The sequence below is a fragment of the Bradyrhizobium sp. SZCCHNRI2009 genome (assembly GCF_032485115.1).
Classification (GTDB): domain Bacteria; phylum Pseudomonadota; class Alphaproteobacteria; order Rhizobiales; family Xanthobacteraceae; genus Bradyrhizobium.
Map to the genome: position 1 here is coordinate 229564 of NZ_JAUEUH010000008.1, position 111928 is coordinate 341491.

The 111928-nt window shown below is 65.8% G+C and carries 108 protein-coding genes (2 of these 108 running past the window's edge); 42 read left to right on the plus strand and 66 right to left on the minus strand.

What is annotated here, in order from left to right; translation table 11 throughout:
- Together QX041_RS26610 and QX041_RS26615 are read left to right on the plus strand one after the other, a co-directional pair.
- Window positions 1-627, plus strand: partial view of an HD-GYP domain-containing protein gene (locus QX041_RS26610; protein WP_316167081.1) — the 3' portion only. The gene continues 420 nt to the left of window position 1, outside the view; 627 of the gene's 1047 nt are visible here — the last part of the coding sequence; its start codon lies off the left edge, out of view; it ends in the stop codon at window positions 625-627.
- Window positions 628-764: 137 nt separating this feature from the next.
- Window positions 765-2000: a GNAT family N-acetyltransferase gene (locus QX041_RS26615; protein ID WP_316167082.1), complete on the plus strand. Its 1236-nt coding sequence runs from the start codon at window positions 765-767 to the stop codon at window positions 1998-2000.
- On the opposite strand, the gene QX041_RS26620 is transcribed toward QX041_RS26615, so the two are convergent.
- Window positions 1978-2643 (minus strand): DsbA family oxidoreductase, encoded by a 666-nt coding sequence (locus tag QX041_RS26620; protein ID WP_315716055.1) that lies wholly within the window; start codon window positions 2641-2643, stop codon window positions 1978-1980. The genes QX041_RS26615 and QX041_RS26620 overlap by 23 nt on opposite strands.
- A 66-nt stretch (window positions 2644-2709) precedes the next feature.
- Window positions 2710-3528 (minus strand): helix-turn-helix transcriptional regulator, encoded by an 819-nt coding sequence (locus QX041_RS26625; protein ID WP_315716054.1) that lies wholly within the window; start codon window positions 3526-3528, stop codon window positions 2710-2712.
- Window positions 3529-3628: 100 nt separating this feature from the next.
- Between QX041_RS26625 and QX041_RS26630 the strand changes: the two genes are divergently transcribed.
- From QX041_RS26630 to QX041_RS26640, 3 genes are all read left to right on the plus strand, one after another.
- Entirely contained in the window at window positions 3629-3853 is a 225-nt protein-coding gene (locus QX041_RS26630; protein ID WP_316167083.1) for a hypothetical protein, read from the plus strand.
- 27 nt (window positions 3854-3880) lie between these two features.
- Window positions 3881-4279, plus strand: a complete 399-nt coding sequence (locus tag QX041_RS26635; protein WP_316167084.1) for a hypothetical protein — start codon at window positions 3881-3883, stop codon at window positions 4277-4279.
- A gap of 120 nt (window positions 4280-4399) precedes the next feature.
- On the plus strand, window positions 4400-5017 hold the full coding sequence (locus tag QX041_RS26640) for a class I SAM-dependent methyltransferase (protein ID WP_316167085.1): 618 nt from the start codon (window positions 4400-4402) through the stop codon (window positions 5015-5017).
- 25 nt (window positions 5018-5042) lie between these two features.
- On the opposite strand, the gene QX041_RS26645 is transcribed toward QX041_RS26640, so the two are convergent.
- Window positions 5043-5708 carry an SET domain-containing protein gene (locus QX041_RS26645; RefSeq protein WP_315753117.1) on the minus strand — a complete coding sequence of 222 codons (666 nt, stop codon included), beginning with the start codon at window positions 5706-5708 and terminating at the stop codon, window positions 5043-5045.
- Between the two features lie 200 nt (window positions 5709-5908).
- Here QX041_RS26645 and QX041_RS26650 point away from each other — a divergent pair, with 200 nt between their 5' ends.
- Window positions 5909-6478 (plus strand): hypothetical protein, encoded by a 570-nt coding sequence (locus QX041_RS26650; RefSeq protein WP_410051892.1) that lies wholly within the window; start codon window positions 5909-5911, stop codon window positions 6476-6478.
- Here QX041_RS26650 and QX041_RS26655 read toward each other — a convergent pair.
- Together QX041_RS26655 and QX041_RS26660 are read right to left on the minus strand one after the other, a co-directional pair.
- Window positions 6475-6780 (minus strand): hypothetical protein, encoded by a 306-nt coding sequence (locus tag QX041_RS26655; RefSeq protein ID WP_316167090.1) that lies wholly within the window; start codon window positions 6778-6780, stop codon window positions 6475-6477. The genes QX041_RS26650 and QX041_RS26655 overlap by 4 nt on opposite strands.
- Window positions 6781-6825: 45 nt before the next feature.
- The gene (locus tag QX041_RS26660; protein ID WP_315716048.1) at window positions 6826-7542 is read right to left on the minus strand and encodes a TetR/AcrR family transcriptional regulator; all 717 of its coding nucleotides are present in this window, start codon (window positions 7540-7542) and stop codon (window positions 6826-6828) included.
- A 121-nt stretch (window positions 7543-7663) separates the two neighbouring features.
- On the opposite strand from QX041_RS26660, the gene QX041_RS26665 reads away from it, so the two are divergent.
- The 5 genes from QX041_RS26665 (at window position 7664) to QX041_RS26685 (ending at window position 11923) form a co-directional block, all read left to right on the plus strand.
- Window positions 7664-9106, plus strand: a complete 1443-nt coding sequence (locus QX041_RS26665; RefSeq protein ID WP_410051887.1) for a carotenoid oxygenase family protein — start codon at window positions 7664-7666, stop codon at window positions 9104-9106.
- A 112-nt stretch (window positions 9107-9218) separates the two neighbouring features.
- Entirely contained in the window at window positions 9219-9803 is a 585-nt protein-coding gene (locus QX041_RS26670) for a hypothetical protein (protein ID WP_316167091.1), read from the plus strand.
- Window positions 9804-9828: 25 nt separating this feature from the next.
- Entirely contained in the window at window positions 9829-10380 is a 552-nt protein-coding gene (locus QX041_RS26675; RefSeq protein ID WP_315753122.1) for a septation protein IspZ, read from the plus strand.
- 120 nt (window positions 10381-10500) lie between these two features.
- Window positions 10501-10797: a hypothetical protein gene (locus QX041_RS26680; RefSeq protein ID WP_315753123.1), complete on the plus strand. Its 297-nt coding sequence runs from the start codon at window positions 10501-10503 to the stop codon at window positions 10795-10797.
- 967 nt (window positions 10798-11764) lie between these two features.
- Complete coding sequence (locus QX041_RS26685; RefSeq protein ID WP_316167093.1) at window positions 11765-11923, plus strand: hypothetical protein; 159 nt, start codon at window positions 11765-11767, stop codon at window positions 11921-11923.
- Window positions 11924-11946: 23 nt separating this feature from the next.
- Here the strand turns inward: QX041_RS26685 and QX041_RS26690 are convergent, their stop codons facing one another.
- Window positions 11947-12828, minus strand: coding sequence for a hypothetical protein (locus tag QX041_RS26690; RefSeq protein WP_316167094.1), 882 nt, complete (start codon window positions 12826-12828; stop codon window positions 11947-11949).
- Between the two features lie 495 nt (window positions 12829-13323).
- Here QX041_RS26690 and QX041_RS26695 point away from each other — a divergent pair, with 495 nt between their 5' ends.
- Window positions 13324-13842: a hypothetical protein gene (locus tag QX041_RS26695; RefSeq protein ID WP_316167095.1), complete on the plus strand. Its 519-nt coding sequence runs from the start codon at window positions 13324-13326 to the stop codon at window positions 13840-13842.
- Between the two features lie 278 nt (window positions 13843-14120).
- Complete coding sequence (locus tag QX041_RS26700; RefSeq protein WP_316167097.1) at window positions 14121-14639, plus strand: hypothetical protein; 519 nt, start codon at window positions 14121-14123, stop codon at window positions 14637-14639.
- Window positions 14640-14769: 130 nt separating this feature from the next.
- On the opposite strand, the gene QX041_RS26705 is transcribed toward QX041_RS26700, so the two are convergent.
- Both QX041_RS26705 and QX041_RS26710 read right to left on the minus strand, forming a co-directional pair.
- Entirely contained in the window at window positions 14770-15450 is a 681-nt protein-coding gene (locus QX041_RS26705; RefSeq protein ID WP_316167098.1) for a DUF429 domain-containing protein, read from the minus strand.
- 255 nt (window positions 15451-15705) lie between these two features.
- Window positions 15706-17361 (minus strand): fumarate hydratase, encoded by a 1656-nt coding sequence (locus tag QX041_RS26710; RefSeq protein ID WP_316167099.1) that lies wholly within the window; start codon window positions 17359-17361, stop codon window positions 15706-15708.
- Between the two features lie 116 nt (window positions 17362-17477).
- Here QX041_RS26710 and QX041_RS26715 point away from each other — a divergent pair, with 116 nt between their 5' ends.
- The 4 genes from QX041_RS26715 (at window position 17478) to QX041_RS26730 (ending at window position 19592) form a co-directional block, all read left to right on the plus strand.
- Window positions 17478-18161: an alpha/beta hydrolase gene (locus QX041_RS26715; protein WP_315753127.1), complete on the plus strand. Its 684-nt coding sequence runs from the start codon at window positions 17478-17480 to the stop codon at window positions 18159-18161.
- A gap of 103 nt (window positions 18162-18264) precedes the next feature.
- Complete coding sequence (locus QX041_RS26720) at window positions 18265-18582, plus strand: hypothetical protein (protein ID WP_315753128.1); 318 nt, start codon at window positions 18265-18267, stop codon at window positions 18580-18582.
- Between the two features lie 143 nt (window positions 18583-18725).
- Complete coding sequence (locus tag QX041_RS26725; RefSeq protein ID WP_315716034.1) at window positions 18726-19205, plus strand: hypothetical protein; 480 nt, start codon at window positions 18726-18728, stop codon at window positions 19203-19205.
- Window positions 19206-19367: 162 nt separating this feature from the next.
- Window positions 19368-19592, plus strand: coding sequence for a hypothetical protein (locus QX041_RS26730; RefSeq protein WP_315716033.1), 225 nt, complete (start codon window positions 19368-19370; stop codon window positions 19590-19592).
- Window positions 19593-19634: 42 nt separating this feature from the next.
- Here QX041_RS26730 and QX041_RS26735 read toward each other — a convergent pair whose 3' ends face one another.
- The 11 genes from QX041_RS26735 to flgB all read right to left on the minus strand — a co-directional run bounded on the left by QX041_RS26735 (window position 19635) and on the right by flgB (window position 28852).
- Entirely contained in the window at window positions 19635-20075 is a 441-nt protein-coding gene (locus QX041_RS26735; RefSeq protein ID WP_316167100.1) for an SRPBCC domain-containing protein, read from the minus strand.
- Window positions 20075-20401, minus strand: a complete 327-nt coding sequence (locus QX041_RS26740; protein ID WP_316167101.1) for a metalloregulator ArsR/SmtB family transcription factor — start codon at window positions 20399-20401, stop codon at window positions 20075-20077. Before QX041_RS26740 ends, QX041_RS26735 begins: the two co-directional genes overlap by 1 nt.
- A gap of 59 nt (window positions 20402-20460) precedes the next feature.
- Entirely contained in the window at window positions 20461-21165 is a 705-nt protein-coding gene (locus QX041_RS26745) for a glutathione S-transferase (protein ID WP_316167102.1), read from the minus strand.
- Between the two features lie 107 nt (window positions 21166-21272).
- Window positions 21273-22244 carry a Tim44 domain-containing protein gene (locus QX041_RS26750; RefSeq protein ID WP_316167103.1) on the minus strand — a complete coding sequence of 324 codons (972 nt, stop codon included), beginning with the start codon at window positions 22242-22244 and terminating at the stop codon, window positions 21273-21275.
- A gap of 167 nt (window positions 22245-22411) precedes the next feature.
- Window positions 22412-24979 (minus strand): cell cycle histidine kinase CckA, encoded by a 2568-nt coding sequence (gene cckA, locus QX041_RS26755; protein ID WP_316167104.1) that lies wholly within the window; start codon window positions 24977-24979, stop codon window positions 22412-22414.
- Window positions 24980-25134: 155 nt separating this feature from the next.
- Window positions 25135-26214: a flagellar biosynthesis protein FlhB gene (gene flhB / locus QX041_RS26760; protein ID WP_315753133.1), complete on the minus strand. Its 1080-nt coding sequence runs from the start codon at window positions 26212-26214 to the stop codon at window positions 25135-25137.
- 12 nt (window positions 26215-26226) lie between these two features.
- Window positions 26227-26994, minus strand: coding sequence for a flagellar biosynthetic protein FliR (gene fliR / locus QX041_RS26765; RefSeq protein WP_315716025.1), 768 nt, complete (start codon window positions 26992-26994; stop codon window positions 26227-26229).
- 233 nt (window positions 26995-27227) lie between these two features.
- Entirely contained in the window at window positions 27228-27491 is a 264-nt protein-coding gene (gene fliQ / locus QX041_RS26770; RefSeq protein ID WP_008965881.1) for a flagellar biosynthesis protein FliQ, read from the minus strand.
- Window positions 27492-27616: 125 nt separating this feature from the next.
- Window positions 27617-27973, minus strand: a complete 357-nt coding sequence (gene fliE / locus QX041_RS26775) for a flagellar hook-basal body complex protein FliE (RefSeq protein ID WP_315716024.1) — start codon at window positions 27971-27973, stop codon at window positions 27617-27619.
- Between the two features lie 16 nt (window positions 27974-27989).
- Window positions 27990-28415 carry a flagellar basal body rod protein FlgC gene (gene flgC / locus QX041_RS26780; protein ID WP_315716023.1) on the minus strand — a complete coding sequence of 142 codons (426 nt, stop codon included), beginning with the start codon at window positions 28413-28415 and terminating at the stop codon, window positions 27990-27992.
- 29 nt (window positions 28416-28444) lie between these two features.
- Entirely contained in the window at window positions 28445-28852 is a 408-nt protein-coding gene (flgB, locus tag QX041_RS26785) for a flagellar basal body rod protein FlgB (RefSeq protein ID WP_315716022.1), read from the minus strand.
- A 356-nt stretch (window positions 28853-29208) separates the two neighbouring features.
- On the opposite strand from flgB, the gene QX041_RS26790 reads away from it, so the two are divergent.
- Entirely contained in the window at window positions 29209-30276 is a 1068-nt protein-coding gene (locus QX041_RS26790) for a flagellar biosynthetic protein FliO (protein ID WP_315828141.1), read from the plus strand.
- Window positions 30273-31025 (plus strand): flagellar type III secretion system pore protein FliP, encoded by a 753-nt coding sequence (fliP, locus tag QX041_RS26795; protein ID WP_315716020.1) that lies wholly within the window; start codon window positions 30273-30275, stop codon window positions 31023-31025. The genes QX041_RS26790 and fliP overlap by 4 nt, the downstream gene beginning before the upstream one ends.
- Window positions 31026-31089: 64 nt before the next feature.
- Here fliP and QX041_RS26800 read toward each other — a convergent pair whose 3' ends face one another.
- Entirely contained in the window at window positions 31090-31752 is a 663-nt protein-coding gene (locus QX041_RS26800) for a cation transporter (RefSeq protein WP_316167106.1), read from the minus strand.
- A 66-nt stretch (window positions 31753-31818) separates the two neighbouring features.
- On the opposite strand from QX041_RS26800, the gene QX041_RS26805 reads away from it, so the two are divergent.
- Window positions 31819-32226: a helix-turn-helix domain-containing protein gene (locus QX041_RS26805; protein WP_315716019.1), complete on the plus strand. Its 408-nt coding sequence runs from the start codon at window positions 31819-31821 to the stop codon at window positions 32224-32226.
- Window positions 32227-32372: 146 nt separating this feature from the next.
- On the opposite strand, the gene QX041_RS26810 is transcribed toward QX041_RS26805, so the two are convergent.
- From QX041_RS26810 to fliL, 5 genes are all read right to left on the minus strand, one after another.
- Window positions 32373-36122, minus strand: a complete 3750-nt coding sequence (locus tag QX041_RS26810) for a tetratricopeptide repeat protein (protein WP_316167107.1) — start codon at window positions 36120-36122, stop codon at window positions 32373-32375.
- A 103-nt stretch (window positions 36123-36225) separates the two neighbouring features.
- Window positions 36226-36996, minus strand: a complete 771-nt coding sequence (locus QX041_RS26815) for a flagellar protein FlbB (protein WP_315716017.1) — start codon at window positions 36994-36996, stop codon at window positions 36226-36228.
- Window positions 36993-37472 (minus strand): DUF6468 domain-containing protein, encoded by a 480-nt coding sequence (locus QX041_RS26820; protein WP_315716016.1) that lies wholly within the window; start codon window positions 37470-37472, stop codon window positions 36993-36995. The genes QX041_RS26815 and QX041_RS26820 overlap by 4 nt, the downstream gene beginning before the upstream one ends.
- Window positions 37469-38671 (minus strand): flagellar motor switch protein FliM, encoded by a 1203-nt coding sequence (gene fliM, locus QX041_RS26825; protein ID WP_315716015.1) that lies wholly within the window; start codon window positions 38669-38671, stop codon window positions 37469-37471. The genes QX041_RS26820 and fliM overlap by 4 nt, the downstream gene beginning before the upstream one ends.
- Window positions 38672-38691: 20 nt before the next feature.
- A complete protein-coding gene (gene fliL / locus QX041_RS26830) occupies window positions 38692-39186 on the minus strand; it encodes a flagellar basal body-associated protein FliL (RefSeq protein WP_315716014.1) in 495 nt (164 codons plus the stop codon).
- 377 nt (window positions 39187-39563) lie between these two features.
- Here fliL and flgF point away from each other — a divergent pair, with 377 nt between their 5' ends.
- Genes flgF through flgH form a run of 4 tightly spaced genes read left to right on the plus strand, consistent with a single transcriptional unit; the run spans window position 39564 to window position 43011 of the window.
- On the plus strand, window positions 39564-40328 hold the full coding sequence (flgF, locus tag QX041_RS26835) for a flagellar basal-body rod protein FlgF (protein WP_315753140.1): 765 nt from the start codon (window positions 39564-39566) through the stop codon (window positions 40326-40328).
- Window positions 40329-40350: 22 nt separating this feature from the next.
- Window positions 40351-41139: a flagellar basal-body rod protein FlgG gene (flgG, locus tag QX041_RS26840; RefSeq protein WP_315716012.1), complete on the plus strand. Its 789-nt coding sequence runs from the start codon at window positions 40351-40353 to the stop codon at window positions 41137-41139.
- Window positions 41140-41158: 19 nt separating this feature from the next.
- The gene (gene flgA / locus QX041_RS26845; protein WP_316167234.1) at window positions 41159-42226 is read left to right on the plus strand and encodes a flagellar basal body P-ring formation chaperone FlgA; all 1068 of its coding nucleotides are present in this window, start codon (window positions 41159-41161) and stop codon (window positions 42224-42226) included.
- A 5-nt stretch (window positions 42227-42231) separates the two neighbouring features.
- Complete coding sequence (flgH, locus tag QX041_RS26850) at window positions 42232-43011, plus strand: flagellar basal body L-ring protein FlgH (RefSeq protein ID WP_315716010.1); 780 nt, start codon at window positions 42232-42234, stop codon at window positions 43009-43011.
- Window positions 43012-43368: 357 nt separating this feature from the next.
- Here flgH and QX041_RS26855 read toward each other — a convergent pair whose 3' ends face one another.
- The 4 genes from QX041_RS26855 to QX041_RS26870 all read right to left on the minus strand — a co-directional run bounded on the left by QX041_RS26855 (window position 43369) and on the right by QX041_RS26870 (window position 47947).
- Window positions 43369-44160 carry a 2-keto-4-pentenoate hydratase gene (locus tag QX041_RS26855; RefSeq protein ID WP_316167109.1) on the minus strand — a complete coding sequence of 264 codons (792 nt, stop codon included), beginning with the start codon at window positions 44158-44160 and terminating at the stop codon, window positions 43369-43371.
- Between the two features lie 256 nt (window positions 44161-44416).
- Window positions 44417-46474: a sensor histidine kinase gene (locus QX041_RS26860; protein WP_316167111.1), complete on the minus strand. Its 2058-nt coding sequence runs from the start codon at window positions 46472-46474 to the stop codon at window positions 44417-44419.
- Between the two features lie 267 nt (window positions 46475-46741).
- The gene (gene dksA / locus QX041_RS26865; RefSeq protein WP_170323279.1) at window positions 46742-47107 is read right to left on the minus strand and encodes an RNA polymerase-binding protein DksA; all 366 of its coding nucleotides are present in this window, start codon (window positions 47105-47107) and stop codon (window positions 46742-46744) included.
- A gap of 228 nt (window positions 47108-47335) precedes the next feature.
- Entirely contained in the window at window positions 47336-47947 is a 612-nt protein-coding gene (locus tag QX041_RS26870) for an NAD(P)-dependent oxidoreductase (protein WP_315716007.1), read from the minus strand.
- Between the two features lie 144 nt (window positions 47948-48091).
- Between QX041_RS26870 and QX041_RS26875 the strand changes: the two genes are divergently transcribed.
- Window positions 48092-48466: a helix-turn-helix domain-containing protein gene (locus QX041_RS26875; RefSeq protein WP_315716006.1), complete on the plus strand. Its 375-nt coding sequence runs from the start codon at window positions 48092-48094 to the stop codon at window positions 48464-48466.
- 14 nt (window positions 48467-48480) lie between these two features.
- On the opposite strand, the gene QX041_RS26880 is transcribed toward QX041_RS26875, so the two are convergent.
- Entirely contained in the window at window positions 48481-48894 is a 414-nt protein-coding gene (locus tag QX041_RS26880) for a flagellar assembly protein FliX (RefSeq protein WP_316167112.1), read from the minus strand.
- A gap of 269 nt (window positions 48895-49163) precedes the next feature.
- On the opposite strand from QX041_RS26880, the gene QX041_RS26885 reads away from it, so the two are divergent.
- From QX041_RS26885 to QX041_RS26900, 4 genes are all read left to right on the plus strand, one after another.
- Complete coding sequence (locus QX041_RS26885; protein ID WP_315828149.1) at window positions 49164-50288, plus strand: flagellar basal body P-ring protein FlgI; 1125 nt, start codon at window positions 49164-49166, stop codon at window positions 50286-50288.
- The gene (gene flgJ / locus QX041_RS26890) at window positions 50288-50674 is read left to right on the plus strand and encodes a flagellar assembly peptidoglycan hydrolase FlgJ (protein WP_315716003.1); all 387 of its coding nucleotides are present in this window, start codon (window positions 50288-50290) and stop codon (window positions 50672-50674) included. The genes QX041_RS26885 and flgJ overlap by 1 nt, the downstream gene beginning before the upstream one ends.
- Before the next feature lie 56 nt (window positions 50675-50730).
- Window positions 50731-51216, plus strand: coding sequence for a hypothetical protein (locus tag QX041_RS26895; RefSeq protein WP_315716002.1), 486 nt, complete (start codon window positions 50731-50733; stop codon window positions 51214-51216).
- Window positions 51217-51422: 206 nt separating this feature from the next.
- A complete protein-coding gene (locus tag QX041_RS26900) occupies window positions 51423-51809 on the plus strand; it encodes a hypothetical protein (RefSeq protein WP_315716001.1) in 387 nt (128 codons plus the stop codon).
- A 90-nt stretch (window positions 51810-51899) separates the two neighbouring features.
- Here the strand turns inward: QX041_RS26900 and QX041_RS26905 are convergent, their stop codons facing one another.
- From QX041_RS26905 to QX041_RS26920, 4 genes are all read right to left on the minus strand, one after another.
- Window positions 51900-52058, minus strand: a complete 159-nt coding sequence (locus tag QX041_RS26905) for a hypothetical protein (protein ID WP_315716000.1) — start codon at window positions 52056-52058, stop codon at window positions 51900-51902.
- A gap of 156 nt (window positions 52059-52214) precedes the next feature.
- Window positions 52215-52580 (minus strand): flagellar biosynthesis regulator FlaF, encoded by a 366-nt coding sequence (gene flaF / locus QX041_RS26910; RefSeq protein WP_315715999.1) that lies wholly within the window; start codon window positions 52578-52580, stop codon window positions 52215-52217.
- Window positions 52581-52951: 371 nt separating this feature from the next.
- Window positions 52952-54523 (minus strand): flagellin, encoded by a 1572-nt coding sequence (locus QX041_RS26915; RefSeq protein WP_315715998.1) that lies wholly within the window; start codon window positions 54521-54523, stop codon window positions 52952-52954.
- A gap of 227 nt (window positions 54524-54750) precedes the next feature.
- Window positions 54751-56298: a flagellin gene (locus QX041_RS26920; RefSeq protein WP_316167114.1), complete on the minus strand. Its 1548-nt coding sequence runs from the start codon at window positions 56296-56298 to the stop codon at window positions 54751-54753.
- 388 nt (window positions 56299-56686) lie between these two features.
- Here QX041_RS26920 and flbT point away from each other — a divergent pair, with 388 nt between their 5' ends.
- Window positions 56687-57112, plus strand: coding sequence for a flagellar biosynthesis repressor FlbT (gene flbT, locus QX041_RS26925; protein ID WP_315715996.1), 426 nt, complete (start codon window positions 56687-56689; stop codon window positions 57110-57112).
- Window positions 57113-57286: 174 nt separating this feature from the next.
- Here flbT and QX041_RS26930 read toward each other — a convergent pair whose 3' ends face one another.
- The 10 genes from QX041_RS26930 to QX041_RS26975 form a co-directional block, all read right to left on the minus strand.
- Window positions 57287-58837 carry a flagellin gene (locus QX041_RS26930; protein ID WP_316167115.1) on the minus strand — a complete coding sequence of 517 codons (1551 nt, stop codon included), beginning with the start codon at window positions 58835-58837 and terminating at the stop codon, window positions 57287-57289.
- A gap of 345 nt (window positions 58838-59182) precedes the next feature.
- A complete protein-coding gene (locus QX041_RS26935; RefSeq protein ID WP_316167235.1) occupies window positions 59183-60619 on the minus strand; it encodes an aspartate aminotransferase family protein in 1437 nt (478 codons plus the stop codon).
- Window positions 60620-60687: 68 nt separating this feature from the next.
- Entirely contained in the window at window positions 60688-61878 is a 1191-nt protein-coding gene (locus QX041_RS26940; protein WP_315828216.1) for a hypothetical protein, read from the minus strand.
- Window positions 61879-61930: 52 nt separating this feature from the next.
- Window positions 61931-63559: a hypothetical protein gene (locus QX041_RS26945; RefSeq protein ID WP_316167117.1), complete on the minus strand. Its 1629-nt coding sequence runs from the start codon at window positions 63557-63559 to the stop codon at window positions 61931-61933.
- 11 nt (window positions 63560-63570) lie between these two features.
- The gene (locus QX041_RS26950; protein ID WP_315712667.1) at window positions 63571-64377 is read right to left on the minus strand and encodes a hypothetical protein; all 807 of its coding nucleotides are present in this window, start codon (window positions 64375-64377) and stop codon (window positions 63571-63573) included.
- A gap of 92 nt (window positions 64378-64469) precedes the next feature.
- Window positions 64470-66341: a flagellar protein gene (locus tag QX041_RS26955; RefSeq protein ID WP_315828154.1), complete on the minus strand. Its 1872-nt coding sequence runs from the start codon at window positions 66339-66341 to the stop codon at window positions 64470-64472.
- A 15-nt stretch (window positions 66342-66356) separates the two neighbouring features.
- The gene (gene flgK / locus QX041_RS26960) at window positions 66357-68219 is read right to left on the minus strand and encodes a flagellar hook-associated protein FlgK (protein ID WP_315712670.1); all 1863 of its coding nucleotides are present in this window, start codon (window positions 68217-68219) and stop codon (window positions 66357-66359) included.
- Between the two features lie 44 nt (window positions 68220-68263).
- Window positions 68264-70066: a flagellar hook-basal body complex protein gene (locus QX041_RS26965; protein ID WP_315712671.1), complete on the minus strand. Its 1803-nt coding sequence runs from the start codon at window positions 70064-70066 to the stop codon at window positions 68264-68266.
- A gap of 295 nt (window positions 70067-70361) precedes the next feature.
- Window positions 70362-70865 carry a peptide-methionine (R)-S-oxide reductase MsrB gene (msrB, locus tag QX041_RS26970; protein ID WP_315753155.1) on the minus strand — a complete coding sequence of 168 codons (504 nt, stop codon included), beginning with the start codon at window positions 70863-70865 and terminating at the stop codon, window positions 70362-70364.
- 97 nt (window positions 70866-70962) lie between these two features.
- On the minus strand, window positions 70963-72390 hold the full coding sequence (locus QX041_RS26975; RefSeq protein ID WP_316167118.1) for an FAD-binding oxidoreductase: 1428 nt from the start codon (window positions 72388-72390) through the stop codon (window positions 70963-70965).
- 105 nt (window positions 72391-72495) lie between these two features.
- Here QX041_RS26975 and QX041_RS26980 point away from each other — a divergent pair, with 105 nt between their 5' ends.
- The 3 genes from QX041_RS26980 to QX041_RS26990 all read left to right on the plus strand — a co-directional run bounded on the left by QX041_RS26980 (window position 72496) and on the right by QX041_RS26990 (window position 73993).
- Window positions 72496-73038: a histidine phosphatase family protein gene (locus tag QX041_RS26980; protein ID WP_315712675.1), complete on the plus strand. Its 543-nt coding sequence runs from the start codon at window positions 72496-72498 to the stop codon at window positions 73036-73038.
- Window positions 73039-73091: 53 nt separating this feature from the next.
- Complete coding sequence (locus tag QX041_RS26985; RefSeq protein ID WP_315712676.1) at window positions 73092-73517, plus strand: universal stress protein; 426 nt, start codon at window positions 73092-73094, stop codon at window positions 73515-73517.
- A 116-nt stretch (window positions 73518-73633) separates the two neighbouring features.
- Complete coding sequence (locus tag QX041_RS26990) at window positions 73634-73993, plus strand: DUF6404 family protein (protein WP_316167237.1); 360 nt, start codon at window positions 73634-73636, stop codon at window positions 73991-73993.
- A gap of 174 nt (window positions 73994-74167) precedes the next feature.
- On the opposite strand, the gene QX041_RS26995 is transcribed toward QX041_RS26990, so the two are convergent.
- Complete coding sequence (locus tag QX041_RS26995; protein ID WP_316167120.1) at window positions 74168-74755, minus strand: YdcF family protein; 588 nt, start codon at window positions 74753-74755, stop codon at window positions 74168-74170.
- 89 nt (window positions 74756-74844) lie between these two features.
- Entirely contained in the window at window positions 74845-75435 is a 591-nt protein-coding gene (locus QX041_RS27000; protein ID WP_410051241.1) for a hypothetical protein, read from the minus strand.
- 48 nt (window positions 75436-75483) lie between these two features.
- On the opposite strand from QX041_RS27000, the gene QX041_RS27005 reads away from it, so the two are divergent.
- The gene (locus QX041_RS27005) at window positions 75484-75918 is read left to right on the plus strand and encodes a hypothetical protein (RefSeq protein ID WP_315738812.1); all 435 of its coding nucleotides are present in this window, start codon (window positions 75484-75486) and stop codon (window positions 75916-75918) included.
- Window positions 75919-75994: 76 nt separating this feature from the next.
- On the opposite strand, the gene QX041_RS27010 is transcribed toward QX041_RS27005, so the two are convergent.
- Window positions 75995-76501 carry a ferritin-like domain-containing protein gene (locus QX041_RS27010; protein WP_315753160.1) on the minus strand — a complete coding sequence of 169 codons (507 nt, stop codon included), beginning with the start codon at window positions 76499-76501 and terminating at the stop codon, window positions 75995-75997.
- Between the two features lie 370 nt (window positions 76502-76871).
- On the opposite strand from QX041_RS27010, the gene QX041_RS27015 reads away from it, so the two are divergent.
- Together QX041_RS27015 and QX041_RS27020 are read left to right on the plus strand one after the other, a co-directional pair.
- Window positions 76872-77963, plus strand: coding sequence for a YbhN family protein (locus QX041_RS27015; RefSeq protein ID WP_315712684.1), 1092 nt, complete (start codon window positions 76872-76874; stop codon window positions 77961-77963).
- A 103-nt stretch (window positions 77964-78066) separates the two neighbouring features.
- Window positions 78067-80013: a hypothetical protein gene (locus tag QX041_RS27020; protein ID WP_316167121.1), complete on the plus strand. Its 1947-nt coding sequence runs from the start codon at window positions 78067-78069 to the stop codon at window positions 80011-80013.
- A 203-nt stretch (window positions 80014-80216) separates the two neighbouring features.
- Here the strand turns inward: QX041_RS27020 and QX041_RS27025 are convergent, their stop codons facing one another.
- The 3 genes from QX041_RS27025 to QX041_RS27035 all read right to left on the minus strand — a co-directional run bounded on the left by QX041_RS27025 (window position 80217) and on the right by QX041_RS27035 (window position 82484).
- Window positions 80217-80597: a DUF3551 domain-containing protein gene (locus tag QX041_RS27025; RefSeq protein WP_316167123.1), complete on the minus strand. Its 381-nt coding sequence runs from the start codon at window positions 80595-80597 to the stop codon at window positions 80217-80219.
- Window positions 80598-80674: 77 nt separating this feature from the next.
- Complete coding sequence (locus tag QX041_RS27030) at window positions 80675-81283, minus strand: DUF2147 domain-containing protein (protein ID WP_316167239.1); 609 nt, start codon at window positions 81281-81283, stop codon at window positions 80675-80677.
- 172 nt (window positions 81284-81455) lie between these two features.
- Complete coding sequence (locus QX041_RS27035; protein ID WP_316167125.1) at window positions 81456-82484, minus strand: NAD(P)/FAD-dependent oxidoreductase; 1029 nt, start codon at window positions 82482-82484, stop codon at window positions 81456-81458.
- Between the two features lie 174 nt (window positions 82485-82658).
- On the opposite strand from QX041_RS27035, the gene QX041_RS27040 reads away from it, so the two are divergent.
- On the plus strand, window positions 82659-83123 hold the full coding sequence (locus tag QX041_RS27040) for a thioesterase family protein (protein ID WP_316167126.1): 465 nt from the start codon (window positions 82659-82661) through the stop codon (window positions 83121-83123).
- A 50-nt stretch (window positions 83124-83173) separates the two neighbouring features.
- Here QX041_RS27040 and QX041_RS27045 read toward each other — a convergent pair whose 3' ends face one another.
- Window positions 83174-83494 (minus strand): 2Fe-2S iron-sulfur cluster-binding protein, encoded by a 321-nt coding sequence (locus QX041_RS27045; RefSeq protein ID WP_315707114.1) that lies wholly within the window; start codon window positions 83492-83494, stop codon window positions 83174-83176.
- Window positions 83495-83577: 83 nt separating this feature from the next.
- Window positions 83578-83952 (minus strand): Hpt domain-containing protein, encoded by a 375-nt coding sequence (locus tag QX041_RS27050; RefSeq protein WP_315712689.1) that lies wholly within the window; start codon window positions 83950-83952, stop codon window positions 83578-83580.
- Window positions 83953-84333: 381 nt separating this feature from the next.
- Between QX041_RS27050 and QX041_RS27055 the strand changes: the two genes are divergently transcribed.
- A complete protein-coding gene (locus QX041_RS27055; protein WP_315712690.1) occupies window positions 84334-89946 on the plus strand; it encodes a methyl-accepting chemotaxis protein in 5613 nt (1870 codons plus the stop codon).
- A 283-nt stretch (window positions 89947-90229) separates the two neighbouring features.
- Here QX041_RS27055 and QX041_RS27060 read toward each other — a convergent pair whose 3' ends face one another.
- The 3 genes from QX041_RS27060 to QX041_RS27070 all read right to left on the minus strand — a co-directional run bounded on the left by QX041_RS27060 (window position 90230) and on the right by QX041_RS27070 (window position 93164).
- Window positions 90230-91102, minus strand: a complete 873-nt coding sequence (locus tag QX041_RS27060; protein ID WP_316167128.1) for an MlaD family protein — start codon at window positions 91100-91102, stop codon at window positions 90230-90232.
- Between the two features lie 151 nt (window positions 91103-91253).
- Complete coding sequence (locus QX041_RS27065) at window positions 91254-92024, minus strand: ABC transporter ATP-binding protein (RefSeq protein ID WP_315712692.1); 771 nt, start codon at window positions 92022-92024, stop codon at window positions 91254-91256.
- Window positions 92025-92030: 6 nt separating this feature from the next.
- Window positions 92031-93164, minus strand: coding sequence for an ABC transporter permease (locus QX041_RS27070; protein WP_316167241.1), 1134 nt, complete (start codon window positions 93162-93164; stop codon window positions 92031-92033).
- A 158-nt stretch (window positions 93165-93322) separates the two neighbouring features.
- Between QX041_RS27070 and dgcA the strand changes: the two genes are divergently transcribed.
- Window positions 93323-94318, plus strand: coding sequence for an N-acetyl-D-Glu racemase DgcA (gene dgcA / locus QX041_RS27075; protein ID WP_316167129.1), 996 nt, complete (start codon window positions 93323-93325; stop codon window positions 94316-94318).
- Here dgcA and QX041_RS27080 read toward each other — a convergent pair.
- The gene (locus tag QX041_RS27080; RefSeq protein ID WP_315753169.1) at window positions 94300-95487 is read right to left on the minus strand and encodes an MFS transporter; all 1188 of its coding nucleotides are present in this window, start codon (window positions 95485-95487) and stop codon (window positions 94300-94302) included. The two genes, dgcA and QX041_RS27080, sit on opposite strands and share 19 nt — an antisense overlap.
- A 75-nt stretch (window positions 95488-95562) precedes the next feature.
- Here QX041_RS27080 and QX041_RS27085 point away from each other — a divergent pair, with 75 nt between their 5' ends.
- Window positions 95563-97158, plus strand: a complete 1596-nt coding sequence (locus tag QX041_RS27085; RefSeq protein WP_315753170.1) for a hypothetical protein — start codon at window positions 95563-95565, stop codon at window positions 97156-97158.
- Between the two features lie 205 nt (window positions 97159-97363).
- On the plus strand, window positions 97364-99043 hold the full coding sequence (locus QX041_RS27090) for a caspase family protein (RefSeq protein WP_316167132.1): 1680 nt from the start codon (window positions 97364-97366) through the stop codon (window positions 99041-99043).
- Between the two features lie 10 nt (window positions 99044-99053).
- Here the strand turns inward: QX041_RS27090 and QX041_RS27095 are convergent, their stop codons facing one another.
- The 5 genes from QX041_RS27095 to QX041_RS27115 all read right to left on the minus strand — a co-directional run bounded on the left by QX041_RS27095 (window position 99054) and on the right by QX041_RS27115 (window position 105060).
- On the minus strand, window positions 99054-100043 hold the full coding sequence (locus QX041_RS27095; RefSeq protein ID WP_315753172.1) for a threonine/serine dehydratase: 990 nt from the start codon (window positions 100041-100043) through the stop codon (window positions 99054-99056).
- Window positions 100044-100090: 47 nt separating this feature from the next.
- Entirely contained in the window at window positions 100091-100903 is an 813-nt protein-coding gene (locus tag QX041_RS27100) for a UDP-2,3-diacylglucosamine diphosphatase (RefSeq protein WP_315828168.1), read from the minus strand.
- A 192-nt stretch (window positions 100904-101095) separates the two neighbouring features.
- Window positions 101096-102514, minus strand: a complete 1419-nt coding sequence (gene pyk / locus QX041_RS27105) for a pyruvate kinase (protein WP_316167133.1) — start codon at window positions 102512-102514, stop codon at window positions 101096-101098.
- A gap of 155 nt (window positions 102515-102669) precedes the next feature.
- Window positions 102670-103743 carry a tartrate dehydrogenase gene (locus QX041_RS27110; RefSeq protein ID WP_315753175.1) on the minus strand — a complete coding sequence of 358 codons (1074 nt, stop codon included), beginning with the start codon at window positions 103741-103743 and terminating at the stop codon, window positions 102670-102672.
- A 21-nt stretch (window positions 103744-103764) separates the two neighbouring features.
- A complete protein-coding gene (locus QX041_RS27115) occupies window positions 103765-105060 on the minus strand; it encodes an MFS transporter (protein ID WP_316167135.1) in 1296 nt (431 codons plus the stop codon).
- 129 nt (window positions 105061-105189) lie between these two features.
- Between QX041_RS27115 and QX041_RS27120 the strand changes: the two genes are divergently transcribed.
- On the plus strand, window positions 105190-106107 hold the full coding sequence (locus tag QX041_RS27120) for a LysR family transcriptional regulator (RefSeq protein WP_315712703.1): 918 nt from the start codon (window positions 105190-105192) through the stop codon (window positions 106105-106107).
- A gap of 21 nt (window positions 106108-106128) precedes the next feature.
- On the opposite strand, the gene glgX is transcribed toward QX041_RS27120, so the two are convergent.
- The 5 genes from glgX to QX041_RS27145 all read right to left on the minus strand — a co-directional run.
- Entirely contained in the window at window positions 106129-108363 is a 2235-nt protein-coding gene (gene glgX, locus QX041_RS27125) for a glycogen debranching protein GlgX (RefSeq protein WP_316167136.1), read from the minus strand.
- A 65-nt stretch (window positions 108364-108428) separates the two neighbouring features.
- Entirely contained in the window at window positions 108429-108701 is a 273-nt protein-coding gene (locus tag QX041_RS27130) for a DUF3606 domain-containing protein (protein WP_316167138.1), read from the minus strand.
- Window positions 108702-109353: 652 nt separating this feature from the next.
- Window positions 109354-109605, minus strand: coding sequence for a DUF3551 domain-containing protein (locus QX041_RS27135; protein ID WP_315712708.1), 252 nt, complete (start codon window positions 109603-109605; stop codon window positions 109354-109356).
- Between the two features lie 349 nt (window positions 109606-109954).
- The gene (locus tag QX041_RS27140; protein ID WP_315753179.1) at window positions 109955-110434 is read right to left on the minus strand and encodes a cysteine hydrolase family protein; all 480 of its coding nucleotides are present in this window, start codon (window positions 110432-110434) and stop codon (window positions 109955-109957) included.
- 1050 nt (window positions 110435-111484) lie between these two features.
- On the minus strand, window positions 111485-111928 hold the 3' portion of the coding sequence (locus QX041_RS27145; RefSeq protein WP_316167140.1) for a VIT1/CCC1 transporter family protein. 252 nt of this gene lie beyond the right edge of the window; the window shows 444 of its 696 coding nt (coding positions 253-696); its start codon lies beyond the right edge, outside the window; it ends in the stop codon at window positions 111485-111487.

The following is a 111928-nucleotide window of genomic DNA, read 5'->3' on the forward strand; positions in this document are numbered from 1 at the left end:
GCAGCCGTGCTGGGCGGTGCAGCGATCGACGTCGAGGAGACCCGGCGGGCGGGCAAGCGGATCGCCGACTGTATAGCGGAAAACGGTCTGTCCGATTGGCTTGCCACCGTTCGCCGCCATCACGAAGGCACCTATCAACACTGCCTGCTCGTGACCGGCATCACCGTGGATTTCGGCTTGAGCCTCGGCGTTCACAGTTCCGATCTGGAGCGTCTCTACATGGCCGCGATGTTCCACGACATCGGCAAGGCCAAGATCCCGCTCACCATTCTCGACAAGCCGGGCCGGCTCGACGTCAAGGAACGCACGCTGGTGGAAACCCATCCGGTGGCCGGTTACGATGCACTAAAGGACAACGCAGCGATCACCGACGAAGTGCTGAAGGCGGTGCGCAACCATCACGAATTTCTCGACGGCAGCGGCTATCCCGATGGGCTGATGGCCGACAGCATCCCGGACCTGACGCGCATCCTCACCATCTCCGACATCTTCTCGGCGCTGATCGAATATCGCAGCTACAAGCCGGTGATGACGCGCGAGAAGGCCTACGAGATCCTCCAGGGGATGGAGGGCAAGCTCGAGAAGCCGCTGATCGGCGCCTTCCGCAAGGTGGCGCTGATCCGCTGACCGCATCAGGCGACGTGCTGAACCGGCCGTTAACGCATCGATTCGAATTGTCTGCCAACGGCAAGTGTCTCTTGTCAGCTTTGCGCTAGTGTCGCCCGCGGTGTGGGTTGTCCGCGCCGCGAGGGGACCATCGGGACGTGGCCGAGATCATCGATCGCGCGATTGCGACTGCTTCATCGACGGCAAGGAACCAGCAGGCCGGTCCGCTCGAACGCGTGCGCGCCGCTGACCTGGTGCCGCTCGATACCGTTTCACCGCAGGCGTGGCAGGATCTGGCGGAGCATGCGCGGGAGCCGAACGGCTATTACCTGCCCGGCTGGGAACGCGCGGTGAACGCCACGGCGCGCGGCCGCACCGGAACATCGGCGCTGTGCGCATGGGATGACGATCAGCCCTGGCGTCTCATCGGCCTGATGCCCACGACCTCTCTATGGCATGCCTGCAGGCTTCCCCTGCCCGCGCTCGCCAGCGGCCATCCCTACGGCACGCTGTGCACGCCGCTGCTCGACGGAAGGAGCGCGGAGCGGGCTGCGGCGCAACTGCTCGACGCTGCGCGACGAACAGGCGCGCGCGCCCTGCTGCTGCGAGACATGTCGCTGGCAGGCTCCGTGATGCAGGCGTTCGAGGCGGCGCTTCGTCGCGGGCATCTGCGCCCGCGCGTGCTGCAATCCTATGAACGGGCCCTGCTCGATGCGAGCGGGGACGCCGACACGGTGCTGCATGATGCGCTCGGCGCCAAAAAGCTGAAGGAGTTGCGCCGCCTGCGACATCGGCTGGCCGAGCATGGCGACGTCCGCTTCGAGGTCGCGCGCTCTCCCGGCGACGTCTCCACCGCGCTGGAGACTTTTCTGGTGTTGGAGGCGAGCGGTTGGAAGGGGCGTCGCGGCACTGCGCTGATCCAGCACGACGGCGACGCGGCGTTCATCCGACGCGCTGCACCGGCGCTGGCACAGCACGAGGCCTGCGAGATCATCAGCCTCATGGCGGGCGACACCACCGTCGCCGCAGGCGTCGTATTGCGGCATCAGGATCGCGCCTTTTTCTTCAAGCTCGGCGTCGACGAGCGCTTCGCGAAATACTCGCCCGGTGTCCAGCTGACGCTCGACCTGACGCGGCACCTTTGCGCAGATCCGAAGATCAACGCCGCCGACTCCACCGCCGGTCCCGACCATCCCATGATCAACCCGATCTGGCGCGAACGCCTTGCCATCGGCGACGTGATTATCCCGCTCTATACGCGCGATCCGGTCGTCGAGCTTATTCACGGCGCATTGACTGCGCGACGCGAAGGCCTCGCCGTGGCACGCCGCGCGGTGCACGCGGTCCGCGCCATCCGGAAGCGCCGGCCGACTACTCAGCCGCCTCGGCGTTGACCTCCGCCGACACCTGCCGGATGGCGCGCGCCAGCATCTGCGGATCCTGCGCACCGGAGACGGCGTATTTCTGCGCGAAGACGTAGGTCGGCACTCCGGAGATGCCCTTCTCTGCCGCCTCCTGCGCCTGGGCCGAGACCAGCGCCACATCCTCGTCGGTCGCCAGCATCTTGCGGACCACCTCGGCATCGAGCCCGCACTCTGCTGCGGCCTGTACCAGCACCTCGACATCGGTCAGATCGCCGCCGTCGCGGAAATACAACTCCATCAGCCGCTGCTTCATCTCGGGCGCCTTGCCGATCTCGCCGGCCCAGCGGATCAGGCGATGACAATCGATCGTGTTGGGCTGACGGGCGACACGATCGGGATGATAGCTCAGCCCCTCCTGCTCAGCGGCCGCGACCACGCGGCCTGCGATGCCCTTGTAGGCTTCGACCGATCCGAACTTGGTCGTGAGGTACTGCTCGCGGCTGATGCCCTCGCGCGGCACCCAGGGATTGAGGAAGAACGGCCGAAAGTTCACCTCGACCGGCACGTCAGGCACGAGCTTCAGCGCCTCCTCGATGCGCTTCTTGCCGATGTAGCACCAGGGACAGACGACATCGGAGACGACATCGATGATCAGCGGCTTCAAGGTGCTCATGCGCGTGCCTCCAGGTTCCCATGGCTGCGCCCAAGATAAGCCCGCGCACGGCCAACACAAGCGGGGTCACGGCGAGGTAACCATCTCCTTCAGCCTGAGCGCGGTGAGCTCATCGGCCGGAAAGAAGGTCTCCAACGCCAGCTCCGACAGCGTGATATCGACCGGCGTGCCGAACACCATCGTCGTCGAGAAGAAGCTCAGCACATCATCGCCGACCCGAAGCCGCAACGGGATCGCGACGCTGTCGGCCGCGAGCGGCGCCGATCGCGCGGGGATCGGATAGGACTTCAGCTCCTCATAAAGCTTGAGCAAGCCGGCATCGGCGGTCGCCTCGCATTGCCGGTGCAGTCTCTCCAGCAGATGGCCGGCCCATTCGGCAAGGTTCACCGTCCGCGCCGCCAACCCCTCCGGATGCAGCGCCACGCGCAGCACATTCAGGGGCGGCGCAAGCAGCCGCTCGGAGACACCGGACAGCAGCGGCGCGATCATCCGGTTCGCCGCGACCAGGTTCCAGTGCCGGTCGATCGCGAGCGCAGGGTTGGGCTCGTGGGCCTTGAGCACGAGGTTCATCGCCTCGCGCGCTTGCTTGAGCGCCGGATCATCCAGCGGGCGCTGCTGGAAGGCGGGCGCGTAGCCGGCCGCCACCAGCAGAACGTTGCGTTCGCGCAGGGGCACGTCCAGTCGCTCCGCCAGTTTGAGGACCATGTCGCGCGACGGCGCGGCGCGGCCGGTTTCCACGAAGCTCAGATGGCGCGCCGAGATCTCGGCATCGAGCGCGAGATCGAGCTGGGACAGATGCCGGCGCTGCCGCCATTGCCGCAGGTGCTCGCCGACATGAACGGGTCTGGCGCGGTCGGCGCGCGCCGAAGCAAGCTGTGCATTCATGAGCCAAGACCTATCACGCTGACGTCAGCACCTCCATGACCTGCCAGGTAATCGAAATGCCTCCCGGCGCAGGTCATCGTCCTCACCACAGGAGATGACGATGAGCAGGCAGCGCAATCTCGAGACCCTTCCGTTCACCGCCGCCAGCCAATGGCTGGCGGGTCTCGCGACATCGCTGCTGGCGCGCTCGCTCAACATGCCGGAGCCGCTGCTGTACGTCACGGGCAGCCTCGTCTTTGCACAGGTGTACGCGATCGAGACGAGAGCAGCGCGCACGCTGCGCCCGGCGCGCCTGCGCCGTCAGCTCCTGGCCTGGTTCCGTTGAACCGCCCCCAACCGAAGGAGACCCGACATGATCACCTCATCCGCCCTGCTCCGCCGCGCTCTGCTCGCCGATGCCGCCTTCAGCGGCGTTGCCGGGCTCGCGCTCACCTTCGGCGCCTCGCTGCTGGCGGCGCTGCTGCAACTGCCCGACGCGCTGCTGCGCGAGACCGGCCTGTTCCTGGTCGTCTACGCGAGCTTCGTCGGCTGGCTGGGCTGGCGGCCGGTGGCGCCAAGGCCGCTGATCGTTCTGGTCATCGCCGGCAATGCGGCGTGGACGGTCGGCAGCATCGCGCTGCTGTTTTCGGGCCTGGTCGCACCGAACGTGCTCGGCGAGATCTTCGTCGCAGTGCAGGCGCTGGGCACCGGCCTATTCGCCGAATTGCAGTACATGGGCTTGCGCCGGAGCACCGTCGCGGTCACGGCCTGACCGGTGGTGAGCGCCGGGCTTCATGATCGAGCGGCCCGGCGCTCACGGCCAAACCGATATTTGGGCATGCGCGGCGAACGCATCTTCTGCATAATCGGAGATCGACGGGAGATCGGAGCGATGCAGCCTCAGGTGATCGGAACGGAAGGCTACGCCACCGAGGCCGAGGATCTCTTCGTGCGCTACGAGAGCATCCCGTCGGAACAGGTTCATGCCGCCGTGCTCCATCTGCTGCCCAACGCGCCCGCGCGCGTGCTCGACATCGGCGCGGGCACGGGCCGCGACGCCGCCTGGTTCGCGGGCCTTGGACATCGGGTGGTGGCCGTCGAGCCGACCGAAGCACTGCGCGTCGGCGCCATGCAACTGCATGCCTCGCCGGCGATCACCTGGATCGACGACAGCCTTCCGGAGCTCGCCGTGCTGGCCGCTCGTGGCGAGCAGTTCGACCTGGTGATGCTGACCGCCGTCCTGATGCATCTCGATGAGGCACAGCGGCGACGCGCGCTTCCCAACATCGCGGCGCGGATTGCTCCCGGCGGACTGCTGATCATGACGTTGCGGCATGGTCCGGTGCCGCCGGGCCGCCGGATGTTCGAGATCGCGGCCGAGACGATCGTTGAGCCCGCGCGGCAGCTCGGGCTGACGCTCCAGCTCAATCGGCATGGCGAGTCGCTCGGCGCGGAGAACCAGGCGGCCGGCGTCACCTGGACGACGCTGGCCTTCGGGAAGCCGTCCTGAGAGATCCGGACACGAGCCGATTGGATCAGGCCGCCTTGGCGCGGCTGGTCTGCGTCTTCGCCGGAGTGGATTTGGTCCTGCCACGATTGCCGGCAGCCGGCCGCCGGGTCTTGGCTTTGCCGCGAGCCGCCTCGCCCGATTGGGCTCTGGCCTTGGGCCGCTGCTTGGCCTTGTCCTTGACGAGCTTCTCGGCCTTTTTCTTCGCCTTCTTCTCGGCCTTGCGCACGTCCTTCGCCTTCACCTGCGCCCGCTCGGCGCGCGCCTCGGCCTTCTTCTTGGCCCGCTTCTTCTCGCAGGCGTCGCATTTGCAGCCGATCGGCTTCAGATAGGCTTTGAAGTAGTCCGTGCCGTAGTCGTAGTTGATCTCCTCGCCGGGCTCGATGTTCTTGATGGCCCGGATGAAGATCTTCTTCTTGCGCGGCTTGACGTCGGACTCGGCGTTCGGCTTGCAGGAATGATTGATGTAGCGGGCGACGTTCTCTCGGATCGAGCCGTCGATGGTCCAGCGCTTGTCGAGCTCGAACAGATATTTGTTCTCGATCGCGTCCTCGTCCGCCTTCTTCGAATCCAAGAGCGGACCGAAATAGCGGATGATCTTGGTGCCCTTCTTGATCGGCTGGGTGGCGAACAGACCAAGCCCCGTCTTGGAGCGGCCGATGCGATAGGGTTTGGATTGCGGAATGACAGGCATGAGTGATGAGAAGACATGGACCTCGCGAGGCCGCCGTTCTAGGATAAATTCGCGACGATGTCAGGTGTTTCCCGCCGCCGTTTCGCGCCGTCCCCAGTTTGCAGCGTCCTGCGCAGGGACGAATTCCGGTCATCAGGGGCCCTCGCATGTCCGAATTCCTCCCACATCGCGTCGTGGCGCGACGAATCGGTGTCGCATTGATGCTCTGCACGGCGTGGATCGGACAGGCGGCTGCAGAGACCATCGCCAGCGCCTATACATCGGCCGCCGCCAAGGACTGCCGCACCATCGGCGGCAAGCAGGAGGATGACGGCTCGACTGAGACCTGCCCTGGCAAGGACGGCCTGATTCTGCTCGTCAACGAAGGCGATCTTCGCCAGACCGTGTCTGTGGGGCGCAATGTCCGCGCGGCCGCCAAGGAGCCGGCTGCTCAGACCTGGTTCGGACCGTTCAACTCCGCCGGCAACGCTGTCGAATGGAGGCTGGCTGACGGCAAGCCGTTCGCGATCATCCAGCGCTGGCAGATCGCCGACAACGACGATCAAGGCAGCAAGGGGCCGAAGGACAAGCCGATGCTGGTGGTGACCCGGCTGCCGCCCGGACCAGTGTGTCATGTCGCCTATGTCGACGCTGCCGCCAACTCCAATGCCAACGAGCTGGCGCGGCAGGCGGCTGACCAGACGGCGCGAGGCTTTGCCTGCGGCAAGGACAGGGTGAAGATCGTCGGCGCGCGCGGCCGGGCCGTCGATCTGGCGTTGCCGCCCAATTAGCGCGCCGACTTCCGTCCGGACTTTGCGGTCTTGCGCACGGCGGATGTGCGCCTGCTCGCCGTCTTCGATGCGCCCTTCCCGGTCTTCGATTTCGCCGCCCGCTTGCGGCCGCTGGTCTTGGTCTTTGCCGCCTTCCTGGCCGCGACGCGCATATTGTCGACCAGGTTGGGATAGCGCCGCCCGGCCCGACGGGCGCGCGCCTTGGCCGCCGCCTTTTCGGCCGGGGTGAGACGGGTGGAGGCCTTGCCGGCGCGCTTGCGCGGATTGGCCCTGCTCCAGGGAGCGCGTGGGGTTCGTGCCATGCGTTGCCAACGCATGATCCCCCACCCGGTTTCCGGTGCGTCGAACTACGCGCCCGGCGGCAGCTTCGGCACGGTGGCCCGGAGCATCGCCTCCAGCAGCGATTCGGCCGTGGTGCCCGGCGGCGAACGGCGCAGAATGTCGGCAAGGCGGCCGTCGAGCAGCAGCATCGTGTAGCCATGCACCAGCGACCAGGCGCGGGCGATCGCCGCCGACTGATCGAGCGACAATTCCTCGTCACCGACCGGGCCTTCGCTGCGCGCGGCGACCGACCCCGCGAGTCCGGCAAACGAGGCTTCCGCGGCCTCGTGCAGCGAAGGGCGCGAATAATCCAGACGCTCGGTGCGGAACATCAGTCCGTACATGCCGGGATTGGCCTGTGCGTAGGCGACATACGCGCGGGCCCGCGCCATCGCCCGCTCGATCGGCGTGCCGGGCTGCTCGCCGGCCGCTTTCATCGCCGCATTGAACCGCGTGAAGCCGATCGCCGCGAGCTCGCTGACCAGCCCGGTGAGATCGCCGAAATGATGCGTCGGCGCCGCATGCGACACGCCGGCCTCGCGCGCCACCGCGCGCAAGGTGAGTCCGGCCAGCCCGTCGCGCTCCAGCACGCGCTCGGCCGCTTCGAGTAGCGCATCGCGCAGCGCGCCGTGATGATAGGGCGCCGCCGGCTCGCCCGCGCTCACCGCGCGGCGCGACCGCGTCCGGGCCACCGCCGTAGCCGTCCGGTGCCTGCTCAGTCTTGCCTGTTCGATCTTCGTCATGCCTCTCCTTATACAAGCAATTTTGACAGCGTAAAGATTAGCCTTGACCTGCAGGCGCTCGGCCGGTAGCTTTATCTTTACATCGTAAAGATAAAGCCGGATGCAAGGGGAAGGAAGCGCCATGAATGGACAGTCGATGATCGGACCGTTGCACGACACAGCCCGCCAGCGCCCCACACCGCGCGACAACATCGCGCCGATCCCGTTCGAATGCGACGCGCCGTTCCTGAACGTCACCGGCGAACTGCCACGTGAGCTGAACGGCACGCTCTATCGCAACGGCCCCAATCCGCAATTCGACTCGCCGGGTTCGCACTGGTTCGTCGGCGACGGCATGCTGCACGCGTTCCATCTGGAGAACGGCCGCGCGTCCTATCGCAACCGCTGGATCCGCACCCCGAAATTCGAGGCCGAGCGCCGCGCGGGGCGCGCGCTGTTCGGCGGCTTCGGCCGCAGGCTGCCGGACGCGCCAGCCGAGGTCACCGATGGCGGCGTTGCCAACACCAACATCATCGCCCATGCCGGCCGCCTGCTCGCGCTCGAAGAGGCGCATCTGCCGACCGAGATCGAGCCCGGCACGCTCGCCACCCGCGGCTATCACGATTTCGGCGGCCGCCTGCGCGGCGCCTTCACCGCGCATCCGAAGACCGATCCGGTCACCGGCGAATTGCTGTTCTTCGGCTACAACGCCGCCGGTCCGCTGACGCCGGCGCTGTCCTACGGCACGGTCGATGCGGCCGGCAAGCTGACGCGTCTCAATCGTTTCGAGGCGCCCTATGCCAGCATGGTGCACGACTTCATCGTCACGGCCAATCACGTGCTGTTTCCAATCCTGCCGCTCACCGGCAGCATCGAGCGCGCAATGTCCGGCAAGCCGCCTTATGCCTGGGAGCCCGACAAGGGCGCCTATGTCGGTGTGATGAAGCGCAGCGGCGACATCAAGGACATCGTCTGGTTTCGCGGTGACGCCTGCTACGTCTTCCACATCATGAATGCCTGGGAGGACGGCAGCCGGATCATTGCCGACGTCATGCAGTTCGAGGAAGCGCCGCTGTTTCCGCATCCCGACGGACGTCCGACCGATCCGGCCAAGTCGGTCGCGCGGCTGTGCCGCTGGAGCTTCGATCTCGCCGGCAACACCGACCGTTTCACGCAGAGCTATCTCGACGACCTCACCGGTGAATTCCCCCGCATCGACGACCGCCGCGCCGGGCTCAAGAACGGCCATGGCTGGTACGCCTGCGCCAATCCGGACGGCCCGCTGTTCGTGGCGCTGTCCGGCCTCGTCCATGTCGACGGCGCCGGCACGCGCCACGCGACGCATCTGCTGCCCGCCGGCGACACCCTGTCCGAGCCGGTATTCGTGCCGCGCAGCCGCGATGCCGCCGAGGGCGACGGCTGGCTGCTGACCGTGGTCTGGCGTGCCGGCTCCAACACCAGCGACCTCGCCGTGTTCAACGCCACCGACATCGGCAGCGGTCCGGTGGCCCTGGTTCATCTCGGCCACCGCGTGCCCGATGGCTTCCACGGCAATTGGGTCGGCGCGGACGAAGCAAGCCATTGATAAAGCTTAGCTAAATATGTTGCTTCACAAAATTTTGACACTGTCAAGATTCGCTTGACCCGGTTCCGCCGGGATCCTACTAATCTTGGCAGTGTAAAGATTGGCGAGTTCTATGACGATCTTCCTCATCCTTGCGCCCTACGGCGTCTACGCGGCGCTGATGATGGTGGTCTCGGCCACGCTCAGCTTGGCCGTGGCCACGGCGATGTGCCTGGTCGTTGTCGCGGTCGACGTCGTCAAGGGACGCTCGATCAAGATTCTCGGCCTGGGCTCGGCGATCGTGTTCGCAAGCGTAGCCGCCTACCTCGGCCTCATCGATCCGACCCTCAGCGCATCCGCGGTGCGTCTTGCGGTCGACTGCGGCATTTTCGCGCTGTCGCTCGGCTCGATGCTGCTGCGCGCGCCGTTCACGCTGCAATATGCGCTCGAGGCCGTACCGCCGGAAACCGCGGCGATTCCGGGCTTCCTGCGCGCCAATTACGTCATCACCGGCGCCTGGACCGTGTCGGCGCTGCTGATGATCGTCGGCAACCTGATGACGCTCTACGTGCCGGGCCTGCCCTATTGGACCGGCCTCGCCATCGCCTTTGCCGCCCGCAATAGTGCACTTTATTTCACGCGCTGGTATCCTGACTACCGCCGAACAAAGGACGTGGCAGCGCAGACTGCCGCCGCAATGTCCGGCCAAAATTCGTGACCGGGGTCTGCTCCAGGAGACGTGCGTGAAAATCGTGTTTGCCAAGCTGATTGCCGACTTCCTGTCGGCCGCGGTGTTCTTCATCCTGTACATCGCAACCGATGATGTCGTGCTGGCCACCGCCGCCGCGGTCGCCGTCGCCGTGGTGCAGGTGGTCTGGGCGCGCATCAGGGGCGTGAACCTCAGCTTCATGGCCTATGCCAGCGTCGGCCTCGTCATCGTGCTCGGCGGCGTGACGCTGTTGACCAATGACCCCCGCTTCATGTTCGCCAAGCCCGCGATCGGCCATTTCGCCATCGGGCTGATCATGCTCAAGCGCGGCTGGATGCTGCGCTACGTGCCGCCGATTGTGTCGGAGACCATTCCGGAATACGTCACCATCGCCGGCTATGCCTGGGCGGCGCTGATGTTCGCGCTCGGTCTCGGCACGATCGCGGTCGCCATGACCGGCGACATCAAGCTGTGGGTGCTCTACATCACCGTGGTCGCGGGCGGCGCCAAGGTCGCGGCCTTCGCGCTGCAGTTCATGGCCTTCCGCTTCGTGGTCGCCAACCGCCTCAGGGCGGCGCGGGCCTGATCGCTGCATCCGATCGCCGCAATGGGCTTACGCGCAAAGATGCGCTATAGGGGCGGCCGAACGCATCCTCGAGGTCGTTGCCTCGAGGTCCGCAAAATCGCAATGCCAGGAGAACGATCGATGGCTGTGGACGGCAACTGGAATCTGACCTTGAACACGCCCATGGGCGAGCGCAGCGCGACCCTGAGCCTGAAGAGCTCGGGCGCGACGCTGACGGGGACCCAGGCCGCGGAAGGCGATTCCGCCGAGATCTTCGACGGCACCGTCAACGGCGACGACGTCGCCTGGAAGGTCTCGATCACCAGCCCGATGCCGCTGACGCTGGATTTCAAGGGCAAGGTCGCCGGCGACACCATCTCCGGCGAGATGGGCATCGGCTTCATGGGCAGCTTCCCGTTCACCGGCGCGCGGGGCTGATCGCTATTCTTTTGCGTGGGCACGTCGCATCGACACTCTCCGCTGTCGTCCCCGCGAAAGCGGGGACCCATACCCGCAGGGAGTGGTTCGAGGCACGCTGGCAATTGGCTTTTCGCCCGTCACGACGGCCGCGGCGTATGGGTCCCGGGTCGGCGCCACGATCGCGCTGTCGCGCGCTCATGGCTTGCCCGGGACGACACCGATTTTTAATCGCAGCAGTCCCGCTTCACATCTCAAACAGCCCGGACAAGCGGACGCAGCCTCGCGGCTGATAAGGCCCGAGTGATGCAGCGGCATGTCCCTCTCCAAATGCAGAGGGCGCAGGGAAGGCCAGGCGTCGGCTGACGCCTGCGGCCCGCCTGCGAAAGAAATGCAGGCGGCAGGTACCACAGGTGCAGCCGGAAACGCCCGGCCTTCCCTGCGCGATGGCTTCACGCTTATACGCAGTCTCCCTGGTGCGCCGGCTTGTTGGCCACCATGATCCGCGCGATGCGCTCAGCACCGCACGAACGTGACACCAGCTTCGGGGTGTCAGGACGCTGCGACTTCGCGTCCGCGCCAAGCCGTTCGTCCGCGTATCCGAAGACACGCTGCGGCTCCATCGCGGCCATCGCCTCCCCGCCTCGCGTGTCGTGACGATCGCGCGCAACGCCCCTCCGCAGTGAGGCGGGACGGCGAGATAAAATCACGATTTCCGAAAAATCGCAAGCGATTTATTTTTTCCGGAAACACACGACGGCTTCGCCTCCCCGGCCGGCATGACGCAACACGCTCTCCTCCGTCGTTCCGGGGCGTGCGCAGCACGAGCCCGGAATCCATCGCGCTGCAATGCGCCCGGCGAAATGGGTTACGGGCTCGCCGCACTGGGTGATGTCCGTATTTATCCCCTGATGTCCTAGTTTGATTTTGGGAGTGTCCTAAGTTGCCTTATGGTTGCGCCCAAGACGAACCGCAATCGGAGCGCCAAATGTCAGCTTGGAACGACTTTTCCGACAGCGAAAAACTGGCGTGGCTAAGGTCGAGGCTAGCCAAGCTTGAACAGTCTTTGGGTGCCCTTACCCACCACGTTGAGGAGATTGGCAACGCGGTGGAAGAGCTTGAAGCCAAGCAGCAGGGTACGAAGTAGGCCACCTCAGTTGGCGGCCTACTTCATTGTGTCTTGGGCTTCAATAGCTCCAGAATGCCTTCGTATCGCACAAGCATTTCTTTAAGCGTCTTGAGGCCATCGGCATCAACAGTTGCAGCAATCTCTAGCCGCCCATCCTTCAAGAGGACGCTGATGTCTGCGTTACTATTCACAGCGTCCGTGACCACAGGCGGTGTTGGCGTGATCGGTTTGGGTGGTGGGGCGGCCACAACACTCACTTCATTCATTGGAATACCCGTCAAACTGCCGTGGACGCGAAGATGGTTACCATCTTCGGAAATCCACATAACCCGAGCCGGGGGATCTAACTGATCGACGCCACCTGATGTCCATTGAACGATATCGCCCAATTTCACCTTCGGAGCTGGCGGGTCATCCACCTTAATGCCCAGATCAAGTTCAGGAATCTTATCATCACCCTTGAGGTTCGCAAAGGCGATATTTTCCTTGTAAATTCCCAATAATGCCCGCGCTGATTGCTCGCTCAGACCGCGGTCCACCTTGAGATGACTTCGCGCCAAAGTATCCGCTGGTGGCTGAGCCCCCCAAGCATTCCATAGCGAGCGCATCATAGGCGGCTTGCGCGCGAAGCCTTGAAGCAACTTATTGCGCGGCTCGTCCCGCTCGTCACGGAAGTAGGCTAGCGCATCCTTGGAGAGTTGAATTTTTCCCGGCTGCGGTGCCAAAAGCAATCCATAAGCTTTCAGCGCCGCGACCGTTTGATGGCCGCCGCTGCTTTTTTCGCTGTATCCCCAAACCGAGAACGCACCAGCGATGGACATTTCGCCGCCGCGCTGGTCGGCGCCGTAAAGCTCGCTCGCCCGACCTATTGCCTTCTCCACGTTGATAAAGGGGAAGCGCTGCCCCGATTCCACGTCAGCCATAGTGCCCTCCTGTCGGAGAGACATATATCCGACCCTTGCGTTCCGTGCCAGACTGAAATTCAAAACTTAAGGGAAAAAATTTCATACACCCTTGACGGAAGATTTCAGGACATGCAGTATGCGCGGGCTGGAATGGAGACTGACATGTTCAGGAGGGTTTGAGCCCCCGATGCGCTAGCCGAGCTAGGGGGCGGGAGAAAAGGAAGGGCCGCTGCGCTACCCCTGAGAAAGGAACGCAAGCGGCCCTGCAATCGGCTCTAGTTTTCAGGGCTCGTCTAACGGCAGGACACCCGCCCCTACAAGCGTGGAAATGCCGGTCCGAATCCGGCGCCCTGAGTCACCGAATAAGTGGGACCGCTTTGGTTGCAGCCTCAGCGATCCCTAGCCACCCACCCGAGATTGCGCCCCGGGCCGATGACCAAATCAGAATATACGCTTTGCAGAGCGTGTTTTCCAGAGTCGCCCCAGGCCAATCCAAACGAGGATTGCGCCCTCATGAACGTTCTTTCCCGCGAACAGCAGATCACCATCATTGCCTGCCTCACCGAAGGCCAGAGCATCCGCGCCACTGAACGCCTGACTGGCATTCACCGCGACACCATCATGCGCCTTGGCGAGCGCGTTGGGCGCGGCTGCGCCGAACTGCACGACCGCATCATGGTCGGCATCCGCACCGGCCGGTTGGAACTGGACGAAATTTGGGGCTACGTCGGCAAGAAGCAAAAGCGCGTTGAGCGCCACGAGCTGGCCCACAAGGGCGACCAGTACACCTTCGTTGCCCTGGCCTCCTCCGCTAAGGCGATCATCGCCTATCGCACTGGCAAGCGCGACAGCGAGAATACGGACCTATTCGTGCAGGACCTTCGCCAGCGGGTCAGTGCGCGCACTTGTTTGTATTTCGCCCCCTGGCAGGCATCGAAGCCATCAACCGTGAGGCGGGGACTTCCTATATCCATCGCTACGGCTGCCGCAATGGCTCAAGCGGTCATCGTTGCGGTCGCGATCGGAATCTGATTGGATCACCTAACTCACATTCGAGCTAGGAATTGGGTAATCATAGTCCAACCTGCTTCATTGGAACTACAATGAGATATCTCTTACTTCTTTCGGTACTACTTTCCGGTACCGCCGCGGCAGAGGCCGCTCCGCAATCGAGTTGCGCAGCCAAGTTTATCGGTGACTGGCGACACTCAGGCAGTGGCAACAGAGGTACGCTACTCCCTGACGGCAGAGCATTGTGCAGCGAACACCCGGCTTGTGTCCAGGGTACGTGGACCTGCTCGGGAAACGTGTTGACCTATACGAACAGCGCGGGGACATGGAACTACACGCTCGAGCCGGACGGAAAGTCCATGTCCACGAATGGCGGGGCCGCCACCGCTGTCCGCATCGGAGCGGTACCGGCAAACGCTCGTTCCCGGGATCTTGGCTCTGCAGCGAAGAATGTGACCGCTGACATTCTCGGCGTGGACAGAACGCAGCCGAATCCGGCAGCAACTCCCATTACCAAGCCCGTTGCCGAGCCATCATCAAGCGTAGTTCGACCGCCGCGGACAGTCAGTTCGGCCCCACAATCAGATCCAAGCCAGTGCGTGGTAGAGAAGGCGTGGCCGAAAGCTCCTGGGGTCAACTGGTACAGCCTGAAGAACAGCTGCAAGCGGCGGGTGACGTTGGATTATGACGACTGCGACCTGAATCTCAGCACGAACATGGTTCAGTGCTCAACAAAGACGCTCCCTCTTGCACCACGCAGCGAATTCGGCCCGGTGCCCAACCACAAGCACCCGCTCAACGCACGCGATTTCCGCTAGCAGCATCTCGAAATTCGACGGCCTAGCCCTATGCAGGGATAAGCGGAAACCCGTCCGTTGATCGCTTACCCCATGTACGCCAGCCCTCCACGCTGAAGCAGGTGTGGGACAAACTTGGCCGGGCCGCCCCTCAAAACCAGATCTGCATCGGCACGCCATGCGCGTCGCGCGGCGCAGCTTCTTCCGGTACGCAGCCCGCGCAGTCGCGAGCGGCCAGCGCGACCGCGCAGGCGTCGAGGACGTCGTCGGGCTTGGCACCGGTGCCGATACGGGCGCGGGTCATCCAGTCGTCGATGGCGGCGAAGCCTGCAGAAACTAACAAGTCGCGCCGCAGCCTGACGCCATGTTCCGTCTTCTTCGACGGCAACGGCGCGCCGTGGAGGCGCAGGAACACCAGTTCGGGATGGGCCTCGCGGATGTCGCGGTCGCGATGCGCACGGACGAAGGCGTCGACCTCCATGATCTTGCGGCCGAGATGCCAGAGCTGACGCGAGGCGCGCGTCTGCCCGCGCCGCGACGCCTCGATATTGGCCTCATCTGGGTCCTTGTAGTTCTCCCACAGCCAGCGCCGCGCGCCGGTGAACACGCGCGAGCGATGCGGCGCGAGTTTGTCGCGCGCGAGCTTGTCGCAGGTTCTGTTGCCGCCGTCGGTCATGCCGATGGGGATGTCGATCGCGGCGCGGGTAAAAGGAGCCGATAGTGCCGTCGAAACGTCGGCGGGAAAGGCGATGTCGCGCCGGTCGCCTGCAATCGACACCGCGACCCAGCCGCGGGAGAAGCCGTCGAGACCGATGATGCGGTTGGCGTGCATTACATCAGACTACCAGTTGCTTCGTTCAGCATCGTGCTCCTCTTGCCACGAACGCACGCTGAGTCCCACGGTAGTCGGAGCCGAGCTGGCCCCACAACAGCAGTGAGCTCCCCTCCCCCTTGCGGGGAGGGGAGCGCACCGTCGGCGTGCGAATTCGGTTGCCACGCTACGCGCTCAGGCGAGATGGGCCTCCCCCAAACACCAACGGCCGGGATCGCTCCCGGCCGCCGCAACAAACATCACGCCCGGCTCACCTCAGCCGAGGTTCAGCTCCTTGAAGAAGTCGTTGCCCTTGTCGTCGATGATGATGAAGGCCGGGAAGTCCACCACTTCGATGCGCCAGATGGCTTCCATGCCGAGCTCGGGATATTCGACGACCTCGACCTTCTTGATGCAGTGCTCGGCGAGGTTGGCCGCGGCGCCGCCGATCGAGCCGAGATAGAAGCCGCCGTGCTTCTTGCAGGCCTCGCGCACCGCCGGCGCGCGGTTGCCCTTGGCGACCATCACCATCGAGCCGCCGGCCGCCTGAAACTGGTCGACGAAGGAATCCATGCGGCCCGCGGTGGTCGGGCCGAACGCGCCGGAGGCGTAGCCGTCCGGGGTCTTGGCGGGGCCGGCGTAGTAGACCGGATGGTTCTTGAAGTAGTCCGGCAGCGGCTCGCCGCGGTCGAGACGCTCGCGCAGCTTGGCATGCGCGGCATCGCGCGCGACGATCATGGTGCCGGTCAGCGACAGCCGGGTCTTGATCGGGTTCTTCGACAGAGTGGCAAGGATGTCCTTCATCGGCTGGTTCAAGTCGATTTTCACGACCTCTCCGCCAAGCGCCTGCTCGACCTCCGGCAGATACTGCGCCGGATGATGCTCGAGCTCCTCGAGATAGACGCCGTCCTTGGTGATCTTGCCGAGCACCTGGCGGTCGGCCGAGCACGACACGCCGAGACCGATCGGCAACGACGCGCCGTGGCGCGGCATGCGGATGACGCGGACGTCATGGCAAAAGTACTTGCCGCCGAACTGCGCGCCGACGCCGAGCGACTGCGTCATCTTGTGGATTTCCTGCTCCATCTCGAGATCGCGGAAGGCATTGCCATCCGGGGAGCCCTGGGTCGGCAGCGCGTCGAGATAACGCGCAGACGCCAGCTTCACCGTCTTCATGCACAGCTCGGCCGAGGTGCCGCCGATCACGATGGCGAGGTGATAAGGCGGGCACGCCGCGGTGCCCAGCGTCAGGATCTTTTCCTTGAGGAACGCCAGCAGCCGGTCCTTGGTGAGCACCGAGGGCGTCGCCTGGAACAGAAAACTCTTGTTGGCCGAGCCGCCGCCCTTGGCCATGAACATGAACTTGTAGGCGTCCTCGCCCTCGGCATAGATCTCGGTCTGCGCCGGCATGTTGTTGGCGGTGTTCTTCTCCTCGTACATCGACAGCGGCGCGACCTGTGAGTAGCGCAGGTTCCGGCGCAGATAGGCGTCGCGCGCGCCTTCGCTCAGCGCGGCCTCGTCGTCGCCATCGGTGATGACGTTGCAGCCCTTCTTGCCCATGATGATCGCGGTGCCGGTATCCTGGCACATCGGCAGCACGCCGCCGGCGGAGATGTTGGCGTTCTTCAGGAAGTCGAGCGCGACGAACTTGTCGTTGGGGCTGGCCTCCGGATCCTCCAGGATGCTGCGCAGCTGCTTCAGATGGCCGGGACGCAGAAAGTGGTTGATCTCGCCGAACGCGGCTTCCGACAAGGTCCGCAGCGCCTCCCGCGACACCACCAGCATGTCGCGGCCCAAGACCTTCTCGACCCGCACGCCGTCGGTGGTGATCTTCTTGTAGGGCGTGGTGTCCGGCCCGAGCGGAAACAGCGGCGTGTGCTTGTAGGGCGGGACGGGCTTGGACTGGTCGGGAAAGGCGGTGGGCGCGTTCATGGCGAGCTCGTGGGGTTCTAGAAATGGCCGCCCAAAGCGGTCTTGACAGGTCTGATACGCTACCCGTCGGAAGCCTTGCAAGACATGTCTCGGCACAGCGGCAGAGGGGTACGATCATGGCAAGTTTTGTCCTGATTCCAGGAGGTTGGCACGGCGGCTGGATGTACGCTGCGCTCTCGGCCAGGCTCCAGCAGGCCGGCCATGACGCCTATGCGGTGACCTTGAGTGGATTGGAGCAGACACCGGCCCGCGCCGCCCATGCCGTCAATCTCGACACCCACATCGCTGACGTCATTGATCTGCTGACGATCGAGGACCTGTCCGAGGTCATCCTGTGCGCGCACAGCTATGGCGGCATGGTCGCGACCGGCGTCGCCGACCGCGTGCCGGAAAGGCTCGCCGCACTGATCTATCTCGATGCCTTCGCACCCGAGAACGGCCAGTCATGGTGGGATCTCGCCGGTGATGCGTATCGCCGGTTCGTGATCGAACGTGCCGGGCATGACGGGCTGACGGCGCTGCCGCGCGAAGGCTCCGATCCGCGCCGCCGGCCGCATCCGCTCGGGACCTTCATCCAGGCCCTGAAGCTCCACAGTCCGGCGCCGGCGGCTCTGCAGCGCACCTTCGTCTACGCCAGCGGATGGAGCGCGACGCCGTTCACCGCGCAATATGAGCGGCTGCGCAACGATCCCGCGTGGCGCGTGCACGCATTTGCGTGCGGGCACGATGTCGTGCAGCACGCACCCGACGAGACGTTCGACCTGCTGATCGAGACGGCCCGCGAGGTCGCCGCAACATGACGCCGCGACCGGCGCAATGTCGTACGGCGAGATCAATTGCGATCCGTCGCCGAATTATGTAACCTTAGATTGTTGACCTATTCATTTTCCTCCTGGAGGCGTCATGAAACGAGGTCTCTTCGTTGCCATCACAATTGCTCTTGCCCTGATCACCATGGCCCCCGGCAGCGCCGGCGCGGTCGGTCCCGGTCGTGCGTGCGGCGGATTTGCCGGCATCCCTTGCAATGCCGGTCTTTATTGCGAATTCCCGGCCGGCCAGTGTGGCCGGTTCGACATGATGGGTGTCTGCCGCCGAAAGCCGACGTTCTGCAATCGCATCTACATGCCGGTGTGCGGCTGCAACTTCCAGACCTACGGCAACGACTGCGAGCGCCGCGCCGCGGGCGTATCGCTGTCGCATCCGGGCCGCTGCTGGTTCTGACGAAGCGATCGCGCCGCTGCCGCCGGTAGGTGACCGCGGCCCGTCAACACGCGGTCACGTCGGCCGACGATCTTGTGCGGCCGCGGCGCATCGCGCTTGCATGACCTCCGCGCGCAGGCTTCAATGGCGCGGGGGTATTTGGAATGCAGTCATCGCTTTGCTCATTTGGCCGCTTGGCCGGTTTTGTTTTTCTCGTTGCGTTGAGCAGCGCGCTGCTGCCGCAGGCCGCGCAAGCGGATCGCTGTGACGACCTCGCCAAGGAATTGAAGAACGGCATCGACGGCGTCCGGATCGGACAGACCGCGGCGGGCACCGTCTATCTCGCCCATCCCAAGGCGCGCGAGATCACGCTCGGCTGCTCATCGAAGAACGTCAGCAATCAATTGTTCGGAAAATCCGAGCGCAAGCCGACGCCGGCCTTCATCGAGCTGATGGCGAGCGCGGCGGCGATCGTGTTCACCTTGCCGAAGGACGACATGCAGCGCGGCGTCACACGCTGTTACCGCCGGCTCGGGATCTTCCGCGGCGACGACGTCGCCAGCCGCTACCGCCGGCTCGACATGCGCTGCGCCCGAACCAAGACCGAGTCCTCGATCACGATCAGCCGCAGCAAGGACCAATAGGCCGGGGTGAAGCGATAGCCCTGTCGCTTCTACGCCGGCGGCAGCGATCCGTTCACTATTCGCCGCGCCACCGACAGTTGCAGACAATTCGAACGATCTGATTGACGAAGTTTTCGTGAGCGATGGCCACGCTTGTCGCAACACCAAGCGAGGAGCTGGACAATGTCCGTTTCGAGCGTTTCGTCGTCATCGCCGCCGCCCTCACCGCCGCCGATCTCGACCGAGACGACCAAGCCGCAGACCCAAGACACGCAGGCGCGGAACCAGACGCAGCAGAGCCAGGCCGTCAATCCCGCCAAGACCGGCGACGAGGCGGCCGCGGAGAAGCAGGCCTCGCGTCCGCCGCTGCCGCCCGGCCAGGGCACCCGCGTCGACATTCTCGCCTGACGATCCCACACCCTCAGGCCAACTTCGTATAGCGGCGGCGCCTCAGGCATCCGCCGCTATACGTGTGATGGCATCGCCGATACGACTCCATCCCTGTCCCATAATGTCGAACTGAAACTTGTTGCCCGGGAAGACGAAGCCGTCATGGACCATCCGCAGATGCGTGCCGCCCTCGGCCGGCGTCAACGTCCAGGTCACGACGCTGTCGAGCCGTAAGCCGTAGGCCGGATTGGAGTCCGAACCGCCCTTCCAGGAATAGCTCAGCAGATGCGGCGGCTCACAGGCGAGCACCTCGCAATGAACGACGCCATCCCAGTCGCCCACCGGCTTGGTGCGGAAGGTGAAGCGATGACCGGTGGCCGCGACGAAGTCGTTCGGCATCAACCATTTCGCGATCAGGTCGCTCGTGGTCAGCGTGCGCCAGATCTTGTCGGGCGAATGGGGCAGATGCTTCTCCACCACGATCGCATGCGTCTCACCCATCACTCGGTCTCCTTCAACAGTGCCTCGAGGCCGGCAATGCGCTCATGCCAGAATGCGCGGTAATGACCGAGCCAGTCGACCAGCGGCGCCAGCCCTTTTGGCGCGACGCTGTAATAGTTGTGGCGGCCGTCGCGCCGTTCGCTGACCAGTCCGGCGTCGCGCAGCGCCTTGAGATGCTGTGAGATCGCCGGCTGCGATACCCGTGAGCCCTGCACCAGGCCGGTGGCCGCCACCTCCCCCTCGCGCGCGATGCGCTCGAACACGGCCCGCCGCGTCGGGTCGGCAAGCGTCTTCATGACGGATGTCAACTGGGCTTCGACGGTCATGCGGAATGCATAAGTCAACACTTATACATTGTCAACGGGTGGCGCCGCGGAGCCTCGCCTCACGCATCCAGCGCCTTGTAGTGGCGGAAGATGCCGTCCTCGTTGAAGGCGATGCGGCGCTCGCTGCCGAGATAGGCTGATATGTTGGGCCTGCTGGCGACGCGGTCATGCAGCGCGATGAGGCTCGGGATGTTGCGCTCGAACGCCCTCATGCGCTTCGGGAACGCGTAGCGCAGGCCGGCGACGATCTGGAACAGCGACAGGTCCACATAAGTGAGCCGGCGCCCGGTGACGTAGGCGCCACCGCTTTTTGATAGGAGCTGCTCGAAATAGCCGAGGAATTTCGGCACCCGCTCGCTCCAGAACTCGGCGGTGCGTTTCCTGGCCGGCGCGCGCTGTTCCTCGTAGTACAGCGTCGGCCCCAGCGGATGATGCGTGTCATGGATCTCGACCACGAAGTCGGTCACGGTGAGCTGCAGCTGATGCACCCAGAGCTGGCCGGCTTCGGCCTTCGGCGCGAGCCCATGGCGGCTGCCGAGAAACAGCAGGATGTTGGCGGTCTGGCCGATGACGCGGCGGCCCGCTCTCAGGAACGGCGGCGCGAAGGGCGGCGTGTCGCTGACCGCCTCCATCATCGCCGTCATCGTACCGATGCCGTCCTCGCGCGCGACGTCGCGATAGGCGGCGCCCGCCTCCTCCAGCGCGAGACGCACATATTCGCCCCTGCCCTGGATCATCGGCCAGTAATACAGCTGATAACGCATGGGCCCATCCTCGTTGCCTGTTCATCGCGGCACGCCACTATAACCACGCGCAAAGCAAAAGCGCCGCGGATTGCTCCGCGGCGCCCGATGAGGATCTCAAGTCAGGCTCAGCTGACCTGCTGGATTCCCGACAGCTGCCAATCGGCGCCGGCGTGGCGCAGGAAGGTCCAGATCTCCGTGACCTCCTGCGGCTGGTCGGAGCCGTCGACCACGCGGCCCGAGGCGCGCTCGATGGTCTTGTCGGCCAAGGTGAAGCGCATCGCGACCGTGGCGTAGTCGGCGCCATTCTCGCGCCAGGCTTCCGCGAGGTCGCCCTGCAGCAGCTTCACGGCGCTGACCTTGTTGACCACCCCGCGGGCCTGGTTCTGCTCGAGATCGCGCTCGAAATACGAGGCCATCTCGGGCGTCGACAGCAGCCGCAGGCGGCCGACATCCTCGTTCGACCAGGCGGACTGGATCTCGCCGAGCAGCCGCTCGAACGCCTCATAGTCGGCCGGCAGGATCTGTAGCGGCGGCGTGTTGCTGCCACCGCCGAAGCCGCCGAAACCACCAAGGCCGCTCAGGCCCGAGCGCAAGCTCGGCTGGCCGTCGGTGGGCGTCGGCGCCGGGCCGGCGGCATAGGCCGGCTGGTTGCGGCGCTGCCACCAGGCCATCCCCATGCGCACCAGGAACACCACCAGCAGGACCTGGAGGATCAGGCCGATGATCGACGCGAAGCCGCCGAGCCCCGAGAACAGCCCGCCGCCGAACAGCATGCCGAACAGGCCGGCGCCGAGGAAGCCGGCAGCGAGGCCGCCCAGCAGGCCGCCCGCGCGGCCGCCGAACAGCCCGCCACGCGCGGGCGCAGCCGTGTTGAAGCCGCCGGGCTGGCCCGGCTGGGTGATGGTGCGGTTGAACTGCGACGCCGATCCCGGCGCGGTGGCGGTCGGAGGCGGCGCGGAGAAGGTACGCGTGCCGCGGGAGCCCGAGCTGGAGCCGCCGCCGATCCGGGCGTCGGCCGCCGAGACGGCGAGCACCGTCGGCAGCGCCAGTGAAAGGGCCACGGCCATCGCCTTGAGGAGGCCGCTTTTGCGCTGCATGAAGCTCATCTGTGTTTCCCATAACTCCCCGGAATGGGGATGCCTGTAAGATGGGCACAACCCGCGAAAAAGGAAGGCGGCACGAGGCCGCGCGGCTGCGGCGCGGGGTCGCGGGATGAACGCGCCCGGCCGGCTTGCCAAGGAATTTGCCAAGGAACTCCGGTAACCTATTGCGGCGCCATGGTTTCCTTGACCGCCGCCACGAGCTGGCTGAGCGTGAAGGGCTTTGGCAGGAACGCGAACTGCTGGTTCTCCGGCAGGCTCTTCTCGAACGCATCCTCCGCATAGCCCGAGACGAAGATGATCTTGATCTCCGGATTGCGCTCGCGCATCGCTTTGAGCAGCGTCGGCCCGTCCATCTCTGGCATCACGACGTCGGACACCACGAGATCGAGCACGCCGTCGCACTCGTCCAGCGCCTCCATCGCCTCGACGCCGTTCGACGCCTCGATGACGCTGTAGCCGCGCGAGCGCAGGCCGCGCGCGTTCAGCGCCCGCAGGCCCTCCTCATCCTCGACCAGCAGGATGGTGCCCTGCCCGGTCAGGTCGGCGCGCGGCTTCGACGCTTCCGCGACGGCCGGCTCCTTGACGGCGCCGTTGGCCGCGTGCGGCTCGGCCTGGACCTCCGGCACGACGGTGTGGCGCGGCAGGAAGATCTGGAACGAGGTCCCCTTGCCGACCTCGCTGTCGACGTAGATGAAGCCGCCGGTCTGCTTGATGATGCCGTAGACGGTCGACAGTCCGAGACCGGTGCCCTTACCGACCTCCTTGGTCGAGAAGAACGGCTCGAAGATCTTCTCGCGGATCTCGGCCGGAATGCCGGTGCCGGTGTCACTGATCTCGATGCGGACGTAGTCGGCCACCGGCATGCCCTTGTAGGCGGCCTGCGCGACCTCGTCGGCCGAGACGTTGGCGGTGCGCACCGACAGCTTGCCGCCATCGGGCATCGCATCGCGGGCGTTGACCGCGAGATTCACGACCACCTGCTCGAACTGCGAGACGTCGACCTTGACCGGCCACAGGTCGCGGCCGTGAACCAGGTCGAGCTTGACCTTCTCGCCGATCAGCCGGCGCAACAGCATCGTCAGGTCGGACAGTGCGTCGCCGAGATCGAGCACCTGCGGCCGCAGGGTCTGGCGGCGCGAGAACGCCAGCAGCTGCCGCACCAGCGTCGCGGCGCGGGTCGCGTTCTGCTTGATCTGCATGATGTCCTGGAACGACGGGTCGGTCGGCTTGTGCGCGTTCAGCAGGAAGTCGTTGGCCATCATGATGGCCGAGAGCACGTTGTTGAAGTCGTGGGCGATGCCGCCGGCGAGCTGGCCGACCATCTCCATCTTCTGCGACTGGTTGATCTGGTTTTCCAGCGCGCGGCGCTCGGTGGTCTCGAGCAGATAGACGATCGCGGCCTCGGTCTCGCGCTCGTCCTCGTCGACGGCGGTGACGAAGAACTGGCCGAAGCGCTCCTTCGCGCCCTCCAGCATCACCTCGACCGGCGGAATGTCCGCCTGCCCTTCCGAGGCCTGGTTGATCGCGGCGATCAGGAGGTGCCGGTCGCGCTGGCTGACGGTGCGGAAGATCGATTTCGCCGCGGCCACGTCGCCGCTGACGCTCTGCGCCAGCTTGGCGTAGCGCGCATTGGCCCTGACCACGGCGCCGCCGCGGTCGACGGTGGCGATTGCCATCGGCGTATGGTCGAAGAAGCGCATGAAGCGCACCTCGGCGGCGCGCTCCGGATCGGAGCGCTCGTCGCGGGCGCGGCTGATGACCAGGGTGCGCGAGGCGCCCGGCTTGCCGTCGGCGCCGAAGGCGAGCTTGTGGTAGAGCCGCGCCGGCATGGTCTTGCCGCCGCGCATCTTCAGGTCGATGTCGAACACCTCGGTGCGGACCTCGCCGGGCACCGCCACGATCGAGGTCAGCAGCGACGCGCCGTCGCCGGAGACGACGTCGGCGAGCTTCAGGCCGCCCGAGCCGATCTCGGCGAGATCGTAGTCGAGCCAGTTGGCGAGCGTGGCATTGACGTAGACGAGGCTGCCTTCCGGATTGACCGAGAAGAAGCCGCACGGCGCATGGTCGAGATATTCGATCGCATGCTGCAGCTCCTGAAACACGTCCTCCTGGCGCTCGCGATCCCGCGTGATGTCGGCGATCGACCACACCGCGTAGCGGGCGTGGCGCTTGGTCTGGCCGAGCGGGCGAACGCGCATGCGAAGCCAGCGCCCCTGCGCGCCTTCGGCCGCGGTGATTCGTACCTCTTCCTGCTGCCGCTTGCCCTCGCGCGCCGCCTTGAGCAGGCGGAACACCGCTTCGGAGACATCGGGATTGCCGATGAAGACACGCTCGACGGGACGCGCCTCCTGCGCGGTCGCCGCTCCCGTCATGTTGAGATAGGCGGCGTTGGCGTAGACGACATGGCCGCGCGGATCGGTCACCGCGAGGCCATCGAAGGCGTGATCGGCGATCGCGCCCAACACCGGATCGTCGGTCGCCTTGTCGGCGAAGCGGACGATGCCGGCGGCGAACGCGAACAGATTGAACAGGCCGACGGTGGCGAGCAGCGACAGCAGGCCGAGAATATAGGGCTGCGCCTGGGCGCGGCCGATCGTCATCAACGCGATCGCGACCGCGACGAGACCGAACGCCACCAGCAGGATCAGCAGAATGCTGCCGCTGCGGCGCGGCCGCTCCGGCAGGCCCACCTGATCCTGTAACCCATCGTTGTCGGAATCGGCGCTCATGGCTCGGGGACGCGACCTGTCGGCTGGGAGCCCCAGCCCGTTCGCGCGGCTCCCCCTTCCACCTGCCTGAATCGACGGGTCAAGCGCAAGCCCGTCAAGCCGATATTCCATGATTTATCCGTATTTTGCGGTCCGTCCATGGACCGAATCGGTTGTCATCGCGGGCGCCCCGAGAGGTTGCGCCGCAGCCCCATCACGTAGCCGATGATCTCAGCGACGGCATGATAATGTTCCACCGGGATCTCCTCGTCGATCTCGACGGTGGCATAGAGCGCGCGCGCCAGCGGCACGTTCTCGACGATCGGGATGTCGTGCGCCTTGGCCACCTCCCGGATCTTGAAGGCGATGTTGTCGACGCCCTTGGCGACGCAGACCGGCGCCGACATGCCGCGCTCGTAGGACAGCGCGACCGAGTAGTGGGTCGGGTTGGTGATGATCACGGAGGCCTTGGGAACCGCGGCCATCATGCGCTTCTTCATGCGCTGCTGGCGGATCTGCCGGATGCGTCCCTTGACGTGCGGGTCGCCTTCCGACTGCTTGAACTCCTCCTTCATCTCCTGCACCGACATCTTCTGGCGCTCGTACCATTGCCGATACTGGAACAGGTAGTCGCCGATCGCGACCAGGGCGAGCAGCGCGACCACCGAGCCCATCAGATGCGTCGTCAGCGAGATCGTGACGCCGAGCAGCTCGCTGACGTCCATATGCAGCAGCGATTCGAGGCGCAGCCGCTCCGGCCACAGGATCATGACCATGACCGTGCCAAGCAGCACGAGCTTGAAGAGGCCCTTGGCGAAATTGGCCGCAGCCTGCTTGCCGAACAGGCGCTTGGCGCCGGCCAAGGGCGAGATCTTGCTCAGGCTCGGCTTCATCGGCTCGCCGGACCAGACCAGGCGATGCTGCATCATGTTGCCGGCGATCGCCGCCAGCATCACCATCAGGATCGGCACGCCGATCGCCGCGATCACGGCGAACGACAGGCTGCGCGCCAGCGCCAGCAGGCCGGCGCCGTCGGTGTGGATCATCCAGGAATTGGCGATCAGGTTGCGCATCGGCACCAGCACCGCGGTGCCGATCGAGCCCGAGAAGGTCGACATCACCAAGGTCGCGGAGGCGATCACGAACCAGGTGTTGAGCTCCTGGCTCTTGACGACGTCGCCGCGTTCGAGCGCCTGGTCCAGCCGTTTTTGCGTCGGGTCTTCTGTTTTGTCTTCGGAATCGGCCTCATCGGACATCGATCGGCCCCCTCACCGCGGCATCATCTCGTGCATGACGCCTTCGAAATAGCCGAGAAACGTTCCCATCATCGCGGTCAGGACCAGCGCGAAGATCAGGAAGCCGATCAGGATCGAGAGCGGCGCACCGACGAAATAGACCTGCATCTGCGGCATCAGCCGCGCCAGCACGCCGAGCCCGATGTTGAAGACCAGTCCGAACACCAGGAACGGCGCCGACAATTGCAGGCCGATCTTGAACGCCGCGGCAAACGCCTTGGTCGCCAGCGAGGCGACGTCGCCGCTCGGGATCAATTCGCCCGGCGCGAAGATCTTGTAGCTGTCGCTGAGTGCGGCGATCACCAGATGATGGCTGTCGGTCGAGAACAGCAGGGTCACGCCGAGCATGGTGAGGAAGTTGCCGATCAGGACGCCCTGCTGTCCCTGCGTCGGATCCACCGCGGTGACGAAGCCGAGTCCCATCTGCTGCGCGATCACGGAGCCCGCGACCTGCAGCGCCGACAGCGTCACCCGCGCCGTCGCGCCGAGCACGATGCCGATCACGATCTCGTGCACCATCATCACCAAGAGCGGCGACAACGCCTGCAGGTCGACCTGATAGGCCTGACGATGCAGCGGCAGCACGATCATCGTGAGCAGCAGCGCGGTCGCGAGCTTGATGCGGACGGGGATGTTGACCTCGCCGAGGCCCGGCAACAGCATCACCATGGCGCCGACGCGCGCGAAGGCCAGCATGAACACGGCGGCCAGCGCCGGAAGGAAGGATATATCGATGCGCATCGTCCGCCGTCACGGCCCTTTCGACCGCATGCTGGTGCGGCACGACGGTCTTTGAAGAGACAGCCTCCGAAGAGACAGCCTCCGACGAGGCAACCTGCGAAGAGGCAGCCTGCGAAGAGCTTGCCCGAAAGGCTGCCCGCGCGCGCCTGAAAGCAGCAGCGCCCCCCGCACTGCTCCTTACGACCGCTCGCAGCGCCCTCACGCAGGCCTGCCCTGCCGCCCCGGACATTGCCTCATCCGCCGATGATTCGCGACGAGATCCGCATCATGTGCGAATGCAGCGCGTCGGCCATGAACGGCAGCGCCAGCAGCAGCGTCACGAAGATCGCGATGATCTTCGGCACGAACACCAGCGTCTGCTCCTGGATCTGCGTCAGCGCCTGGAACAGCGAGACGACCACGCCAACCACGAGGCCGACCACCATCAGCGGCGACGACACCAGCACGATGGTCCAGATCGCATCGCGCGCCACATCGAGCGTTTCAGCTCCCGTCATGTCCTGTCGTTCCTCACTGTCGATCGGCTCCGGTCCGGCACCCGCCTCATCGCGGGCGGTCGCGGCAGACGGCAAATCCCCTGGGCGCATCAGGCAGTGGCGGCCTGAAGCGTTACGAGCTGCGCCTAGATCGTCATCTTCATCACGTCTTCATAGGCCTGGATCACGCGGTCGCGCACCGACACCAGCGTCGACACCGCGACGTCGGTTTCGGCGACCGCCGTGACGACATCCATGACGTTTGCCTTGCCCGCGGCCATCGCGACCGCCTGACTGTCGGACTTGCGTCCGGCCTCCATCACGCTGCCGATCGCGTCCTTCAGCACCGCGCTGAATGACGGACCACCCTTGTCGGCGCCGTTGCCGCTACCGAGCACGTCGCGCACGCGCCCAAGGCTGCCGAAGGCACCGCTCGAGCCGCCGGTGTCGAGCACGCGCGCGGAATTCGCGTAGGCATTCGCTGCGGAGATTGGGGAGGCCATGACTTTCGTTCCTGTCCTAGGTCTTCAGAATGTCGAGCGTGCGCTGGATCATGCGGCGCGTGGCGCCGATGATGTTCAAATTCGCCTCGTAGGACCGCTGCGCATCACGCATGTCGGTCATCTCGATGAGCGGATTGACGTTGGGGTACTTGACATTGCCGGACGCGTCCGCGGCCGGGTTACTGGGGTCGTATTTGACGCGGAACGACGATTGATCGGGCACCACCTTGCCGAGTGCCACCACCTTGGCGTCGAGCGCACGATCGAGTGCCGAGGTGAATGTCGGGACCTTGCGGCGATACGGATCGCCGCCCGCCTTGGCAGCGGTCGAATCGGCATTGGCGATGTTCTCGGAAATGACGCGCATACGTCCCGCCTGCGCACGCAGGCCGGAGGTCGCGATGCTCATCGAGCGGAGGAAATCGCTGGAGTCGTTTGCCATGCTTGTCGGTCTCTGTCCTTAACCCGAGCTCAGCCCTTGCCGATCGCCGTCTTCAACAGATGCAGGCTCTTGCCGTACAACGAGGTCGCCGCGGCGTAGTCCATCTGGTTGGCGGAGACCTTCAGCATCTCCTCTTCGAGGCTCACCGCGTTGCCGGCGGGCCTCGTCTGAAATCCGACCTTGCGGTTCTGGTCGAAGCTCGCGCTCTCGCCCGACGACGGGGCGATGTGCGCGGTGCTGGTCCGGGTCAGCGACAGCGGCGCAAAGCCGCCGACCGCCTGGCCGGTTGAATCGAACTTCGGCTCAACCAGATCCTTCGGCTTGAAGTTTGGCGTATCCGAATTGGACACGTTCTCGGACAGCACGCGCTGGCGCTCCTGATGCCATTGCATCTTGGTCCGCAACGCCGACAACACGGGGAGATCGTTGATGGACATGGCGCTGCTCGGTTGTGTCCGACTACCGGACGGTTTGGGTAGGTAGAAATTGCCGTGCATATGGTTAACAGGGAGTTAAGAAAGGGTGCGATGCCCACCGGGACTATCCCGGTGTCTTGACGAATTCTTAGGAAACTGCCGGGGTCCCAGCCGACCGATGCATCATTCCGGGACGGCGCGGCTCGCCAAGAAGTCGTTTTGGCCCGGCCGATTCATGGGTTATTAAGAGGCGGAGCGGCAGTTCCTGCCGTCATGCGTTAACAGGTTGGTTCCGGTTCTGAAGCTCCGTTCGCTGCCGGCGATGCGTTGGACAGACGAAAGACTTCGAAAGGACGCGGTATTTGCCGGGGACAGAGATGCAGGCACTGACGTTCTTTTTTGCATTCGTGGCGGTGCTGGCGCTGATCGGCCTCGCCGCTTGGCTGGTCCGTCGATTCGCGGGCAATCGTCTCGGGACCAACCCGAATCGCGGCCGCATGCCCCGGCTTGCCGTGATCGATGCCGCCGCCGTCGATGGCCGCCGCCGTCTCGTGCTCGTGCGCCGTGATAACATAGAGCATCTTCTGATGATCGGCGGGCCGACCGACATCGTGGTCGAATCCAATATCGTGCGGGCCATGCCGGCGCGCGAGCAATTGCCACAGCGGCCGGGCATCAGTGCCGAGCCGCCGGCGGCTCGCATCGCGCCGCTGCCGGATGCGCCATCCTGGGCCGACAACGAGCCGAAGACCGAGGCCGCCGAGCATGCCGAGTTGCAGATGCCGGAGTCGCCGCAGCGCCCGATGCGGCCGTCGTTCATCGATGAGGTTCGCCGCACGGCGCCGACTGCCGCAGAGCGGCGTGAGCCAGCACCGGCATTTCCGCCGGAACCACCGCTTCCTCCGCGCCGTCCCGACCCCCGCCAGGACCTCCGGGCGGACGTCCGTGGAGAACCGCGCGGCGGAGACGAAGCCCGCCTGGAGCCGCGCCCCGAGCGGGTGGCCCGCGGTGAACCAGTGATGCCGCGCCCGTTGCGCCCCGCCGAGCCGCAGCGTCAGGCCGAGGCGCAGCGCCCTTCCGAGGGGCCCCGGCTGCCGCCGGTGCGGAGCGCTGAGCGCGCAGCCGAGCGCGTCGAGCGCGCGGCGGCGCCGCCGCTGCCGCCGGTGGCCCAGATGCCGCCGCCCCCGCCCCCGGCTGCCCCGCCGCCCGCAGCGGCCGATTCGAGCGCCGAAGCCAATCTGGCCGAGATGGCGCAACGGCTCGAGGCCGCGCTGCGGCGTCCATCAGCCGATCCGTCGGCTGCTCCGGCCTCGGGTCCCCCGGCGCTCCGGGCGGCCGCGCGCAACGAGCCGCCTGCGGCGCAAGCCGCGCCGGTCAAGACCAGCTTCGAGAATCTGGAGGACGAGATGGCCTCGCTGCTCGGACGTCCGAAGTCGTCTCAGTGAGATCGCTGCTTCCCCCGCGTAGAGTTGTCTTCACCGCTGTTCTGACTGCCGCCGGTTTACTGGCGGGACGTGCTGCTGCGCAGGACATCAGCATCAATCTCGGCGCCGGCGGTGGCGGCGTCACCGAACGCGCGGTCCAACTGATCGCGCTGCTCACGGTGTTGTCGATCGCGCCGTCGATCCTGATCATGATGACGTCGTTCACGCGCATCGTGGTCGTGCTGTCGCTGCTGCGCACGGCGATGGGCACAGCGACCGCGCCGCCCAACTCGGTCATCATCGCGCTCGCGATGTTCCTCACGGCGTTCGTGATGGGCCCGGTGCTGCAGAAATCCTATGATGACGGCATCCGGCCCCTGGTGGAAAACCAGATCGGCGTCGAGGACGCGCTGCAGCGCGCCTCGGTGCCGCTGCGCGGCTTCATGCAGAAGAACGTGCGCGAGAAGGACCTGAAGCTGTTCATGGACCTCTCCGGCGAGCCGCCGCCGGCGACGCCCGACGACCTGTCGCTGCGCATCCTGGTGCCGGCTTTCATGATCTCCGAGCTCAAGCGCGCCTTCGAGATCGGTTTCCTGCTGTTCCTGCCCTTCCTGATCATCGACCTCGTGGTCGCCTCGGTCCTGATGTCGATGGGCATGATGATGCTGCCGCCGGTCGTGGTGTCGCTGCCGTTCAAGCTGATCTTCTTCGTGCTGGTCGACGGCTGGTCGCTGGTGGCCGGCAGCCTGGTGCAGAGCTACGGCGGGTAGGTTTCACCTCTCGGTGTGAGCGAAAGCCAGTCGGTCGTGACTTTCCATTGACACGTGCCCTCGATCAGTTCGCCCGGATCGGGCTTGCGACGGGGCGCGATGTGGGGGAGCCGCGCAACTCGATGCGAGCTCGCTGTATGATGTGCCAGCCACCGCTCGAACCAAGCGCGGCCATGTTCGCCGCCACAATGAGATCCGGCCATGCCGTGCCGGTGCCGAACACACCGGCTGCGGCCGCGAGTACGGCGACGTTGCCGATCGCATCGTTCCGGGAGCAGATCCAGACCGACCTCATATTCGCGTCGCCGATCCGGAAGCGGTAGAGCATGAGGGCCACGCCCGCATTGGCGACAAGGGCGAGCATGCCGACGATCCCCATCGCCTTCGCCTCCGGGAGGGTGCCGGTCACTGCGTGCCAGACAGTGGAGGCAAGGACAAGGACGCCAAGCAGGACGAGCGACCAGCCCTTCAGAAGGGCGGCGCGCGCTCGCCAGCTCAGCGCCAGTCCCGCCACTCCGAGGCTGATCGCATAGTTGGCCGTATCACCGAGGAAGTCGATCGCGTCCGCCTGCAGCGAGGCCGACCCGGCCGCCACGCCTGCTGCGATCTCCGTCAAAAACATGGCTCCGTTGATAGCCAGCGCAATCCAGAGCGCACGACGCCAGCGGGGGCTGTCCAGTTCCCTCGGAGGGGAAGAGGAACAGCAGTCGTCATGACAACTAGGCATATCGTCGCCTCTTACAAGATGATGCGACGTCCTATATGGACCCTGTAGCCACTATAGGGTCAAGCCATGTCACGACTGACCATCGGCGACCTCGCGAAGCGGACCGGCACCAAAGTCGAAACGATCCGCTATTATGAGCGGATCGGTCTGCTACCTCTTCCGGCGAGAACCGAGGGCAATTACCGAGCTTATGACAACGACCAACTGGGGCGACTGAGCTTCATCCGGCGTGCCCGCGACTTGGGCTTCTCCATCGACCAGGTCCGTGACCTGCTGGACCTCGCCGATCAGCGAGACCGCTCGTGCGACGCGGTCGACGTCATCGCCGGCCAACACCTGGCAGAGATCGAACGCAAGATCGCGGACCTCGTGGCGCTGCGCGACGAGCTTGCCGATGTCATCGGGCGCTGCAAGCACGGCACCGTTGCCGACTGCCGCATCATCGAAGCGCTTGCGCCGCATCGCTCTGACTGAGCGAACGAGACAATGGCGTCGCAAGGCAGTCTCGAGCTTTCGTCTGGACGCGCGTCGGGCGGATTGCGGACAGCATCGCGATGAGCTCGGCTTCGGCCTTGGTCGGCTCATCTGGTGGCTCTCCGGCTCTGCGTGTGGCGCCGAAATCAACGGCCGGCGATCGCCTGCTTGACGCCCTGGATGCGCGGCAAGGCGCCGGTCGCTTCCGACGGGGCCTTCGCGGCGTCCTTGCCGCCGTCCGGCCCTTTGCCGGTGGCATCGGGGAAGCGCGCCCGCATGTCGCGGAGGAAGCCGTCGAGCGTGTCGACACTCGCGGCCATCTTTGCGATCTGCGCGAATTCGGCGCTGGAGCCGCTCGCCGGCTTGCTGGCGACGTCGAACGCGATCTTGTCCGCCTCGCCGGTCATCAGCGGCGCATATTTCTCGCGGAAGCGGGCGAGGCCGATGGCGTCGTCGGCGAGCGCATAGCCGACCACGGCGCGCAGGATGTCGCCGCGCTCCGCCGGATTGAGCGGGCGGAAATCGCGCCAGCGATCGCCGTAGTAGAGCTCGATCTGCTCGGACGCCTCGCGCCAGCGCCGCGACGCCCAGTAGATGTCGGAGCGCAGCCGGATCGCCTCGCGGCCGCCGATGTTGCTGATGATGTCCAGCCCGAGGTCGTAACGACCGATGTCACTGTTGGCGCGCGCCTCCAAGAGCAGCCGCTGCTGGCGCAGCTCGCCCGCGAGATCGGCGATGCGGGTGGTGCGCAGCGCCTCGATGGCGCGGTCCGGCTTGCGGTTGGTGAGGTAGACCATGGCGAGACGCGCGGCGACCTGGGCGCGTGCCGCACCTTCGAGGCGGTGGTCGACCTGGTATTGCAGAAGTTCGGCGGCCTGGTCGAGCAGATCGATGCCGACCAGGCGGTCGGCGAGCTTGCGGATCATCTCGTCGCCGCGGCGGCCGATCGGAGTCAGCTCGCGAAACCCGTAGAAGATGCTGAGCGCATCGACCGGCGGAAGCTCGTCGGCCTTGCCGCTCAGGAACAACTGCGAGAACAGGCGGGAGGCTGCATCCTGGGCCTGCCGCGCCAAGTCGGAGTTGGGCATCAGGCGGGTGGCCTGGCGCGCGGCCTCGAGCGAGTCCGCGTAGCGCCCGGCCTCCTCGTAGAGCTGCGCCATCATCTGCAACGTCTGCACCTCGATGGCGTCGCCGCGCCAGATCGCCTGCAAGGTCTCCAGCTCCTTCAACGCGTCGGGCGGCTTGATCTCGCCGCGCTTCTGCAGAAGCTTGATCTCCAGCAGCTTGGCCTCCGCGGCCGCCATGCGGTCGTCGGAATTGACGGCGAAGCGATAGTCGTCGAGCGCGTCCTTCTCCTGCGCCATCGCCTCGGCGAGCCGGCCGCGCAGCACGGCGATGTCGGGCTTCATGTCCGCGGGCACGCCGATCACGTCGAGCTCGGCGCGCCGCTTCGCGGCGCCAGCGAAATCCTTGATCTCGAGCGCCGACTTCATCGCGTCAGCGATCACGACGCGCTGCAGATCGAGCGGCAGCGAGGCGATGGCGAACTCGACGTTCTTCAGCTTCTCGCGCGCGTCCGCGAACTTGCCCTGCCGGGCGAAGGCGAGGCCCTTCCACATCTGGGAGTCGAAATTGTTCCCGATCGACGGCGTGGCGAGATCCTTGAGCCCCTGGTCCGGCCGGCCCATCAGGATGCTCGCCACCGCATGGATCATCAGCATGGCGGTCTCGTCGGTGCGCGGGTCGGCGTCGGAGATCATCAGATTGGTGACACCGCGCGCCTCCGGGTACATCGCTCGCGCCATGTAGAAGCGCGCCAGCGCCAGCCGCGCCTGCGCCCGCCGCTCCGGCTCGGCGTTGGCCGCGGCCTTGATCAGGAGATCCTCGCGCGGCACGAACGGCTGGGTCTGGTTCTGCTGCCATTCGTCGATGTCGAACATCGGCCTGACAGCGGTCGGCGCCCGCTCCGGCGAGAAGCCGATCGACGACAGCGTCAGCCCGCCCGGCCGGCCCAGGATCACCTTGTCGGGCGCGATCTCGACGGCGACGTCATCCGAATTCGGACGAACCGCGATGCCGTGGATGGAATCGAGCAGCGACAGATCGACGAAATCCTGGCGCTTGATGAAGCCGCGGATCGGCGGCGGCGCCGTCACGACCAGCAGCGTGTCGCCGGCATCCGGGTCGGTCACCCGGTGCAGCATGCCGGCTCCGGGATTGGCGAGCGGCACCATCACATTGGCAAGCGCGGGATCGGTGACGTTGCGCATCACCATCAGCGGCTGCTGATTGGCCTGGCCCTTGTCGGCGAAAGACAGCATCCAGCTGCGCCCGCCGTCATCGCTGCCGAGCGAATGCATCTGCGGGCGGTTGAGCCGGATCCGGATGGCCTGCCCGTTATCGAGCGACATCCTGTTGACCTCGCCGATGATGGCGCCGCCCTTGGCGCGGATGGGCTCGACGTCGACGGGCTTGGTCGAATCGAACACCATCCATACCGTATCGCCGCGGCGGAACAGCGCCGCCGGCGTGACCTGGCCGAAGCCGAAGGTGAGCCGCAGGCCCTCACTGTCGCGCAGGGCCTCCAGGGTGGCGGCTCCATTGGCTGCCTTCTCGGCCGGCTTGGTTTCGGCAGGCTTGGTTTCGGCAGACTTGGTCTCGACGGGCTTGGCGGCTTCGGCTTTGCCGGCCTCCGGCTTCATCGCCTCGGGCTTCGCTGGTTCGGATTTGGCGGCTTCGGATTTGACGGCTTCGGGCGCAGCAGCTTCAGGCTTGGCGGCCTCGGGCGCGGCTTCGGCCTTCGCGGCGGCGGGCGCGGCAACAGCCGCTGCCGACGGCGCCGGCTGGGCTGCGGGCTCGGTGGCCGGCGCCGCGACCGCAGGCGCCGGCTTGGTCTCCGCCTTCATCTCCTTGGCGATGGTGTCGGAGGTCGGCGGCACGATCTCGGGCTGCGCAGCCTGCTTGGGCTTGTCGCCATTGGGTTTGCTGCCGTTGGGTTTGTCGGCCGCGGCCGCCTTGGCGCCCGGCAGCGTGTCCGAGGAGACTGCGGAAACCTTCTTGTCCGGCTGCTGATAGGCGACGTCGATGTTGTAGTTCTTCTCCTCGCGGAAGGCGCGAACGTCGACCTCGCCGACCAGGCCGAGCTCGACGACGGTCCTGCTGCCGTCGATGCGCTGGTTGATCGCGGCGACGTTCGGCGGCGCGACGAGCTTGGCGTCGGCGAGATCGAAGGACAGCGGCGCGGTGAAGAACAGCGACAGCTTCTGGTCGTTGAGCACCGAGGAGATGCCGACACCGTCGGGGATCTCGAACACGAAGCGCACGAAGGTCGGCTGCACCAGCGCGCGGACGCGGATCGGCGGCCGCTTCTTCGATTCCGCCTCGGCGCGCTGCAGCCGCAGCGCCTTCTCGGCGGCGCGCGCGCGCTCGGCGAGCTCGCGCACGACCTCGGCCGGCAGCGGCGGCGGCGGGCCGGTCCAGCTGTCGGGCAACAGGTCGATGAAGACGCGTTCGCCCGCGGTCATGGTGTTGACGCGGACCTTGCGCGACAGCGACAACCGCAGCGCCGAGCCGTCGGGGTCGCCGCGGGCCGATGAGATATAGTCGGGCGCCGCATCCACCCAGCGGTCGATCGGCACGGTGGCGGCGCGATCGAACCTGATCAGCAGAATCGAGCCGGCGGTGGTGACGTCGGCGCTGACGTCCTCGGCGAATTTCAGCACCAGCCGCGCATAGCCGTCCTGAGCCGACAGGCTCGCCTCGCCCGGCACCGGCGCAGCGCCTGCCGCGACCGTGGACAGCACCAGACCGATGACGATGGCCGACAGCAGGGCAAGGCCGGCGCGCGCCCGTGCGCGGGCCTTCGACCGCAATCCAATGGGAGTCGTGCGCGCCATGGTCACAAGCTTCCGGTTCGACATCCGCAACTTGACGGATACGCCTGCCCCGCCACGCCGGAAATCTAGGTGCCGGCGTTTAAGGGCGCATTAAACATGCGGCTCAATTGCTCTTCACAGGCACGATCTTGCCCTCGATCTTCGGCAGCTCGGCGCTGGTCTCGGGCCTGTCGGCGCCGGCCCGGCGCGCGAGCTCGACGGTGAGCCGCTCGGCGGCCTCCGGCGTCATCAGACCGAGAATGTCCGACATCTTGCGCGGGGCGATCTGCGAGGCGATCTCGATCAGCACCGACATCTCGAGCCGGTCGAACACCTTGGCGGCATCCTTCGGCTTCATGCCCTCGTACATCGTGACGATGCTCTTGAAGCGGGCGTTGTCGGCCTCGGTCTTGGCGGCCTGCGCGCCGGAAATGCGGCCCTCGATCGCCTTCATCTCCTCGGTCTTGGACTGGATGCGCTGCTCGGCGGCGCGCAACAGGCTCTCGCGGATGTCGATCTCGCGCGCGCGCGCGTCGAGCTCCTGGCGACGCGACTGCAGCCGCTCGAGGATCGCCTTCTCCGCCGGCGACACCTGCTGCTGGTTCTCCTCGGGCTTGATCACCACGCCCTCGGGCTTGGTGTCGGGAGCGGCGGGCTTGGGCGCCTCCTCCTTCTTCTCCTTCGGCGCGCCGTGCGTGGAGCCGGTGACGATGTCGTTGTCCTCGCGGCCCGGATAGCCCAGGTTCTCCTGGGCCCAGGACCGCTTGGTCGGGTGAGGGTCATAGTCGAAAACGTAGCCGCCATCGATCACGAGACCGGCCACCTTCAGGACCGCAAGGCAGGCCACCGCGATCAGGACGACGGGAATGACGCGGATGTTACGAAACGCATTCATGCGGCAAGGCCACCAGTCCTTCGACGTTCGGAGAATGCCTGGGCCGCGGCGGCAACCGCCTTGGCACCGGAGACGCGCACCGGCTCGGTCGTGATCGCCGGCACAGGCGCAGGCGCCGGCTCCGGCGCGGCTTCAGGCGAGGTGATGGGTCGCGCGGCGCTGGCGATGCGCGACAGCCGGCGCACCACGCCGTCGCTCTCGGCGAGCTGCTTGCGCAACTGGTCGGACATCTGCGTCGCGGCGGCGAGCTGATTGCCGAGATTGTCGTTGACGTCGCGCACCGCGAGCTTGAGGCCGCCGATCGCCCGCTCGGCGATCTCGGTCGCGGTGATCAGCTCCGCGATCACGGCCTTGAGCGAATGCTCGTCCGCCTTCAGCCGCTTAAGCCTGGAATTCAGCAGCATGCAATAGCCGATGGTCAGCACCAATAAGACCGCCACCAGGCTTTCGATGATCAATCCGAGGGAGTGGTTCATTGGGCCTCCATCAACTTGTTCTGGCCTTCTGCGCCTTCGAACATCGCAAGCGTCGTATTCGGCTTGCGCAAATTCTTGGTGACACGGATCGCGACGCGGTCGCCGACCCGGCCCATCCGTCCTTCCGTCAGCATGGTGCTGCCGCAGCGGACCGCGACCAGCGCATCGGGACGGATGTCGAGCGGCAGGGTGTCGCCGACCTTCAGCTTCATGAGCTGCTTCAGCGGCACGTCGGCCTCGTAGAGCACGGCGTCGACGGCGATCTCGGCCTTGGCGATCTCGGTGGCGAAGTGGCCTTCCCAGACGGGATCGCGGCCGAACTTCTCACCCATGAACATCTGCAACAGCACCGGCCGGATCGGCTCGATCGTCGCGTAGGGCAGCAGCAGCTCGATGTTGCCGCCGCGGTCTTCCATGTCGATCCGCAGCTTCACCAGGATCGCGGCATTGGCGGGCCGGCTGATCGCGGCGAAACGCGGATTGGTCTCGAGCCGGTCGATGGTAAAGCGCACCGGCGACAGCGGCCGGAACGCCTGCTCGGCATCGCTCAGCACCACCTCGATCAGGCGCTTGACCAGGTTGGTCTCGATCGTCGTGTAGGGGCGACCCTCGACGCGGAGCTGGGTGTTGCCGCGGCGGCCGCCGAGCAGCACGTCGATGATCGAATAGATCAGGGTCGAGTCGACGGTGGCGAGCCCGAAATTCTCCCACTCCTCCGCCTTGAACACGCTGAGCACGGCGGGCAGCGGAATCGAGTTCATGTAGTCGCCGAAGCGCACCGAGGTGATGCGATCGAGCGAGACCTCGACGTTGTCGGAGGTGAAGTTGCGCAAGGACGTCGTCATCAGCCGCACCAGGCGGTCGAAGACGATTTCGAGCATCGGCAGACGCTCGTAGGAGACCATCGCCGAATCGATGATCGCGCGAATGCCGGAATGGTCGTCGAGACTGACCTCGCCGGCGGTGAAGCCGAGGAGATTGTCGATCTCCTCCTGCGACAGCACCCGCTCGCCGCCGTTCTTGGTGGCGCCGAAATCGCGGCTGCCGTCCTCGACCATCGCGGCCCATTGCAGGGCCATCGATTCGGTGAGTTCATTGGCTGCTGCGGCTTCCGCGGCCTCTGTGGGATCCTCCGAGTCGAGCGAGGCTTCCCATTGCGCGGCTATCGCATCCTGGTCGACTTGATCGTTGCCCGCCATGATCGTTGAGCTTCTTTGCCTTACTGGACCACGATTTCCTTGAACAACACCGCGTTGACCTGGTTGGGCGCCAGCGCGACGTTGACCCGCTTGGTGAGCTCCTCCTTGAGCCGGAACAGGCCCGCCGAGCCGTTGAGGTCGCTCGGCCGGAGCTCGCGCAAGTACGTCTGGAAGATGTCGGTGACGCGCGGCAGCGTCGGCTTGATCGACTCGACCTGCTTCTCCTCCTTCACCTCGAGCACGATCTTCACTTTCAGATATTGGACGCGGTCACCGGGATTGCCGACCAGGTTGACGAGAAGGTCCGGCACCTCGACGAAGGCCGGCGGCTTCGGCGGCGGCGCCGCCTCGGCGTGATGCTCGTCGTTCTTGTGGCTGAAGAAGAAGAAATAGGCCGCACCACCGACGCCGAGCAGCGCCAGCGCGCCGACGACCATGATGATCAGCTTGAGCTTGCTCTTCGGCGAGCCTGCTTGCTCCTCGCCTTCGCCTGCTCCGGCGTCGTTCTCGGCCATAGCTTTCGGATCCTTCCGGAAAATCGAGCCGATGCCGCCAGAAAGCTTAATGACGCGAAACCAACGCTCCCAGCGCATCTGCGCTTTGTTGAGTGAACGCTACGGTAACAATGGTTAACGGAAGCTTTCTTTTGCCGAGGCGGTGGGAAAATCTTGCCGGGCAATTATGGTTAGCGAGACGTTATTGCCGGGCGTTTCGGACGCCATCGAAACTCTAATTCATTGATAAGAATACGATTTTCATAGTGGCACGGCTTTCGCTGTACCCCTTGCGAACCCGCCGGCTTGGGAGAGCTGAACGGTTCGTTGAAGACCCGGTCGAGACCGCCTTGGGAGAGGTGCCGCGAACGGGATTCGTTAAGAGGGGAGATCGACCGGTGGAGAACGCGCTTCTCATCGGATTGTCGCGACAGATGGTGCTGGAGCGGCAACTCGACGTCGTTGCCAACAACGTCGCCAACGTCAACACCAACGGCTTCAAGGCCGATCAGCAGCTGTTCGAGGAGTATCTCTCCTCCGGCGCGCATGAAGACAATTTTCCGGGCGCCGCCCGCAGGGTGTCCTATGTCCAGGACCGCGGCACCTATCGCGACTTCTCGCAGGGCTCGATGCAGCGCACCGGCAACGCGCTCGACGTCGCCGTCACGGGCGACGGCTTCCTGACGGTGCAGACCGCGGCCGGCGAGCGCTACACCCGCGACGGCAATCTGCACATGAACAATCTCGGCCAGCTCGTCACCGCCGCCGGTGACCTCGTGCTCGGCACCGGCGGTCCGATCGTGTTTCAGCCGACCGACCACGACATCAACATCTCGCCCGACGGCACCGTGACAGTGGTCGAGGGCGTCAACCGCACCGACTCGATCCGCGGCAAGCTGCGCATCGTGAACTTCGCCGATCCGCAGGCCGCGCAGAAGCAGGGCAACAACCTCTACGCTGCCGCCGGGGGCGCCATCCCGCAGCAGGACACCAAGTCGACCGTGCAGCAGGGCTACATCGAGAAGTCGAACGTCAGCGCGGTCGGCGAGATGAGCAAGATGGTCGAAGTGATGCGCGCCTACACCCAGGTCGCCAACATGCTCCAGGTCCAGAGCGACCTGCGCAAGAACGCGATCGAGAAACTCGCCGACGTTCCGGCCTGACAGATCTTGAAGGAGACGTGACATGCAGGCGCTTCACACCGCTGCGACCGGAATGGCGGCACAGGAACTCAACGTTCAGGTGATCTCCAACAACATCGCCAACCTGCGCACCACCGGCTTCAAGAAGCAGACGGTGGCGTTCCAGGACCTGATCTACGAGCACATGCGCCGCGTCGGCGCGCAGTCGTCGGACCAGGGCACGATCCTGCCCGTCGGCATCGACATCGGCGGCGGCGTCAAGACCGTCGGCACGCCGCGCTCGATGACGCAGGGCACTCTGTCGCAGACCGGCAACGATCTCGACCTCGCGATCTCTGGCGAGGGCTTCTTCAAGGTGCTGATGCCCGACGGCACCTTCCAGTACACCCGCGACGGCACCTTCCAGATGGACAATCAGGGCCGCATCGTTACCGCCCAGGGCAACCCGGTGCAGCCGACCATCACGATCCCGCAGAACGCCTCGGGCATCACCGTCAACGCGCAGGGCCAGGTCTCGGTGACGCTGCCGGGCTCGACCACCTCGAACATCATCGGCCAGCTCCAGGTCACCCGCTTCATCAACAAGGCCGGCCTGCAGCCGGTCGGCAACAACCAGTTCACCGACACCCCCTCCTCCGGGCCGCCGCAGGACGGCGTCGCCAACCAGGACGGTCTCGGCAGCATCACCCAGGGCAGCCTGGAGCAGGCCAATGTCGACGTCGTCAGCGAGATGAGCGAGCTGATCGCCGCGCAGCGCGCCTACGAGATGAACGCCAAGGTCATTTCGGCCGCCGACCAGATGCTGCAGTCGACCACTGCGCTGTTCCGCTGAGGTTCGAAGGGAGATCGCCATCATGACCCGTACCGTCCGTCCCTTCCTGCTTGCGGCCGCCCTGCTCGCCTCGACCGCGCTGTCGGCGCTGGCCGGCGAGGCCGACGACCAGATCAAGGCGCCCGTGCTGCGCTCCACCGTGAACGTCACCGGCGACATCGTTCGCGTCGGCGACCTGATCGACAATGCGGGCGTCGCGGCCAACATCGCCGTCTACCGCGCGCCCGACCTCGGCACGACCGGCGTGCTGCCGGCCGCGCAGGTGATCGCGACCCTGCGCACCCACCAGGTGATCGGCGTCGAGGTCCGCGACATCAAGGAGGTCGCGGTCACGCGGCTGGCGCGCGCTATCGACGCCAAGGAGATCAGCACGACGGTGGCCCAGGCGCTCGATCACCGCAACGGACTTGGCGATGCCGCCAACCTCAGCATCAGCTTCGACCAGCCGGTGCAGGACCTCAAATTCGAGGCCTCGACGTCGGGCACGCTGGCGCCGACCAGCGTCCGGTTCGACCCGCGCAGCGGCCGCTTCGACATCACCTTGGAGCTCGGCCATGCCAATGGCGCTGGTACAACCAAGCTGCGCTACACCGGCACGGCGATCGAAACCGTCGAGGCCGTGGTGCTGACCCGCAACATCGACCGCAACGAGATGATCCGCTCAGGCGACCTGCAGACCGAGCGACGGCCGCGCGCCGAGCTCGGCGGCGGCGAACCCGCCACGCGCGAGCTCGCAGTGGGCATGCAGATGCGCCGCCCGGCGCGCGCGGGCCAGGCGCTGAGGACCACCGACCTCGCCAAGCCCGACCTCGTGCAGCGCGACCAGGCGGTCACGCTGATCTTCCAGACCGCCGGCATCTATCTCACCACGCGCGGCAAGGCGCTGGAGTCGGGCACCGAAGGCGACGTCGTCAGCGTGCTCAATCTGCAGTCCAAGCGCACCGTGACCGGTCGCGTCTCGGGTCGCGGCCAGGTCTCCGTCGACATCGCCGTCGCCAAGCCGGCGCAGACCTCCGAAGCCGACATCGCCGCACCCGTCGCCGTCGCCAGCCGCCTTCCCACCTCCGCCACCCCGAAAGCCGAGTAAGTTTCATGTCGAAGTTCAAGTTTGATGATCGGGGCGTCTCGAGCCTGCGCCGGGTCGCGCTGATCTCGGTTTCCTTCGCGGTGCTGTCGATCGCCGGCGGATGCTCCTCGATCGACCGTCTCAGCCAGATTGGCGAGCGGCCGAAGCTGACGGAGATCGACAATCCGACCACGCAGCCGGGCTACAAGCCGGTGCAGATGCCGATGCCGAAGCCTGAAACCGTGTCCTACGCGCCGAACTCGCTGTGGCGCAACGGCTCGCGCGCCTTCTTCAAGGACCAGCGCGCCCGTCAGGTCGGCGACCTCCTGACCGTCACGGTCAGCATCTCCGACAAGGCTAATTTCGCCAACGAGACCCAGCGCAGCCGCACCAACAAGGAGGATTCGGGCATCACCGACTTCATCGGCGCGAAGACGCTCGGCGTGCAGGCGCAGAAGGTGCTGCCCGGCCGCATCCTGACTGCCGACGGCACCTCGTCCTCGGACGGCAAGGGCACGATCCAGCGGTCGGAGTCCTTGACCACCAGCGTCGCCGCGGTCGTGACGCAGGTGCTGCCGAACGGCAACCTCGTCGTCGAAGGCAAGCAGGAGATCCGGGTCAACTACGAGATCCGCGAGCTGATCGTGGCCGGCATCGTGCGGCCCGAGGACATCCAGAGCGACAACACCATCGACTCCACCAAGATCGCCCAGGCCCGCATCTCCTACGGCGGCCGCGGCCAGATCTCCGACGTCCAGCAGCCGCGCTACGGCCAGCAGGTGATGGATATCCTGCTGCCGTTCTGAGGCAAACCTCAGCATCAATGACCGGGCGGAGCCCGCCCGGTCGCTCAGGAAGCCGCCCATGCGATGACCTCGCAAGGCGCAAATCGAAACGAGGACCAGGACACACGACCGAAATCCCTCCCCGCGCGAGAGGGTCGGACAAGGGATGGCCGAGCGCGATATGGGTCACGGCGCATGACCCCCGCAGCCGCCGCCCTTCTCTGAAAACGAGCTCCCACATTGCCCAATGCGAACCTAGGCGCGGCGGGTGATGTATACGCGGCCTCCGGTAGCTCCCCTGCCGGAGGCCGCGTTCGTTTTGGCTGTCACACCCGAGCTGACGGACCCCAGCTCAAGACGTTCCGGCCCTACCTCGGCTCACCCGAACGTCGCCTCGACCACACCGAGGCCGTCCAGCTCCATCCTTACCCGGTCGCCGGCCTTGAGCCAGATCGTCTTGACCAGGCTGCCGGTCAGGACGAACTGCCCGGCCTCGAGCCCGTCACCACTGGCGGCGAGATGATTGGCAAGCCAGGCCAGCGCATGGACAGGATGTCCCAGCACATCCGCGCCAGTGCCCTCGCCGACCAAGGTGCCGTTGACGATGGCACGGCCCTGCACCGCGGCCAAGTCCGCTACGGCAGCGCGTGGGAGCGCAGGGCCGAGGACACAGCCGGCAGCAAAGAAATCGTCGGCGACGAGCGTCGGCGCGCCCAGCGTCTGCCATTGCACATAACGGTCGTCGACGATCTCGATCGCCGCGTGACAGTCGCCGATCGCCTCGACGACACGATCCATGGTGAACGGCGCGTCCAACGGCAGCAGGTCGTGCTTGAGCCGCACGGCGATCTCGCATTCGACGCCCACGCGGACGAAGTCGGCCGTGCGCAGTTCGACACCTGTCTGGTGAATGCCGGACGCGAACACTCCGCCGGAACAGGGATGCGGAATGCCAAGATAGTCCTGCATCACCTTGCTGGTGCAGCCGATCTTGTAGCCGGCGAAGTCACCGGCCTGTTCGGCGAGCAGCCAATGGACTTCGCGCTGGATCTCATAGCCGGCAGCTTCATCCTTCGGCTGAAGCTGAGGCGGCAGAGCCCCCAAGGGCGCCCGTTGCTTGCGGGCATCTACGATCAGTCGCGCAGCGGAAAGTATCTCGTCTGCTCCCATGGCCCTTCAACTCCCTTGGCCCGCGGTCCGAACCGGCATCGCAGGATCTATGGTGAACGGATTGTTTATAAACGAGTTTTGGGCTCCCATCTCAGCTTCATCAACAATTTGAGACGACGCGGCCACAGCGCAAGCGGCTCGTTCAACCGATTTCACGTCTCACGATGCCGAGTTCGAGCAGACTTTCCGCAGAGGCGACGATCGCGTCCTCGTTGGAGCGCGAACTCCAGCCGCGCAGCGTTTCGCGCACCGGCGCTCAGCTCGCCTCCGTTGCGGCCACCGAACTCTCGCCAGGCGTCTTGAGCCAGGGCAGCTCGAACTGGCAGGTCAGCCCGCTCTCGGCAAACGTCCGCTGCAGATGCCTGACCGTGCGGGTCAGCAGCCGGCTGCCGAAGCCGACCACTGGCGGCTCCGTTGCCGGCGGGCCACCGCTTTCCTGCCAGCGAACATGCAGCGCGTCCTGCGCCAACGACCAGCTGACATCGACGTGGCCGTCGGGCGTGGTGAGCGCGCCATATTTGCTGGCGTTGCAGGCCATCTCGTGGATGACGAGAGCCAGCTGCGTCGTCAGCTCGACCGGAACCAGGATGGCGGGGCCGCTGGTGGCGAGTTGATCCGGTGTGCTGGCGAACGGCACGACCTGACTCCTGATGAGGGCGGCGAGATCGGCGCCCTGCCAGTCGTTCTCGGCAAGGCTCGTGTGCGCCGTCGCCAGCGCATGCAGGCGCGACGTGAAATCGCGGACCTTGGCGTCGTGCCGCGGCAGCAGCTGATGCGCCAGCGATTGCACCACGGCAAGGCTGTTCTTGACGCGATGGGCCAGCTCATGCACGAGCAGTTCGCGCTTGCGGTCGGCTTCCTTCGCGGCCGTGACGTCGATGTTGACGCCGATCATGTACGGATCGCCGCCGCCCTCGCCACCCAACATGCGGGCGCGCGCCTCGATCCAGCGGATCGAGCCGTCGGGCAGCGGCACCCGCCATTCCGAATCGAGCTCCCCGGTTGTCAGCGCCTGCTTGTTGTCCCGGTCGGCACGCGCCTGGTCCTCGGGATGCACCAGCGCCAGCCAGGCGTCATAGGTCCCGGGGAACGTGCCCGGCGCAAGTCCATAGAGCTCTTCGATCTCATCGGACCAGTGGCTGGCGCCGGATCTGCCGTCCCAGGTAAAGGTGCCAAGCCGTCCGTATTTCGCGGCGAGTTTGAGCTGCCCGGCCGTGCGCGACGCATCGTCCCTGGCTTGGGCGAGCATCCCGAAATTCTCCTGGATGACGCGTGCACTCTCCGCCTGCGCCTTTTCGGCCGCAGCTAGTCGGGCGTTGAGCGCCCGGACCTCCGGGGGATCGGAGGGCGCGGCCTCGCCGGGGATGGCGCGCTTGACGGCGATGCTTTCGAGCGGCCGGGCGATGCTTCGGCCGATGCCGGCCGCCAGCAGCAGCGCCAGGGCACAGATCGTCGTCGCCACGATGGTTGCGGTCTGGACCGTCGAGGAGATCGCCTGGGCGAAAGCCGCCTGCTTGATGCCGACCCCGACAGTCCAGTCGCTCAGTTGGGGACGCGCATTGGCGTTGATGATCCGATCGCCCTCGATCGACGGAAACTCCGCGATCCCCTCAGCCTTGGCAGTCGCCCGCCATCCGGCCGACGCCGGCTGCCCGGTCGAGGTCGCGTTCTTCGGGATGCGCGAAATGTAGCGGCCCTGGCCGTCCATGATGCCGACCAGCCAGTCGGCCGGCAGCTGCTGCTGGGCCAGCAGCCGGGTGTAGTTCGCGGCTGGCATGGCAATCGAAAGGCAGCGGAACGGCTTGCCGTCCCTGAAGACGGGGACATCGACGGTCGCCACCCACGCGCCGGAATTGGGACCGGTGAAGATGTCGGAGATCGACGGCCTTCCGGACTGAAAAGCGCGCTCCTGCGAGCCCCAGCCTTCGGGCGCGCGCTCGCCGAGCGGCTTACCCGGCGTCGCCCCGGTGTTGAGCAGGATGCGGCCGCTCGCGTCCGACACGATGATCCAGCCTTCGCCGCTGACCGCACCGACGCGGCGCGCCTCCGCCTCGAAGTTGCTGAGATCGGCGGCACTGAGATCCGGAGACTTGCCCAGCACCTCGGCGAGCGCGATGTAACGCCGCAATTCGGCGTCGACGGCACCGGAGATCGTCTGGGCGGCATAGGACAGGCCGCGCCGGATCGAGGCGTCGGCGGATTGCGCCATCGATACGATGACATAGGCGATCAGCCCGACGCAGGGCAGGAACAGAATGCCGGCCAGGAGAAGGAGGCGCCCCTTGATGCTCAAGGCGCCATAGGAACGCTGCATCGTTGCCAGCGCGCCCCTGGCTATGTCCGGCTCGCCCATGATTCCCCGCGGCGTTCCGAGATGGAACCGCCGATAATTCAGCAGCGGCGAAAAAGTTCCGGACGCTTGGAAAACAACAGCGCTAGCGGTCGTGCCGGCATTGCCGGCCCGCAGACCGCTCAGGTGACGAGTCGACCTCGCGCACACCGGCGCCGTCTCAGCAACAGACGCTGCGGCCGCACCAGGCAAGCGGCCGCAATCCCCGCTCGTTCAGGTCAATGTCGCGACCTACTCGTCGCGATAGACCTTTTCACGCTTCTCGTGGCGTTCCTGCGCCTCCACCGACAGCGTCGCAATGGGACGGGCCTCGAGCCGCTTCAGCGAAATCGGCTCGCCGGTCTCCTCGCAATAACCGTAGGTGTTGTCCTCGATGCGCTGGAGCGCCGCGTCGATCTTGGAGATCAGCTTGCGCTGGCGATCACGGGCGCGAAGCTCGATCGCCCGATCGGTCTCCGACGACGCGCGGTCGGCGAGGTCCGGATGGTTCACGTTCTCCTCCTGCAGAGCCTGCAGGGTGAGCTTCGATTCGCGCAGGATCTCCTCCTTCCATGCCAGCAGCTTGGCGCGGAAATAGTCGCGCTGGCGTTCGTTCATGAAAGGCTCTTTTTCGGAAGGTTTGTAGTTCTTCAACTTTTCCAAGGTCAGCCCATCTGTACGTGCTGGCGCCGGTTTCGGCACCGGCGGACGGAATACGCCCGTTCGCGGCCGCGTTATATAGCGGCCTCATGTGACAGACAATATTTCCATCGGCACGGGCGCCCCGCCGTTCGGGCCGTTGCACAGGCAAATTCGGCCCCAGCCGGCGGGACGCCGTGGACGGCGTCAGTAACCGACCGTGAAACGGGCCCGCCGGTGGGCTGGACGCTCGATTTCGTCGGCCATCGCGACCGCGAAGTCCTCGAAGGTGACGAAGCTCTTGCCGTCGGCATCGACCAGCAGCTGATCCGTTCCGAGCCGGAACTTGCCCGTCCGGGGGCCGAAATCGATCATCGCAGAGGGCGACAGGAAGGTCCAATCGAGCTCCTTCTCCTGGCGCAGGCGGTCGAGGAACGCGGCGCCCTTCTCCGCTTCGGCCTTGTAGGCGGCCGGAAAGCCGGGCGTCGTCACCAGCCGCACACCCGGCGCGACCTCGAGCGAGCCGGCGCCGCCGACCACGAGGTAACGCGATACGCCGGAGTCCTTGGCCGCCCCGATCAGGGTCTCGACATCGCTGGCCGAGAAATGGATCGCGCTGATCGCGACGTCATGGCCGGCCCAGAGTTTCGCCAGCGCGGCGCGGTCGTTGGCGTCCCCCCGCACCGCCGTGACGTTGGCGTGCTTCTCGATCTTGTCCGGGTTGCGGGCAATGCCGGTGACCTGGTGGCCGCGGCTGGCCAACTCGGCGGTGATGCGGGACCCGGCACGGCCGGAGGCGCCGGCGACGGCGATCTTCATGGGGAAACTCCTATGTTCGAGATCACGAGGTCGGATCCGAGGTCTGGACGAAGTCGCCTCGGTATCCGATAGTGACTAGATAGCGGAACGAATGCTGGTGTTAAGAGCGCACTTTAAAATCACCTGGTCACGCCGGAGTAACCGATGAGAGCCGCGAACGTCTATTCGGCCGACTGCCCAACGCGACAGATCCTGGATCGCGTCGGCGACAAATGGGCCGTGCTGATCCTGATCCTGCTGCGCAACGAACCCTTGCGCTTCAATCAGTTGCGGCGGTCGATCGAAGGGATTTCGCAGAAGATGCTGTCCCAGGTGCTGAAGAGCCTGGAGCGCGACGGCCTGGTGCGGCGGCGCGCGATCGCGACCGTCCCGGTCACCGTCGAATATTCGATCACGCCGCTCGGGCTGACGCTCGCCGCCGCGGTCGATCCGCTGCGCGACTGGGCCGAGCGTCATCTCAAGGAGGTCACCGCCGCGCAGCGGCGCTACGACGCGCAACAGCCGTCGAAGGCGGCTTGAACACGCGAAGCGTCTCAGCTCCGCCCGGCCTTGGCGAGCTCGACCTCGACGCGCAGCTCGATCTCGGAGAGGATCGCATCCAGTCCCGGGTCGCCCGAGGTCTGCTTCAGGTCGGCCGCGGCATCGCGAAGCCGCAGCGCCATCGCAGTGTCGAGCTTGCCGGACAGCAGCGTCAGCTTGAGATCATCGAGCACGTCGAGCGCGCGCTTGCCGCGCTGGACCGAGCGCTTGCGGCGCTCCGCCGGCTCCTCCTCGATGCCCTGCAGCGCCAGCAGCGCATCGATGTTCGCCGTCTGCTTCGGCGCGAGGGTCGCGCGCGTGTCCTGCGTGGTGCCGACGTCAGGCAGCTTGAAGCCGGTGGACGAGGCCTTCCGCGTGCTGCTGGTTGACGAGCCCAGGGTCGTGCCGTTCGGTCCGTAGATGCGCATCGATGGCTCCCGCAAGCTTCGCGTGTCGAGCGGGAGATTGGCTCCGCCGTGGTTAACGGTGCGTAAACGGCCCGGCAAATTCTGCCGGGGCGGCAGCTTCGTTCCCCCGGAGTAACCCTGGACCGCGACAAAGCTTCGAGTCGATTTCACACTCTTTCAATGAGTTAGCCCGGAGCATCGCTGTGGCACGGCCCTCGCATAGTTAATGCCGATCATGCGGTCATGGGAGTGGCCGAGTGATCACTTGAAGAGTTCGAGGGGAGCATAGGATGCGACGCGTCCGAACTACGCGCCTGTTTCAGGTCGCCTGCGCCGCGGTGCTGGCGCTGGCATCTACCGTCATGTCTGCGAATGCGACCTCGCGGATCAAGGATCTCGCCAATATCGAGGGCGTGCGCCAGAACCAGCTGATCGGCTACGGCCTCGTGGTCGGCCTCAACGGCACCGGCGATACGCTGAACAACATTCCGTTCACCAAGCAGTCGCTGCAGGCGATGCTCGAGCGCATGGGCGTCAACATCCGCGGCGCCACCATCCGCACCGGCAACGTCGCCGCTGTCATGGTCACCGGAAACCTGCCGCCATTCGCCACGCAAGGCACGCGCATGGACGTGACGGTCTCCGCGCTCGGCGACGCCAAGAACCTGCAGGGCGGCACCCTGCTCGTCACCCCGCTGCTCGGCGCCGACGGCAACGTCTATGCGGTGGCGCAGGGCTCGCTCGCGATCTCCGGTTTCCAGGCCGAGGGCGAGGCCGCCAAGATCGTGCGCGGCGTGCCGACGGTCGGCCGCATCGCCAACGGCGCCATCATCGAGCGCGAGATCGAGTTCGCGCTGAACCGGCTGCCGAACGTGCGGCTTGCGCTGCGCAACGCCGACTTCACCACCGCCAAGCGCATCGCGGCCGCGGTCAATGATTTCCTCGGCGTCAAGACTGCCGAGCCGATCGATCCGTCGACGGTGCAGCTGAGCATCCCGCCGGAGTTCAAGGGCAACGTCGTCGCCTTGCTGACCGAGATCGAGCAGTTGCAGGTCGACCCGGATCTCGCCGCCAAGATCGTCATCGACGAGCGCTCCGGCATCATCGTGATGGGTCGCGACGTGCGTGTGGCGACCGTCGCCGTGGCCCAGGGCAACCTCACCGTCACGATCTCCGAAAGTCCGCAGGTCAGCCAGCCCAATCCGCTGTCGCGCGGCCGCACCGTGGTCACGCCGCGCACCAGCGTCGGCGTCACCGAGGAAGGCAAGAAGTTCGCGGTCGTCAGGGACGGCGTGTCATTGCAGCAACTGGTCGACGGCCTCAACGGCCTCGGCATCGGCCCCCGCGACCTGATCAGCATCCTGCAGGCCATCAAGGCGGCCGGCGCGATCGAAGCCGACATCGAGGTGATGTGATGGCGACGTCCTTCATCGACTCCTATCATGGCCGCGTCGCTCTCAGCATGCCGACGGCCGCGGCCGTCACCGCGCCGCGCACCGATCTCGATCTCGCGGCGGCTCTGACCAAGGTCTCGCCCAAGGCACAGGCCAGGGCCAAGGCGACGGCAACCGACTTCGAAGCCATGTTCCTCAACAGCATGTTCTCGCAGATGACCAGCGGCGTGAAGGGCGAAGGTCCGTTCGGCGACACGCCGGGCACCGGCGTCTGGCGCTCGATGCTGACGGAGCAATATTCCAAGAACTTCGCCAAGGCCGGCGGCGTCGGCATCTCAAACGACGTCTTCCGCACTCTCATCCTGCAACAGGCCGGCAGCAGCTCCGGCGCCAACGGCAAAGCGTAGATGTTCGCGTGACGAGCGCGTGGGCGGCAAACGCTCACGCCGAAGGGAGTTATGAAATGACCGCACAGGGACAAGCGAAGAAGACGACCTACACGGCCGCCACCAGCGCCGCAGAGGCACGCGCGCTCGCCGACGAGATGGTGAGCGTCATGAGCGAGCTGATCGCGGTCATCGAGCAGGAGACCGAACTGGTCCGCGCCGGCAAGCTGCGCGAAGGCATGGCGTTCGGCCCCAAGAAGACCGAGCTGTCCCGCCACTACGTCACGACCGTGGGCCGCCTCAAGGCGAGCCAGAATTTCATGAAGCAGACCGCGCCGGAGCTGCTCGCCACCCTGCATCGTCACCACGACACCTTTCGCGCCATGCTGCAGGTGAACCTGACCGTGCTGGCGACGGCGCACGCGATCTCGGAAAAGATCGTGCGCGGCGTCAATGCCGAGGTTCAGCGCAAGAACATCCCCAGCACCTATACCGCCGGCGGCCGCCGCGCCGCCCCGGGCGCGCGACACCTCACCCCGCTCGCCGTCAGCCGGACGCTCTGAGCCTCACCGCCAGCCCCCATCTGCATCGCCGCGCCGCCTCGAGGGCCGCGCGGCCGCCGCCGTTTAACGCTCGGATAAGCTTAAAAGGCCGGCGCGAATCACAACGCGGTGTTCATCCTATTTCCTAACATAACGTTGATTGGTCATCGGCATAGTTGCAAGCGGGATGGGTTGGGAATTGACTCGATGGCCATGAGGAGGCTGCCATGAGTTCCGATTTCAGCGTAAGACCGGTAGGGACGCCTGCGTCCGTTCCGATAATTCCGCCGTCGAGCCAGGCGGTGGTGAGCGCTGTTCCGACGGACCTTCCTCCCAGCCAGACCGTGACCGCGGCCGAGCCCGGCGTCCCCGTGCGCAACGACATCCCGGTCAACATCGCAAACGATCTGTCCGTGTCACGCCAAGCCTATTACGATCGCGCCGCTGCCGCTCTGGTGTTCCAGGTGGTCAACCGCAAGACCGACCAGGTCGTGACCCAATATCCAGATGAGGCCGTGCTGCGCCGCCGGGCCTACTTCAACACGCTCGACCTGCAGAAGGATATGCAGAGGGCCGACGTGCCGCGCGTCGTGGCGACCGATCGCACTGCCTGAGCCCCCGCGGAACCGGGCCGCTTCATTCCGCCGCCCGCACGCCGCCCCACCGGGCGGCGTTGCCGTATCGAGCCGCGCAGCTTTGGCGGATCAACGGCTCCGTATCGCGTAGGCGGTGTCGAGATAGGTCTGGCCCGAGGCGGCGTCGGTGACCACGTTCTTGATCTGGGCCTTGCCGTTGCCGGCCGGCGTGAACTTCGAATCGCCGATCCTGAACGCATGAGACCGGGAACGACTTCCCGTTGGCATGTCTTCCGCTCCAGCCGCCCGATATAGAGCGTCGGATAGACGGCCACGTATCTGCTGTTGCTTCGCGCCGTACTGCGCAGGTTCGACTTGTAGGACGCAGACAGGATGCTGGCGATATCGGTCACGACGACGCGCCTCCCGCCCTGCCCCCGACGGTCAGCTCCGCCCGGACAACCCCGCGGCGATGTGGCAGTTGATGTCGATCAGCGACTTGAGCTTCGCCGGATCCGGGTCCATCTGCATCTCGATCGTCTGCTTCATCACGAACACGCCGATATTTGCGATGTTCTGGCGGATGTCGAGCGGATTCGGATTGTCGTCCGCCTCCATCGCGCTCATGAAGATCGTCCACAAGCGACGATTGAAGAGCAGAGCCTTGTACATGTTGCGATCAGGGCCGTTCCAATTGGCCTGGACTTCCTGCAGCTGCCGTGCCGCTTTCAACAGAGCCTGAGCTTCGATCTCCCGTGGTGATGCCGTCGTCTGCGACGTGCGGGCATAGGCTTGAGCGGCATATGACATCAACTACTCCGGACTGACGCAGGGACACGACCAAACTGCTCAGGTTTTGTACTTTGTGTGCCTTTAAAATATGGTTAGCGGCCGTTAGCGGAATTTGTTTCGTAGCGTCACGGAGCACCGGAAATCGCTTTGTTTGGTGCACCTCTTAATTTCTTGCGAACGCGGTGATTCAAAATGTCCGGACGAAGCTCGTACGTTGTTCATCCCGCCCGAGCGGCGCGAACTACACGAACAACGGCGTTCTCACAGAGCTGACTCACTGCCCCGACATCGAACGGAGACCAGTGCCGGCACGCTCGGCATAGCCTAACGCAGAAGCGGCGGGCATGGCCCGCCGCTTCGATGAGATATTATTCCGGTACGTTCGCGCGTCAGCGCAGCAGCTGCAGCACGCTCGCCTGCGACTGATTGGCCAGCGCGAGCGCGGAGACTGCGATCGACTGGCGCGTCGACAGCGCCTGGCTGTTGGCCGCCTCCTCGTTGGTGTCGGCCAAGGTCAAGTTCGACGAGCCGGTCTGCAGCACGTTGATCAGGTTCTTGTTGAAGTCCTGACGGATCTGCACGATCGAGAGGTTCGAACCGAGCGACGACGCTTCAGAGCGGATCGCGGTCGATGCACTGTTCAAGGTCGTGAGCACCTTGTTGGCCGAGTTGCTGTCGAGGAAGTCGCTTCCGACCACCAGCGCCGACAGGCCGAGACCGGTGCTGTTGAAGGTCACGCCGGTGATGTTCAGCGTGGACCGTCCGGTCTCGTTGAACACCAACTTGAGCGTGTCGCCGTTGAGCAGGTTGATGCCGTTGAACGAGGCGTCTTGCGCCGTGGTGTTGATCTGCGCCAGGACGTTGTTGTACTGCGCGATCAGGCCGGCACGCGTCGTCTGAGAGTTGGTGTCGGCCACCGGGGTCGAGGCCGTCACGCCGTTGAAGGCCATGCTGGCCGCGGTCGAAGAGCCGGCGACCGCGCCGATCGTCGACGATGCCGCTTCGTTGGTGGTGAGGATCGTAAGCTGGCCCGTCGTGCTCAGGCTGGCCTGCAGGTTGTTGGCCGCGAGCGCCGTATTGAGCTGTGCCAGCGTCGAGATCTGCGAAGCACCTGTGCCGAACGTTATGTTCGTTGCGACGCCGCCCCCTGTCGAGGCAATTGTCAACGTCTGTCCTGTCAAGGCTGGCGGATTTCGTGTGGTCGTGCCGGCGGTCAATCCGAGCTTGGCCAGGGCCGTGCCCGATACTGTCAGATCCTGCGCCGTGCCTGTCGCCAGCTGGATCTTGCCCGCTGCCACCGTGGACGGCGTTGCGGTGGCTCCGGTCACCGAATCGATGGCAGCCAAGAGGTTGCTGACGGTGTCGCCGACGCCGATATTGGTACCGGCCGAGACCGAGCCGGCCACGAAGGTGAACACGACACCGTTGACCACGAGCGTATCGCCGGTGGTGACGCTGCTCGCCAGGTCGTTCGAGGTCGAGCTCGCCGTACCCGACAGCCTGGTGGATCCGGTGATTGCAACGGCCGAGCTGAGGTTGTCGTTGTTGACCGTGCTGCCGGTCACGAAATTGTTTGAGGAGCTGCCGAGCAGGTTGTTCGCCGTCGCCCCTGAGATGACCGCGGAGGTCACGCTCGACTTGGTAGTGTATCCCGTCGGCGCCTGAAGCACTTGGCTTGCGATCGATTTGGCGCTGTCGACAAGCTTCTGAAGTGAGGTGAGACCGGTATTCGCAGCCTGGAGAACCTGGACACCGTTGCCGATGCTGTCGAGCAGATTCGCAATGTCGCTCGCGCGGTTGTTGAGCGATTGCGAGGTGAAGAATTCGGTGGGGTTATCGAGCGCCGTGTTGACCTTGTTGCCGGTGGCCAGGTTGTTTTGAGTCGTGGCCAGCAGCGATGCGGTGTTTTGCAGCGCCAGCAGGTTTTGGCGAACCGAAGCCGAGAGAACGATACCGGACATGTGTGTGAAACCTTCCTAGTTATTCACCAGGGGGTTCTAGTCCACCCACTTTTAAAACATGGTTAATGGCACTTTAAATTTCTTGCTTAACGACTGGTTGCGATCCTAGGCTCCACTCGCGTCCGGTTCCAGACCAGTATTGATACGGGCCGGACGGCCAAACCAGGCGAAAAAAAGCGGCGGGGTTTCCCCCGCCGCCTTGGTCGTCGAGATGCGATGCTTGTGGATCAGCGCAGCAGCTGCAGCACGCTCGCCTGCGACTGGTTGGCGAGCGACAGCGCGGACACCGCGATCGACTGACGGGTCGACAGCGCCTGGCTGTTGGCCGCTTCCTCGTTGGTGTCGGCCAGCGTCAGGTTCGACGAGCCGGTCTGCAGCACGTTGATCAGGTTCTTGTTGAAGTCCTGACGGATCTGCACCACCGACAGGTTCGAACCCAGCGTGGAGGCTTCCGACCGCAGCGTCGAGCTCGCCGAGTTCAACAGGGTGATCACCTTGTTCGCCGAGTTGTTGTCGAGGAAGTCGGTGCCCGAGGTGAGGTTCGACAGGCCAAGACCGCCAGTGTTGAAGGTCACACCGGTGATCGAGAGCGTCGACTTGCCGTTCTCGTTGAAGGTCAGCTTCAGCGTATCGCCGTTCAGCAGGTTGACACCGTTGAACGAGGCGTCGGCCGCGGTCGTGTTGATCTGCGCCAGCACGTTGTTGTACTGCGAGACCAGGCTCGCGCGCTGCGTCTGCGCGGTCGCATCCGCCACCGGCGCCGCCGCCGTCAGACCGTTGAAGGCCTGGCTGGATGCAGCCGACGTACCGCCGATCGCACCGATCGTGGCCGAAGCCGCGTCGTTGGTCGTGGTGATCGAGATCTTGCCGGTGGTATCGATCGAGGCTTGCAGGTTGTTCGCCGCGAGCTTCGCGTTGAGATCGTTCAGCGACTTGACCTGCCCTGTCCCTAGACCGAACGTGACACTCGTCGCCGTGCCACCTCCTGTGGCGCCGATCGTCAAGGTCTGACCTGACAAGCCGTCGCCGACAGCAGTCAACCCGAGCTTGCCCAAGGTGCCGGTGCTGCCCGAGAGCGTCAATCCCGCCGCTGGCGGCGTCAGGGTGATCGCCCCCGCGGTGATCGACGCGGTGACGCCGGTCTGGGTCTGGATCGCCGACAGCAGGTTGCTGACGCTGTCGCCGATGCCGATGTTGGTGCCCGTCGAGGACGTGCCGGTGATGAAGGTGAAGGTGGTGCCGTTGACGACCAGCGTCTCACCGGAGGTGATGCCGGAGGCGAGGTTGTTCGACGCGGTGCCTGCCGTGCCCGACAGCTTGGTCGAGCCGGTGATCGCCACCGCGCTCGAGGTATTGTCGTTGTTCACGACCGAGCCGGTCACAGCCGTCGAGCTGGAGCCGAGCAGGTCGGTGGCGGTCGCCCCGGTCAGAGCCGCCGAGGTCACGCTCGACTTGGTGGAGTAGCCCACCGCGCTCTGCAGAACCTGGTTGGCGATCGACTTGGCGCTGTCGACGAGCTTCTGCAGCGAGGTGATGCCGGTGTTGGCGGCCTGCAGCACCTGCACGCCGTTGCCGATGCCGTCGAGCAGATTGGAGATGTCGGAAGCGCGGTTGTCGAGACCCTGGGCGGTGAAGAAGTTGGTCGGATTGTCGAGCGCCGAGTTGACCTTCTTGCCCGTGGAGAGATTGTTCTGGGTGGTGGCGAGGAGCTGAGCCGTCGACTGAAGCGAGAGCAGATTCTGACGCACCGACGCCGAGAGAACAATACCTGACATTTTCATACCCTTCTGGTGTGAAACAAACGGCCCGATCCATTCAGGATCAAGGCGAAGCCCGTCGGTGACTGCACCACCGGGCGACGGGCGTTAAGGTAAATGCGAGCGGCTAACAAACAGTGAAGTCACGACCGCTCGCGGTCCCCGATGCGTGGCATCGGCACGGCCGCGCATCGGCGATTCGCCGCGGATCACCTTGAAAACACCGTATATTCGCCAGGCGGGCGCGGCCGTTTACCGTCCGTTAACCATGATCGGAAAGGATTGCTGCGCACCGACCGATCGAGCGCGCAGACTCCCCGCGCGATCTAGACTGGCAGCTGGACCCGTCATCGGCCTCGACGCAGCAGGTTCGGCGCCACGCCGATTGCGGCAACGGAGAATGAGAATGGCCCTGAAAGTCGAACTGAAGCCGCATGAGCGCATCATCATCGGCTCCTGCGTGATCACCAACACCGATCAGCGCGCGCGCCTCCTGATCGACGGCGAGAACATTCCGATCCTGCGCGAGAAGGACATCCTGACGCCGGAGACGGCCGACACGCCGGCCAAGCTCGTCTATCTTGCGGTCCAGCTGATGTACATCTCGCCGGGGGCAGACGCGGATCACGGCACCTATTTCAACCTGCTGCGCGACATCATCACCACGGTGCCGAGCGCCTGGCCGATTATCGAGGCGATCAACGGTCATATCCTCAACGGCGATCTCTACCAGGCGCTGAAGGAAGCCAAGAAGCTCGTCGCCTACGAGAAGAAGCTGATCGAGCAGGCTGAAGCCGAACAGCAGGACAAGCCGGTGAGCTCGGCGGCCTGAGCTTTCGTCTCCTCACCCGACATCGAAAGGCCCGGCTCGCCAGTCGCGAGACCGGGCTTTCCGATTTTTGCGCGCTCGCCAAGCTACGCCGCAGCAATGTCGGACCTTTCCTCCGATAAAAAGGCGGCGGGGTTTCCCCCGCCGCCCTGGTCGTCGAGATGCGATGCTTGCGGATCAGCGCAGCAGCTGCAGCACGCTCGCCTGCGACTGGTTGGCGAGCGACAGCGCGGACACCGCGATCGACTGGCGGGTCGACAGCGCCTGGCTGTTGGCCGCTTCCTCGTTGGTGTCGGCCAGCGTCAGGTTCGACGAGCCGGTCTGCAGCACGTTGATCAGGTTCTTGTTGAAGTCCTGACGGATCTGCACCACCGACAGGTTCGAACCCAGCGTCGAGGCCTCGTTGCGCAGCGTGGAGCTGGCGGTGGTGAGCACGCCGATGACCTTGTTCGCCGAGTTGTTGTCGAGGAAGTCGGTGCCCGAGGTCAGGGTCGTCAGCCCGAGCCCCGCGGAGTTGAAGGTCACGCCGGTGATCGACAGCGTCGACTTGCCGTTTTCGTTGAAGGTCAGCTTCAGCGTATCGCCGTTCAGCAGGTTGACACCGTTGAACGACGCATCGCTCGCGGTCGTATTGATCTGCGCCAGCACGTTGTTGTACTGCGAGACCAGGCTCGCGCGCTGCGTCTGCGCGGTCACATCCGCCACCGGAGCCGCCGCCGTCAGACCGTTGAAGGCCTGGCTGGATGCAGCCGACGTACCGCCGATCGCGCCGATCGTGGCGGACGCCGCGTCGTTGGTCGTGCTGAGGGTGATCTTGCCGGTCGACGAATCGATCGAGGCCTGCAGGTTGTTGGCTGCGAGCTTCGCGTTGAGATCGTTCAGCGACTTGACCTGTCCTGTCCCTAGACCGAACGTGATGCTGGTCGCCGTGCCACCTCCTGTGGCGCCGACCGTCAAGGTCTGACCTGACAAGCCGTCGCCGACAGCAGTCAGCCCGAGCTTGCCCAAGGTGCCGGTGCTGCCCGAGAGCGTCAATCCCGCCGCCGGCGGCGTCAGGGTGATCGCACCCGCGGTGATCGACGCGGTGACGCCGGTCTGGGTCTGGATCGCCGACAGCAGGTTGCTGACGCTGTCGCCGATGCCGATGTTGGTGCCCGTCGAGGACGTGCCGGTGATGAAGGTGAAGGTGGTGCCGTTGACGACCAGCGTCTCACCGGAGGTGATGCCGGAGGCGAGGTTGTTCGACGCGGTGCCTGCCGTGCCCGACAGCTTGGTCGAGCCGGTGATCGCCACCGCGCTCGAGGTATTGTCGTTGTTCACGACCGAGCCGGTCACAGCCGTCGAGCTGGAGCCGAGCAGGTCGGTGGCGGTCGCCCCGGTCAGAGCCGCCGAGGTCACGCTCGACTTGGTGGAGTAGCCCACCGCGCTCTGCAGAACCTGGTTGGCGATCGACTTGGCGCTGTCGACGAGCTTCTGCAGCGAGGTGATGCCGGTGTTGGCGGCCTGCAGCACCTGCACGCCGTTGCCGATGCCGTCGAGCAGATTGGAGATGTCGGAAGCGCGGTTGTCGAGACCCTGGGCGGTGAAGAAGTTGGTCGGATTGTCGAGCGCCGAGTTGACCTTCTTGCCCGTGGAGAGATTGTTCTGGGTGGTGGCGAGGAGCTGAGCCGTCGACTGAAGCGACAGCAAATTCTGGCGCACCGACGCCGAGAGGACGATACCTGACATTTTCATACCCTTCTGGTGTGAAATAAACCCCGATCCCTTCGAGATCGGGGTGCAGCCCAGGTCGATTTGAACGACCCCGGACGACGGGCGTCACGGTGAATGGCAGTGGCTAACAAACGCTGAAGGGTTGTGGTGCGCAGCCGCCTCAATCAGCGGAACAGGCGCATCGGCGCGGCTCATTGCCGCGTCATCGCGCAAGAACGCCCTTTGAAAAGGCTCGTTGATTCAACAAACGCGCCCGTCGTTCACAACGCGTCAACCACCTTTGGAAAGGTTTCGACGCGCGGCGACATTCTGCCGGCGGTCGTCATCAACCAGCGGACGACGCCGAGATGCGATTTGCGCTCAGAGCGCCAGCGGCGGCGCATCGACCTCGATCAACGGCGTGAGACCGGCCGCGCGCTGGCGGCCGAACATGAGGACCGCCGCAATCAGCCGGTCGATGTCGCTCGTCCCGGTGCGATGATTGACGATCGCGGCACGGATCGCCAGCCGTCCGTCGAGCATCGTGGTCGACGGCGCGGCGAGGCCGGATTCGTGGATGTCGGCGACGATCTCGCCGTTGAGTGCATCGGCATCGTCGGCACGATAGCGGAAGCAGACGATGTTGAGATTGACCGGCGCCAGCAGCTCGAGCTCGGGCTCGGCGCGCACCCGCGCCTCCAGATGGCGCGCGAGCTCGCAGCTTCGCGCGATCACGGCGCCGAGCGCATTCGTGCCGAACGTCCTCAGCGTGAACCATGTCTTCAACGCCCGGAAGCCGCGCGACAGATCAGGACCGAGATCGCAGGGCCACTCGGCGCCCGCCGCGAGACCACGGGTTTCCCGGCGCAGATAGGCGGCCGGCGAGGCGAAGGCGTCGCGATGCTTGGTGCCATCGCGCACCAGCAGGAAGCCCGCATCGTAGGGCACCTGCCCCCACTTGTGAAAATCCAGCGCAATCGAATCCGCCTGTTCGATGCCGGCGAGCTTCGGTGCGAGCTCCGCTGACAGCATCGCGAGCGCACCGAAGGCGCCGTCGACGTGAAACCAGAGCCCCTCGGCACGGCAGAGCTCGGAAATATCAGCGAGGTCGTCGATGGCGCCGATATCGACGGTGCCCGCCGAGGCGACGACGAGAAACGGATGCAGTCCCACGGCGCGATCGCGCGCGATCGCGGTCCGCAGCTCGCCGACGTCGATGCGATGTGCGGCATCCACCGCGATGCAGCCGAGCGCGTCGCTGCCCAGTCCGCAGATGTCCATCGCCTTGGCGATGCAGCCATGCGCCGCCTTCGACGTGTAGGCGCGCAAGCGCCGCCCCTCCTCACCGAGACCCGCCGAGCGAACCGACGCGCCGAGCGCGTTGCGGCGAGCGACCAGCACCGCCATCAGGTTGGCCATCGAGGTGCCGGTGACGAAGATGCCGCTGGCGCTTGCCGGAAAGCCGAACAACTGACGCGTCCAGTCGACGACCTGCCGCTCGACCTCGATCGGCGCGTGGTCGCGGCCGCCGAGATTGGCGTTCAATCCGGCAGCCAGCATCTCGGCGAGCATGCCGACCACGGTGCCGCCGCCATGCACCCAGCCCATGAATCCAGGATGCACGTTGCCGGTCGCGTAGGGAACGACGAGCTCGCTGAAATCGCGATAGACCTCGGCGAGATCGGTCGGCGCATGCGGCAGCGCGCTGCGGAAGCTCTGCCGTGTCGTCGGCGACATCGGCTGCCACACCGGCCGGTCGCGGATATCGGCGACATAGTCGATCATGTCATCGAGCATGCGATGACCGAGCGCGCGCATCTCGTCCCAATGTTGCGGATCGAGCGTCTCCGCCGTCCGCGACGCAGGATCGATGCGCAGCCCGGCGGTCACGCCGCCTGCTCCGCCCGCGACGCGGCGCGCTTCTCGATCATGGCCGCGAAGGCCGCGAAGATCTTCTGCATCTGCGGCGGCTTGTAGGGGAAGACCTCCGGCGAATCCATGTTGTGGACGACGGCCGTATTGTCGGCCTCGAACACCAGCAGCGTGCCGTCCCTGGTCTCGGCGCAGTCGATGATGAAATAGTCGAGACCGACGCGCGCGGCGATCGCATCGAGCACGCTGCGATGACGGCGGCCGAAGCCGATGTCGAAGGTCTGCATGAAGGTCGCCTCTTCGAGGCGCTTGCTCTCGCTGCCGGCCATGTTGGCGTTGAGGTACCAGATGTCCCAGCGTCGCGCGATCGCCATGTGGCAGGCGTAGGCCGTGCCGTCGACGAACACGATGCGGTACTTGCGGAACTGCCCGTCCTCGCTGGCATAGTCGACGAAGCGCGAGACGAAGAACTCCTGCTCGCTGCGTTCGTCGAGATAGAGCGACAGCTCGAGCGGCTCGTCGACCTTCTCCAGGCCGACGCCGGCATGCGAGCCGCGCGGCCGCACGATGACCGGGAAGGCGAGCGAGTGGTCGACGTCCGTGATCCATTCGCGCTCGTCGGCGATCCCGATCAGGCGCTCGCGGTCGACGGGAATGGTCGCCGGAATGGTGAGCCCGTCGATGCCGGCGAGCCGCGCATGCAGCTTGTCGCGATCGAGATGCCAGATCCGCTCCGGCGGATTCAGCAGCGGACGCGGCCAGCGCGCCGCGACGGCATCGATCTCGCGCAGCGCGTGCTGACAATCCTCGGAATCGGACGCGATGACGATGGCGACGTCATGAGCGGGCAAAGGCGCCAGCAGGTCCGCGCCCGGAACGACATAGAGCAGCAGCAGCTCGAAGTCGGTGTCCTCGAGCAGGAATTCGATCGGCGTGTTGCTGCCCATGTCGGTGGCCGCCGCGAGCGCGAGCACGCGCAGCCGCGGCGTCGCGCTGTTGCAGGCAACGCGGTAGAGCTGCTGCGACTGCAGAACGTCGTGCTGGATCGCGAGCCCGGACGATTTCTCGCCGATGAGCTGCGCGATCAGCGCGAGATCGAGCCCCTCGCCCGGCTCCGCGCGGCCGTCGAGCAGCTTGGCGAGCAAGGCGGCCCACATCGGTTTCAGGTCCTGGCCGTCGAAGGCGGCCTTGGCGAGCTTGGCCATGCCGATCCGGTCGGCACATCCTGCGTCGGTGGCGTCGGCCAGCGCGAGCAAATCAGTCGGCATTGCAGATGTCCCTGAGATCCTGGCTGCTCAGATCCGATACGAGCAGCTCTGTTTTGGCAACGATGTCGGCGACGCGGTCGATGTCGGATTCGAGATTGACCCGGGCCGCGGTGACGTCGTCGCACCATGCGTCTGTCACCTGGCGCGCGCCGATGCACAGCCGCAGCGCGGCCGACGGCGCCTCGCCCGCGCGTTCAATCCGCACCGGCTGGCCGATCAGGCACTGGCGCGCGGCAATCTCGGCTGCGCGTCCAGTGAAGCGGCTGCCGAGATCGCGCTGCAGCGCGCGATACACCGCCTGCGTCTCACCGAGGCCGAGCGGGCCGCCGTCACGCTGGAGCGCGAACGGGAAGATGGTGGGAAAGCCGAACTCGCCATCGCTCCCATCCGGCGCAGGCGCGCGGGCGGCGATCGGACGCAGCACCGGCGACAGCATCAGCAGGCTTTCGATGGACTCGCCGAGCTGCCGGATCGCCATCCGGCGGAACGTCTCGGGCACGGCGTGATACGCGGCGATCTCCTCCAGCGCGGCCTCCCAGCGCAGCCACTGGCCGATATTGGCGCGCGGCGCCGTGCGCGCGCGCAGATCCGTCCAGGCGAGCGGCCAATCGCTGCGATTGACATAGTCGAACAGGCCGGGCGCGATCGGATGTCCGCAGCGCAGCGCAGCCGATGCGGCCGCGGGCACCAGCAGCGCGCCGCTGAAGGCGGGCCCGCCGAAGAACTTCGAGCCCGTGACGAGCACCAGATGGCCGCGTTCGAGATGATCGCGCAGCCGCGCCGCGCCGAGCCGCATCTGGCAGGCATCGACGACGACCTGCACGCGCCCCGGCCAGCGCTGCGCCACCTCGTCCAGGCAGGCCATGTCCGGCGCGCGCCAGCCGAGCTTGGAGGAATCCATGACCTGCAGCAGGACGCCACGGCCCCTTCGCGCCAGCGCCTCGACGCTGCCGAGCATCTCGGCATCGATATCAACGCGCGGCTGCATCGATGCGCCGTCGAGCAGCGGCAGCGACACGGCGTCGCCCGAGAGCCCCTCGATCGGCGTGTTCGTCCGCACCGCCAGACCGTTCGCCGTCCGCGTGCTGAAATGGTGTCCCCGGGCGCTCGCGGCGGTGCCGCTTCCGGTCTGGTCGCTGCCGACGACGATGCTCGTGACGGCCTCGCCCAGCACCGCCCGCACCAGCGCCAGCGCATGCAGTTGCGAGTCGGTGCCGGACGGCGAGAACACGATGTCGATCTCGTCGGCAAGGCCGAGATATCCGCGCAATTCGCAGCGCATCTCCTCGGTGCGCCGGTCGAGCGCGGCGTCGAGGCCGAGCGAGATCGCCGCATGCATCAGCTGCTCGCGCGCCAGCTCGACGCGCGCATAGGCGCGTTCTGAAATCGGCGAAGCCGTGCTCGATGCGAAGCACAGCACATCGGGTTCGGGCGACGGACCGCAGCCATAGACGTTGCGGCCCCAGGGGCGATCGAGCGCCAGGCGGGTATCGCCGCCATCGATCAGGAGATCGCCGAGCAAGGCAAAGAGATCGCGCAGTCCGGTCGCGGCGCCCTGCTCGCGCCGGTCGATCCGGGATGACTGGGATATCTGCGACCGGGTTACCGCCGGGGTCATCGCGCGGATCGTCAGGCTGCGTCGGCCGCAGCGGCGGTGGGAACCGCCACCGCCGACGCGAATTGCGAGGCGACATTGCCGTGAAACACGGACGGACCGACGTGATCGAGCCGGCTGTCGAGATCGGCCCAGATCTCGCCGCCGAGATCGGTCCATCGCCTGCAGAACGCGAAATCCTCGCTGAGATAGGTCCCGGTCGCCGGGTCGATCATGCATTCGAACAGCGCGAAGCGGTTCGGACTGCCGGCCAGCGCATCCTGCGAATGCTCGCGGAAGAACTGCAGCGGCGCGTAGGCCGGATGCGCGATCATCGTCTCGATGACGCGGCGGCGGACCATCAGGAAGCCGGTGCCGGCATAGCGCACGCGGGTGAAGCCGTTGACCACCGCAACGTGATCCGGATTGTCGATCTCCAGCACGTAGTCGAGCGATGCCGCCGGCACGTCCATGCGGTTGGAATTGATGGCGCGGCGCGCCTTGTTCCAGTTGACCTTCTTGACCGGATAGACGCCGGCGACCATGTCGCCGCCGGACGCGATCAGCCGGAACACCTGCTTCGGCGTGAAGCCGATGTCGGCATCGACGAAGAGCAGATGCGTGGCCGAGGGATCGTTGAGGAACAGGGTGACGAGATTGGCCCTGGCACGGGTGATCAGCGCATCGCCGTCGCGCATGTGGACGGTGAGGTCGACGTTGGACGCGGCGCGCAACTCGCGCTGCAGGGCGAAGATCGAGCTCGCATAGATGCTCGACACCTGGCCGCCGAAGCATGGTGTCGCGACCACCAGATGAATGCGCTCGTCGGTTCCGTCACTCACGTCCGCCTCCAGACAAAGAGGCTCTCGCCCCAGATCTGAACAAAAGCTAAAGAGACGTGGTTAACGAAAACCTAACCGCCGCCCCCGGGGCGCTACAGATATTTCACCAGCGTCAACTGGGCCAGCATCGCCGTCGTCTGGTAGGACGCCTGGAGGTTGGTCTGCAGCTGCAGGATCTGGCTCGCCACCTCCTGCTGCGAGATGCCCTCGGTCTGGTCGACCATGGCCTGCATCGCCGCCTTGGCCTGGGTCTGGCGCGCCGTGGCGTCCTTCATCGTGGTCTGGGCGTTGGCGAACTCGGTCTGGATATCCGAGATCGCCTGCTGGCCGAGCTGCGGCGTCAGGTTGGCGGCGATGCGCTGGCTGAGCGCACCGATCTGCTGCGGAGCATTTGCTCCCGCTGGCGGCGTGTTGACGGCGGCATAGACCGCGGTCTGCTGCACGAGGTTGCGGATCGCGAACTCGTTGCCCTGGGCGCCGAACTGAATGCTCTGCGCCGTGTCGATCCGGATGCTCGCGCTCGACCGCGCCGAGCCGGGACCGCTGTTGCCGGTGTACCAGGCGACGGTGTTGGCCGAACCGTTGACGAGGCTGGTCGCCGATCCCAGCGGCGAGCCGGAGACGCGCAACGGCGGCGTCGGCGCCGTCACGGTGCCGGAGAAGCCGAGCGCCCCGAACGCACCCGCGTTCGAGCTCGACACCGAGAAGCCGGCGGCGTCGTTGGTGCGCAAGGTGATCACGCCGCCGCTGACCGTCGACGGCGTCGACGTGCCGCTGAGCGTATCGATCTTCGACAGCAGCGTCTGCACGCTGTCGCCGACATTGATCTGGTTGTTGCCGCTGGCGCCGGAGGCGACGAAGGTCAGCGTCTGCCCGTTGACGGTGATGGTGTCGCCGGTCGCAAAGCTGGTCGCGATCGAGTCGGAGCCCGCCCCGCCCGACAGCAGCGTCGCTCCCGTGATCGGCGCCGGCGTTGCGAGCTTGTTGTTGACCACCGTTCCCGACACGGCGCTCGCCGTGTTGAAGAAGTTGTCACCGGCGACGACCGCCGAGGCGGCGGTCAGCGAGGTATTGGCCAGCGTCGACAGCGCCGTGTTGAGCGCCGCATTGAGATTGGCGGAGGTGGCCGCCGGCGTGGCGCCGATGGCGAACGTATTGGTCGGCGCCGGCGTCGTGGTGGACGCCGTCAGCTTGATCGATTCCGAGGTGCCGTCGGGCAGCTTGAAGGTGAAGCTGATCTGGTCGCCCGCATTCGGATTGCCGGCGGTGAGATCGACCGAGATGCCCGCGGGCGAGCCGGACGGTCCGGTCACCGTGGCATTGGTCAGCGACGAGGTGACGCCGCTCAGCTTGAAGCCGAACGGAGAGCCGGCGACGTCCTCCGCCAGCGTGATCGGCATCGTGGCCGACGCCGACAGGTTCAGACGCCCGAGACCGTTGAGCCCGAGATCGGCCTGCTGCCGCTCGGCGATGACCTGCTTCAGGCCGGCCTGCGTCGTGGTGCCGTTCAGGATGTCGTCGGCCGATGCGATCGCCGGCCGGTCGGTGGCGCTGCCGGAGAAGATGTAGCGATCGCCGACCTGGGTGTTGAGGATGCCGGTGATGGCCGACAGGTTGGACAGCGCCGTCAATTGTCCCGTGGTCTGGCCGGTGCTGGTCAGGTTCTGCGGCGTCGCCGAGGCGCCACTCTGGACCTGGTCATGAATCTTGGACAGCGACTGCAGCGAGGTATTGACCGCGCCGATCACGGTATTGACGTGGGTCATCGTCAGCGTGAAGGCCGAGATGTTCGAGAGCTGCGCCCGCGCCGCGATCGCGAAGCCCTCGTCGGGGCCCATGCCGGCGTAGTTGTTCGCCTTGACGCCGCTCGAGAGCTGCGTGGAAAGGTCCGCGAGCTGGTTCGAGATGTTCCGCACGGACAGGCCGAGCAGAGAATTTCCGTAGTTGACACTGCTGATCGACATCTTACACGCGCCTCACTAAAATGCCTGGAGCAGGCTCTGCATCATGCTTTGCACGACCGACATGATATGGGCGTTGGCCGCATAGGTGTTCTGGACCTGGATCAGGTTGGACATCTCGCTGTCCATGTTGACCCCCGCCGTGCCCTGGAACTTCTCCTTCAGCGTGCTGACCACGACGGCCTGGCCCTGGCTGAGCTGGGTCGCCAGCGTCGAGGCACTGCCCTGCTGGCTGACGAACTGCTGCAGATAGCCGGACACCGTGCCCTGGAATGGCTGCGCCGCCGAGCCGAGGCCGGTGGTTGGCGAGTAGCTGAAGGTCGCCGAGGTGAGCTGCGCGAACAGGAAGTCCGGTCGCGTCGCGTCGCCGGCCGCGGTCTGCGGCGAGGTCGAGTAGGTCGACAGCTTGGTCGGATCGTTCAGCAATGCCGGGTTGACGTTGAGCCGTCCCGCGAGCCCCGTCATCTGCGAGCCGGTCGAGGTGATTGCGCCGGTGTAGAGCGCGCCGCCGTCAGTGAAAACCGGCAGTTGCGCGTTGCCGCTGGCGAGCGTCTGCACCGTGGTGGTGGCCGAGGCCGCCTTGACCGCCGCCTGGCTGGTGCCGTCATCGGTGATCCGCAGCGTGGTGCCGGAGGGATTGGAAAACTGCAGATGCGCGCCACCGAGCGCGCTGTTGAGCTGCGACACCACCGAGGCCATGCCGAGCGAGAAGTCGACGCCGACATAGGACGGGTTGGCGCCGGAGGCGTTCTTCAGCGGCAGCGCCGCGGGATCGTTGACGTTGACGATCTTGACCTGGCGCTGGACGTTGCTCGAATCCGTGTAGGTCAGGTTGATGGTGTTGCCCGCCAGCAGCCCGCTGGTCGAGACGTCGAAGCCGGCCGGAGGTCCCGCCACCGCGGTACCCGCCGTGGTCTTGTCGGACAGCGCCGAGGCCATCGTCGCCGCGAGCTGGTCGACCTGGGTCTGCGCCTGCACCAGGGTCTGGTCGCGCAGCTTGAGGTCGGCCGCGATCTGACCCGAGTTCAGGAGATTGTTCGACACGACGTCGAGCGACACGCCGTTCGACAGCTTGATGTTGAGCTGCCCGACGCCGGTCTTGGTCGGATCGCTGTTGTAGAGCGAGGTGGCGTCGAGCGTCCCCGGCGACGAGAAGGTGAACTCGGAGCTGAGGCCCGCGCCGACCAGCTGGATGCCCGAATTGGTGAATATGCTCGTGCCGTTGGTCGGGTCGGACACGACGCGGATGTCGACATATTTGGCAAGCGTGTTGATCGCGTTGTCGCGCTGGTCCTGCAGGGTCGCCGCCAGCGGGTCGGAGCTGTCGAGGCCCTGCAGCTGCGTGTTGAGCGTCGCGATCTGCTTGATCGCCGCGTTGGCCTGCGTGACCGAATTGCCGATGTCCTGCTCGACATTGGTGCGCAGGGTCTGGATGCCCTTGGTGGTCGCGTTGAGCTGCAGCGCCACGCCCTGCGCCGCCGACAGCGCCACCGACTGCGCCGACTGGTTGCTCGGATTGTTCGACAGCGACTGCAGCGCCGTGGTGAAATTGTTCAGCGCCGTCTCGAGCGTGCCGCTGCCGCCGGGCGTACCATACACGGTCTGCAGCTGGCTCAGGATGTTGGCCATCTGATTGGCATAGGTCCCACCCGAGGTCTCGGTGCGGAGCTGGTTCTGGACGAACAAGTCGAGCTGACGGTTGACGCCCGTCGTCGTCACCGTCGAGCCGAAGCCGCCGCTGGCGACCTCGATCTGGTTCGGGTTCTGCGCGACGTAGCCGGGCGTGTTCGCGTTGGCGACGTTCGATGAGATGATCGAGAGCGCGGCCTGCGTCGAGCGCAGGCCGGACATCGCGGTGGCGAGGGCAGAACTCAAACCCATGTTCGGTAGCCTTATGTCAATTCAACTGCCACGTCTCAGCGCGATCAGCGCAGCACGTTCAGAAGATCCTGCACCATCGAATTGGCCGTCGTGATCACCTTGGTGTTGGCCGAATAGGCCTGCTGGGTCACGATCAGCTTGGTGAACTCGTCGGCGATGTCGGTGTTGGAGCCTTCCAGCGAGCCGCCCGAGATCTTGCCGGTCGCGCCGATGATGGCCTGGCCGGACTGGTCGGTCGCCTCGTAGGCGCCGCCGTCGAGCGCCTTCAGGTAGTTGGTGCCGTTGAAGTGCGACAGCGTGACCTGCGCCAGGTTGATGGTCTGGCCGTTGGAGAAGGTGCCGGTGACGACGCCGCTGTTGTTGACGGCGACCGACTGCAGCTGGCCGGCGGCGAAGCCGTTCTGATTGATCTGGTTGATCGTCGCCGAGCCGATCGTGCTCGCATATTGCGTCAGCGCGCCCGAGGAGATGTTGAGGCTGACGGTGCCGAGCGTGGTGCCGTCGACCACGACGTTGGGAATGGAGATGTTGGAGGTCGTCGGCGACACCAGCGAGCCGTCGGAGGCGAACGTGAAATTGGTGCCGACGTTCTGCCAGGCCACGGTCGAGCCAGTGGCGCTGGAGTTGGTCTGGTAGAACAGGTTCCAGGTGTCCTTGTGGCCCGTGCCGAGCGTCGAGCTGTCGACCTTGCCCCAGCGCAGCTGCACGTTCACCGGCGTGCCCGACGAGTTGTAGGCCGTGACCGCGCCGCCCGAGATCGTCTCGTTGTTGAAGTTGGTGAGATCGTTGCCGATCACGATGCCGGTGCCGGGACTCGCCGTGCGCGTCAGTGCCACGGGTGACGTGAGGCCGAGCGCGGTGAAACCCGGCGAGGCACTGCTCAAGTTCCAGTCCTCGCCGCTGCCGGAATGCAGCGTGATCTTGCCGGCGGTGATGGTCGGCTGCACGCCGGTGACGGCCGCGATCTTCGCCAGCAGCGTGCCGACGGAGTCGCCGACATTGATCTGGGTACCCGAGGCGCCGGAGGCGACGAAGGTGAAGGTGACGACGTCGCCGGCGCTGCCGGTCATGGTGATGGTGTCGCCGGTGGTGAAATTGCTCGAGATCGAATCGCCGCTGGCGCCGCTCAACAATGTCGAGGTCGTGATCTGCGCCGGCACCTTGTTCACGGCGGTGGCGCCGGTGACGGTGGAGTCGGCGTAGAAATTGGTGCCGACCGGCAGCGGCACGTTGGAGAGGTCGGCCGAGTTGAGGCCGCCGGCCGCGACCAGCGTGCCGGTCGCAGCGTTGCCGCTGGCGGCGGTCTTCGGCTGCGTCGGCAGGTTGGCCGCGTACTGGATTGCGGTGGTCGCCTGCGCCGGCACGAAATTGTTGGCGAATTGCAGCACGGTCGGCACGTTGCCGGTGGCGTTGCCGGTCTTCGGATCGACCGCAACGCCCATCAGGTAATAGCCGGCGCCGTTGATCAGGTTGCCGTTGGCGTTGAGCTGGAAGTCGCCGCGGCGGGTGTAGTTGGTGACGCCGGTGAAGACCGGCACGTTGTCGACGACCGAGGAGGCCTTCTGCACGTTGAAGAAGCCGTCGCCGTTGATCGCCATGTTGGTGGCGACCGAGGACGTCGAGACGGTGCCCTGGGTGGTGATGGTGGCCTTGGCGAAGGCGGTGACGCCGCCGGCGTTCTGGCGCGTCGGGTTGGTCGCGTTGGGAATGAGGTCTTCGAAGCTGGTGCCGATGCCCTTGTAGCCGACGGTCGACGCGTTCGCGATGTTACCGGAAATATTCTGCAGCGCGAATGATTGAGCGGACAGACCGCTCACCGAAGTGTTCATCGCGTCGAAGATACCCATACCAATCTCTCCACTGTGATGCCGGTGGCGGGTCGGCCCGCACCGCGTTTCGTGGAGAGCTGTCGCAATCGCTGTGCCAGATGAGAAAATGCTTTGAAATCAGCGCGTTGTAAAACAACAACGTAAAAAAACCGGCGTCAAAACTGGTGAACAATTGCCGAGCCGGCAGTTCTTGCCGGGCCGGACGCGCCAAATCGCGCTCCGGCGCGGCCGCTCGTCACGGCTACCGGCGCGTCCTGAAGACCCCCATCGAGCCTTGAACGGACGAGCCGGAATATCCTGGCGCAAATTCCTGTCAGGTCGACGACGGATTTGCCGGGTGGAACGTGAGCGAGAGCCCGTCCATGCAGTAGCGCAGGCCGGTCGGCTTGGGGCCGTCGTCGAACACATGGCCGAGATGGCCGCCGCAGCGGCGGCAATGCACCTCGGTGCGGACCATACCGTAGGTCTTGTCCTGGCGGGTCGCCACGGCATTGTCGAGCGGCTTGAAGAAGCTCGGCCAGCCGGTGCCGCTGTCGAACTTGGTGTCGGAGGAGAACAGCGGCAGGTCGCAGCCGGCGCAGGCGAAGGTGCCCTTGCGATGCTCCTTCAGCAGCGGGCTGGTCCAGGGCCGCTCGGTGCCCTCCTCGCGCAGGATCTCGTATTGCTGCGGCGTCAATTGCGCGCGCCACTCGGCCTCGGTCTTCTCGATCTCGAACTTCTCGGCGGCGCGGGCCGGCGCGGAACCGCCGAGCCAGCGCAGGGCGGCGAAGCCGAACAGTCCGGCGGCGGTGGTGAACATCATGCGGCGGTCGATCATGGACGTCTCCGTGCGGCGTTGGGTTACCGGATCTACGGACGGGATCCCGGGAAGTTACGTCGGGCGCGGGCGCGACGGCTCACTTTCTTGCGAGGTGTCAGCCCTCCCCGGCGTCGGGACGGCGGTTCAGATCGGACGGCTGCGGCCGCAGCGGCAGCCGCGAGCCGGGCCGCTCGGCCGCCCGGCGCCGCGCTTCGGCCGCCTTGATCTCGCGCACACGCTCCTGCGCGCGGACGCGCTCGCGGTGCCGCGCCAGCGTCCCGGCCGCGGCGGCGCGGCCGCGGATCCACAGATTGACGACATGGCCGGCGACCCGACCGCTGACGCCGCCGGCCCAGACCAACTCGAACGGCGAGAACAGCTTCCAGCGGTCGTCGCCGGCGAGGATCGCCTGCGCGATCAACTGCCCGGCCATCGCCGAGGTGTTGAGGCCCTGCCGGCCGAAGCCGCTCGCAACCCACAGGCCTTTGCGGAGCTGGCCGATCTGCGGCATGCCGTGCACGGTCTGGCCGGTGACACCGCCGAAGGTCTCGGCGATCTCGACGCGGCCGAGTTGCGGGAACACCGTGCGGATTCGGCGCTGCAGCGCCGCGGCAAATCCGCTGGGCCGGGCGTCCCAGGTCGTCTCCGGGCTCGCCCACATCAGCCGGTCGCCGTCGACGACGCGGAAATGATCGATGCCGTCGGTGTCGCTGACCGAGCCCCGGAAGGCGATCGCATCAGCCAGCCGCTCGCCGAGCGGCGCGGTGACGCCGCCATAGCGCCACACCGGCAGCAGCGTATCGGACAGCTTCTGCAGCGGCGCGCCGAGATGGATGTTGCCGGCGAGCACGATGTGCGAGGCGCGCATCCGCGCCGACGGCGTCACGATGCGCTTGCGCACGCCCGACGCGTCGATGCTGACCACCGGCGTGTCCTCGAAGATCCTTGCCCCGGCCCGGTGCGCGAGCCGCGCCAGCGCGTGAACGTACCTGCGGCCGTCGAGCTGGAACGCCTTGGGGTAATGGACGCCATGGAAGTAGCGGTCGGTCTTGAGCTCGGTCCTGACGCGCTCGACCTGCCAGCCCTCGACCTCGGTGTCGAAATCCTCATGCAGCATCTGGAGGCGGCGGATCAAGGCGTCGCCGGCGTCGACATTCGAGACTTCGAGCGCGCCTTCGCTGAGTCCGATGCCCGGCATCGCCGCGGTGGCCTGGGCGCGGATGAACTCGGCACCGGACCAGGACAACGCCCATAGCGCCCGGGCATGCGCGAGCCCGACGCGCTCGATCAGATCCGGCAGCGGCAGGTCGAACCCGGGCATGACCGTGCCGATCATGTGACCGGATGCGTTCCATCCGACCTGGCGGCCTTCCAGCACCGCGACGCTCGCCCCCTGCCGGGCCGCGCACAACGCCACCGTCAAGCCGGCCAATCCCGCCCCGACGACGCAGACGTCGACATCGAGGTCGAAATTCAGCCTGGTGCGGCCGTGTGCACCTGCGGCATCCGCGTCATCGTTCACGCTTGTGGAAGTCTCGTTCATGGCGTTTTCTTAGCGAACCCTGCGCCGGACGTCATGACGCTTTTAATGGCGATAAAGAGACGTGGTACAGGCTGACCCAGCCTGAACGATTCGAGACGGAATTCCATGCGCCGATTGATGCTGCTGCGCCACGCCAAGACCGAGACTGACGCGCCGACCGGCCGCGACCAGGACCGCCGTCTCGACGAGCGCGGGCACCAGGATGCCGCCATGATCGGCGATTTCATCGCCAGCCACCCGCCGGTGCCGGAGCTGGTGCTGGTCTCGACCGCGGTTCGGGCGCAGCAGACCTGGGACCTCGCGCTCGCGGCAATGAAGGACCGCGTCCCGCCCCCGCAGGTCGAGACCGTTCCCGAGCTCTACGGCGCCGAGCCGATGCAGATGCTGCATCACATCCGCCTTGCGGCAGCGCATGATCCGAAGCAGCTCCTGCTCGTCGGGCACAATCCCGGCATGCACGAGCTGGCGCTGGCGCTGACCGGCGAGGGCGATTCCGAGGCCCGCCACGAGCTGATGCGCAACATGCCGACCGCGGGACTCGCGGTGCTCGATTTCGACACCGACGATTGGGGCGATATCAGCTTCACCCGCGGCCATCTCCTGAGGTTCGTCACGCCCAAGCTGCTCAAGCACGGCTCGGTCGATTGACAGGCAGGTCGGGTCCGGCGCGTAATGCCGGCGGACAGAGAGGAGGACCTTCGATGTTCAACTCGATTCTGGTGCCGATCGATCTGGCCGACACCGACCTCGCCAAGCCGGCCATCGCCACCGCGGCCACGCTGGCGCAGACCTGGAGCGGCACGGTGCATCTGCTCAACGTGATGCCGATGACGCCGGTGATGCTCGCCGAATACGTCCCGGCCGATTTCGATGCGCAGCAGCGCGAGACCGCCGAGGAAGCGCTGTCGATCGTGGCGCGCGAATCCGGCATCCCGGCCGAGCGCATCAGCTACACGGTACGCCAGGGCGGCATCTATCACGAGATCCTCGAGGAGGCGGCCAAGGTCAACGCCGACCTGATCGTGATGACCTCGCACCGCCCGGCGATGCGCACCTACTTCCTCGGCTCCAACGCCGGCCACGTCGTGCGCTACGCCAAGTGCTCGGTGCTGGTGGTGAGGCCTTGAACGTCAGCTCCCCTCGATATCAAGACTTGGCTGATATCAAGACTTGGCTGACGCAAACGGGTTCCTTAAGCTCGGCAGATGAAACGGTCGGTTGCGAATTCGAGTGCAGATACCCCATGAGCTCCCCGTCAAGACTGGATTCCGCATTGGCCATCCTGGCTGCAACCGGCATGTGGCGAAGCAGTTACGAGCCTCCGCTTTATCGCTTGCTCTGGCGCCTCGGATTGCCCTTGCCACCACCGCATTTCGCCAGCTTCGGCTTCAACTTCGCCTTTACGGCGGCGTGGTTTGGCACCGCCTGGGGAGCCATCATGTGGATATTCGTTTGGTCCAAGGTGAGCGGGTCCGGTGTCGTGGCGATCACCGGAGCCGTCGTTGCCGGGGTTCTGTTCGGCTTGATCATAGCGGCCTACTATCGTTATGGCGCTCGCAAATATAAGCTCCCTCTTTGGTCTGAAGTGAATGCTGGCCCGTAACGGTGCAGGCGTCCAAACGTTCTGCATGTCGGGTTTAATGGATTCAATTTGGTGCTAACCGTCATTGCGAGCGAAGCGAAGCAATCCAGGGCTCCGCGAAGATTCTGGATTGCTTCGTCGCTTCGCTCCTCGCAATGACGGAGCTTGTTGCTGCCATTCCGGCTTCCTCTGAGATCACGGCCACTCCGCGATGAAGCCCTTCGCCTTGTACGGCGCGATCTTGTCCCATTCGCTGAGCACGCGACGGCGGAATTCGGGATGGGTGTGCCAGAGATGGCGCGGGATGCCGAAGCCGTCGACCGTGAGCAGCATCTTCTCCACCTCGGGCCAGTATCGCTGCAGGGTCATCGCGTAGCGCCGCGCGGTCCAGCTGTTGCCGAGGCAGATCACGCTGCCGACATTGGCGAGGCCGAGCGCGGCGTCGATCACCGGCAGCGCGAGCGCGACGTTCTCGCCGGTATTCGTGGCGTGGTGCTCTTCGAGGATGCGCTCGGCCGGAATGCCGCGCCTCACCATGGCGGCCTTGATCAGCGTACACTCCGAAAGATCAGCGCCCGGCGTGATCCCGCCGCTGACGATGGCGTGGCGGAAGTAGCCCTGCTGCCACAGCTTCACCGCCGTCTCGGCACGCAGCTCCTCGTCGACGCGGGTCCCGAACACGAACAGGAGATCGGCCGGCCGCAGCGGCGTATCGGCGAAATGCCGCGCGTTGACCGCGGCGATCTCGGCGTCATCCGGTCTGCGCAGCGCGCGATCCTGCATCGTCCCACTCCGAAGGCGACTCGCTCAGTCTGGCATGGCGCGCGAAATCTGCATGATCACATTCGGTGACCGGCGATGAGGTTGCGTGATCACGGCAGCAGCGCGGCCGGAATCTCCGTGAACGTGTAGCTGCGCGGCCTGTTGCGGGTGATGAAGCCGCCGACATACCAGGCGAACAGCGCGGCGAAGCCGATCAGGAACAACGCGCCCGACCATTCGGCGATGACGAGCGCGCGCACCAGAAGCCCGGCCATCGCCACGGCGAGCAGCGCAATCGCGGCGAGCGCCGCGCCGTAGGTGAAGCGGCCGAGGCCCGCAGTCAGCCGTACGTTGCTGCCGCTGAAGGCGAGCCGCGCATGCAGGCCGAGGATGAAAGCACGATAGGCATCGCTCTGCGGCGCCATCAGGGCCGCCGTCTGCCACGAGACGGAGATGATGCTGAGGCGGCGGCCATCGCGATGGGTGATGTCGGCCCGAAAACGCCTCGCCTGCATCGACACCGGTCGGTAGGACAGCCGGATCGCGGCGATGTCGGCGTAAGGCCACAGGCCGGTCCGGCCGGCGAACCGCCACGACAGCCCCTGCCCGGTCAGCTCGAACTGGTGCGCGGCCCCGATCAGCGACGCCTTGTAGGCGTAGCGGATCGCATCATCGCCGGCCGTGGTGGTGCGCTCGGAAATGGATCGGTCCTGTTGCGTGTGGCGCGCGCCTTATCCTACAAACGGAGCATGAGCGAAACGATCTATTTTCCGCGCCACCTGATCCTGGCCGGAGCGATGGCCGCCGGCGTGCTGCTGGCGCTGGCGGTGCACATGCTCGGCGCCCGCTACGGCCTCGATCTCGGCGGCCTGTGGCAGACCGAGAGCGGCGCCTTCATGCCGGCGGGATCGGCGATCGCCTGGTGGCTGATCGCCACCGTCGGCTTCTCCTCGGGCTATTTCATCGCCAACATCATGCACAGCGCGGTATCGGGCGAGATCCCGCAGCGGATGCGCAACTTCCTGGTCGTGGTCGGCGTGCTGATGCTGGCCGGCATCGGCCAGGCGATCTCCGGCCCGAGCCCGGTGCCGTCGGCCTCGGGTGTGCTGGCCGGCCTCGCCGCGCTCTGCCTCGGCGCCCTGATGGCGTTCTGCGGCGCCAATTTCGCGTTGCGTAAGAGCTGACGCGCGGCATCCGGATGCGACGACGCCGCGCGGGATGTCCGCGCGGCGTTTTGTCTCATCGGCTCTGGTGACGCGATCAGCTCGCAGCACGCAGGTTGACGCCGCTCTCGGCGAGCTTGGTCAGCTTCATGTCGGTCGCCTTCTCCTCGTCGAGCGTCTTCTGCAGGACGGCGGCACAGTCGCTGCGGCCGAGTTGCTTGGCCCAGGCGATCAGGCTGCCATAGCGGGTGATCTCGTAGTGCTCGGCCGCCTGGGCGGCGTTGATCAGCGCTGCGTCCAGCACCGCCTTGTCGTCGACCTCGCCGGCGACCTCGTCGGCCTCCTCGATGATGCCGTCGATCGCCGGACAGTCGACCGCCTTGGCCGCGATGCCGTGCATCTTGAACACCTGTTCGAGACGCGTCACATGCGTCTTCGTCTCATCGAGATGGGTCAGAAAGCCCTGCTTGAGCTTCTGATCCGTCGCCTTGTCCGCCATCTTCGGCAGCGCTTTGACGAGCTGGTTCTCGGCGTAATAGATGTCCTGCAGCTGATGAACGAACAGATCGTTCATCGTCTTGATGTCCTTGGTGAACAGTCCCATTTGTTTCACGTCCTCTCGGTTCGGAACATGGCAGGTCCCTCCCCTGACCGATCGTCGCCATGTTCGCTGTGCGCTAACCGGCGGCTACGGCGGTTGTTCCGGCGTGCCGCCCCTGCCGAACCGGTCGCAGGGACGAGGGTTCTCGTGAACCGCGCGGGCGACCAGTTGGACCGAATTGAGGCGGACGGGCCACCAGCTATGTGACCGGAGTGTGACAGACCTGCGCCGCATGGGTCGGAGCTGAGCTGTGTCAAGGACTGCACAAGGCGCGCATTTTAGCATAAGGAACAAGCTGTCACGAATTGCCCGCCTATCGATCAATGGTTTCGCCTCTTTTCCAAGATCTAGTACCGCCCCGCCGGGAGGATGAATGCAGCGCCTGCTGACCACGCTTGGGCGTGGCTTCAAGAAATGGATCGGCTGGAAGCGGCTGGGGATTGCAGCGAGCCTTGCGATCATCGCCTTCGCGATCACGACACTCGTGCGCACGCTGAAGGGCGTCGATGCCGGCGTCATCCTGACCGCGCTCACCGAAATCCCGCCCGGTCACATCGCCCTCGCGGCCTTGTGTGTGGTCGGCGCGTTCTGCACGCTGACCTTCTATGACTATTTTGCACTGCGAACGATTGGCAAGAAACACGTGCCCTATCGCATCGCGGCGATGAGCGCCTTCACCAGCTATTCGATCGGCCACAACATCGGCGCCACCGTGTTCACCGGCGGCGCCATCCGGTTCAGGATCTACTCCGACTACGGCCTGTCCGCGATCGACGTCGCCAAGATCTGCTTCCTGTCAGGCCTGACCTTCTGGCTCGGCAATCTGTTCGTACTCGGCATCGGCATGACCTTGCATCCGGCCGCCGCCACCGCGATGGACCAGTTGCCCCCGGCGGTGAACCAGCTGATCGCGATCGGCATCCTCGGGGCGATCTTCGCCTATCTCGGCTGGCTGACCGCCGGCAAGAACCGGCGCCAGCTCGGCCAGAACGGCTGGAAGGTGGTGCTGCCCTCGGCGCAGCTCACGCTCGTGCAGATCCTGATCGGAGTGGTCGACCTCGGCTTCTGCGCGCTGGCGATGTACCTCCTCGTCCCCGCCGCTCCGCCGATCGATTTCCTGTCGCTGTCGGTGGTGTTCATCCTCGCCACCCTGCTCGGCTTCGCCAGCCACGCGCCTGGCAGCATCGGCGTGTTCGATGCCGCGATGCTCGTGGCGCTGCCGCAGTTCGGCCGCGAGCAGTTGCTGGCCACCCTGCTCGTTTTCCGCGTGCTGTATTTCGTGATCCCGTTCGCGACGGCGATCTCCATCATGGGCATCAGGGAACTCTGGCTGAACGTCGTGAAGCCGTGGCAGGAGCGGCGCCGGCTGAACTCAGCCTGCGAGGACGAGGTCGCCGCCAAGCGCGCCGCGGCCACGGCGCCCGCCGCGGTTCCCCAGCGCATCAAGCGCCACTCCCAGCGCTGAGCAGCAATCGTCTCGCGGATGACGCGACGGTTCGACCCTCGACCGGTTGAACTCGCGTGCGATCCTCTTATTTCCGCCCCACCGCTGACGTGAATCCTTGCGCATGACCCGAATGCCCCTTCGTCCGCTGCTCGCCGCCTGCGTCCTGGCCGGCCTGCTCGCCCCTCTCGCCGCCACCGAGGCGGCCGCGCAGTTCGGCGCAGCGCCGCTGCAGATCAGCTGGGAGGTGCGCAACCGCTTCCGTCTCTTCCGGGAGGAGCGCGACTTCCTGCTGCATACCGAGAGCACGCGCGACCGCTCCATTCTCGCCGCCGAGCAGGCGTTGGCGGTGCAGAGCGACGGCCGCGGCTGGGCCCGGAACGTCGTCAACCGGCTCTGCATCGACCTCGCCGGCCGCATCAACGAGCCGTGCACGCGCGACAACGTCAAGGAAAGCTATCTCACGCCGATCGACCATCCGATCACCGTGCGCCTGACCGGCCCGGTCCCGGTCGGCGCCACCTGCGCGTGGTCGTTCGACGACGGCGACGGGCCGCAGACCTCGACATTCGACTGCGCCGAACCGGTCAACCTGCGCGTCCGCTACGGCCGCCAGACCGTCGCATCCGTCGATGTCGCCAGCCCGGAAGGCACGCAGCAGGTGTCGACCGGAATCCAGGTCCGCGACATCCTGATCGCCGGCCTCGGCGACAGCATCGCCTCCGGCGAGGGCAATCCCGACCGCCCGATCGCGCTCGCCGACGACGGCTTCTGCTTCCGCTCCTATCTCGGCGGCCCGACCGCGCAATATTATCGGCCGAGCCGGGCCGGCTTCAAAGGCGGCCGCGCCTGCGAGGCGCCGGACACGCTGCAGAACTGGCAGAAGCACAGCGCGGTCTGGCTCAACGCGGCCTGCCATCGCTCGCTCTACAGCTACCAGACCCGCACGGCGCTGGCGCTCGCGGTGCGCTATCCGCACGTCGCGGTCACCTACCTGCCGCTCGCCTGCACCGGCGCCACCATCGCCGACGGCCTGTTCGGCAGCCAGCGCGCGCGCGAATGCACGCCCGGCCGCGCCGCGACCACCTGCGCCGGCAGCGTCAACGGCCAGCTCGGCGAGCTGCGCGAGGCGCTGACCGCGGCCAGGCGTCGCCAGCCGGACCGCAAGCTCGATCTGATTCTGCTGTCGATCGGCGCCAACGACATCAACTTCTCCGGTCTCGTCGCCGACGTCATCGTCGATACGCCGACCGAACGCACGCTGTTCAAGCGCTCGGGCGTGATCGGCTCGGTCGAGGAATCGCGCAGCGAGCTGGCGCGCGACCTGCCGCAGGGTTTTGCCAAGCTGCGCGAGGCGCTGAAGCCGCTGGTCGGCGACCTCTCGCACGTCATCTACACCTCCTACGGCAACCCGGCACTGAGCGGCCCCGGCACGCCCTGCCCGGGTGGTCCGGCCGGTTTCGAGGTCCACCCATCGTTCAATGCCAATCCGCAGCGGCTCGCCAAGGTCGCGGGCTTCGTCGAGAACGAGTTCCTGCCGTCACTGCGCGGGCTGGCGCAATGTACCGCGGGAGTCCTGTGCCGCGATCCGCAGGCCGACCGCATGACCTTCGTCGATGCGCATCAGGCCGCGTTTGCCGATCACGGCTTCTGCGCCCGCTCGACGCAGGATCCGCCGTTCGACCGCGAATGCTTTTCGGCCGACGGCGCCAGCTTCGATCCGAACATCGTCAGCGCCGCCAACGAGCCGCTGCTGTGCGGCCGCGGCGCCAGCGAGTATCGTCCCTATCTGCCGCGCGCGCGCTGGATCCGCGATGCCAACGACAGCTACTTCTCGGCGATGACCTATCCGCAAGGGCTGCCGGCGGCGATGCAGCCGTCCGACATCCACGATGCGAGCTGGGGCGTGCTATCCGCGGTCTATGGCGGCGCCGTGCATCCGACGGCGGAGGGCCATGCCGTGATGGCCGACGCCGCCTTTCCGGCCGCGGCGCAAGTGCTCAACCTCGATGCGGCCGAGCCCAACGTCACCAGCCAGCCGCTGCCGCCGGCGGGCGTGGTGAGGCAGTAGTCGGCCATTCGGGTAGGGATCGCAGAGGAAGAACGGCCTGAAGCGCTCCGCTCCGCTCACCGTCTTTCGGGACGCCCCTCCGTGAGCGGGCGCTCAGGAACAAGGGCTGCGGGGCGGCGAGATCGCGGACCTCATGGTGAGTTGGGAGCGGATGGAGAGCCGGGCCGCCTTGGAAGAACGTGTCGGCCTCGCCGTCCCAACGCTCAGCGCGCAAATCGACGGCGACCACCGCCAAGCGATCCTGATTGTCGTTGTGCCCAATATGGGTTGTTCCCGCACATGGCCGCGAGGCCCCGGCCTGCCCTTCGACACTGATCCCAGGACGTATAGGTGCATTCGACATAGGTGCTACCACCCCATTCCCACCTTTGTAGGCAGACAGGATAATTGGAATCATAGGTTTGAGCAGCGGCGATCGGGATCATGGAGATGGCCGCGCTCCCCGCGATGATCCAACGCAGCATCAGTATCGCTCCCTCGTCGAATTCCAACCGCTGCGGCCAATGGCCTGCACGATCACCGGCAAGCAACGCTCGAATAATCATGGAGACCTTGTCCTCGACCACGCGGTTGATCTGGATCAAGCTTTTCGCCGACGCGGTGTCCGAGATCGCGATCCCTTGTCGGCCAGGAGCGAGGACGGTCGCAGTTCGGAAGCAGTCTACTTGACTGCAGCCGGCTTCTTCATCATCGGAGGCGCCTGCTTGGTGGCGGAGCCGGTTGCCGTCGTCGCCTGCGAGGGCAGATATTTGGCGAGGATCGCAGGATCGATCTGCGCCATGTTGCTGTCCGGCAGGCGGGTCCAGGTCTCGTCCTTGCCAAACAGCGAGATGCCGAGATAGCCGTGCAGGATCAGCGTCTGCCCGTCAGGACTGACCCGCATATTGGCCTTCCAGATGTTGCCGTCGCGCGGATTGAGCACGTTGCCGCCTTCGTATTTCAGGCCCTCGCGCTTCATGTCGCGCACGAAGGAGATGCCGAGCACAGGCGCATTCTTGCGGTCATCGCTGCACTTCGAACAGACCTCGTTCGGATTGTCGCCGGGACGCGGAAACGTCTTGGCGATCACGCCCTCGAACACGCCGTCGTGGTCGATGAAGAGAAACCAGCCGACGGGCCTGCCATCCTCGACCTTCTGCCACAGACCGGCCGCGGTCGGCTCAGCCGCGAGCGCAGGCCGCGTCAGCAGAGCACCGGCAACGACGAGCGCGCCGATCGCGAGCTTCGTCACACCAGGCACCAGCCGAAGTCGGGGAAACGCATTGCGCATCATCATCTCACCTTGACCAAGTCACAAAATGAATGGCCGCACAGTACGGCCGTTTCATGCATCGTTCCAGCCCCATAACAGGTCTGGCGCGCCGGTGAAACCGGCACGCGCAGGAAACATTTCTTCACATTTGAGTTGGTCCGGCGGCGGAAGGTTCCATACCGCCGACAAATTAGTTGACGCCGAGCTTCTTCTGCAGGCTCGACGACGACGTCGTGTACTGGAACACCAGCCGCTTCTCCGGATACACGTAGCGGTGTGCCTTCTGCGCCATCAGCGCGCCCTCGTGGAAGCCGCACAGGATCAGCTTGATCTTGCCGGGATAGGTGTTGATGTCGCCGATCGCGAAGATGCCGGGCACGGAGGTCTCGAAGGCAGAGGTCTCGACTGGAATGAGATTGTGCTCGAGCGCGAGGCCCCACTCGGCAACCGGACCGAGTTTCATCGTCAGTCCGAAGAATGGCAGCATCATCTCGCAGGGGACGGTCTCGACCGCGTTGTCGTTGCCCTTGATCGTCGCAGCCGACAGCTGGCCATTGGCGCCTTCGAGCGCCGTCACCTGGCCGATGCGCAGATCCATCTTGCCGCCGGCGACGAGCGCGCGCATCTGCTCGACGCTGTGGGGCGCGGCACGGAAGTCGTCGCGGCGATGAACGAGCGTGATGCGCTTCGCGATGGGGTGCAGGTTGAGCGTCCAGTCGAGCGCGGAGTCACCGCCGCCGACGATGACGACATTCTTGTCGCGGAACAGCTCCATCTTGCGCACGGCATAGAATACCGAGGTGCCTTCATAGGCCTCGATGCCCGGCACCGGCGGGCGCTTGGGCTGGAACGAGCCGCCCCCGGCCGCGATCACCACGACCTTGCACTCGAACACCTTGCCGGCATCGGTGGTGACGCGAAAACCGGGATCGCCGATCTTTTCGACCTTCTCGACCATCTCGCCGAGATGGAAGGTCGGACTGAACGGCTTGATCTGCTCCATCAATTGATCGGTGAGACCCTGCCCCGTCACCATCGGCACGCCGGGAATGTCGTAGATCGGCTTCTCCGGATACAGCTCGGCGCATTGGCCGCCGACCTTGTCGAGGATGTCGATCAGATGCGCCTTGATGTCGAGCAGCCCCAGTTCAAAAACGGCAAACAGTCCGCAAGGGCCCGCGCCAATGATCAGCACATCGGTCTTGATCGCTTCGCTCATGTCGCTCTTCTCGTTGGAGGCGCCGCTCGACGGATGGCGGCAGATGGCGGTTCCGAATTTGTAGCCAACGGGGTGGCCGCAGGGAAGGCACAAAAGCCGCCCCTGGCTCGCGCGCGGCTTGCAGCGGTGGGCTTAGCCGGGTTTGAAGGGGACATGAATGATGGAGATCAATCGGTGACAGAGACGGCCCGCCGCGACCACGCGCCACGCCTGGAGGACTTTCCCTATCGGCTGACGGACAATGTCCGCTTCGGCGACCTCGATCCCAACCAGCACGTCAACAATGCGGTCTACGCGACCTACTTCGAGACCGGCCGGGTGACCTTGATGAAAGACCCGCGCCATGGCCTGACCCAGGACGGGCTGGCCTGGATCATGGTGCGGCTGGACATGCATTTCCGGGCCGAGCTGCGCTGGCCGGGCACGATCGAGCTGGGACTGGGGGTCGTAAGGCTGGGGCGCACGTCGGTGACCTGCGAGCAGGTCGTGTTCTCGGACGGGCGCTGCGTGGCGTCGGCCACCGCGGTCATGGTCCTGATCGACGAGGTGACGCGCAAACCGGCGCCGCTGACGCCGAATCTCATTGCTGCGCTACAGCCGTGGGTCCGCCGCGGCATGGCGATCGCGCCGCCGGCATAGGCCTGGCGGCGATCAGCCGAAGCGCGGCGATGAGGGCGCGAGACGAACGGTCAGGCCTGACGCTCGGGGGTGGAGACGACGAGGCCGTCGAGTTCGTCGGAGACCTTGATCTGGCAGGAAAGACGGGAATTCGGCCGGACATCGTAGCCGAAATCGAGCATGTCCTCTTCCATCGGGGTCGGCGGGCCGACCTTCTCGCGCCAGGCTTCGTCGACATAGACATGGCAAGTCGCGCAGGCGCAGGCGCCGCCACATTCGGCCTCGATGCCGGGAATGGCGTTACGGATCGCCGCTTCCATCACGGTCGCGCCGTTCTCGATCTCAACGGTTCTGGATTCGCCGGTATGGTCGACAAAGGTGATCTTGGCCATGTGTGCTCGTGCTGCGCAGGGAATGAGGTCGGGCTGTCCTATAACGGACCGCTCCGCTCCGCGCTAGTGCTGCCGCCGGCCGCTCAGGCCGCGCCGAGCATCTCCGAAATCGCCGCGCGGGCCTGCGCGATCGCCGTGCCGAGCCAGGCCAGCGCATCGGCCGGGTCGCCCGCCCGCAGCGCCGCTTCGAGCCCTTCCGCCGCGTCGGCGACGTCGAGCGCGCCGACGGCGCGGGCCGAGCCCTTCAGCGTGTGGGCGACGGTGGCGGCGTCCTCGGGCAGCACCTGCAACCGCTCCAGCAGGCGGACGGCCTGGCTGGAGAACATGGCGAGCACCTCGCGCTCGAGCGCGCTGTCGCCGAGCGTCATCCGGCGCAGCAGGTCCAGGCTGATCGGCCCGTCGTCGGGAACCAGCGGGGGCGAGGGCATCCATTCGATCCGTGAAAGGTCGGGAATCATGGCGGCAATCCGGTCCGGGCGCGCCGCGCGCGCCTGTGGTAAGCCAAGCACGACAATGGTTAATGCATTGTTACCGGCCCAATTGCCGCGGGTTTGCCGCGATTTGGGCCCGGCTCTGCCCCAATCACGGCAGAAACGGGAATTCGCAGAACTTCTAGAGTGTTAACGGCGGCTGCTGTTAACGATGATTAAGAATCTCTTAACCACGGCCATTTCTTTCAACAGGCACAGCCAATAGGATGATGCCCGGATGGAGTGGGTCACCTGGCGGAATTTGCCACCCCTGGTGCCTGCGAGGGATGACGTCCGGTTCGAGCGTTGCGAGAGGGCACTCGTACGCGGCTCGCCGGATCGAAATTAAGACGAGGGCTCGGACTCAACATGGCGAACACTCCGAAAAAGGTCAAAGACCCGACTGAAGTTGCGCTGTCCGCCATTCAGGAGGCTTTGAACATCAGCGATTCGTCCGCGCCCACGGACTCGCAGAGCTCGGTCCACGCCGACGGGGCTCCGCCCGTCATGCCGAACGGCGTGTCCAGTCTGGATTCGTTCGACTCGCGTCCGGGCATCGACCGCAGCAGCCTTGACGAGATCGAGCCGCCGCCGCTCGCCGCGCGCCGCCCGGCCAACGACGACCGCGAGACCATCGGCCAATTGCTGCAGGCGATCCAGAAGGGCCGCCCGTCACGCGGCGTCTACACGCTGGCAACCGCCTTTGCAGGCATCTGGATCGTCGGCTGCGTCCTGCTGACCATCGGCTTCCTGCCCGCTTTGCAGACCTTGATCGGCCAGAGCGGCGGCGTGCTGGTCATGGCAGGCCTCGCCGCAGTGTTCTTTGCCCCGGTTCTGCTGTTCTATTTCCTCGCGAGCCTCGCTTGGCGCGGCCAGGAGCTGCGCATGATCGCGCAGTCGATGGCGCAGGTCGCGATCCGCTTCTCCGAGCCGGAAGGCGCCGTCAGCGATTCCATCGTGACCGTCGGCCAGGCCATCCGCCGCGAGGTCGCGGCGATGGGCGACGGCGTCGAGCGCGCGATCGCGCGTGCCGGCGAGCTCGAGATGCTGGTCGCCAACGAGGTTGCGGCGCTCGAGCGCGCCTACAGCGACAACGAGGTCCGCATCCGCGCCCTGCTCCAGGACATCGCCCATCAGCGCGACAACCTCGTGGGCCAGGCCGAGCAGGTCCGGAGCGCCATCTCGGGCGTCCAGATCGACCTTCGCCACGACATCGCGCTGATCTCGGACGCGATCGCCTCGCGGGTCGACGAGGTCGCCAAGAGCATCACCGGCGCGCTGGAAGAGCGCGGCGCCCACATCACGGCCGCGCTCGGCAACGCCGGCGACAACATGATCCTCGCGCTCGGCGAGCGCGGCGGCGATCTGCTCGACCGGCTCGAAGAGGCCAGCGCCGAGACCACCCGCGCCGTGCTCGACGCCTCGGAGCGGCTCACCACCAGCCTCAATTTCAAGACCGGCCACGTCCACGACGAGTTTGCCGACCTGTCGGACCGAGTCCACGAGATGCTCAACGAGCGCATCGACCGCATCACCAGCGAGTTCGAGCAGCGCACGGCGGCCATCGTCGACGGCATCTCGGTGCGAACCGAGCAGGTTCACGACCAGCTCAAGGCGTCCGGCGAGTCCCTCCTGCTGGAGCTCGAGCTGCGCAGCGGCGATCTCGTCACCAAGATCGACGAGGCGAGCCAGCGCATGTCCGGCCACATCGTCACGTCAGGCGAGAAGGCGAGCGAGTCGCTCGATGCGACCGTCAATTCGCTGGTCGCCAAGGTCGTCAGCCAGACCGAGAGCACCCACGACACGCTGTCGATCCAGATCAGCGCCTTCGACGAGCTGGTGAAGAACCAGGGCACCGAGCTCGCCGAGCGCTTCGCACGCGACAGCTCGACGCTGGGCGCGCTGATCACCCGGCACATCACCGAATTCGACCGCACGGTGAAGACCTATGGCGGCGAGATCGTCGAGCGCATGGGCCAGCGGACCCAGGAAATCTCCGACAATCTCAAGTCCTATGTCGATACGTTCGATACGCGGCTGTCGTCCAACAGCGGTGAGATCACGGCGACGCTGGATCAGCGGCTGAACCAGTTCGAGACCAATCTGCAGGCCCGCATCACCACCCTCGACACCTCGCTCGATGCGAAGATCAAGACCTTCGACGACAGCGTCGAGGGCCGCCTCAAGTCGCTCGAGGAGAACTTCGACAACCGCGCGACCTCGGTCACCTCGACGATCGAAGGCCGCCTCGGCACTCTGTCCAACTCGCTGACCGACGGCGCTGCCCAGGTGCTGCACGCGATCGACTCGCGGCTGACCGTGCTGACCTCCTCGCTGACCGATGGCTCGGCGCAGGCGATCCAGTCGATCGATTCCCGCCTCAACATACTGACCTCCTCGCTGACTGACGGCACCGACAAGGCGCTCGAAGCGATCGATCAGCGCATCCACAGCCTGTCGAACATCATCGACGGCCGCAGCTACGAGCTGACCGAAGCCGTCACCGCGCGCTTCCAGGACATCCATCAGGGCATCGAGACCCGCGTCGGCTCGATCGCCAAGGACATCGACCATCGCGTGTCGCAGTTCGAGGACCTGCTCGGCTCGCGCGTCGAGGCGGTGGCCGGCCGCATCGAGAGCAGCGGCCGCCAGGCGAGCGACGAACTGATGACCCGCGCCGAGCTGCTGTCCGCCAGCATCAAGTCGCATGTGGAAGATGCGGAGCGGGCGCTGACCAACCTCGTGGTCAACACCAGCGAGACCATCCAGACCGGGGCCCGCTCGGCACAGCAGGCGCTGCTCAACGTCTCGACCGACGTCGGATCGCAGTTGAAGAACACCTCCGCCGAGGTCGAGCGTGCCCTGTCGAACGCAGGCAGCAGCGCGGCCGAGGCCGTGCTGACCAGCGCACGCGAGGCCCAGGCCACGCTGGTCGCGGCCTCCGGCGAGACCGCCGACCAGATCAAGTCGCTGTCGGCCGACGTCGAGCGCACGCTCACGGCGGCAGGCTCGACCACCGCAGCCTCGATCCTCGCCGGTGCGCGCGAGGCCCAGAACACGCTGGTGTCCGCCTCCTCCGATGCCGCCACCCACGTCAAGTCGCTCGCCGTCGACGTCGAGCAGGCGCTGACGGCCGCCGGCTCGGCCACGGCAGCCTCGATCCTCGCCGGTGCACGCGAGGTCCAGAACACGCTGGTGTCCGCCTCCTCCAACGCGGCCGAGCACGTGAAGTCGCTCGCAGCCGACGTGCAGCGCTCGCTGACCAGTGCCGGGACGGAAACGGCCGAAGCCATCACGGCGGGCGCCCGTGATGCCCAGCATGCCCTGCTCGCGGCATCGAGCGAAGCGGCCGAACAGGTCAAGGCGCTGACCGTCGACGTCCAGCGCTCGCTGTCGATCGCGGGGACGACCACCGCGGAAACGATCACCGGCGGCGCCCGGGAAGCGCAGAGCACGCTGATCAGCGCTTCGTCCGAAGCGGCCAATCACGTCAAGTCGCTGGCGGCCGACGTCGAGCGCACGCTCGCCGCGGTCGGAACCAGCACGGCTGCAGCGATCGTCGACAGCGCCCGCGACGTCCAGTCGAAGCTCGTCACCGCCTCGACGGAAGCAACCGAGCACGTCAAGTCGCTGGCCGTCGACGTCGAGCGGACGCTGTCGTCCGTCGGCGCCGATACCGCGACCTCGATCCTCAACAGCGCGCGCCAGGCGCAGATGTCGCTGACCGCCACGTCGGCCGACACCGCGGCCACCCTGGTCGGCAGCGCACGCGAAGCCCAGGCGGTGCTGACGACGACCACGACCGAGACGGTCGCGGTGATCGTCGGCGGCGCGCGCGAGGCACAGAACCTGCTGACCGCCACCTCCACCGACACCGCGGGCCAGCTCAAGGCGATGTCGTCGGAGATCGAGCGCGTCATCAATTCCGTCGCGGCGAACACCACCGATGCGATCCAGAGCAGCGCGCTCAATGCGCAGAGCGCGCTCGTCGCCGCCTCCAACGAGGTCTCCACGCGGGTCAAGTCGACCTCGACCGAGATCGAGCGCTCGGTGCTCGCCGCCGGCAACTCGTTCGGCTCGGCCATGACCGGCAAGACCGACGAGATCGTCACCTATGTGCAGCAGCAGAGCGAGCGGCTGTCGCAGATGCTCGACGGCAAGCGCGGCACCCTTGTGGAGGCACTCAACTCGAAGACCAACCAGCTCACGATCGAGATCGACCGCGTCACCACCGACGCGCTGAAGGCGATCGAGGTCCGCGGCCAGAACTTCGCCCAGAGCGTCAATGGCAACGGCTCCGAGGTCGCCCGCACCATCACCTCGGCGGGAGAGCTCGCGACCACCGCGATCACCAAGTCGCTCAAGGAGCTGGAGCAGGCCTCGCGCGCGGCGATCGAGCAGTCGCGCCAGGTCTCGGTGGCCGCGGTCACCGAGATGCAGGAGACGAGCAAGATCCTGCGCACCGATACGGTCGCCCTGTTCGAACGTCTGCGCGAGGGCAACATCCTGCTGCAGGAGGTCCTGACCGGCGCCCACGACAACCTCAACTCGCTGGAGCGGGCGCTGGTCACCCGGGTGGCCGACTTCGTCACCGCGATGAACGACGTCACCGCGCGCAACGGCACCGCGACGCAGACGCTCGAGGACCAGCTCAACGTGTTCAACTCCAAGACGTCGCGGGCGCTGGAGGATCTCAACTCGCTGTCCGGCCAGTTCGACGCGCATGGCAAGGCGCTGATCGAGGCGGCGGCCATCGTCGAGCAGAGCAACCGCGATGCGACCGTCTCGATCTCGGATCGCAAGACGACGCTGGAATCGCTGGTCACCACCATCGATCTGCGCACCGCCGATCTCGACCAGCGTCTGACGCGCTTCACCACTCTGCTCGACGAGTCCTTGGCGGCCGCCGAGGAGCGCGCCCGCGACATCGCCCGGGTCGTGGCGGAAACGGCGGGGGCCGGCTCGACCGCGCTCAGCCGCCAGTTCGAGGCCATCCGCGCCAACGCGGAGGAGGAACGCCGCCTCACCACGTCGCAGATGCAGGAGATCTACCAGCAGAGCACGCAGGAAGCCGATGCGATGTTCAAGCAGTCGGCGGAGAAGTTCGCCACGCTGGTGTCGAGCATGAAGCAGATGACCGCCGAGATGCATCGCGAGCTCGAGGCGACGCGCAACGAGCTGCGCCGCGGCGTGCTGGAGATGCCGCAGGAGGCCGCCGAGAGCACGGCGCAGATGCGCAAGGTCATCGTCGACCAGATCGAGGCGCTGGCCGAACTCAACCGGATCGTCGCGCATCACGGCCGCGGTCTCGACGTGGTCAGCGCGTCGCGTCCCGCCGCGGTCGCCGCCCCCGCGGCCGTGATCCGTCAGGAAGAGCCGATCGTCGCCGCAGCCGTCGGCGGCCGGCCGGACATGCGCCTGCGCGAGCCGGCTGCGACCAGCGTCGCCAACCTGCCGCCGCCGGATCTCGGCATGCAGCCGCCGGCCCCGCCGCCGCAGCCACGCCGGGTCGAGGCGCCGCCGATGGGTCCGGTCGCCGATCAGCGCAGCGACAACTGGTTGTCCGACCTGCTCAACCGGGCCGACAACAGCACCGCCGGCCAGCCCCAGCCGCCGCGTGGCCGCGGTCCGGCGCAGCAGTCGGGCAATCCGCTGGAGTCGCTGTCGCTCGACATCGCACGGCTGATGGACCGCAATCTCGCGGCCGAGATGTGGGACCGTTACCAGCGCGGCGAGACCAAGGCGTTCTCCAAGCGTCTCTACACCCCGGCCGGCCAGAAGGCGTTCGACGAGGTCGCCCGCAAGTACCGCGCCGACCGCACCTTCAAGCAGACGGTGGACCGCTACATCACCGAGTTCGAGCGGCTGCTCGACGAGGTCGCACGCGACGACCGCAATCCGCAGGCGCTGCGTGCCCAGCTCACCTCGGAGACCGGGCTGGTCTACACCTTGCTCGCCCACGCCGCCGGAAGGCTGGCGTGACGGGAGCAGCGAACAGCGACTAGCGGATGGCGAGGAGCCGACCGCGATGAGAATAGACAACGGAGGCCGCGAGGCCTCCGTTTCGCTTATCGGGGTCCAGTGAAGCGTTTTCGGATTTGCCCGTCGCCGGCCCGACCGGCACGGCAGCCGTCGTTGCAGGCGCCCGGGATGCCAGTCAGCATGAGACGGGACAATGCCAAGCCGAGCGTGGAGCAATCGGTGCATCGCCGCGGAGGGCACCGAGGCGCTGCCTCTCGCTACGCCCTGCGCCCGCCCGCCTCCCTCACCGCCGCCCGCTGGTGGGCGCCGCGGGCGCGGGCTGCGAGGCCTGGGCGTTGCTCGGGCTAGCGTTGCTGGCCCCGAATAGGACCCGGGTCGGATTGCGGTCGAAATTGTTCACGGCGCGGCTGATGTCGGACAGCGTGCGCCGTCCATCGGCCATCAGCGCGCCGGAGCGCTTGTCCAGATCCTCGGCGAGCTCTCGGATCGATTTCACCGTCAGGAACAGCTCGCCGCCATCCTTGCCGCCGGCCAGCGTGTTGAGACCGAGCATCAGGGTATCGGCCTTGCCCATGATGCCGTCGACACGGCTCATGACGCCATCGATGCGCTCGGAATTGCGGGCCAGCGACTGGGTGAACACCTCGAGATTCTTGATCGAGTTCTTCACGGCGTCCTGGTTGTCCGCGACCACCTTGTTGATGTTCTGCAAGGTGGCTCGGATCGCTTCGGTCACGTCCTGCAGCCGGGTCGGATCGGCACGCAGCACCGGCACGCCATCCTCGTCGAGCGGCGGCGGCGGCGCAGCCTCCTCGCCGCCCTTCAGCGAGATCGCGGCGACGCCGGTCAGGCCCTGGAACTCGAGCCCGACCAGGGTGTCCTTGCGGATCGGCGCGTTGTTCTCGACCATCGCCAGCGCGACGACGCGGCGCGGATTGTCGAGCTTGACCGAGATGACCTCACCGACCCGGATACCATTGAAGTTGACGCTGCCGCCGTTGCGCAGACCCGCGGCCGGACCCTCGAACACGACCCGCAGCGGGCTGCGCTGCTTGGTCGTGTGCAGGCTCTGAAACCAGAGGACAAATCCGATCGCCGAGGCAATCACAGCCAGCGTGAACGACCCGATCAGGACGTAATTCGCCCGCGTTTCCATTACCAACTCCGGTACCGGCACGTCGCGGCGGTCATCCGGCCCCCGCTTCCGTGCACTGTCGGTTGGCGCCGGACAGCGGCACCCACCCCATCAACTTTGTCGCGGCAGTCCCCACTCCCGCTCACAAAAATCGTCCCTGGGGCGCGTCGCGCTACCCCATCACGGCTCGGGCACGCTTGCCGTGGAAATACTGTCGGAGCCACGGATGTTCGGAGGCCTGCATGTCGGCCATCGATCCCGCGGCGATAATCTTGCCGTCGCCCAGCACGGCGATGCGGTCGCACGCCGTATACAGGCTGTCGAGATCATGGGTTACCATGAAAACCGTCAGTCCCAAAGTGCGCTGCAGGGTCCGGACGAGCTCGTCGAAATCGCCGGCGCCGATCGGGTCGAGCCCCGAGGTCGGCTCATCGAGGAACACCAGCTCCGGATCGAGCGCGAGCGCGCGTGCCAGCGCCACGCGCTTGATCATGCCCCCCGACAGCTCGCTCGGGAAACGATCAGCAACATCGGGCCGCAATCCGACCATCACCAGCTTTGCGATCATGATCTCGTCGAGCAGACGCTGCGAGACCTTGAGATACTCCCGGACCGGGAACTGGATGTTCTGCCGCACGGTGAGCGAGGAGAACAACGCGCCCTGCTGGAACAGCACGCCCCAGCGCCGCTCGACGGCGCGGCGGCCGGCACGATCGGCGGCGTCGAGATCGACGCCGAACACCTCGATGTTGCCCGACAGCTTCGGCACGAGGCCGATGATGGTGCGCGTCAGCACCGACTTGCCGGCGCCGGATGGACCGACGAAGCCCAGGATCTCGCCGCGCTTGACGTCGAGGTCGAGCCCGTCGAGCACGCGCGTCTTGCCGAACTGCACGGTAACGTCACGCACGCGAATGATCGGATCGGAGACCTCCTGCATCATCTCAGCTCACATCCCGACCGCGGCGAAGAAGATCGCGAACACGCCGTCCATCACGATGACGAAGAAGATGCCCTTCACCACCGACGAAGTGGTGTGGCACCCCAGCGACTCGGCACTGCCCTGCACTGCCAGTCCTTCGACGCAGGCGACGATCCCGATCACCGCCGCCATCACAGGCGCCTTGAGCAGCCCGACCTTGAAATGATCGATCGAGATCGCATCGCGCAGGCGCAGCAGGAAGGCCTCGGGATCGACGCCGCCATAGAACCAGGCCACCAGCCCACCGCCATAGAGCGCGGCGATGTCGCCGAGGAAGGCCAGGATCGGCAGTGCGATCACCAGCGCGAGCATGCGCGGCAGGATCAGGACCTCGATCGGATCGAAGCCCATTGTGCGCAGCGCGTCGATCTCCTCGCGCATCTTCATCGAGCCGAGCTCGGCCGTGTAGGCGCTACCCGACCGGCCCGCGATCATGATCGCCACCAGCAGCACGCCGATCTCGCGCAGCACCAGCACGCCGAGCATGTCGACGACGAAGATGTCGGCGCCGAACCTTCGGAAATGGAAGATGCCCTGCTGAGCGATGATGCAGCCGATCAGGAAGGTGATCAGCACGATGATCGGCACCGCGCGCCAGCACACCTGCTCGAGATGATGGATGGTCGAGGTCAGCCGGAAGCTGCGGGGATGAATGAGGACCCGGCCGCTGGCGACGATCACGGCGCCGAGCATGTCGATCAGCGCGGCGATCGTGCCGAAGATGCCGGCGACACTGAGGCCGATCTGGCCGAGCATGCCGGTGATGGTCACCATCGTCGCGTCGCCATTGGGCGCAGTGCTGACGCGTCGAACCTCGTCGACCAGGCTGGCGTAGTTCGCAGAGAGCCCATCGATCCGGACCTCGACGGTTCCGGTCGTGAAGCTGCGGCGCAGCCGCTCGATCAGCCAGGCGCCGAACGTGTCGAGCTTGGAGACTTGGGAGACGTCGATGGAGACATCGATCTTCTTGCCGGCGAGCTTTTCGGCATCGGCGACGAGCCGTTCGAGCGACGGCGCAAAGGGCGCAGTCCAGGCGCCGGTCGCGCGCAGCGACAGCGCGTTGCCATCGCCACTGCGCTGCAAATCAGGGCCGCCCTTCACGACGGCCATCCTCGGAGCCTTGGACGTCCGCTCCTTGACGAGAAAAATCCCACCGCGTCGCTACCACCTTGCCGGAGACCACTATCAACAGCCATAGTCGGTCAGATCGCGCAAGTCCCAAGCGCCTCATTCCGGTTCACAAAGCGCCAGACTTTCAAATGACTTCCAACGGTTTTCCAATACTGGACGCTCGGATCGGCCACTGGCCGATCGCCGGCAGCTTCACGATCAGCCGCGGCGCCAAGACCGAAGCCGTGACAGTGATCGCGGAGCTGCGACACGGGACGATGGTTGGCCGCGGCGAATGCGTGCCCTATCCGCGTTATGGCGAAACGCCCGATGCGGCGCTGAGCGCCCTGCTCGCGATGCGCGATGCGGTCGCCTCTGGTCTCGACCGCAACGCCCTGCAGACGGCGTTGCCGCCGGGCGCGGCGCGCAATGCGCTCGACTGCGCGCTGCTCGACCTCGAAGCCAAGCGGAGCGGCCGGCGCATCTGGGACCTGCTCGGACGTCGCGCACCGGCACCGTGCGTCACGGCCTACACGATTTCGCTCGGGAGCCCCGATGTGATGGCCAAAGCTGCGGCCAAGGCCGCGCATCGCCCGCTGCTCAAGATCAAGCTCGGCGGCGACGGCGATCCTGCGCGGATTGCAGCCGTGCGAGCGGCGGCGCCGCAGTCACAACTGATCGTCGACGCCAACGAGGCCTGGACCGAAGCGAATTTGGAATCCAATCTCGCAGCCTGCGCCATCGCCGGCGTCACGCTGGTCGAGCAGCCGCTGCCCGCAGGGAAAGACGAAGCGCTCGGAAAGATCGCGCGCCCGCTCACCGTCTGCGCCGACGAGAGCGTGCATGACCGCGACTCGCTCGAAGCGCTGCGCGGACGCTATGACGCCGTCAACATCAAGCTCGACAAGACCGGAGGACTGACCGAGGCGCTTGCGATGGCCGAAGCCGCGCGCGCGCTCGGCTTCGACATCATGGTCGGCTGCATGGTGGCGACATCGCTGTCGATGGCACCGGCCATGCTGCTGACGCCTTTCGCCCGTTTCGTCGATCTGGACGGTCCGCTGCTGCTCGCCGAGGATTGCGAGCACGGCCTGCACTACGAGGACAGCCTGGTCTATCCGCCCGATCAGGCGTTGTGGGGCTGAAACGACAGGCTTCGGTGCGCGATCCACATCAGGACGCCGCCCGCTCCGGCCATCGCGGCCATCACGTAGTAGACACCGGGTCCATAGGCCGCATAGACCGGCCCAGAGAGGGCCGATGCCGCCGAGCCGACCACTCCGCTCGCAGCCGCATAATAGCCCTGCCCGCGCGCCGTCAGCTGCGCCGGCACTTGGCGGACCAACAGCCCCATGGTTCCAACCAGGGTCAGCCCGAAGGTGAAGCCGTGACTGATCTGGACCGCGGCGAGCCCACCCGCATGGGGCTCCTGGGCCGTGAGGCTCCAGCGCAGCACGGCCGCCATCGCGCCGATCATGACCAGGCTCGCGGGCGCCAGCGTGAACCGGGGCGACAGGGCGAACACGACGATCTCGGCCAGCACGCCCATGGTCCAGAGCCAAGCGATGGTCAGCCCGCTGAAGCCCTGCGCCTTCCACTCGATGGCGGAGAACGTGTAGTAGGCCGCATGGCTTGCCTGGATCAGCGCCGAAGCGGCGATGATGCAGAGGAAGCTCGGATTGCCCAGCAGACTGCGCCCGTCCCGGGCCAGGCCGGCGCCATGCGGCAGCGGCGGCAGCGCCTGCAGCAGCAGGCTGCTTGCCGCACCGCACAGCGCGACCGAGACGATGATCCAGATCAGCTCGGACGACGGCGCGAAGTCGACCAGCCCGCCGCACAGCAGCGTTCCGGCGATGAATGCGGCCGATCCCCACAGCCGCAGGCGACCGTAGTTCAGGCCATAGCTCATCACGCCACGGAGCGCATAAGCGTCCGTCAGCGGGACAACGGGTGTCCAGAGACAGCAGGTTGCCACGTAGACCAGGAATACCAGCCAGGGTTCGCGCTGGAAGGCAAGAGCCACAAAGCCCGATGCCGTTGCGAAGGTGGTCAGCCGCATCGCGGCGCGCAGGGCCTGCCGGCGCTCGGCAACCGCGGTGATCAGCGGCAGGACGGTGAAGCGGGTTACGGCGGGAACCGCAACGATGACCCCAATCCATGCGGCATCCAGGCCGATCGCCCGTAGCCATACGGGAAAGAACGGCAGATGCGTGCCCGAGAGCACGAACACAGCGCCATAGAACAGCCCCAACCTGTCCGCGAATCGGCGCGACAATACCGGCGATGTGGTGGAGATTTGTCGGGACAGTGGCATCAATTCAATTGCGATTCGATCAATATCATGGTGATCGTTATGCCAACGCGCAGCAATGTGCGCGATAGGTTTGCCATGGTCGATGAAGTCTTCGCCCTCTCGCCGATATCCGCCCGTGCGGCTCAGCCGAACGAGGCCGATTACGAGGCGATCCGCGACGCCTTCATGGAGACGTCCCGAGGCCGCTGGTTCCTTGGCGAATACGCCAAGCGCAACCGCAATGCCGACACCAGCATGGTGCTCGACGCGGTGGCCCGCATCGAGCATGCGCTGGCCTCACAGCGTCAGCAGCAGCAGGAGTTCGAGCAGGCCGACAGCAAGGCACTGCCCGAAGCGCTGGCCGCGATCCGCGCCACGGTCGAAGACGCCGCACTCGCCGCCGCCACTGCGGTCGACAGCATGGCCCTCGAGCAGAACCTGGCGCCGGTGCGCAAGGGCATCCGAATCATCAAGGAAATTTCCTGGCGCTGGCGCGAGATCGGTGCGGACTCGCGGATCTGCGACCTGATCGATTCACAGGTCACGTCGATCGAGGCCGCCTGCGACCAGCTTGCGTGCGCCGACCCCAAGGTCGCGCTGCTTGCGGCCTTCGAGATCATCAAGACGCGGCTGAAGGAGTTCGACGCGGAGAAAGCAAGCATTCCGCCCGCGGCTGACGAGATCGAACCGGCGACCGAAGCTGCGGCCCCGCCGACACCCGATGTCGCATCGGGTCCGACTGCGGCGGCGACGGTCTCGGCTGAGCCACAGGTGGCTCCGGAGCCGCAGCCCGTGCCGGAACAGATGGAGGCGGCCCAAGCCGGGCTTGAGATGACCATTCCGCTCGTTGCCGCAGTGGCCGCGATCGAATCGGTCGAGACATCCTCCGGCGCTGATGCTGTGATCATGGCGGCTGCAGCGGTTGAGGCCAGGATGGTCGACACCGCCGCTTCGGCGGTGGTGCAGCCCCCGGAAGCTGCGACCGAGCCGTCGGTGGACGAAGCCCTGCTCGAGATCGAGCAGCACGCCGCGGCGGCCCTGGATGACGCCGTCGCCGCAGAAGCCCACGACGAAGCCATCCTGGAATTGGTCGCGGCGGAGATGGGTGCCCCCGATCCGATCGACGATGAGGAGTTCAGCCGGGCCAGGACGCTCGGCTTCGACATTGAGGAGCCGACCTCGGTCGACGACGACATCGTCGCGAGCTTCAGCGAGACAGCGCCGTCGGAGCCGGATCTCGTGCTGACCACGGCAGAAGCCCCGGTTGCCAGCGCGGCGCCGGCTCCCGCTGCGCCCACGATGTCGGCTCCGCCGATGCCGGCCCCGCCCGCGGCGGCCCCGCGCATGGCCTCGCCTGCAGCCCCGGCGCCGGTCCCCAGCGTGCCCGTATCGCCACCGCTTCCGGAGGCGATCACCATCGAGACCCTGGCCGCCGTGGCGGCTGCGGTCGCAGCTCAATCTCCCGCAGCGGCCCCGAAGGCTGACGTTGCGCCGATCCAGCAGGTCCGCCCGACCGCCGCCGCGGCTCACAGCACCAGCGCGTCCGCGATGCCCAAGCCTGCCTACGAGCCGTCGCTGGGATCGACGCTGCTGTCGAACGGCCTTCTGCAGCGGCCGCAGGCACCCGCCAACGACTCGTTGGCGCCGATCCGTCGCATGACCCAGCCTGAGAAGATCGCATTCTTCTCGTAGGGCGAGTGCATCTCGGCCGCCTCCTGTTGAACCTCGATCGCTGAGCACCGAAAGGTGCCGCGTTGATGGGTGACGCGGATCACGTACGCTGCTGCGTGATCTGCGTAGCCTGATCCTCAAGCCATTCGCTTTGCGCATGCTCGAGGAGAACGCCGTGTCCGTTCCGAAATTTCGCGCTGTAACATCCGCCTGGAAATCCCTGCTCATGTCCGCGCTGCTGGGCCTGATGGCCTGGGTCGGCCCGGACTCGGCGTTCGCCGCCGGCAGTGAGCTCGACAACCTTCACACACCACCGCGCGCGCTGGCAGCTCCCTCACCGGCCAAGGAGAGCAACACGCCCGCCGCGATCCCTCAAGGAGCCGAGCCACGCGTCGCGCTCGTGATCGGCAATGCGAGCTATCAGAACGCGCCGCCGCTGGAGAACCCGGACAACGACGCCCATGCTGTTGCCAAGCTGTTGAACTCGGCCGGCTTCGAGGTGATCACGGCGACCGACCTGACGCAGAACGAGATGCTCAAGGTCGTCGAGGATTTCTCGAGCCGGGTGGCAGCACACGGCCCGAACACCGTGGCAATGGTCTACTACGCCGGCCACGGGGTTCAGCTCGCGGGCGAGAACTATCTGATCCCGATCGATGCCCGTATCTCAGCGCCCTCCGACCTGACGACGGGGACCATCCGTCTGGTGGACCTGATGGCAACGCTCGACGCCATCCCGAGCCGCATGCGGATCGTCGTGCTGGACGCCTGCCGCAACAATCCATTCCCTGCCATCAACGATGCCGGACGCGGACTTGCCATCGTCGACGCGCCGAACGGCTCCATCCTCGGATACTCGACCTCGCCCGGCGCCGAGGCGCTCGACGGGCGTGGCGAGCACAGCCCGTACGCGCAGGCGTTCCTGAACCTGGCGCGGCAGCCGAACCTGCCGATCGAGCAATTGTTCAAGCGCATTCGCCTACAGGTGAACCAGAGCACCGACGGACGACAGACGCCATGGGAAAGCTCCTCGTTGACCAGTGATTTCACCTTCTTCGGGGATACGCTGGTCGCGGCGGCGCGCCCTGCCGAGAATACGCCGGTGATCCAGATGGCGGCCAACCTGCCGAGCCGTTCCGTGCGGCAGGCCTATGACTACGTGCTGTCGGAGAACCGTCCGCAATATTATCGCGAGTTCATCGAGCTGTATCCGCGCGATCCGCTCGCCGACCGCATCCGCGCACTGCTCGCCGGCCTCGTGCAGGCCGCGGCGTGGCACCAGGCCGTGCTGGCGAATTCGCCGGCCGCCTATCAGAGCTTCCGTGAATCCTATGCCGACAGCCCATATGCGCCGGTCGCACTGCGGCTGCAGGGACAGCCTCGGCCCATCCCCGTGCTGCAACCGAGCCGTCTCATGATGCCACCGCAACTGGCACCGATCGCGCGACCGTTCAATCCCGGTCCGCAGATCCAGAGCCATCCAGCCCCGCAACCGACGCTGCCGGCCGCCACCGTGCCGCACGGACCGCTGCCGCCAACGGTGGTCACGAAAGGCAATGCCATCAACAACGCGGGTCCCAACAAGGTCGTCGATCCCGGGCCTATCGCTCAGACCAAGTTGCGCGACAGGATCGTGCCGCCGACAAATCCGCCCGTGGCTACGAAAATCCAGCGCGATCCACTGAAGCGCAGTCCTGGGCGGCCATTCGACGCCCGCGAAGTGCGGCGTCCCTTCCCCGGCAATTCCGGACCGTTCAAGCCGAACATCAACGCGTCGCATCCGTCGATGGCGCGTGGCCAAGGCGGGATGCAGGGCGGCCCGGCGCGGAGCACGCCGCACGTCGCGCAGTCCGGACTGCGGATGGGCGGCGGGGGATTTGCAAAAGGCGGCCTCAGCTTTCACTGAGGCTTGATCGTCAGGCGATCAGCCTGGCGTAGAGCTCAGCATCGACATTGCCGCCGGACAAAACGATCACCACCGTCTTGCCCGCCACATCCAGCCGGCCGGCCAGCAATGCTGCAAGCCCGACCGAACCGCCGGGCTCGACCACGAGCTTCAGCTCCCGGAAGGCAAAGCCGACCGCGCGCCCCACCTCCTCATCCGAAGCCTCGACCGCGGCCGACAGCAGTTGGCTGTTGATGGCGAAGGTGATCTCGCCTGGAATCGCCGCCATCAGCGCGTCACAGATGGTCCGGCCCTTTGCGTCGTGCGCCTCGCGGTGGCCGGCCCGTAGCGAGCGCGCATGGTCGTCAAAACCCTTTGGCTCGGCCACGACCATCCGGGTGTTGGGAAAGCGCGCCTTGACCGCGGTCGAGACGCCGGCAAGCAGTCCACCGCCCGAAGCCGGGACGATCACCAGATCCGGCGACAGGCCGAGCGCCGCGAGATCTTCGGCGATTTCACGACCGACGGTGCCCTGCCCTGCGATGACGTAGGGATCGTCATAGGGCGGCACCACCGTCGAGCCGCGCTTTGCTGCGATGTCGCGCGCGATCGCTTCGCGGTCCTCGCGATCGCGATCATAGAGCACGACGTCGGCACCGAACGCCTTGGTGCGCTCGCGCTTGGCCGCTGGCGCATCCGAGGGCATCACGATCGTGGCGTCCATGCCCAGCAATGTGGCGGCATGGGCGACGCCCTGCGCATGATTGCCGGAGGAGAATGCGACGACGCCGTTGCCGCGCGCTGCTTGCGGGATCGACGCCAGTTTGTTGTAGGCGCCGCGGAACTTGAACGAGCCGGTCCGCTGCAGCACCTCCGGCTTCACGAAGACGTTCGCTTTGAACCGCTCGTTGAGCACGGGGGCTGGCAGCAGCGGAGTCCGCACGGCCACGGGCGCGAGGACGCGTGCCGCCGCCTCGATGTCGGCGGCGGTCACGGGCAGGATCGGGGAATGAGCTGTCATACCCCTATTTTACCGCGCCCGATTGCCGAGAGGCAAGGGAACCGGTGTCAGGCGGCGCGGGCGGCCAGCTGCGGAACCGGCGCGGGTTGCCGCTGCGGATCGGTCCAGGTCAGGATCTCGAAACGGCCGTCCTCGTGCTCGACCAGCGCCGTGCAGCTCTCGACCCAGTCGCCGCAATTCATGTAGCGAATGCCGTCCTGGTCGCGGATGACGGCGCAATGGATGTGGCCGCAGATCACGCCATCAGCGCCATGCCGCCGCGCCTCCGAGGCCAGCGCCGTCTCGAACGCGCCGATGTAGTTGACGGCGTTCTTGACCTTCTGCTTGGCCCATTGCGACAGCGACCAATAGGGAACGCCGAACATGCGACGGAAGAAGTTGACCAGACGGTTCATCTGGATGGCGAAGTCATAGGCCTTGTCGCCGAGATGGGCGAGCCAGCGCGCATTCTGCACGACCAGATCGAAGATGTCGCCGTGGATCACCAGATAGCGTTTGCCGTCGGTGCCGGTGTGCAAGATGTTCTCGACGACGTCGATGCCGCCGAAATGCGTGCCGTAATAGCCGCGCAGGAACTCGTCGTGATTGCCGGGGACATAGACGATCTTGGCGCCCTTGCGGGCCTTGCGCAGCATCTTCTGCACCAGGTCGTTATGCGACTGCGGCCAATGCCAGCTCGATTTGAGCGCCCAGCCGTCGATGATGTCGCCGACCAGATAGATCGTGTCGGCATCATGGTGACGCAGGAAATCGACGAGGAGATTGGCCTGCGAGCCGCGGGCTCCGAGATGAACGTCCGAGATGAACAACGTCCGAAAGCGCCGAGCCGGGCTTTCTTCACCAGCAGTCTCAAGTCCCATGCGCGCCCACCTAACAGTCCCTGATGACACCGCGATGACGAAACGCCGCACCGGCAGAACCCATCCTGCCGGACCGCGACCGGACACCGCTCGTTTGACGACTCGCGATGTCCCTCGTCACTGCCCCGCGATACCAGCGGGGTGCGACAATCAGGCGACAGGCGGGCAGCGCGAACAGGGAAAATCAGCCTCCTATCTCGGCACGGTGACGACGCGCAGATTGTTGGTGGTGCCGGTCTGCGCGAACGGGATGCCGGCGACGACGACGAGCAGGTCGCCGGCTTCCGCAAACTCCTCCTGCACGGCGAAGAAGGTCGCGCGCTCGACCATCTCCTCGTAGCTCTGCACGTCCTGCGACAGCACGCTGTGCGCGCCCCACAACAGGCACATCCGCCGCGAGGTGTCCTCGTTCGGCGTGATCGCCAGGATCGGCAGGCTCGGCCGCTTGCGCGCAACGCGGGAGGCCGAGGTACCGCTCGACGTATAGGCCACGATCGCCTTGGCGTGGATCGCCGAGGCGAGATCGGCCGCTGCGGTCGCCACCGCATGCGGCGGCGTCTGCTCCTCGCCCGGCTGCGTCGCCTCGACGATCGAGCGGTACATCTTGTGGCCTTCGGTGGCCTTGATGATGCTGTCCATCATCGCCACCGCCTCGCGCGGATATTGCCCGCTGGCGGATTCCGCCGACAGCATCACCGCGTCCGCACCGTCATAGATCGCGGTTGCGACGTCGGAGACCTCGGCGCGCGTCGGCGTCGGCGTCGCGACCATCGAATCCAGCATCTGCGTCGCGACGATCACCGGCTTCACCGCGAGCCGGCAGGCGCGCACCAGCTCCTTCTGCTTGCCCGGCACGTCCTCGTTGGGAATCTCGACGCCGAGATCGCCGCGCGCAACCATGATCGCATCGGAGAGCTGGATGATGTCGTCGATCCGCTCCAGCGCCGCCGGTTTCTCGATCTTGGACATGATGCCGGCGCGGCCATTGATCAGGCCCCTCGCCTCCAGCACGTCGGACGGCTTCTGCACGAACGACAGCGCCACCCAGTCGACGCCGAGGTCGAGCCCAAAGGCAAGATCAGAACGGTCCTTGGCCGTCAGCGGCGATAGCTCCAGAATTGTGCCGGGCAGATTGACGCCCTTGTGATTGGAGATCGCGCCGCTGACGATCACCTTGGCCTCGATCCAGTCGTCGCCGAGGCCGGTGACGCGGACGCGCACGCGGCCGTCATCGATCAGAAGATCGTGACCGGGCGAGACTGCCGCAAAGATTTCCGGATGCGGCAACGGAATCGATGTCTTGTCGCCCTCGGTGCCGTTGAGAACAAATCGAATCGTCTCGCCGGCTTCGACCTGGATCTTCTTGTCGCGCAGCGTGCCGACGCGAATCTTAGGACCCTGCAGATCCATCAAGATGCCGATCGGCCGCTGCATCTCCTTCTCGAGGGCGCGGACCGCGGCATGGACCTTGGCGTGATCGGCCTGGGTGCCGTGACTGAAGTTGAGACGAAAGGTGTCCACACCGGCGAGGAACAGCGCTTTCAGCATCTCCGGAGAATTGCTCGCGGGACCGACAGTCGCGACGATCTTGGCTCGACGGTGACGACGCATGATGTGTCCTTTCTCCTTAAGCCGTGTCTCGCGTCTCTATGACACGCATGTGATTGGCATGCGCGGACGCAGCGGAAGCGCTGATATACGCCCCGCAGCGTCCATTGCAAGCGCGACACGGAACACGCCAGAATTGTGCAAGAGAACAGCACGCCTCAGGCGTTGGAGCCATGGATCGCGTCGATGACGGCGTCGGTCACCTGCTTGGTCGTCGCCGTGCCGCCAACATCGGGGGTCAGGATGCCTGCTGCACAGACTTTCTCGACCGCAGCCATCAGCCGCGCGGCCGCGTCCGTCTCGCCGAGATGCTCGAGCATTTGCGCGCCGGTCCAGAACGTCGCAACCGGGTTGGCGATGCCCTTTCCGGTGATATCGAACGCCGAACCATGGATCGGCTCGAACATCGACGGGAAGCGCCGCTCCGGATCGATGTTGCCGGTCGGCGCCACGCCGAGGCTGCCGGCCAGCGCGCCGGCGAGATCGGACAGGATGTCGGCATGCAGATTGGTCGCGACGATGGTGTCGAGGCTCTTCGGCTGCAGCGTCATGCGCACGGTCATCGCATCGACCAGCATCTTGTCCCAGGTCACGTCGGGGAATTCCCGCGCCACCTCGGCGGCGATCTCGTCCCACATCACCATGCCATGGCGCTGCGCATTCGACTTGGTGACGACGGTGAGGAACTTGCGCGGGCGCGACTGCGCCAACTTGAACGCGTAGCGCATGATGCGGGTGACGCCGACGCGGGTGAAGACCGCGACCTCGGTGCCGACCTCCTCCGGCAGACCGCGATGCGCCCGGCCGCCCATGCCGGCATATTCGCCCTCGGAATTCTCGCGGACGATCACCCAGTCGAGATCGCCGACGCCGACATTGCGCAAGGGCGAGGCCACACCGGGCAGGATCTTGGTCGGGCGGACGTTGGCGTACTGATCAAATCCCTGACAGATCGGCAGCCGCAGGCCCCACAGCGTGATGTGGTCGGGCACGTCGGGAGCGCCGACCGCGCCGAAATAGATCGCGTCGAACTTTTTCAGCTCCGCGAGTCCATCGGCCGGCATCATCACGCCGTGCTTCTTGTAGTAGTCCGAGCCCCAGTCGAAGGTCTTGACGTTGAAGCTGATGTCGCCCGCGCGCTTGGCGAGTGCCTCGAGCACGCGGACGCCTTCGGAGATGACCTCGGGGCCGATGCCGTCGGCGGGAATGGCGGCGATGGAATGGGTGCGCATGAAAGAGCTCCGTTGATGAGGTCAGGACGGCGTGGCTGCTTGGGCCTTCGCACTTTGTGAACGTGACAGCAACAGGGTCAGCACCGCCGATACCACCAGCAGGCCGGCGACAAAATAGAGCCCGCCATTGAAGCTGCCGGTCTGGTCCTTGATCCAGCCGATCATCGCGGGACCGACGAATCCGCCGAGATTGCCGATCGAGTTGATGGTTGCGATGCCCGCCGCGGCGGCCGAGCCGGACAGGAACATGGTCGGCATGCTCCACAGCGGCGGCTTCGAGGAGGAGATGCCGACATTGACGAGCGTGAGCGCAGCGAGGACGGCGGCGACACTGGTCGACAGCCCGGCCAACCAGAGCCCGACGGCTGCGGCCACGCAGGCCCGCACGACGTGCCAGGTGCGCTCGGCGGTACGGTCGGAATGGCGCGCCCACAGGATCATGACGACCACGGCCACGGTCGGTGGCACCGCGTTGAGGAAGCCGACGGTGAAGGACGACAGGCCGAACTGCTTGATGATCTGCGGCGCCCAGACGCCGAGCGTGTAGAGGCCGGCCGAGGTGCCGAAATAGACCAGCGCGAGCGCCAGCACGCGGATGTCGGCCAGCCCGCGCCAGATGCTGTGGCTCGCGGTGGCGGCCTTGCTCGCCACCTCTGCATTCATGGTGCGCACCAGCCAGTCGCGCTCGTCGTCGGCGAGCCAGCGGGCCTGCTCCGGACGATCGGTCATGTAGGCGAGCACGACGAAGCCGAGCAGCACCGCCGGCAGCGCCTCGATCAGGAACAGCCACTGCCAGCCCTTGAAGCCGAGAATGCCGTCCATCTCCAGCAGCGCGCCGGAAACCGGAGAGCCGAGAACCGTGGAGAGCGGCGCGGCGGCCATGAACAGCGCGGTGACGGCTGCGCGCTGGCGCGCCGGGAACCAGTAGGAGAGATAGAGGATGATTCCGGGGAAGAAGCCTGCTTCCGCAGCCCCAAGCAGGAAGCGCAGCACGTAGAAGCTCGTCGGTCCCTGTACGAACGCCATCGCGCCGGAGACGAGGCCCCAGGTGATCATGACCCGCGCGATCCAGATGCGCGCGCCGAACTTGTCCAGCGCGAGGTTGGAGGGGACCTCGAACAGGAAATAGCCCCAGAAGAAGATGCCGGCGCCGAACCCATAGGCCGAGGCTGACAGCCCGATGTCCTTGTTCATGGTCAGCGCTGCGAAGCCGACGTTGACGCGGTCGATGAAGGCTACGAAATAGAGCAGCATGATGAAGGGCACGATGCGCAACGTGATCCTGCGCAGCACGCGCGTTTCCAGCTCTCCGGCCATCGTCACCTCCCTGTCCCGTCTTGTCGTTGATCTGACAAGCGTAGGCGTCGAACCAGGCCGGCTTCAATGCTCGCATCATTATACAAAAAAATGATATAATCCGGCCCATCGCCTCTTCAGGACCCCACCATGGAATTGCACCAGCTCCGCTGCTTCGTGGCCGCCGCCGAGGAACTGCATTTCGGCAAGGCGGCGCAGCGGCTGCAGATGCTGCCCTCGGCGCTCGGACGCCAGATCAAGCTGCTGGAGGAGGATCTCGCGACCCCGCTGTTCGCGAGGACCACGCGCGCGGTGTCGCTGACCGAGCACGGCACGACCTTGCTGCGCGATGCCCGGGCGATCCTGGCCCGTGTCGAGGCGGTCGAAACCGGCTTCCGCCGCCGTACCCGAAGCACGAAGGCGCAGCGGCTGCGCGTCGGCGCCATCGACAGCGCGGCCGCCGGGCTGCTGCCGCAATTGCTGCACGATTTTCGCGCGCGGCATCCCGACATCGCGGTGCAGCTCACGGAAGAGAAGACGATCCGGCTGCTGCCCAGGATCCTGTCCGGCGCGCTCGACCTCGCCTTTGTCAGGCCGCCCGAGCGCACCGATATGAGGCTCGAATTCCGCGCGCTGCTCAGCGAGAGCGCCGTGGTGGCCCTGCCGCAGCGGCACCGGCTGGCCTCGCGTGCTGTGGTCTCGCTCGCCGACATCGCCGACCAGCCGCTGATCGTCCCGGACCGCCGGTCGCGGCCGCACAGCCACGACCTCACCATGAAGCTGTTCGCACAGGCCGGGCTGTCGCCGGCTATCGCGCAGTTCGCCGATGAGAAGCAGACCATCGTGCATCTCGTCGCCGCGCGGCTCGGCATCGCCATCGTGCCGCGCTGGACCTCGCGGCTCGCGGTCTCCGGCGTCCGCTTCGTGCCGCTGCGGATGACACGCGGCAGCACCGCCGGACGGCTTCCGCTCGCGGCCGTCTGGCTGCGCGGCTCGCGCGATCCGGCGCGCGAGGCCATGCTCGGCGTGCTCGACGCGAGGCTTGCGAAATACGCCCGCGGTGCCTGACCGCAAAATCCGCCGAACATCCTACCCCAGCGGCGCCTCCGCGACGTCGAGCAGCGCGCCGAGGCCATGGCGCAGGCCGCGCATCGGCTGCTGCTCCGACGACAGGCCGAAGGCCAGCAGCGATCGCCCGGTCACCGCGTAGACGTGGCCGAACGGGAACGACTGCGGCTGAGCATCCGGCTGGTTGGTGTCGAGCAGCGCCAGCCAATTGTGGCCTTCGGGCACGGACGGAAGCGTGAAGTTCACGACGTCGAAATGCGCGTTGTAGACCAGCAGGAGCGTCGCATCCGAGCCACGCCGCTTGACGCCGGTCTCCTGGGCGCGGCCGTCGAGCAGCATGCCGAAGCAACGCGCGTGATCGTCGGTCCACTGCTCCGTCGTCATCTCCTCGCCCGACGGGTCGAGCCAGGTCACGTCGTTGACGCCGAGGTCCTCATTGTGCGAGCCGATCAGGAAGCGGCTGCGATAGAGGATCGGAAACGCCTTGCGCATGGCGATCAGCTTGCGCGTGAATTCGCGCAACGCCCGCCCCTGCGGCGTGATGCCCATCCAGTCGAGCCAGGTGGTCTCATTGTCCTGCGCATAGGCGTTGTTGGTGCCGTTCTGGGTATGGCCGAACTCGTCGCCGGCAAGCAGCATCGGCGTGCCGTGCGACAGCAGCATCGTGGCGAGGAGATTACGCTTCTGCCGCTCCCGCAACGCGGTGATCTCGGGGTCGTCGGTCGGTCCTTCGACGCCGCAATTCCAGGAGTGGTTGTTGCTGTGGCCGTCGCGATTATCCTCGCCATTGGCCTCGTTGTGCTTGTCGTTGTAGGAGACGAGGTCGTTGAGGTTGAAGCCGTCATGCGCGGTGATGAAGTTCACGCTCGCCCAGGGCCGGCGGCCGCGCTTGTTGAACAGGTCGCCCGAGCCCGAGATGCGCTTGGCGAAATCGGCGAGCGTGCCGCCGTCGCCCTTCCAGAATGCCCGCGCGGTGTCGCGAAACTTGTCGTTCCACTCCGCCCAGCCCGGCGGAAACTGGCCGACCTGATAGCCGCCGGGACCGATGTCCCAGGGCTCGGCGATCAGCTTGACGCTCGACAGCACCGGGTCCTGACGACAGGCATCCAGGAAACTGCCGCCCTCGTCGAAGCCATAGGGCTCGCGCGCCAGGATGGTGGCGAGGTCGAAGCGGAAGCCGTCCACCCGCATCTCGGTCGCCCAATAGCGCAAGGAGTCCGCGACGAGCTGCAGCACGCGCTGGTGCGACAGGTTCACCGTATTGCCGGTGCCGGTGTCGTTGATGTAGTAGCGTTTCTGGTCCGGCATCAGCCGGTAGTAGCTGGCATTGTCGATGCCTTTGAACGACAAGGTCGGCCCGAGCTCGTTGCCTTCGGCGGTGTGGTTGTAGACCACGTCGAGGATCACCTCGATGCCGTTGGCGTGGAACTGGTTGACCATGGTCTTGAATTCGGTCGCGAACGGCGTCTTCAGATAGCGCGGCTCCGGCGCAAAGAATCCGATCGAATTGTAGCCCCAGTAGTTGCGCAGGCCCTTTTCGACCAGATAGCTGTCATCGATGAAGGCGTGGATCGGCAATAGCTCGGCCGAGGTGATGCCCAGGGAGCGCAGATAGGCCGGAATGTCCTGGTGCGCGAGACCGGCGAAGGTGCCGCGGTCGGCTTCGGGCACCATTGGATGCAGCTTGGTGAACCCCTTGACGTGCATCTCGTAGAAGATCGTCCGCTCCCACGGAATTTCCGGCTTGCGCGAGCCTCCCCAGGTGAAGGCGGGATCGATGACCCGGCACTTCAGCATCAAGGGCGCACTGTCTCGGTCGTCGAACGACAGATCCTTGTCGGCGTGATCGAGCCGATAGCCGAACAGCTCCGGCCCCCAGCGCAGGTTGCCGACGAGCTGCTTGGCATAGGGGTCGATCACGAGCTTGTTGGGATTGAACCTGTGACCGGCGTCCGGCTCGTAGGGTCCGTGCACGCGATAGCCATACACCGTGCCGGGCCGCGCGGCCGGCAGGTAGCCGTGCCAGACCTCGTCGGTGTATTCGGGCAGCTCGATGCGCTCGAGCTCGGTCTCGCCGGTGTCGTCGAACAGACACAGCTCGACCTTGGTCGCATGCGCGGAAAAGATCGCAAAGTTGACGCCGAGCCCGTCCCAGGTCGCGCCGAGAGGAAACGGACGGCCTTCGCTGATCCTGGTCTTGCGCAGATTGAACGCCGCCTGCGTCAAAGCGTCACCGAGGTCGGTGCGTTGGTCCATCCTTTGCCCCCTTCGTCCGAGTCCCCAGATCGATTGCCGGGGGTCTCGATGATCAGCGTCGATTGCTAGGTTGCCGCTGGCGTCTCGTCCGGCACGATGACTTCCGCCTTGGTCTCGGTCACCGTCACCGAGGCGATCACGGCTCCTTCCGGCGCAGCCTTCGCGGCCCGCTGCTGCGTGACTTCCTTGGTGATGGCTGCGATGGAGTTGCCAATGCGTTCGACCATCTCGGTCAATTCCCCGGGCGACATCTTCAGACGCTTGGTCACGACGCGGACCTGGGCCTGATCGGTCATGTCGAGCTTGTTGCGGGACGGCTGAATCTTCTGACGGCGCATCGGGAGTCCTCCTGCATGCCAGCTAACCTTGGCTGCGGAATTTGGTTCCCGCGACCGGCTCCCTCCCCCCTGGGCATCGCCATGAAGACGTGCGTCACTGCTCTCGCGGCGCCATGCGCCCGAGTGATGTCATCGGTGTTGCCCCCTGATCGGGCAGAGGGCGCAGGGAATGCCGGGAGCTGGCCGCCCCCATGGCCCGCCTGCAGAAAAAAAGCAGGCGGCAGTCACCACAGGTTCAGCCGAGACATCCCGGCATTCCCCGCGCGATGGTTTTCACGCTTACTTCGCGATCTCCCCGGTGTCCGGCTTGGTAGCCACCGTCGCCCTCGGGATCATCGCCCGACGACTTGGCGCCAGCATCGGGGCGCCAGGACCACGCGACTTCGCGTCCGCAAGCTGCCGTTCGTCCGCGCAAGTCGCCCCACGCTGCGGCACCCTGCAGCCACCGCATCCCGCACCCAACGTTCCGTGACGATCGCGAAGCGCCCCTCTCGAGGAGCACGGGACGGCGACAATCAAGCACGTATTCTGAAAACTAGCAATCGATTTATTTTTCTCAGAATGAAGACCGGATCCAATCAGCCGAGCAAGCATCGGATGGCACGTGCCAGCTCCGTTGAAGCTTGGGGTGTTGTCAGACCGCAACCGGCGCCTATCGGGGAGGCCGACGGCGGCTTGGCTCCGGCGGGCGTTGTGCATAGGGGTTCGGCAAGCACATGGCCGAAAGGCCCGCAGCCCCCGCTCTACACGCCTCCCACGACCGATACTGGCACGAGATTGTGCTGGAACCGCCCCATTCCCATGTCTGGAGGCACACCGGATCATTGCCATCGAACCGCTGAGCTGCGGCCGGAGCGGTTGCAAGCACGATGATCGAAGTCATGAGGAGAAGCGCGCGCATCATCACACATCATGGCATGAGGCTGACCAATCCGAAAGGGTCTGCCGGCGCGGCCACGTCCACGCGGGCTTGATCTGCAGGCGCGGCGGGTTTCGGTATCCGCGTTGTCAGGTGACCATCTCTTGCTCCGGTGCACACGCCCGCCGACCGAAGCTGATGGGGGGCTGCCCGCCGACGTATGGCTGTCCTGGGTGAAGCCGACCAGCCTTCCTCGACAGCGCCCCGAATCAGACATGGTCGGTCTGAGCGTCCCTGTATTCCTGTGATGCAATGGTCTCCGCTCAGTATTGTTAGTTGTAGTGAACCTCGCTCCCCCAAACACTTTGCGGTTTGTCCGTTCCAACGCGGTGGTCTAGATCTGCAATTCACTAGGCTCGCTCAGCACGCATCCAAAATGATGTTTCCAGAGCTTAGCTCCTAAGGTAGCTGATCGATCGAGGGACGACCCTACGCTGAGCCACTTCAGGAGCGTCGGCCTTAGGCCTGCGTCAAACAGCATGAAGCCCGCAGCCAGACAGCAGGTGTCGGCTTGTATGCCGCAGACGAGCACTCGGTCCACAGCAAGGTCCTTTAGATAGTCAATGGCGGCCTTAGGCGGAAGATAGCCGTGCTTGATAAAGACCTTGTCAGCAGGCACCAAACACTTGTCGTTTGCACTGGGGGTCCAGCCCAACTGACCTAGAAAGGGCGTGACGGCCTCGTTATGCCGTTCCACGGTGGCTATCGTAGGAACCTTCCGTGTGAGCTCGGTGATACCCGCGACGATCGCATCGGGCACATGAAAGCTCGGCTGAACATCAACTACGAGCAATGCTTGCTTCGAGAGATCCAACTCGTCACCTGTTTGCGGCGGTTTGCATCACGGCCGTGCGCGCACGCATTCTGACAGGAGTCAATCTTATGCGAAAGCGTCTCATCAAGCCGAGCAGGATTCCGCTTGTGGCCAAAGCCGCCGCATCCCGACCAAGACGATCGGCTCTCTGGCCTAAAGCTGAGCTATGCCGATTCAAGGCTGACAAATGGTCTCAACCCAACGCCGTCGTCAGGACGCTACGGCAGAGCGTCTCCATATCCGCAGGGCACCAAAGATCTCGAACTCGGGTAAAGCCCTTTGCCGCAGACGATGCTGCCGTAGGGTGGGCAAAGCGACGCCAAAGGCGGCGCGTGCCCACCATCGGCGGCGCTGGGTGCGGGCGGTGGACACGGCGCGCGCGAAAGCTCGCCCGACAAGACTGCAACGCGGCGCGCCGTTGCCCACCCTACACGGTCCCTCGTTAATCCAGCGCGCCATCAATCTTGACGCGGCACCGAGCTGGCGAAGCGGCGCGTGACTACCGTGCATCCGCGCCAACGCGCCTGCCCCAAACGGCTCCCTCGGTTTATGGGTCCCGGCGTTCGCCGCGACGACACCGTGCTCGTTGATCCAACGTGCCACCGTTCTTGACGCTTGCGTCGAGATGGCACGCCCTGCCGTCAGGCCGCGCGCGCCCACCATTGCCACCGCCCGAATGTGGTGGGCACGATGCGACGCGGCGTTGTCGCTTATGCTTCCTGGTCCCCGATGGATTGACGATCTACGTGGAATGGTCCTGCACGCACGGATGCAAGTGCGCTTGGCAACTCTCCCCTCGTCGTCATTCCGGGGCGCGCGTCAGCGCGAGCCCGGCATCCATACTCAGGATGCCCGTAGGGCCCGAGAAGCTCGTCGCCGCCGTCACGCACGCCACAGCAATTCGTGGTTATGGATTCCGGGCTCATCGCTTCGCGATGCCCCGGAATGACGTGGGGATATATCTTGGGTGCGGTGGGCAAAGTGACGTGCGGACGCGTTGCGCCGCATGGCACGGGCTCGCGAATGTCGCAGCCGCAATCCTGTCCCGCCCTACCCGAACAGATGCGCCAGCCAGAACGCGGCGCCGGCGGCGAGGCCGCCGACCAGCGCGGTCTGCAGCGCAGACTTGATCTTGTTGACGCCGGTGAAGTGGCCCTTGATGGCGCCGAAGATCAGGAGCGCGATGCCGGTCGCGATCACGGAGATCCGGAGCGCGGACGAGATGTCTTGGGCCAGCATGTAGGGGATCAGCGGGATCAGGCCGCCGATCACGTAGGAGCCGCCGATGGTCACGGCGCTGACCGGCGCACGTTTCGGATCCGGGCGTTCGAGACCGAGCTCGAAGCGCATCATGAAGTCGACCCAACGCTTGCGATCGGACGCGATGGCGTCGACCACGGTGGTCAAGGCCTGGCCTTCGAGACCATAGCCGCGAAAGATCGCGGCGACCTCCTCGACCTCGCGGCCGCGAAGATGCTCGATCTCGTCATGCTC

Excerpts from the sequence above, each read along its gene's own strand:
- flgJ (WP_315716003.1), top strand. The coding sequence starts at position 50,288 with ATGGCGACGTCCTTCATCGACTCCTATCATGGCCGCGTCGCTCTCAGC.
- QX041_RS27130 (WP_316167138.1), bottom strand. The coding sequence starts at position 108,701 with ATGCGCCGTCAGAAGATTCAGCCGTCCCGCAACAAGCTCGACATGACC.
- QX041_RS27020 (WP_316167121.1), top strand. The coding sequence starts at position 78,067 with ATGACCCGAATGCCCCTTCGTCCGCTGCTCGCCGCCTGCGTCCTGGCC.
- QX041_RS26720 (WP_315753128.1), top strand. The coding sequence starts at position 18,265 with ATGAAACGAGGTCTCTTCGTTGCCATCACAATTGCTCTTGCCCTGATC.
- QX041_RS26670 (WP_316167091.1), top strand. The coding sequence starts at position 9,219 with ATGACGATCTTCCTCATCCTTGCGCCCTACGGCGTCTACGCGGCGCTG.
- QX041_RS26685 (WP_316167093.1), top strand. The coding sequence starts at position 11,765 with ATGTCAGCTTGGAACGACTTTTCCGACAGCGAAAAACTGGCGTGGCTA.
- QX041_RS26810 (WP_316167107.1), bottom strand. The coding sequence starts at position 36,122 with ATGGCGCGCACGACTCCCATTGGATTGCGGTCGAAGGCCCGCGCACGG.
- QX041_RS26710 (WP_316167099.1), bottom strand. The coding sequence starts at position 17,361 with ATGAACGCGCCCACCGCCTTTCCCGACCAGTCCAAGCCCGTCCCGCCC.
- QX041_RS26680 (WP_315753123.1), top strand. The coding sequence starts at position 10,501 with ATGGCTGTGGACGGCAACTGGAATCTGACCTTGAACACGCCCATGGGC.
- QX041_RS27090 (WP_316167132.1), top strand. The coding sequence starts at position 97,364 with ATGTCCGCGCTGCTGGGCCTGATGGCCTGGGTCGGCCCGGACTCGGCG.
- fliM (WP_315716015.1), bottom strand. The coding sequence starts at position 38,671 with ATGGCGGGCAACGATCAAGTCGACCAGGATGCGATAGCCGCGCAATGG.
- QX041_RS26735 (WP_316167100.1), bottom strand. The coding sequence starts at position 20,075 with ATGGGTGAGACGCATGCGATCGTGGTGGAGAAGCATCTGCCCCATTCG.
- QX041_RS27015 (WP_315712684.1), top strand. The coding sequence starts at position 76,872 with ATGCAGCGCCTGCTGACCACGCTTGGGCGTGGCTTCAAGAAATGGATC.
- QX041_RS26895 (WP_315716002.1), top strand. The coding sequence starts at position 50,731 with ATGACCGCACAGGGACAAGCGAAGAAGACGACCTACACGGCCGCCACC.
- QX041_RS27080 (WP_315753169.1), bottom strand. The coding sequence starts at position 95,487 with ATGCCACTGTCCCGACAAATCTCCACCACATCGCCGGTATTGTCGCGC.
- QX041_RS26715 (WP_315753127.1), top strand. The coding sequence starts at position 17,478 with ATGGCAAGTTTTGTCCTGATTCCAGGAGGTTGGCACGGCGGCTGGATG.
- QX041_RS26885 (WP_315828149.1), top strand. The coding sequence starts at position 49,164 with ATGCGACGCGTCCGAACTACGCGCCTGTTTCAGGTCGCCTGCGCCGCG.
- QX041_RS26730 (WP_315716033.1), top strand. The coding sequence starts at position 19,368 with ATGTCCGTTTCGAGCGTTTCGTCGTCATCGCCGCCGCCCTCACCGCCG.
- QX041_RS26630 (WP_316167083.1), top strand. The coding sequence starts at position 3,629 with ATGAGCAGGCAGCGCAATCTCGAGACCCTTCCGTTCACCGCCGCCAGC.
- QX041_RS26980 (WP_315712675.1), top strand. The coding sequence starts at position 72,496 with ATGCGCCGATTGATGCTGCTGCGCCACGCCAAGACCGAGACTGACGCG.
- QX041_RS27050 (WP_315712689.1), bottom strand. The coding sequence starts at position 83,952 with ATGATTCCCGACCTTTCACGGATCGAATGGATGCCCTCGCCCCCGCTG.
- dgcA (WP_316167129.1), top strand. The coding sequence starts at position 93,323 with ATGACTTCCAACGGTTTTCCAATACTGGACGCTCGGATCGGCCACTGG.
- QX041_RS26725 (WP_315716034.1), top strand. The coding sequence starts at position 18,726 with ATGCAGTCATCGCTTTGCTCATTTGGCCGCTTGGCCGGTTTTGTTTTT.
- flgK (WP_315712670.1), bottom strand. The coding sequence starts at position 68,219 with ATGGGTTTGAGTTCTGCCCTCGCCACCGCGATGTCCGGCCTGCGCTCG.
- QX041_RS26625 (WP_315716054.1), bottom strand. The coding sequence starts at position 3,528 with ATGAATGCACAGCTTGCTTCGGCGCGCGCCGACCGCGCCAGACCCGTT.
- cckA (WP_316167104.1), bottom strand. The coding sequence starts at position 24,979 with ATGAGCGCCGATTCCGACAACGATGGGTTACAGGATCAGGTGGGCCTG.
- QX041_RS27060 (WP_316167128.1), bottom strand. The coding sequence starts at position 91,102 with ATGGAAACGCGGGCGAATTACGTCCTGATCGGGTCGTTCACGCTGGCT.
- QX041_RS26635 (WP_316167084.1), top strand. The coding sequence starts at position 3,881 with ATGATCACCTCATCCGCCCTGCTCCGCCGCGCTCTGCTCGCCGATGCC.
- QX041_RS26620 (WP_315716055.1), bottom strand. The coding sequence starts at position 2,643 with ATGAGCACCTTGAAGCCGCTGATCATCGATGTCGTCTCCGATGTCGTC.
- QX041_RS26995 (WP_316167120.1), bottom strand. The coding sequence starts at position 74,755 with ATGCAGGATCGCGCGCTGCGCAGACCGGATGACGCCGAGATCGCCGCG.
- flbT (WP_315715996.1), top strand. The coding sequence starts at position 56,687 with ATGGCCCTGAAAGTCGAACTGAAGCCGCATGAGCGCATCATCATCGGC.
- QX041_RS26915 (WP_315715998.1), bottom strand. The coding sequence starts at position 54,523 with ATGTCCGGTATCGTTCTCTCGGCTTCGGTTCGCCAAAACCTGCTGGCG.
- QX041_RS26745 (WP_316167102.1), bottom strand. The coding sequence starts at position 21,165 with ATGCGTTATCAGCTGTATTACTGGCCGATGATCCAGGGCAGGGGCGAA.
- QX041_RS27110 (WP_315753175.1), bottom strand. The coding sequence starts at position 103,743 with ATGCGCACCCATTCCATCGCCGCCATTCCCGCCGACGGCATCGGCCCC.
- QX041_RS26790 (WP_315828141.1), top strand. The coding sequence starts at position 29,209 with ATGCAGGCACTGACGTTCTTTTTTGCATTCGTGGCGGTGCTGGCGCTG.
- QX041_RS27010 (WP_315753160.1), bottom strand. The coding sequence starts at position 76,501 with ATGGGACTGTTCACCAAGGACATCAAGACGATGAACGATCTGTTCGTT.
- QX041_RS27055 (WP_315712690.1), top strand. The coding sequence starts at position 84,334 with ATGGCGAACACTCCGAAAAAGGTCAAAGACCCGACTGAAGTTGCGCTG.
- QX041_RS26805 (WP_315716019.1), top strand. The coding sequence starts at position 31,819 with ATGTCACGACTGACCATCGGCGACCTCGCGAAGCGGACCGGCACCAAA.
- QX041_RS26660 (WP_315716048.1), bottom strand. The coding sequence starts at position 7,542 with ATGACGAAGATCGAACAGGCAAGACTGAGCAGGCACCGGACGGCTACG.
- flgB (WP_315716022.1), bottom strand. The coding sequence starts at position 28,852 with ATGTCCATCAACGATCTCCCCGTGTTGTCGGCGTTGCGGACCAAGATG.
- QX041_RS27045 (WP_315707114.1), bottom strand. The coding sequence starts at position 83,494 with ATGGCCAAGATCACCTTTGTCGACCATACCGGCGAATCCAGAACCGTT.
- QX041_RS26985 (WP_315712676.1), top strand. The coding sequence starts at position 73,092 with ATGTTCAACTCGATTCTGGTGCCGATCGATCTGGCCGACACCGACCTC.
- QX041_RS27100 (WP_315828168.1), bottom strand. The coding sequence starts at position 100,903 with ATGGGACTTGAGACTGCTGGTGAAGAAAGCCCGGCTCGGCGCTTTCGG.
- QX041_RS26650 (WP_410051892.1), top strand. The coding sequence starts at position 5,909 with ATGCTCTGCACGGCGTGGATCGGACAGGCGGCTGCAGAGACCATCGCC.
- QX041_RS27085 (WP_315753170.1), top strand. The coding sequence starts at position 95,563 with ATGGTCGATGAAGTCTTCGCCCTCTCGCCGATATCCGCCCGTGCGGCT.
- QX041_RS26750 (WP_316167103.1), bottom strand. The coding sequence starts at position 22,244 with ATGCAGCGCAAAAGCGGCCTCCTCAAGGCGATGGCCGTGGCCCTTTCA.
- fliR (WP_315716025.1), bottom strand. The coding sequence starts at position 26,994 with ATGCGCATCGATATATCCTTCCTTCCGGCGCTGGCCGCCGTGTTCATG.
- QX041_RS27095 (WP_315753172.1), bottom strand. The coding sequence starts at position 100,043 with ATGACAGCTCATTCCCCGATCCTGCCCGTGACCGCCGCCGACATCGAG.
- QX041_RS27035 (WP_316167125.1), bottom strand. The coding sequence starts at position 82,484 with ATGAGCGAAGCGATCAAGACCGATGTGCTGATCATTGGCGCGGGCCCT.
- QX041_RS26690 (WP_316167094.1), bottom strand. The coding sequence starts at position 12,828 with ATGGCTGACGTGGAATCGGGGCAGCGCTTCCCCTTTATCAACGTGGAG.
- QX041_RS26860 (WP_316167111.1), bottom strand. The coding sequence starts at position 46,474 with ATGCAGCGTTCCTATGGCGCCTTGAGCATCAAGGGGCGCCTCCTTCTC.
- QX041_RS26990 (WP_316167237.1), top strand. The coding sequence starts at position 73,634 with ATGAGCTCCCCGTCAAGACTGGATTCCGCATTGGCCATCCTGGCTGCA.
- QX041_RS26905 (WP_315716000.1), bottom strand. The coding sequence starts at position 52,058 with ATGCCAACGGGAAGTCGTTCCCGGTCTCATGCGTTCAGGATCGGCGAT.
- fliQ (WP_008965881.1), bottom strand. The coding sequence starts at position 27,491 with ATGACGGGAGCTGAAACGCTCGATGTGGCGCGCGATGCGATCTGGACC.
- QX041_RS26875 (WP_315716006.1), top strand. The coding sequence starts at position 48,092 with ATGAGAGCCGCGAACGTCTATTCGGCCGACTGCCCAACGCGACAGATC.
- QX041_RS27005 (WP_315738812.1), top strand. The coding sequence starts at position 75,484 with ATGAGCGAAACGATCTATTTTCCGCGCCACCTGATCCTGGCCGGAGCG.
- dksA (WP_170323279.1), bottom strand. The coding sequence starts at position 47,107 with ATGAACGAACGCCAGCGCGACTATTTCCGCGCCAAGCTGCTGGCATGG.
- QX041_RS26665 (WP_410051887.1), top strand. The coding sequence starts at position 7,664 with ATGAATGGACAGTCGATGATCGGACCGTTGCACGACACAGCCCGCCAG.
- QX041_RS26815 (WP_315716017.1), bottom strand. The coding sequence starts at position 36,996 with ATGAATGCGTTTCGTAACATCCGCGTCATTCCCGTCGTCCTGATCGCG.
- msrB (WP_315753155.1), bottom strand. The coding sequence starts at position 70,865 with ATGATCGACCGCCGCATGATGTTCACCACCGCCGCCGGACTGTTCGGC.
- QX041_RS26880 (WP_316167112.1), bottom strand. The coding sequence starts at position 48,894 with ATGCGCATCTACGGACCGAACGGCACGACCCTGGGCTCGTCAACCAGC.
- QX041_RS26800 (WP_316167106.1), bottom strand. The coding sequence starts at position 31,752 with ATGCCTAGTTGTCATGACGACTGCTGTTCCTCTTCCCCTCCGAGGGAA.
- QX041_RS27120 (WP_315712703.1), top strand. The coding sequence starts at position 105,190 with ATGGAATTGCACCAGCTCCGCTGCTTCGTGGCCGCCGCCGAGGAACTG.
- QX041_RS26955 (WP_315828154.1), bottom strand. The coding sequence starts at position 66,341 with ATGTCGATCAGCAGTGTCAACTACGGAAATTCTCTGCTCGGCCTGTCC.
- pyk (WP_316167133.1), bottom strand. The coding sequence starts at position 102,514 with ATGCGTCGTCACCGTCGAGCCAAGATCGTCGCGACTGTCGGTCCCGCG.
- glgX (WP_316167136.1), bottom strand. The coding sequence starts at position 108,363 with ATGGACCAACGCACCGACCTCGGTGACGCTTTGACGCAGGCGGCGTTC.
- QX041_RS26940 (WP_315828216.1), bottom strand. The coding sequence starts at position 61,878 with ATGGCCAAGCTCGCCAAGGCCGCCTTCGACGGCCAGGACCTGAAACCG.
- flaF (WP_315715999.1), bottom strand. The coding sequence starts at position 52,580 with ATGTCATATGCCGCTCAAGCCTATGCCCGCACGTCGCAGACGACGGCA.
- QX041_RS26740 (WP_316167101.1), bottom strand. The coding sequence starts at position 20,401 with ATGACCGTCGAAGCCCAGTTGACATCCGTCATGAAGACGCTTGCCGAC.
- QX041_RS26870 (WP_315716007.1), bottom strand. The coding sequence starts at position 47,947 with ATGAAGATCGCCGTCGCCGGCGCCTCCGGCCGTGCCGGGTCCCGCATC.
- flgC (WP_315716023.1), bottom strand. The coding sequence starts at position 28,415 with ATGGCAAACGACTCCAGCGATTTCCTCCGCTCGATGAGCATCGCGACC.
- fliL (WP_315716014.1), bottom strand. The coding sequence starts at position 39,186 with ATGGCCGAGAACGACGCCGGAGCAGGCGAAGGCGAGGAGCAAGCAGGC.
- QX041_RS27115 (WP_316167135.1), bottom strand. The coding sequence starts at position 105,060 with ATGGCCGGAGAGCTGGAAACGCGCGTGCTGCGCAGGATCACGTTGCGC.
- flgG (WP_315716012.1), top strand. The coding sequence starts at position 40,351 with ATGCAGGCGCTTCACACCGCTGCGACCGGAATGGCGGCACAGGAACTC.
- QX041_RS26645 (WP_315753117.1), bottom strand. The coding sequence starts at position 5,708 with ATGCCTGTCATTCCGCAATCCAAACCCTATCGCATCGGCCGCTCCAAG.
- QX041_RS27135 (WP_315712708.1), bottom strand. The coding sequence starts at position 109,605 with ATGATGCGCGCGCTTCTCCTCATGACTTCGATCATCGTGCTTGCAACC.
- QX041_RS26655 (WP_316167090.1), bottom strand. The coding sequence starts at position 6,780 with ATGGCACGAACCCCACGCGCTCCCTGGAGCAGGGCCAATCCGCGCAAG.
- QX041_RS26930 (WP_316167115.1), bottom strand. The coding sequence starts at position 58,837 with ATGTCAGGTATCGTCCTCTCGGCGTCGGTGCGCCAGAATTTGCTGTCG.
- QX041_RS26705 (WP_316167098.1), bottom strand. The coding sequence starts at position 15,450 with ATGCACGCCAACCGCATCATCGGTCTCGACGGCTTCTCCCGCGGCTGG.
- QX041_RS26945 (WP_316167117.1), bottom strand. The coding sequence starts at position 63,559 with ATGACCCCGGCGGTAACCCGGTCGCAGATATCCCAGTCATCCCGGATC.
- QX041_RS26965 (WP_315712671.1), bottom strand. The coding sequence starts at position 70,066 with ATGGGTATCTTCGACGCGATGAACACTTCGGTGAGCGGTCTGTCCGCT.
- QX041_RS26820 (WP_315716016.1), bottom strand. The coding sequence starts at position 37,472 with ATGAACCACTCCCTCGGATTGATCATCGAAAGCCTGGTGGCGGTCTTA.
- fliE (WP_315716024.1), bottom strand. The coding sequence starts at position 27,973 with ATGGCCTCCCCAATCTCCGCAGCGAATGCCTACGCGAATTCCGCGCGC.
- QX041_RS26920 (WP_316167114.1), bottom strand. The coding sequence starts at position 56,298 with ATGTCAGGTATTGTTCTCTCGGCGTCGGTGCGTCAGAATCTGCTCTCG.
- QX041_RS27065 (WP_315712692.1), bottom strand. The coding sequence starts at position 92,024 with ATGATGCAGGAGGTCTCCGATCCGATCATTCGCGTGCGTGACGTTACC.
- QX041_RS26975 (WP_316167118.1), bottom strand. The coding sequence starts at position 72,390 with ATGAACGAGACTTCCACAAGCGTGAACGATGACGCGGATGCCGCAGGT.
- flhB (WP_315753133.1), bottom strand. The coding sequence starts at position 26,214 with ATGTCCGATGAGGCCGATTCCGAAGACAAAACAGAAGACCCGACGCAA.
- QX041_RS26695 (WP_316167095.1), top strand. The coding sequence starts at position 13,324 with ATGAACGTTCTTTCCCGCGAACAGCAGATCACCATCATTGCCTGCCTC.
- QX041_RS27030 (WP_316167239.1), bottom strand. The coding sequence starts at position 81,283 with ATGCGCAATGCGTTTCCCCGACTTCGGCTGGTGCCTGGTGTGACGAAG.
- QX041_RS26640 (WP_316167085.1), top strand. The coding sequence starts at position 4,400 with ATGCAGCCTCAGGTGATCGGAACGGAAGGCTACGCCACCGAGGCCGAG.
- QX041_RS26855 (WP_316167109.1), bottom strand. The coding sequence starts at position 44,160 with ATGGGAGCAGACGAGATACTTTCCGCTGCGCGACTGATCGTAGATGCC.
- QX041_RS26935 (WP_316167235.1), bottom strand. The coding sequence starts at position 60,619 with ATGCGCGCGCTCGGTCATCGCATGCTCGATGACATGATCGACTATGTC.
- QX041_RS26900 (WP_315716001.1), top strand. The coding sequence starts at position 51,423 with ATGAGTTCCGATTTCAGCGTAAGACCGGTAGGGACGCCTGCGTCCGTT.
- flgH (WP_315716010.1), top strand. The coding sequence starts at position 42,232 with ATGTCGAAGTTCAAGTTTGATGATCGGGGCGTCTCGAGCCTGCGCCGG.